Raw genomic sequence first — 108,178 nt, 5'->3', positions numbered from 1 at the left:
GCTTGGGTGAAAGGAGGAGGGGCGAAATCTCCCACGGATCTGTACTGCGTCAACAGTCAGAATCGGGCTTTGTCCCTCCTCCTCCCTTCAAGTCCCAGCATACAAGCGGGCTTATGTGGCGAGGGGGCTTGCCCCCGTTGGGTCGCGGAGCGGCCCCTATAATTTTTCCGGCATACGAGTTGTCTGGATTGCGACTGCTTCGCAGCCGAACGGGGGCAAGCCCCCTCGCCACATAAGCCCGCTCCCACAGGGGATTTGTGTCAGCTCACGATTCATCCGCGATAAATCAGCCGCGAGGCCTTTTCATTGCGCAAGGTCAGGTGCTCCATCCCCTGCCCCGGCGCGTCGGCTTCGTCCCGGGCCTTGAGAATGACGCTGTGGTGCGGCGACTTGCTGCACACCGGATCAGCGTTACTTGCATCGCCGGTGAGCATGAACGCCTGGCAGCGGCAGCCGCCGAGGTCCTTGTGCTTTTCATCGCAGGAACGACACGGCTCTTTCATCCAGTCATCGCCGCGAAAACGGTTGAAGCCGAAGGAGTCGTTCCAGATGTGCGCGATGCTGTGCTCGCGCACGTTGGGAAACTGCACCGGTAACTGGCGGGCGCTATGACAAGGCAAGGCCGTGCCGTCCGGGGTGATGTCGAGAAACAGGTTGGCCCAGCCATTCATGCAGGTCTTGGGGCGTTCTTCGTAGTAATCCGGGGTGACGAAAATCAGTTTGCACGGGTGGCCCTCGGCTTCAAGCCGCTGGCGGTATTCATTGGTGATGCGCTCGGCGCGCCGCAACTGTTCGCGAGTCGGCAACAGGCCGACGCGGTTGAGTTCGGCCCAACCGTAGAACTGGCACGTCGCCAACTCGACGAAATCCGCCTCCAGCTCCAGGCACAGTTCGATGATCTGCGCGATCTGGTCGATGTTGTGCCGATGGGTGACGAAGTTCAGCACCATCGGGTAACCCTGGGCCTTCACCGCCCGGGCCATGGCCAGTTTCTGGGCGAAGGCCTTGCGCGAACCGGCGAGCATATTGTTGACCGCTTCGTCGGCGGCCTGAAAGCTGATCTGGATGTGGTCCAGCCCGGCGACTTTGAAGTCGCGGACCTTCTGTTCGGTCAGGCCGATACCCGAGGTGATCAGGTTGGTGTAGTAACCCATGTCCCGCGCGGCCTTGATCAGCTCGGCCAGATCTTGGCGCACCAACGGCTCGCCACCGGAAAAACCCAGTTGCGCAGCGCCCATCTCCCGCGCCTCGCGGAACACCCGAATCCATTCTTCTGTGCTCAATTCCTCACCCTGTTGGGCAAAGTCCAGCGGGTTGGAGCAATACGGGCATTGCAACGGGCAGCGATAGGTCAGCTCCGCCAGCAACCACAGTGGCGGGCCGGGTTGCTGTTCGATCAGGCTCACAAGATGATCCCCCGGTGCCAGACCCGCTCGGTGGTGACGGTGTGATACGGCGGGCGATCCAGCTCATAGGCCATGCTCATCGCATCGAGCATGCTCCACAGCACATCGAGCTTGAACTGCAGAATCTCCAGCATGCGTTGCTGGCCTTCGACCGTCACGTAGTGCGCCAGGGTGATGCGCAAACCATGCTCGACATCACGCCGCGCCTGGCTCAGACGTGTACGGAAATAGTCGTAGCCGGCCGGGTCGATCCATGGGTAATGGGTGGGCCAGGCGTCGAGCCGGGACTGGTGAATCTGTGGCGCGAACAGTTCGGTCAGCGAGCTGCTGGCCGCTTCTTGCCAGCAAGCGCGACGGGCGAAATTGACGTAGGCGTCCACGGCGAAACGCACGCCCGGCAGCACCCGCTCTTGCGAAAGAATTTGTTCGCGATCCAGCCCCACGGCTTCGCCCAATCGTAGCCACGCTTCGATGCCGCCTTCACTGCCGGGGACGCCGTCATGGTCGAGGATCCGTTGCAGCCACTCCCGGCGCACGTCGCGGTCCGGGCAGTTGGCGAGGATCGCCGCGTCCTTCAGGGGAATGTTCACCTGGTAGTAGAAGCGGTTGGCGACCCAGCCTTGGATCTGCTCGCGGGTGGCGCGCCCGGCGTACATGGCTTGGTGGAATGGGTGGTGGATGTGGTAATAGGCGCCTTTGGCGCGCAGGGCTGCTTCGAATTGGGTGGGGGTCATGGGGGTGTCAGTCATTGCGGTTCTCCGGGGAATAACCGTTCGGTTCTGCGGTGTCTGGTCGGGCCTCATCGCGAGCAGGCTCGCTCCCACAGGAGTCCGGGTCTTAGCCGATTTTCTGCACAAAGCAGGTCCATTGTGGGAGCGAGCCTGCTCGCGATGGGGCCATCCGCTACAGCTCAATACTCATGCCGTCATAAGCCACTTCAATCCCGCGCCGTTCCAGCAACGCGCGCTCGGCCGAGTCTTCATCGAGGATCGGGTTGGTGTTGTTGATGTGGATCAGCACCTTGCGCTGACGGCTAAAGCCCTCCAGCACGTCGAGCATGCCGCCAGGGCCGCTTTGCGGCAGGTGGCCCATTTCGCTGCCCAGGCTCTGGCCGACTTCGCACACGCGCATTTCATCGTCGCGCCACAGCGTGCCGTCCAGCAGCAGGCAGTCGGCGCGCTGCATCCAGCTCAACACCTCGGCATCGACCTGCCCCAGCCCCGGTGCATAGAAAACCGATGCCCCGCTGCGCAGGTCTTCGATGAACAGGCCAATGGTGTCCCCCGGTTGCGGGTTGCCACGGTTGGGTGAATACGGCGGTGCGTTGCTGACCAACGGAATCGCGCGAAATTGCAGGTGTGGGCAGGCCGCGATGCGGAACGGCTCGCGATCCAGCCCGATGGGTTGCCACTGCAAGCCACCGTTCCAGTGTTTGAGCATGGTGAACAGGGGAAAGCCGCTGCTCAGGTCTTCGTGAACCCGCTCGGTGCACCAGACCGAATGCGGGCAGCCTTCGCGCAGGCTCAACAAGCCGGTGCAATGGTCGATCTGACTGTCCAGCAGGACGACACCGGCAATCGCCGTGTCACGCAAGCGTCGGGCCGGTTGCATCGCCGGAAAGCTTTCGAGTTGCGCGCGAATATCCGGTGAAGCATTGCAGAGCACCCACTCCACACCGTCGTCACTCAGGGCAATGGACGACTGCGTGCGACGTTGCGCGCGCAGGTTGCCGTTGCGCATAGCGGCGCATTGACGGCAGTTGCAGTTCCATTGCGGAAAACCACCGCCGGCGGCGGAACCGAGAACACGGATGTGCATGGGATGGCTCCAGAAGGCAGGCCCGGCCAACGCGACGGCTGACCGGGCGATCAATCAACGGTTGGCGAAATACATCGTCACTTCGAAGCCAATACGCAGATCGGTAAACGCGGGTTTATTCCACATGGGTCAATCCTCTTCTTGTGCCGGTCAATTCCGGTAAGACCATTAATGCACGGGGGATGAGATGACCGAATGCTACTTTCGAAGGAGGTGGCGGCGTGCGTTGGTAGGGGGTGGGGCAAAGTCTTCAAGTACACCCATAACCCTGTGGGAGCGGGCTTATGTGGCGAGGGGGCTTGCCCCCGTTGGGTCGCGGAGCGGCCCCAAAACCAGAAGTTCCGGGACTGCTACGCAGTCCAACGGGGGCAAGCCCCCTCGCCACACAAGCCCGCTTCCACATTGGGGTTGTGGTGTTCTTGCGGGTTAGAAGAACCCCATCGGATTGATGTCGTAGCTCACCAGCAGGTTTTTGGTCTGTTGGTAATGGTCGAGCATCATCTTGTGGTTCTCACGGCCGACACCGGATTTCTTGTAGCCACCGAACGCGGCGTGGGCCGGGTACAGGTGGTAGCAGTTGGTCCAGACGCGCCCGGCCTTGATCGCCCGGCCCATGCGGTAGGCGCGGTTGATGTCGCGGGTCCACAGGCCGGCGCCGAGGCCGAACTCACTGTCGTTGGCAATCGCCAGGGCTTCGGCTTCGTCCTTGAAGGTGGTGATACCCACCACCGGGCCGAAGATTTCTTCCTGGAACACACGCATTTTGTTGTGGCCCTTGAGCAGGGTCGGCTGGATGTAATAGCCGCTCGACAAGTCGCCTTCAAGACGCTCGGCCGCACCGCCGGTGAGCAGTTCGGCACCCTCCTCCTGAGCGATCTTCAGGTACGAGAGGATCTTGTCGTATTGCTGCTCGGACGCCTGGGCGCCGACCATGGTTTCGGTGTCCAGCGGGTTGCCGCGCTTGATCTTGACGATCTTCTTCATCACCTCGGCCATGAACGGCTCGTAGATCGATTCCTGCACCAGCGCCCGGGACGGACAGGTGCAGACTTCGCCCTGGTTAAAGAACGCCAGCACCAGGCCTTCGGCGGCTTTCTCGATGAACTGCGGCTCGGCGTTCATGATGTCTTCGAAGAAAATGTTCGGCGACTTGCCGCCCAGTTCAACGGTGCTTGGAATGATGTTCTCGGCGGCGCAATGCATGATGTGCGCGCCCACCGGGGTGGAACCGGTAAAGGCGATCTTGGCGATGCGCTTGCTGGTGGCCAGCGCCTCACCGGCTTCGCGACCGAAACCCTGGACGATGTTCAGCACGCCCGCCGGCAGCAAGTCGGCGATCAGCTCGGCGAACACCATGATCGACAGCGGCGTTTGTTCGGCGGGTTTGAGCACGATGCAGTTGCCGGCAGCCAGGGCCGGGGCGAGTTTCCAGGCGGCCATCAGCAGCGGGAAGTTCCACGGGATGATCTGCCCGACCACGCCCAGCGGTTCGTGGAAATGATAGGCGGTGGTCAGTTCGTTGATCTCGGCGGCGCCGCCTTCCTGAGCGCGGATGCAACCGGCGAAGTAGCGGAAGTGGTCGGCAGCCAAAGGTACGTCGGCGTTGAGGGTTTCGCGCACGGCCTTGCCGTTGTCCCAGGTTTCGGTGACGGCGAGGATTTCCAGGTTCTGCTCGATGCGATCGGCGATTTTCAGCAGCACCAGCGAGCGATCCTGCGCCGAGGTTTTACCCCAGGCATCGGCGGCGGCATGGGCGGCGTCGAGGGCTTTTTCGATGTCGGCGGCGCTGGAGCGCGGGAACTCGGCGATCACTTCACCAGTAACCGGAGAGGTGTTGGTGAAGTACTCGCCGTTGATTGGGGCAACGAATTCGCCGCCGATGAAATTGCCATAGCGCGGTTTGAAGGAAACGACGGCGCCGGGTGTTCCAGGTTGTGCGTAGATCATGGTGGGCCTCTGTCTGGGTCGATGCCTGTCAGGCCAACAGGCGATGAACCGATAGTAGAGAGCCCCGCCTGCCAGACGAATGCGCCGTTGGCAGGGGGATTCTCGTTATTTGGTAGTAGGTGATCGTTCCCACGCTCCGCGTGGGAATGCCTCAACGGACGCTCCGCGTTCGGCTTTTGGGACGCAGAGCGTCCCGGGCTGCATTCCCACGCAGAGCGTGGGAACGATCAGTTGCAGCGATCAGTGTTTGGCTACCAGGTCTTTAGGCAGCTTGAACGTCCAGAGCATGCCGCCCTGGTTGAAGTCCTTGACGCGCTTGGCCACTTCGCCGCCCCACAGTGGTACTGCGCCGCCCCAGCCGGAGAGCACGGATACGTATTGTTCGCCGTCCATTTCCCAGGTGATGGGCGAGCCGAGCACGCCGGAACCGGTCTGGAATTCCCAGACTTTCTCGCCAGTCTTGGCATTGAATGCCTGCAGGAAACCTTCCGGCGTACCGGTGAACACCAGGTTGCCCTTGGTGGTCAGCACTCCGCCCCACAGCGGTGCGAAGTTCTTGTGGCGCCAGACTTCCTTGCCGGTTTTCGGGTCGATGGCGCGCAGCACGCCGATGTAGTCTTCATTCAACGGTTTGATGGTGAAACCGGCACCGAGGAACGCCGCGCCTTTCTTGTAGGCGATGCCTTCGTTCCAGATGTCCATGCCCCATTCGTTGGACGGCACATAGAACAGGCCGGTATCGCGGTTGTAGGCCATCGGCATCCAGTTTTTCGCCCCCAGGAACGCTGGCGCGACGAACACAGAACTGCCTTTGGCCTCGGAGCCCGGCGCACCCGGACGGCTGGCTTCGTTGTAGATTGGCCGACCGTTTTTATCCAGGCCGCTGGCCCAGGTGATCTTGTCCACGAACGGGAAGCCACGGATGAATTTGCCGTTGGTGCGATCGAGCACGTAGAAGAAACCGTTACGGTCCGCCGTGGCCGCGGCTTTGATTTCTTTGCCGCCTTCGTTGTAGTTGAACGACACCAGTTCGTTCACGCCGTCATAGTCCCAACCGTCGTGGGGCGTGCTCTGGAAGTGCCATTTGATCGTGCCATCGTCCGGGTTCAGCGCCAGGCGCGACGACGAGTAGAGGTTGTCGCCAGGACGCAGGTGCGAATTCCACGGCGCCGGGTTGCCGGTGCCGAACAGCAGCAGATTGGTTTCCGGGTCGTAGTAGCCGCCCAGCCAAGGCGCCGCGCCGCCGGTTTTCCATAGATCGCCGGGCCAGGTCTTGCCCGCTTCGCCGCCGGAGATGCCGTTCTCTACAGCCTTGCCGTCCTTGTAGACATAACCCATGTGGCCTTCGACGGTCGGCCGGCTCCACAGCAGGCTGCCGTTTTTCGGATCGTAGGCTTCGATCTTGCCCACTACGCCGAACTCGCCACCGGCCACACCGGTGATCAATTTTCCGTTGATTACCAACGGCGCGGCGCTGATGGAATAGCCTTCCTTGTGATCGGCGACTTTCTTGCTCCAGACGACTTTGCCGGTGTCTTTGTTCAGGGCCACGAGCTTGGCGTCGAGGGTGCCGAAAATCACCAGATCGCCATACAGCGCAACGCCACGGTTGATCACGTCGCAGCACGGACGGATGTCATCGGGCAGGCGCGCGTCGTATTGCCAGAGCTTGCGGCCGGTGCGCGCATCCACCGCGAACACCCGCGAGTAGGAGCCGGTCATGTACATCACGCCGTCCTTGATCATCGGCTGCGCTTGCTGACCGCGCTGTTTTTCCCCGCCGAACGAAAAGGCCCAGACCGGTCGCAGGTCCTTCACGTTGTCGACATTGAGGGTGTCCAGCGGGCTGTAGCGCTGACCCTGGACGCCCAGGCCGTTGGTGACGACCTGCTCCGGGTTCTTCGGGTCCTGGAGAATGTCTTGATCGGAGACTGCGGCCAATGCCTGGCCAGACAACAGCATGGCACTGAGCAGCACGCTCAAGGCGAAGGGTTGGCGACGTGCGGGTTGGGTCATGACGGCTACCTCTGCGGTTTTTGTTATACCCGGGAAATTTTCCCGGTCTGGTGCAGATTCTTGGGCGCCGCCGCCCTTGCAACAATTGCCCGCAGTGCGGAGATTGCTAGTTCCTTAGTACCGGGTCGGAGGAGATGGACACCCGTTTGATCGTTCCCACGCTCTGCGTGGGAATGCCTCAACGGACGCTCCGCGTTCGGCTCCGGAAGGGACGCGGAGCGTCCCGGGCTGCATTCCCACGCGGGAGCGTGGGAACGATCATCACTTGTTTGCGGCGGAATCAACACGCCTCATCTGCCCCCGTTCGTAACGCGGGTACAAATGGCTGACGCTGCGGATCAGTTCATAGCGGCTCAGGCTGATCCCGGCGAAACGTTCGGGGATGGGGCTGCGGATCATCTCGGCCATGTCGCTGCCATTGGCCGCGCCGTCGCGCATCAGTTGGTCCAGCCAAGTGAGATAGTCGCGCATCTGCTCGAACGGCTTTGTATCCGTGGCCACCGGCCCATGGCCGGGGACGATCAGTGTCCACGGCAATCCCTGCAGGGTCGCGATGTCCGCCAGCCACACCGACAGCCCCGGGCTGTTGGGCGTGGTCAGGGCGCGTTGATAAAACACCAGATCCCCGGCAAACAACACGCCGGTTTTCTGGTCGAGAATAGCCAGATCCGCGCCGGTGTGCCCACCCAGACTCAGTAGGCGCAAATCGTGGTTCCCAAAACTGTGCATGCCAGGCGTCAGCACCTGCGTCGGCAACACCACTTCGGTGCCGCGCATCCAGTCACCCACCAGCCGATACATGTTTTCAGCCATGGCATCACCCTGTTGCCGCAACAGTTCAGTGGTACCGGCCAAGGCGCCAATCGGCACGTCGGTGAAAGCCTGATTGCCCAGCACATGATCAGGATGGTGATGGGTCAGCAGCACCTGGATCACCGGTTTATCGGTGGTCGCCGCAATCACTTTGCGCAGGGCCTCGCCATAGCGTTTCGACGGCCCGGTGTCGATGACCACCACACCTTTTTCCGTGACGATGAACGCGGTGTTGACGATGTTGCCGCCGTTGCTCTTGGCGAAGTTGTCGGTGCTGCCTTCCAGCAACCAGGTGCCTTCGGCGATCTGCCGGGGCTGGAGTACGTAATCGGGATCGGCCAGGGCCGGCAGGCTCAGACTGATGAACAACAGCAGCATCCAGCGCATCACTCGCTCCTTGGGTCAGGGTATGGCCGCATCGAATTGATTGCCGCTGTTGTCGCGCAACACCAGGCGCGTCTGCCCTGCTCCTTCGATATCGAAGGCCAGATTGGGGTTTTCGCTGACCGCCGGGAACAACTCCAGACGCGCCAGCAATTGATCGTTTTGATCGCGCAGCTCGGCCTGGTTGACGAAAAATTCCGGGATGCCGCTGACCATGCCGTTGTCCATCGGATGCGCCACCTGCAAACGCACGCGACTGAACTCGCCCCGGGGATAACGGCCACCCAGTACTTCGCCGATGCGTTCCTCCCAACCCGGTTGCGTGCGCACCACGCTTGGCGCCGTGCAACCGCCGCCTGCCGCATCGATCAGGGTCGAGCCGACATGCCATAGCCCGTCGCGGGTCAGTACCGCCGCACGCAACGGCGTGGCCTGTTCAACGCGGATGCGGATCGACAGCCACGGCAGCACACCGGTCAAGGGTTCGAAGTCGACGATTTTCGGCAGCGGATTGAGTTCGGCCCAGGCGAGGATTCGCACCACTTCACCCTTGAACGCCCGGGCGTCAATTTCCAGCGGTACTTGTCGGGCGTCTTCGGCAAATGGCGGCGCGAGCAACTTGACCCGCTCGTCGAACACGAACGGTGCGTCGCCGAGCATCTGCTTGTGATAGAACCCCCACATCACCGACGGCACCGGGTCTTTACCCGGCTCGACGTCAACCGCGTTCGCGGCCAAGGGCAACCAGCAGGCCAACAGACAACTCGCTCGCCAGTTCACTATTGATACATCTCGGGCACGTCATACCGCAGGCCGTAACGGGCATAAATGGCTTTCACCGAGCCCTCGCGAATCAACGCTTCCAGCGCCTCTTCCACGGCGTAGGCCAGTTGCCGATTGCTTTCATGCACCGCCATGCCGATCTCCCAAAGCTGTTTGCCCATGTTCGGGTAGGCGTTTTCCGCCAGCGCCACTTGCGGGTCGGCGGCCTGATGGACTTGCCAGTCGATCTCGCCGCGCATGGCCATTACCGCGTCGACTTCACCGGCCTTCATCGCGGAAAAGGCCTGGGGCACGCCCGGGTAGTGATGGGTCTTGGCGGCGAGCATGCCGTTGAACACCGAGGTCAGGTAAAACGACGGCACGCTGTCGACTTCGACGCCGATCGGGTGCTGCTGGAACACCGCGACGCTGGCCACCGAGTCCAGTCGACGACGGTCATAGGCCACTTGCCATTGTTCGGTCTGGTACGGCCCGAACATCACCACATGGCCGTTTTCCAGTTCACCCAGTTCATTGCGTTTCTGTGCGTAATCGCGATCGTAGGGCACGCGCATCATCAGGTCGGCCAGTTGCTGATTGTGCAACTGACTGGCCCGCCAGATGTAATCGCGCAGGTCGTCGTCGAGTTTTTCCCCGGCGGGTGCCCAAATCAGTTTCAGGCGTACCCCCATGGCCTTGGCCAGGGCCTGTGCAAGTTCGACGTCGACCCCGCGAGCCTGACCAGCGTCTTCAAAGCTGTAGGGCGCGAAGTCCTTGTACACCGCGACTTTCAGCTCGGCGGCGGCGATCATTTCGTCATAGGTACGGACCTGCGCCTGCGCTGTCTGGCAACACAGCCACACAGCACTGATCAACACCGCGAGCAAACGCATGGGTCACTCCTCGACGCGCACGCTGTCCAGGTAGGTGCGTACCGCCCACAAGGCTTCCTGACTCAGGTAGTCGGCCATCTTCGGCATGTACACCCGGCCGTCACGCACGGCGCCATGACGTACGCGTTCGACGAACCATTCATCACCGGCCTCGCCGGCGTCGAGCATGCGCAAGTCAGGGGCGATGCCGCCTGACTTGGCTTCCAGGCCATGACAGGCCGCGCAGTTCTGGTTGTAGGCCGAAGAGCCGATTTGCACGGCTTTTTCGCGTTCCGGGGAGGAACGGTAAGGGTTCGCCGCCGCCCAACCATCGGCATCGACCTGCACACCGGCATCCTTGATCGGGGTCAGTCCCTGGGTTTCGACGGCTTGGGGTACCACGTTGCCGTGGGCCCAGACGGAACCTGCGTTGATGAAACCGGCCAGCAGTCCGGCAACGAGCAAGGCGTTGCGTTTTGTTGTCATTGTTCTGCCCTCAAGATTGCACGCAAAACCTCTTTGAAGAGGCTATGGCACCCATCTTAGGAAGGGCTTTGCGCCAACCCCATGCTGCTTTGGTGGTCGCGGCCTACTCCCTTGGTAGTAGGGCTTGTGGCGCAGGCCCAACCAATACGGGTCGGGCGCCGTGAAGCTTGTCGACGCCGATCAGGGTCAGGATCAGCAAAAACGGCAGGAGCAGTGCTTTGAGAATTCGCATGGTCAATCTCCCCCCTTGAGTGATGGCCGTTGTAATCCATGCTAAAACCGCGCCGCCCGGGGTGAGTTACTACCTTGGTACTGGCCCATCGGTACTTTCTGCATATTTCCCCGCCCGCCCAGGGTTCCTATGCTGACGCTACCTGTGATGGAGTGCCTTTATGCGCCAGCTCGCCCCTTATGCCTTGATCTACTTGCTGGCGATTGCCTGCGCCGCCGGGGTGGCGACCCAGGTTCAGGCGGCGGATGCACCGCTGCAAGTGCAGGTCGGCTACCTCGGTTATCGCCCCGATCCCGGGCCATTGCTATCGAACGTCATTCCCGAGCCGACCGATGCCGGCCTGCGCGGCGCCGAACTGGCGATCACCGACAGCAACAGTACCGGGCGCTTTCTCAACCACAGCTACAGCCTGGTCAGCGCCAGCGTCGACAATCCGGACGCGCTGATCGAAGCGGCCAAAGCCCAATACGAACAAGGCCTGCGCCTGTTTGTGGTGAATGCACCGGCGCAGACCCTGCGCCGACTCAGCGCCGTGCTACCCGACAGCCTGCTGTTCAATGCCGGCAGCCCCGATGACAGCCTGCGTAGCACCGATTGCTTGCCGAACGTGCTGCACAGCCTGCCTAGCCGGGCGATGCTGGCCGATGCGCTGGCGCAATTTCTGGTGCTGCGCAAATGGCAGCGGGCACTGCTGATCGTCGGCCCGACCGCGGACGATCAAGCCTATGCCGCCGCCCTGCGCCGGGCGGCCAAACGCTTCGGCCTGCAACTGGTGGCGGAGAAAGCCTGGAGCTTCGATAACGATCAGCGCCGCAGCGCCCAGGCCGACATGCCACTGTTCACCCAGACCGCCGAGTACGACGTGGTGCTGGTGGCGGATGAACGCGGCGACTTCGGCGAGTACGTGCCCTACCAGACCTGGTATCCACGGCCGGTCGCCGGCACCCAGGGCCTGACCCCGGTGGGCTGGCACAAAACCGTGGAAACCTACGGCGCCGCGCAGTTGCAGAAACGCTTCGAAGCCCTGACCGGACGCTGGATGAATGACCGGGATTTCGCCGCGTGGATTGCCGTACGCAGCATCGCCAGTGCGGTGGGCAAACTGCGTCAGGCCGATGCCATGGCGATTCGTACGCTTGAAGTCAGCGATCAATTGCCACTGGACGGTTTCAAGGGTCGCAAGCTCAGTTATCGGCCGTGGAACGGTCAGTTGCGCCAACCGATCCCCATCGTGCAACCCCGGGCGCTGGTCAGCACTTCGCCGCAGGACGGTTTCCTGCACCCCGTCAACGAAATGGACAGCCTGGGTTACGACAAAGCCGAGGTCAGCTGCCGCTTTCTCTGATCCCTTTTTTTTCGACAACAACAATAAGGAATCTGCCATGCGCCGCACCCTGCTTTCCTGTGTCCTGCTTTCCTGGGCCCTGCTGCTCGCCGCCGGGCACGCCGCTGCCAGCACCGCCTGGGTCTCCAACGAAAAGGACAACAGCCTGAGCCTGATCGATATGCAGACCCTGAAAGTCACCGACACCCTGCCCGTCGGCCAGCGCCCGCGCGGCCTGTTGCTGTCCCACGACAATACGCTGCTGTACATCTGCGCCAGCGATTCGGATCGGGTCCAGGTGATGGACGTCGCCACGCGCAAGATCATCAAGGAACTGCCGTCGGGCAAAGACCCCGAGCAATTCGCCCTGCACCCCAACAATCGCTGGCTGTACGTCTCCAACGAGGACGATGCGCTGGTGACGGTGATCGACACCGAAACCTCCAAAGTACTCGGGCAGATCAACGTCGGCGTCGAGCCCGAAGGCATGGCCGTCAGCCCCGACGGCAAGTGGGCGGTGAACACCAGTGAAACCACTAACATGCTGCACTGGATCGACACCAGCACCCAGACCCTGGCCGACAACACCCTGGTCGATCAGCGGCCGCGTTTCGTCGAATTCAATCCCGATGGCTCGCAGCTGTGGGCCTCGGCGGAAATCGGCGGCACCGTGACGATTCTCGACGTCGCCAGCCGCAAGGTCCTCAAGACCCTGACCTTCCAGATCAAGGGCGTGCACCCGGACAAAGTCCAGCCGGTGGGGATCAAACTCAGCGCCGACGGCAAGTACGGTTTCGTCGCGCTCGGCCCGGCCAATCATGTGGCGGTGATCGACGCCAAGACCTTCGAGATCGTTGATTACCTGCTGGTGGGCCGACGGGTCTGGCAGATGTCGTTTACCCCGGATCAACGGCAATTACTGGCCACCAATGGCGTCAGCGGCGACGTATCGGTGATCGATGTCGACAGCCTCAAGGTCACTAAATCGGTGAAAGTCGGGCGCTATCCGTGGGGCGTGGTGGTGACGCCATGAACGCCCTTGAAGTCAGCGACCTGAGTTTCGCTTATGGCCAGCGGGAGGCCTTGCGTCAGGTGAGTTTCAATCTGGCAGCGGGGCGTTTTGCCGCGCTGCTTGGACCGAACGGCGCCGGCAAGTCGACCCTGATCGCCCTGCTCACTCGCCTTTATGATGTTCAGCGCGGTGATATTCGGGTCGGCGGCTGCTCCTTGCGCACCTCGGCACGTCCAGCGTTGAAGCAATTGGGTGTGGTGTTCCAGCAAAGCACTTTGGATCTGGACCTCAGCGTCGAGCAAAACCTGCGTTATCACGCCGCGCTGCATGGCCTGTCCCGGCGCCAGACCAACCTGCGAGTCGACGCCGAACTGGCGCGCCAGGCCCTGACCGAGCGCCGTCGCGAACGGGTGCGCGAGCTCAATGGCGGCCATCGTCGGCGGGTGGAAATTGCCCGTGCGTTGCTGCATGAGCCAAGCCTGTTGCTGCTCGACGAAGCGAGCGTCGGCCTTGATCCAGCCAGCCGACTGGCACTCAACCAACACATCCGCAGCCTGTGCCGTGAGCACAACATCAGTGTGCTCTGGACCACTCATTTGCTGGATGAAGTACAGCCCAGGGACGACTTGCTGATCCTGCATCAAGGCCGTCTGGTGGCCAGCGGACAGGCTGAGGCGTTGAGCCTGGAACACGGTGGCGACCTGGGTTCGGCCTTCGCTCACCTGACCACCCCACCCCCTTCAGGAGCAATCGTCGGATGAACGCCTACTGGCAATGTTTCAGCGGTATCGTGCTGCGCGAATGGCTGCGTTTTGCGTTGCAGCGCACGCGGTTTCTCAGCGCTTTGGTGCGGCCGTTGCTGTGGCTGCTGGTGTTCGCTGCCGGTTTTCGCGCCGCACTCGGCATCGCCATCATCGAGCCCTACGACACCTACATCCCCTATGAGGTTTACATCATCCCGGGCCTGGCCTGCATGATCCTGTTGTTCAATGGCATGCAAGGTTCGCTGTCGATGGTCTACGACCGGGAGATGGGCAGCATGCGCGTGCTGCTGACCAGCCCCCTGCCCCGGACCTTCCTGCTGTGCAGCAAATTGCTGGCGACGTCGCTGATTTCACTGTTGCAGGTGTATGCCTTTCTGGCGATTGCCTGGCTGTACGGTGTGCAACCGCCGGCCATGGGTTTGTTGCTGGCCTTGCCGGCATTGCTGCTGGTGGCGTTGATGCTCAGTGCGCTGGGCCTGTTGCTGTCCAACGCCATCCGCCAACTGGAAAACTTTGCCGGGGTGATGAACTTCGTGATCTTCCCGCTGTTTTTCCTGTCGTCGGCGCTGTATCCGCTATGGAAAATGCGCGAGTCCAGCGAGTGGTTGTATTGGCTGTGTGCCCTGAACCCGTTCACCCATGCGGTGGAACTGGTGCGGTTCGCGCTGTACGAACGCTTCAACCTGGTGGCGCTGGCGGTATGTACGGGGCTGACACTGATATTCACTCTGCTCGCCGTACTCACCTTCAACCCCCAGCATGCAGCCCTGCGCAAAACCAACTGACAACACAATTCCCCTGTGGGAGCGAGCCTGCTCGCGATTGCAGTGTGTCAGTCAACATCAATGCTGGATGTAATGGCCCCATCGCGAGCAGGCTCGCTCCCACAGTTGATCTGAGGTGTTCACATATTTGTGTTCACACACCATTCAGTGTGGGAGCGAGCCTGCTCGCGATGGCGGTGTGTCAGTCAACAGTAATGCTGATGCGATGGCCCCATCGCGAGCAGGCTCGCTCCCACAGTTGTTCTGAGGTGTTCACATATTTGTGTTCACAAGCAAAGTACCCGGCAATCCGGGCAAAATTACTACTTTAGTACTGGTTTACCTGTCTATCGTCGCATTCACAACGCACCGCTACTGGCATGTAATGGGTTCATAACTATAAGGACTGACCCCCATGCCGCGTGCACGACGTGTTCTTCTGCACCCTTCTCTCGCCGCGTTGTCGCTGAGCCTGTTGCTGGGCGTCGCGCAGGCTGAAACAGCGCTGTTTTCTGCCGACGGTTATCGCATCGGTCTATACCGCAGCCCAACCCCGACTCAGCTTCAGGGCGCGAGTATCATCGACACGCCTGCCCTGCAAAACCTGCTCAAGCAGACGCCCCATCCGCTGCTGATCGATGTCTACCGCCGGCAATGGCTGCAAGGCCGTTTCATCGAAGATGAGCCCCATGAAAACCTGCCCGGCAGCCATTGGCTGGCCAATACCGGTGACGGTGACCTGACACCCCCGTGGCAGCAATATTTCGCGCGCCACCTGCAGCAATTGACGGCGGGCGACCTGACGCGACCGTTGGTCTTTTACTGCCGCTCCGATTGCTGGTTGAGCTGGAACGCGGTAAAACGCGCCGCGTCCATAGGCTATAAAACACTGTATTGGTACCGCGACGGACTGGATGCCTGGCAAGCGGCGAACCTGCCCGTGACGCCGGCCCGGCCCGAGCCCTTTCCCTGACGTGAGCGCTTGCGTGTTGTTGCCACACCCGAATCAAAAATAATGAGGTGAAAGGCCATGTACAAAATTCTGATTGCCGACGATCACCCGCTGTTTCGCGAAGCCATTCATAACGTCATCAGCGACGGTTTCCCCGGCAGCGAGGTCATGGAAACCGCCGACCTCGACAGTGCCCTGGCCCTGACCCAGGAACACGATGACCTCGACCTGATCCTGCTCGACCTGAACATGCCCGGCATGCATGGCCTCAATGGCCTGATCAATCTGCGTAACGAGGCGCCGACCATTCCGGTGGTGATCGTCTCGGCCGAGCAGGACAAACAAATCGTGCTGCAAGCCATCACCTATGGCGCGGTGGGATTCATCACCAAATCGTCGCCACGGGTGCAAATGACCGAGGCCATCCAGCAGATTCTCAATGGCAATGTGTACCTGCCGCCGGACATCATCCGCACGCAAAAAAGCGGCACTCATCGCCGGATGAATGACACCCCGAGCTTCCCGCCCGAATTGCTCCAGGCACTGACCCGCAAACAACTGCTGGTGCTAGAGCGCATGACCAAGGGCGAATCGAACAAACAGATCGCCTACACCCTGGAAATCGCCGAAACCACAGTCAAGGCCCACGTCTCGGCGATTTTGCGCAAACTCAATGTGCACAATCGGGTGCAGGCGATTTTGAGTGCCGGGGATATTGATTTCGGGTCGTATTTGCGGCGCTGATGATCGTTCCCACGCTCTGCGTGGGAATGCCTCAACGGACGCTCCGCGTTCGGCTCTGGAAGGGACGCAGAGCGTCCCGGGCTGCATTCCCACGCGGAGCGTGGGAACGATCAGCTCAAGGCCGACCAAGCAAATGACTCATCGCCGTCTTGAGCTTCATCGGCCGCACCGGTTTGTGCATCAGGGTGTGGCCCAGTTCGCGGATTTGCTGTTTGAGTTCGTTGCTGTAGTTGGCGGTGATCATCATCGCCGGGATCGCTGAAGCGCGGCGGGCGTTGATGCGGGCCACGGCGTCGACACCATTCTTCTCGTCATCCAGGTGATAGTCGGCGATCAGCAGGTCAGCTTCATCGTGATAATTATCCACTTGCCGCGCCAGATCCTCCTCCGACAGCGCCGTGACCACCCGGCAGCCCCAACCTTCGAGCAAGGTGCGCATCCCGGCGCAAATGGCCGCGTCGTTGTCCAGCACCCACACCCGTGCACCGCGCAGGCGCTCGAGCATCGGTTCGCTCATCAACAGGTTCGGCAACGCCTTGGGCGCGGTGGCACTCAACGGCACTTCGACGGAAAACATCGAGCCCTTGCCCGGCCATGAACGCACGTGAATCCGGTGGCCGAGAATACGGGCGATTTTCTCGACAATTGCCAGGCCCAGCCCCAAACCGCGATCCTGATCCGGACGCTGAACATCACCGCGTTTGAACTCCTGAAAAATCTCCTCCAGACGGTTTTCAGCAATGCCCATGCCGCTGTCCCAGACCTCGATGGTCAGCCGCTGATGATGACGTCGGCAACCCAGCACCACGCGCCCGCTGTAGGTGTAACGAATGGCATTGCTCAGCAGATTACGCAGAATCCGCGCGAGCAACTGAATGTCGCTGCGCACCAACGCAGAACACGGAATGAAATGCAGCTCGAGGCCTTCGCTGCGGGCCACTTGGGTGTATTCGGCGGCAAGGTTTTCCAGCAATTCGCTGAGGGCGAATGGCGCAATGTCGGCCTTGATCACCCCGGCATCGAGTTTGGAAATGTCCACCAGCGTGCCCAGCAGGTTTTCCACGTCTTCCAGGGAATTGCTGACGTTGCGCACCAGCGTTTCGTTGGCCACCGGCTCCCGGCGTTCCAGCAGGGCACTGGTAAACAGCCGCGCAGCATTCAGCGGTTGCAGCAGATCGTGGCTGACCGCTGCGAGAAATTTGGTCTTCGACAGGTTGGCCTGCTCGGCCTCGAGCTTGGCCTCGCGCAAGCGTGACTCCACCCGGCGACGCTCGTCGATTTCGCGCAGCAATTGGTCATTGAGGGTGGTCAGTTCGGTGGTGCGTTCGCGCACCCGCAATTCAAGGTTCTGATAGGCCTGATGCAGCGCCTCGGCGGTGCGGCGGCGTTCGGTGATGTCGCGGATCAACACGAAAATCCCCACCACTTCCCCGGTGGCCAGGCGATTGGGCACGTAGGAGCGCAGCATGTAGCGCTCCTGATTGTTGATGTTGGTTTCGGCAAACTCGAACGTCACGCTCTCGCCGGCCAGGGCTCGAGCCACGTAGGCTTCCAGGCGTTGGTAATGCTGTTCGCTGTGAACTTCGCGCAGGCTCTGCCCGAGCATCACGCCCCGGGGCCAGCAGTACCATTCTTCATAGACCTTGTTGGTGAATTCATAGACCAGATCGGCATTCAGGTAGGCGATCAGCGCCGGCACATGGTCGGTGATCAGGCGAATCCAGCGCTCGCTTTCGCTGAGCGCTTCGGCGTGCTGGTAGCGTTCGGTGATGTCGGTGAAGGTGTTGACGAAACCGCCGGTGGGCAATGGATGGGTGCGGATTTCCAGCACCCGGCCATCGTAGAGGCGCTGCTCGCATTCCTGTACGTGCCGCCCGTTCGGGTCGCGACTGGCCGGGGTCAGCAGGTTCAGTTCGCTGTCGGCAATCACTTCGGCGAACGGTCGATGAGCCGCCACCGGGGCCAGGCCGCTGAGTTCCAGGAAGCGCCGGTTCCACAGTTCCAGAATGCCCTCGGCGTTGACCATCGCCACCCCTTGGGACAGGTTGTCGACCGCCCGTTGCAACAAGTGTGACTTCTGTGCCACGGCCTGCTCGCGGCGCAGGGTTTCGCTGAGTTTGACGTCGGTAATGTCGGTGAACAGGATCACCCGTCCGCCTTCCTGAGTCGGTCGTTCGCTGACTTGCAGCCAGCGCCCGTTGTGCAGGCGATAGAGCAGGTTTTCGTCGGCATGCCCGCGGGGTTCTTCGCTGAACAGTCCGGTCGAGGTCATCAACCGCTTGACCTCGCGCAGGCGCATGCCGGCATTGATGCGCACCCGACTGTTTCCCCAGAACGCCTTGAAGCGGCTGTTGAACAGCACAATTCGCTGCTCGGCGTCGAACAGCACAAAGGCGTCGGAAATGCTTTCGATGGCGTCGATCAAGTGTTGATGGGCGGTTTCGGCCCGCAGCCGTGCCTCACTGAGCAAATGATTGCCGGCCTTGAGTTCGGCCATGGCCTGGTTCAGGGCATCGGTGCGCTCACGCACCTGTTCGGCCAGCACCACCGAATGCTGGAACGCCGCGTACGGGTCGTTGCCCCGGGTGATGCCGGACTCGATGCGCTCGATCAGCGCGCCATTGATGCGCTGCAGTTTGTGGTTTTCGTGGCGCAGGCTGGCGATCTGCGCCTGAAGGTCAGCGCTGTCCAGGGGAGCGGCCTCGGGCAATGGCAACCCCGGTGAAGGTCTGGTTGATGTGCATGCCATTGAACTGTTCTCCGTAGGTGTTGAAACCCATCACCCGCTGCTCCCGCAAAAACGCGCCGATCTGCTCGAGATTGCCGCCGCCTTCCAGTTCCAGACGCCTGAGAAAACAGTCGCAGCCGATGGTCAGCAACAGGTCCCCGAGACGCTCCTGCAAACCGTCGAACAGGTTTTGCAGATTCGGCAGTATGGGGCCGGGGGTCATGACGGTGAGGACGATGCCGTTTTCCACCGCACAGTAGAAACTCAGGCTCAGGTCCGGATGAACCTGCTGGATCGCCCGCACGTAATACTGATCGTTGATCCGCACCGCCAACGGGTGCGCGGCAAACATCCGATAATCGAGGTCGGCCACCGCCACGCCGATGTGCCGGGCGTACTCCTCGGCGGCGGGTTCGGCGTTGAGCTCGAACACCCGGCGCGAGGCGCTGTCGGCAGCGGTGACCACCAGTTTCTCGGCCCTGGGCAGAATGTGGTGGGTGGTGAAGACTTCGAAGTCCAGCCAGGTATTGACCAGCACCACCACCGCCGCGCCGCTGTGAAACTCGCCGCCGAAATACACATGGGTGTGGGTCAGGTAGTTGTCGTCGCCGGCCGATCCACCGAAATGAGGAATGTCGCCCAACGCCGCGCTCAAGGCCGCCAGAACCATTTCTTCACGGCTGGACAAACCATCGAGCAGGGTCAGGGCAAAGCTGTTGCCCTTGATTGGCGCCAGGGTGTTGCTGCGACAGCCACTGACCAGTCGCTCGACCATTTGCTGGGCATCGATCAGGCTGAAATGCTCCATCTCGTCAATCAGTTCGGTGGAGATGGAAAAATGCCGATGATCGAAGCCCACCGCCGTCACGCAGCTGCGGCCATAGCCTTGGGGGGTGATTTCTCCGGCACTGGTGCAGCCCACCAGGCGAATGCCGCCGAAGCTCTGTTGCAACGCCTGCCCCAGCGCCTGCAAGTCGTACTCGGCGGAACAGAAGAACAGCACGAAACCCAAGTGGGGGTGCAAGAGTTGTCGCGCCAGATCCTGAGCCGCCTGCTGGGCATCGGTGGCCTGGGACATGCCACTGACCACACCGTCGTTCTGAACCTGCTGCATCATCGCCCCTCGCCGGTGCGCCTGTATGAGGCACGAGTGTACGAAGCCTGCGGGCCGTGGCGAATGCTACTTGGGTAGCGGGTGGGTGGTTCGATGGGATGAGAGGGGGATTTGCACGATTGCGTGGCTGGAGCTTTTGTGGCGAGGGGGCTTGCCCCCGTTGGACTGCGCAGCAGTCCCCAAAATTGGCCGATGCGCGACCAGAATCGGGGGTCGCTTCGCGACCCAACGGGGGCAAGCCCCCTCGCCACAGGCAAGCTTCCTCGCCACAAGTAGTGGTTAGTCAGCCAGTTACCAGGTCAACACCGCCCCCACCGCAAACGTATCGGTGTCTTCATTCTGGGCGCTGGTGTCGTGGCCATTGATTTCGAACTGGTTGTACTCGGCCACCAGCTTCAGGTTGTCGTTGACGTCATGGAACAGCGCAATGCCGCGGGTCTCGTAATCGGCACCGCTGCCGACCACGCCGTTGCCGTCGTCCTCGGTCTTTCCGTAAGACAATGCCAAGCGGTTTTTGCCCAGTTTGTAGGAGCCCTGCAACAGGTACCCGTCGCTGTCGACATTGCGCAGGGTCGGCTCGCCCGCGTTGTTGGTGAAGAACGGGTTGATGCCCTTGGCCTGGAAGCCGGAGCCGGTCAGCGACAGCCCGCCCATCTTCGCCTGCACGCCGTAACCGACGCCTTTGGAGGTGACGGACTCGACGCTGGAATCGGTGTTGTCCGAAGTCTGGTAGCTGCCATTGAGCCAGCTGTAAATCTTCGCCCCGCCGACGTCGAACTGATAGGTGATCTCGCTCTCGGTGCGCGGGTTCTCCTGATACGCCTTGCCTGTCGCGCTGCTGTCGTTGGTGTCGACCGGGTCCATGATCCCCACCGCCACCCGCAAGCCATCCATCACCGGGGTGCGATAGGTAATCTGCGACGTCGGGAACGGGTACGGGTAGCCGCTGCCGATGTTGCCGAACGACACCCCGCCGCCGTCCACCAGGCCCAACGTATCGCTGACCTGACCATAACCGGCGAGCAATTCGTCGAGCAGGATGTTGGAGCGGGCAAACAGGCCGAAGTCCTTGCCGATCAGCACCTCGCCCCACTCTGGATTGGCTACCGTGCCATAGAACTGCCGCACGTCGATGGCGGTGTCGGTGCCGTTGGTTTCGCTGTCGTTGATGGTCACCCAGAACGAGGCGCGGGCGCCGAGCTTGAGGTCATCGACCTGCTTGCCCATGTTGAAGCCCAGGTAGTTGGGCAGGAATCCCATCTTCACCCGCGCCTGGCGGCGGTCGTATTGCTCGCCGGCCCGATCCACATCGCTGTTCACATAGAAGGCATTGATGTAGCCATCCGTGGAGAACGTGGTCTGGTCCTTGTCGTACAGCATGATCTCGGCCTCGGCCATTGAGCTCAGGCCAAGGGACGACAGGCTGGCGATGAAGGCCGGCAAGAAACGATGCTTGAAGTTCTTATTGTTGTGCATGACGCGCTCCGCAACGGGGGACTTGATGTCGGAGGCGATTATCGAAAGTGGACCGGCGGCGTCATACGCTGCCTTGGGTGCGGTTGTGAGCTGCTTTGGATTGGCGGGTAGCGCGCGGCAAATTCGGTGTAAGACCGCCCGCTAGCCAGGCCCGGAACTTAGGGTGTACGCCTGTGGACCGGACTGGCGTCCACAGGAACCGGTGCCCGCTAGGCGAGCGCTCTAAACAGCATGTAAACGGCGATCACCACGCAGACGCTGGCGAAGCCGATCTGCAACCCTCGGGCCGGCACCCGCGCGCAGAGTTTTCGACCGAGGATCATCCCGACGATGCTGGCGACAATGAACGACCCGCCCAAACCATCGATCCGCACCCCGGCATGAAACGCGCCGATCACCCCAATCACCGAGATCAGGCTGATTACCATCAACGACGTGGCGACGATGCCGCGCATCTGCACATCGGTCAGTTGCCTGAACGCCGGCACAATCAGAAAGCCGCCACCGACGCCGAGCAGCCCCGAGACCACACCGGTCACCGCGCCGAGTGCCGCCAGGGTGGCGGTGCATTTGGCGGTCCAGGAAAAACGCCCGGTCTGCTGATCGAGCATGCAGTTCTTCTGGCCCCAGTTGGCATGCCCGTGATCGCTCGGGCCGTCGTCGTGCTTTTCCCGGCGCAGCATCCGCCAGGCCACCATGACCATCAGCAGACTGAACAGGACCATCAAGACCCTTTCCGGCAACTGATGGGCGAAGTAGATGCCCACCGGCGAAAACACCGCGCCCAGCAGTGCAATCAACAACGCGGCGCGATAGCGCACCAGACCATGGCGCAGACCGTCGATCGCACCGATCGCCGCCGCACTGCCCACCGCGAACAAGGCGACGGGCGCCGCTTGGGTCATGGTCAAACCCAACCCCAGCACCAGGGCCGGTACTGCGAGAATGCCGCCACCGGCCCCGGTCAAACCGAGCACCAGACCCATGACAACGCCGAAAAAACTGGCCAGCAACATAGGGTTCTCTCAGTCAACCTTGGACAGATGGGTCAACCATTCACGGCCCTTGAGCAGGCCATTCCAGTAGAACCACGGCAGCAGGGTCGCCTTGAGAAACCAGGCTGAACGGCGCGGCACTGTCGGGTCGAGGGGAAAGGTCGGCAACAACTTACCGGCGTAACCGAACTCGGCGAGAATCACCTTGCCCTTCTCCACCGTCAGCGGGCAGGAACCGTAGCCGTCGTACTTGAGTGGCAACGGCTGTTGCTTGCGCAGGGCCAGCAGGTTTTGCGCCACCACGACGATCTGCTTGCGCGCCGCGGCGGCAGTTTTCGCGTTGCTGGTGGAACAGACATCGCCCAACGCGAACACGTCTGGATAGCGCACGTGTTGCAGGCTGTGCGGGTTCACTTCGCACCAGCCAGCGGCGTCGGCCAACGGGCTTTGGCGGATGAAATCCGGCGAGATCTGAGGCGGCACGACGTGCAGCAGGTCGAAGGTTTTTTCTACTACGGTCACGACACCTGCAGCGTCCTTGACCTCGAACCACGCAGTTTTCGACGGCCCGTGAACTTTGACCAGATTGGAATTGAAAGCCAGCCGGGCGTTGTACTTTTCGATGTACTTCATCAACGGCGGCACGAATGTCGCCACGCCGAACAACGCAGCGCCGGCCAGATTGAACTCGACGTCGAACTTGCTCAAAACACCGGTTTTGCGCCAGTGATCGCAGGACAAGTACAAGGCTTTCTGCGGCGCACCAGCGCATTTGATCGGCACCGCTGGCTGAGTGAAGATCGCTTTACCGCCGCGCAATCCCCGGACCAGTTCCCAAGTGTAGGCCGCGTGCCGATAGCTGTAATTGGAGGTCACGCCGTTCTGGCCGAGGGTGTCCTGCAAGCCTTCGATTTTCTCCCAGGCCAGGCGCAGACCGGGGCAGACAACGAGGTTCCGGTAACTGACGGTGCAGCCATCATCGAGAGTCAGCTGTTTGCTGTCGGGGGCGATGTCAGTCACGCACGCCTGCAACCAGGTGGCCTGACGCGGCATCACCGAGGACATCGGGCGCACGGTGTTTTTCACCGCGTAAGCACCGCCGCCTACCAGCGTCCACGCCGGTTGGTAATAATGCTGGCTGTCGGGTTCGATGACGGTGATGCTCAAACCCGGATCGCGTTTCAGCAGGCTGGCAACCAAACCAATGCCGGCGGTCCCGCCGCCTATTACCACGATGTCGGCACTGATGGATGGGCCCCAGTGTTGATCGTTCATTACTCATTCCTTGTTATTGCACGCATGGCGCCGGGTTCAGTCCTGATGCCAGTCAGTTAAGCGCAATCCATGTGGGAGCGGGCTGTGGCGAGGGGGCTTGCCCCCGTTCGGCTGCGAAGCAGTCGTAAACCCATTAAATGCGGTTTGACTTTGAAATGCCGGGGTCGCTTCGCGACCCAACGGGGGCAAGCCCCCTCGCCACAAAAGCCCGCTCCCACATGGGATTGCGCTTGGCATCAGTTTCAGCCCCAGCTTTTCAGCACCGCTCCGCAGTACAGGCCGGACAGCGTCTTCATCACCTGAATCACTTCGTGACTGGCTAAACCATAGAATATGTACTTGCCTTCACGACGGGTGACTACCAATCCCTCGTCGCGCAGGATGCCCAGCTGTTGGGACAGTGTGGGCTGGCGTACGCCGGTCATTTTCTCCAGTTCGCCGACGTTGCGCTCGCCCTGGGTCAATTGGCAGAGAATCAGCAAGCGGTCCTCGTTGGCCAAAGCCTTGAGCAGCGCGCAAGCTTTGGAGGCCGAGGCCCGGAGTTGGGCGACTTCACATTCGGTCAGACTGGATTGCATTTGCAGGATGCCTTCGACGTCACTTAAGCTGCGGACATTATGTTTAAACATAAAGTGTTGCAACCGGTTATTGTCCTCCCGCCCCTTTCCACAGGTTCGTACCCATGTCTGCGTTGATTGAAGCCTTCCTCGACCCCGCCTCGTCGACCTACAGCTACGTGATCTACGAGCACGATGGCGGGCACTGCGCGATTGTCGACCCGGTGCTGGATTACGACCCCGCCGCCGGGCGCACCGCGACCGTCCAGGCCGACAAGATCATCGCCTTCGTGCGCGAACATCAGTTGCAGGTGCAATGGCTGCTGGAAACCCACGCCCATGCCGATCACCTGTCCGCCGCGCCGTATCTGCGTCGGGAATTGGGGGGCAAGATTGCGATCGGTGAGTCGATCAGCAAGGTTCAGGACGTGTTCAAGACGCTGTTCAACCTTGAACCGGGATTTAGCGTCGATGGTTCACAGTTCGATCACCTGTTCGCGCCGGGCGAGTCATTCCGGATCGGCAATCTCAAGGCCACAGCCCTGCATGTGCCCGGGCATACCCCGGCAGACATGGCCTATCTGATCGACAGCGATATGATTCTGGTGGGCGATACGTTGTTCATGCCGGACGTCGGCACCGCGCGTTGCGACTTCCCGGGCGGCAATGCCAACCAAATGTTTGCCTCGATCCACAAACTGCTGGCCTTCCCCGCCAGCGTTCGCCTCTACGTCTGCCACGATTACCCGCCCACGGGCCGCGCTCCGCAATGCCAGAGCACGGTCGGTGAGCAGCGCCAAAGCAACATCCATATTCACGATGGCATTGATGAGGCTACCTTCGTCGCCATGCGCACCCGGCGCGACGCCGGGTTGGGCATGCCGACGCTGTTGTTGCCGGCGATTCAGGTGAATGTGCGGGCGGGGAATTTGCCGCCGGCGGAAGAGAATGGCGTGACTTACCTGAAGATCCCGATTAATAAGCTGTAAACCCATTCGATCGTTCCCACGCTCCGCGTGGGAATGCCGCCAGGGACGCTCCGCGTTCCGCTTCCGAATGTGACGCAGAGCGTCACGGGATGCATTCCTTTGCTGCGCGTGGGAACGATCAATTAGCCAGGGTCAACCCATTCGCCGGCAACGGCAGCGCCGTCTTATACCGCACCTGCTTGAGCGCAAAGCTCGAACGGATGTTCGCCACCCCCGGTACCTTGGTCAAAAAATCCATCATGAAGCGCTCCAGCGACTGAATGGTCGGCACCAGCACGCGGATCAGGTAGTCCGGGTCGCCGGCCATCAAATAGCACTCCATCACTTCCGGGCGATCCGAGATCGCCTCTTCGAAATGCTGCAACGCCTCCTCCACCTGTTTCTCCAGGCTGACGTGAATGAACACATTCACATGCAGCCCCAGCAGGTCGGCATCCAGCAGGGTCACTTGCTCACGAATCAGCCCTAATTCTTCCATCGCCTTGACCCGATTGAAGCACGGCGTCGGCGACAGGTTCACCGAGCGCGCGAGGTCGGCGTTGGTGATGCGCGCGTTCTCCTGAAGGCTGTTGAGAATGCCGATATCGGTACGGTCCAGTTTGCGCATGAGACAAAACCACCTGCTTTTTATGTTTATGCAGAATTTTTATCCTCAAATGGCCTCAAGCGCAACGAAACAGAGAGAAATATTCTTCTTGGGCCGGCCTATGATTGTTGTAGGACAAGATTTCTTTTATCGAAGAATGACTGCCAGCTCACTACAAGAAATTCACAAGATCGAGCGTAGAAGCCATGAACCAAGCGTACGAACCGCTGCGCCTGCACGTTCCCGAACCTTCGGGCCGCCCCGGCTGCAAAACCGACTTCTCCTACCTGCATCTGACCGACGCAGGCTTGGTGCGCAAACCCCCAATCGACGTTGAACCGGCCGACACGGCTGATCTGGCCAAAGGCCTGATTCGCGTGCTCGACGACCAGGGCAATGCCCTCGGCCCGTGGGCTGAAGGCGTGCCAGTCGAGATCCTGCGTAAAGGCATGCGCGCCATGCTCAAGACGCGGACTTTCGACAACCGCATGGTGGTCGCCCAGCGTCAGAAAAAAATGTCGTTCTACATGCAAAGCCTTGGCGAAGAAGCCATCGGCAGCGCCCAGGCCCTGGCCTTGAACATCGACGACATGTGCTTCCCCACCTACCGTCAACAAAGCATCCTGATGGCCCGCGAAGTGCCATTGGTGGACCTGATCTGCCAACTGCTGTCCAACGAGCGCGATCCGCTCAAGGGCCGTCAGTTGCCGATCATGTACTCGGTCAAGGATGCCGGTTTCTTCACCATTTCCGGCAACCTCGCCACCCAATTCGTCCAGGGTGTGGGCTGGGGCATGGCCTCGGCGATCAAGGGCGATACCAAAATCGCCTCGGCCTGGATCGGCGACGGTGCTACCGCTGAATCGGACTTCCACACCGCCCTCACCTTCGCCCACGTCTACCGTGCGCCGGTGATCCTCAACGTGGTCAACAACCAGTGGGCGATCTCGACGTTCCAGGCGATTGCCGGTGGTGAAGCCACTACGTTCGCCGGACGCGGCGTCGGTTGCGGCATCGCCTCCCTGCGGGTTGATGGCAACGATTTTGTCGCGGTGTACGCCGCCTCTGCCTGGGCCGCCGAACGCGCGCGCCGCAACCTCGGCCCGACCATGATCGAATGGGTCACCTACCGCGCCGGCCCGCACTCGACGTCTGATGACCCTTCCAAATACCGTCCTGCCGACGACTGGAGCCACTTCCCGTTGGGCGATCCGATTGCGCGCCTCAAGCAGCACCTGATCAAAATCGGTCAGTGGTCCGAAGAGGAACACGTCGCCGTCAGCGCCGAACTGGAAGCCGAAGTGATCGCCGCACAGAAAGAAGCCGAGCAATACGGCACCCTCGCCGGCGGCCAGATTCCGAGCGCCGCGACCATGTTCGAAGACGTCTACAAAGAGATGCCGGAGCATTTGAAGCGCCAGCGTCAAGAGTTGGGGATCTGACATGAACGATCACAACAATAAAATCGAGTTGGAAACCGCCATGACCACGACCACCATGACCATGATCCAGGCCCTGCGCTCGGCCATGGATGTGATGCTTGAGCGTGACGATAACGTCGTGGTGTTCGGCCAGGACGTCGGTTATTTCGGCGGCGTGTTCCGTTGCACCGAAGGCCTGCAGAACAAGTACGGCACCTCCCGGGTATTCGACGCACCGATTTCCGAAAGCGGGATCGTCGGCGTCGCCGTGGGCATGGGCGCTTACGGTTTGCGGCCGGTGGCCGAGATCCAGTTCGCCGATTACGTCTACCCGGCGTCGGACCAGATCATTTCCGAAGCGGCACGCTTGCGCTATCGCTCGGCCGGCGAGTTCACTGCGCCGATGACCCTGCGCATGCCCTGCGGCGGCGGCATCTACGGCGGCCAGACCCACAGCCAGAGCATCGAGGCGATGTTCACCCAGGTCTGCGGTTTGCGCACCGTCATGCCGTCCAACCCTTACGACGCCAAAGGCCTGCTGATCGCCTCCATCGAAAACGATGACCCGGTGATCTTCCTCGAGCCAAAACGTCTGTACAACGGCCCGTTCGACGGCCACCACGACCGTCCGGTAACCCCTTGGTCGAAACACCCCGCCGCGCAAGTACCGGACGGTTACTACACCGTGCCGCTGGACGTCGCTGCCATCGCTCGTCCGGGCAAAGACGTGACCATCCTGACCTACGGCACCACGGTTTATGTGTCGCAAGTCGCCGCTGAAGAAACCGGTATCGACGCCGAAGTCATCGACCTGCGCAGCCTGTGGCCACTGGACCTGGACACCATCGTCAAGTCGGTGAAGAAAACCGGCCGTTGCGTGATCGTTCACGAAGCGACCCGCACCTGCGGTTTCGGCGCCGAACTGGTCGCCTTGGTGCAAGAGCACTGCTTCCACTACCTGGAAGCGCCGATCGAGCGCGTCACCGGTTGGGACACTCCCTACCCGCACGCGCAAGAGTGGGCGTATTTCCCTGGTCCGTCCCGCGTGGGCGCGGCTTTGCATCGGGTTATGGAGGTCTGAATGGGTACGCACGTTATTAAAATGCCGGACATTGGCGAAGGCATTGCAGAAGTTGAACTGTCTCAGTGGCACGTCAAGGTCGGCGACATGGTCGTCGAAGATCAGGTGCTGGCCGATGTCATGACCGATAAGGCGATGGTCGACATCCCGTCCCCGGTGCATGGCAAGGTGATTGCGCTGGGCGGCCAGCCTGGCGAAGTCATGGCAGTCGGCAGCATTCTGATCAGCATCGAAGTCGAAGGCGCGGGCAACGTTAAAGAGTCGGCTCAGCCAGTAGCGGTTAAAGAAGCACCCGCTGCAACGCCGAAAGTTGAAGCGGTTGTTGAAAGCAAACCGATTGCGGCACCTCGCCCGGCCGCCGCGTGCCAGGGTCCGATGGTTGCGCGCGAGGCCGATGAGCGTCCACTGGCCTCCCCGGCCGTGCGCAAGCATGCGCTGGACCTTGGCATTCAATTGCGTCTGGTGCGTGGCAGCGGCCCTGCCGGCCGTGTGCTGCACGAAGACCTCGAAGCCTGGCTGGCTCAGGGTCAGTCGAATGCATCGACCGCCACCGCCGCTTACGCCCAGCGCAACGACGAACAGCAAATCCCGGTGATCGGTATGCGCCGCAAGATCGCCCAGCGCATGCAAGACGCCACCCAGCGTGCTGCCCACTTCAGCTACGTCGAAGAAATCGACGTCACTGCCGTTGAAGAACTGCGCGCGCACCTGAACGAAAAACACGGCGCAACCCGCGGCAAGCTGACCTTGCTGCCATTCCTGGTCCGCGCGTTGGTCGTGGCTCTGCGCGACTTCCCGCAAATCAACGCCCGTTACGACGACGAAGCCCAGGTCATCACCCGCCTCGGCGCGGTGCATGTGGGCGTCGCCACCCAAGCCGACATCGGTTTGATGGTGCCTGTTGTGCGCCATGCCGAAACCCGCAGCCTGTGGGACAGCGCCGCGGAAATCTCGCGTCTGGCCACCGCTGCGCGCACTGGCAAGGCCAGCCGCGATGAGCTGTCCGGCTCGACCATCACCCTGACCAGTCTCGGCGCCCTAGGCGGCATCGTCAGCACCCCGGTGTTGAACCTGCCGGAAGTGGCGATCGTCGGCGTGAACAAAATCGTCGAACGGCCAATGGTCGTCAAAGGCCAGATCGTGATCCGCAAGATGATGAACCTCTCCAGCTCCTTCGATCACCGTGTGGTCGATGGCATGGACGCGGCGCAATTCATCCAGGCCATCCGTGGCTTGCTCGAACAACCCGCCACGCTTTTTGTTGAGTAGGCATTTGTGGAGAAGGTCATGCAACAGACTTTGAACACCACGCTGCTGATCATCGGCGGCGGCCCTGGCGGTTATGTGACGGCGATCCGTGCCGGTCAGTTGGGCATTTCGACCATTCTGGTGGAAGGCCAATCGTTGGGCGGCACCTGCCTGAACATCGGCTGCATTCCATCGAAGGCGTTGATTCACGTCGCCGAACAGTTCCAGCAGACGCAGCACCACAGCCAACACTCGGCGCTGGGTATCAGCGTATCGGCGCCGACCCTGGACATCGGCAAGAGCGTCGAGTGGAAGGACAGTATCGTTGATCGCCTGACCACCGGCGTTTCGGCGCTATTAAAGAAGCACAAGGTTCAGGTCATTCAAGGCTGGGCCAAAGTGATCGACGGCAAGACCGTCGAAGTCGGCGACACGCGCATTCAATGCGAGCACCTGGTGCTGGCCACCGGTTCGAAAAGCGTGAACCTGCCGATGCTGCCGATTGGCGGGCCGATCATCTCCTCCACCGAAGCCCTCGCGCCGACGTCCGTGCCGAAACGGCTGGTCGTGGTCGGTGGCGGTTACATCGGTCTGGAGCTGGGGATTGCTTATCGCAAGCTCGGCGCCGAGGTCAGTGTGGTCGAGGCGCAGGATCGTATCCTGCCAGCCTACGACGCCGAACTGACCCATCCGGTACACGAAGCGCTCAAGCAACTCGGCGTAAAGCTTTACTTGAAGCACAGCGTTGAAGGCTTTGATTCACAAGGAAATACGTTGCAAGTTCGTGACCCGAATGGCGACACCTTGAACCTGGAAACCGATCAGGTACTGGTGGCTGTCGGCCGCAAACCCAACACTCAAGGCTGGAACCTCGAAGCCTTGAACCTGGACATGAACGGTTCGGCGATCAAAATCGACAACCGGTGCCAGACCAGCATGCGCAACGTCTACGCCATCGGCGACTTGAGCGGCGAACCGATGCTCGCGCACCGAGCCATGGCTCAGGGTGAAATGGTTGCCGAGCTGATCAGCGGTAAACACCGCGAATTCAACCCGACCGCCATCGCCGCCGTGTGCTTCACCGACCCGGAACTGGTGGTGGTCGGCAAGACCCCGGACGAGGCCAAGGCTGCGGGGCTGGACTGCATCGTGTCCAGCTTCCCGTTCGCCGCCAATGGCCGGGCGATGACGCTGGAGTCGAAAAGCGGCTTCGTGCGGGTGGTCGCTCGTCGGGACAATCATGTGATTGTTGGTTGGCAAGCAGTGGGTGTGGGCGTGTCGGAGTTGTCGACGGCGTTTGGCCAGAGCCTGGAAATGGGCGCTCGTCTGGAAGACATCGCCGGCACCATCCACGCGCATCCGACGCTCGGTGAGGCGGTGCAGGAAGCGGCGTTGCGTGCCCTTGGTCACGCGCTGCACCTCTAACCGCCTCACCTGATCGTTCCCATGCTCCGCGTGGGAATGCCTCAACGGACGCTCCGCGTCCGCTTTAGGGACGCGGAGCGTCCCGGGCTGCATTCCCACGCAGAGCGTGGGAACGATCAAAGGAACGCATTCCGGGCTGCGAAATGGGCCCGGAATGAAGTATTGTTGTCCCCATCCAGAAAAATGTCAGAAGCCTTGAACCGTTTCGGCGGTTGTTAAGTGATAGAGGGTGTCATGGGTAACGAAAGCATCAATTGGGACAAGCTGGGTTTTGACTACATCAAGACAGACAAGCGCTATCTGTCGCACTGGCGTAATGGCGAGTGGGACAAAGGCACCTTAACCTCTGACAACGTGCTGCACATCAGCGAAGGCTCCACTGCCCTTCACTATGGCCAGCAGTGCTTCGAAGGCCTGAAGGCCTACCGCTGCAAGGACGGTTCGATCAACCTGTTCCGCCCGGACCAGAACGCCGCACGCATGCAACGCAGCTGCGCGCGCCTGCTGATGCCGCAGGTGTCCACCGAACAGTTCGTCGAAGCGTGCAAGGAAGTGGTGCGTGCCAACGAGCGTTTCATCCCGCCTTACGGCACTGGCGGCGCGCTGTACCTGCGCCCGTTCGTGATCGGCGTGGGTGACAACATCGGCGTGCGTACCGCGCCCGAGTTCATCTTCTCGATCTTCTGCATCCCGGTCGGCGCTTACTTCAAGGGCGGTTTGACCCCGCACAACTTCCTGATCTCCAGCTACGACCGTGCCGCCCCACAAGGCACCGGTGCGGCCAAGGTCGGTGGCAACTACGCCGCCAGCCTGATGCCGGGCTCCCAGGCCAAGAAGGCGCATTTTGCCGACTGCATCTACCTGGACCCGCTGACCCACACCAAAATCGAAGAAGTCGGCTCGGCCAACTTCTTCGGGATCACCCACGACAACAAGTTCGTCACCCCGAACTCCCCTTCGGTGTTGCCGGGCATCACCCGTCTGTCGTTGATCGAGCTGGCCAAAACCCGTCTGGGCCTGGAAGTGGTCGAAGGTGACGTGTTCATCGACAAGCTGTCCGACTTCAAGGAAGCCGGCGCTTGCGGTACTGCCGCAGTGATCACCCCGATCGGCGGTATCAGCTACAACGACAAACTGCACGTGTTCCACAGCGAAACCGAAGTCGGCCCGATCACCCAGAAGCTCTACAAAGAGCTGACCGGTGTACAGACCGGCGACGTCGAAGCGCCAGCGGGCTGGATCGTCAAGGTTTGATTTGACGCAACCGTCCGTTTGAACAAAAAAGCCCGGCCATCATCTTGAAGGCCGGGCTTTTTTTCGTCCGCGAATCGTGGAAAAGGTCACTAGACTTGCCACGTCCAACAGCCATCAACGGGTGCCATCAAAACCATGGGAAAACTCTGGCGAAAGTATCTGGCCTTGCTGGACACCGACTTCACCACGCAAGTGTTCGACAACATCAAGAACCTGCTGGTGTGTGCGCTGATGTTTGCGGCGGGCACCAACGCATTGCACAGCGATCAGTACTTGTTTATGGGGTTTCTCACCTCAAGCCTCGCCGGCTGGGGATTGATCCTGCTGTCAGCAGTGCTGATGCTGCTTAATGTCAGCGACGGCCTGCGTCGGCTGTCCAGGTTGCCGTATCACACGGCGTTTCAGATCATTCTGTTTCTGGTCTACCTGGTGCTGGCGGTGCGGGTGGTGGAGATTGTCTGGAATTTCAGGGCGTAGTGGTCACAACACCAGGTGTTTGCCAATGCAGCTCATCTTGAGCAATGCGGGCAAACATCCACTCCACAAACACCCGTGTCTGCGCCGTCACGTCCGGTGCAACGCCGTAGTAATAACGCGGCAACGGCAGACGCAACTCGGGTAACGGGCAAATCAGGCGTCCGCTCGAGAGGTGAGTGCCCAGCAAAGAGGTTGGGCACAGGGCGATACCCTGTCCATCCACGGCAGCCTGAAGCGCCAGGTGCATGTGATCAAACTGCCGGGTTACCTGGGTGGCTGACTGGCTTTGACCAAAGTGCATGGCCCAATTGTGCCAGTCTTCGCGACGCGCCTTGACGGTCAGTAACGTGTGCCGGCTCAGCGAAGTGAGGTGTTCAAGTGGCAGGCGCTCAATCAGCGATGGCGCCGCGACCAGTAATAGTTCGTCTTCGAAGAGCGGTCGCGCTTCAATCGCCGGTGCCCAGTCGTCACGGCCACGGCGAATGACGACATCGAACCCGTCGCGTGCCTGATCGGGTGCCTGGGTTTGGGTGATCACCTGCGGCTTGATGCCTGGGTGCTGCGCAACAAAATCCGCCAGCCTGGGCGTCAGCCAAAGCACGGCAAAGGACGGACGGACATTGATCTTCACGGTAGGCAGCGAGGCATGTTGCTTGAGCGCAGCGGCAGCGTTGGCGATCTGCGACAGCCCGGCGCTGACCTGCTCATAAAAGCGCTGGCCGGCCGGGGTTAGCACCGATTGACGGATGCGCCGCTCGAACAGCAGCACGCCCAGGTACTCCTCAAGCAATTTGATGTGCCGGCTGACGGCACTGTGGCTGACATGCAGCTCTTCGGCCGCCAGGCTGAAGCTCTGATGGCGAGCAGCAACGGCGAAGGCGCGAACGGCATTAAGCGGAGGTAGTTGATTGATCATGTGTCTAATTTAGTCACCTATGCGCTTTAATTAAAGCGTTTGTCACGCTCGTTTCGTCACGCCAATCTGCCAACACGCAGCCAGCGCCACCGATGGAGCAAGACATGAACAGCTACGGACTCTTTGTACTTTTCGCCACCCTGACCATTTTGAGCCCGGGGCCAGGCGTGGTCCTGACCCTGTCCAACGCGGTGCGACACGGTTGGACGGGGGCCGTGCCGGGCATTCTGGGGGTCGCGTCGGGGGCATTTGTCGTCGCCGCCATCAGCGCCACCAGTGTTGGCCTGATACTCAGCACCTCCGCGAACGCCTTTACCGCGTTGAAATACGCAGGGGCCGCCTATTTGTTGTACCTGGGCTACAAAAGCTGGCGCTCGGATCGTTTGAGCACCCTGCTTGAAACGCGCCCCTCAAGCCCTGGCTATCGCTTCCTTGAAGCGGCTTCGATGCAGCTGTTGAACCCCAAGGCGGTGTTTTTCTTTCTGGCGGTGTTCCCGCAATTCATCGACACCTCAGCGCACTTCTACACCCAGTTCATCAAACTGGTCGCTTCCTACGGGGTACTGGTGATTCTGGTGCATGGCAGCTATGCCTTGCTCGCCAATGCCGCCAAAGGCTGGTTGTCGAGCCCGAAGGGTTCCTGGCTGGCGGCGAAAGTCTCGGGCGTAACCTTCGCCGGCTTTGGCGTGCTCATGGCCTCCTCCAGTCGCTAAGCCGCAGGACTGGCGATCGCGCGGCTCCGGTTCTCGGTGGACGTGGGTTGCGCTGTCGTCCCCTGAACCGGCAGCTCAACGGCGAACCGACTACTGAGTTCCTTACGCCCCAGCGCCGTCAACGCCAGCGCCCGACTGTCCAGGTCCTGCGTCACCCATTTGCGTTTGATCGCCGTTTGCAGCAACGCCGCACCCAAGGCACCGCCCAGGTGTGGCCGACGCATGCTCCAGTCCAGGCAGGGGCAGGCGAAGCGGCGGCGCAAGGTGCCGAGGTCTTTGACGTCGATGCCCAATCCTTCGAACAACGCTTCACCACTGTCGCTCAGTCGATAAGCCTGCTCATCGGTCTCCAGCAACCACCCCGCTTCGATCATCCGGTCATGCAGCAATACCGCCAGCGTGCCGGCCATGTGGTCGTAGCAGGTCCGGGCGAATTGCAGGCGATCCGGGGTGCGCGGGTTGAACGTCGGCGCAGCGTTCTGGCCGATCACCATCAGCGCTTCGAGTGCCTGGGCCACGCGCTTGTCCGCGAGGCTGTAATAGCGATGGCGCCCTTGAACATGCAAACGCACCAGCGCCAGTTCCTTGAGCTTGGCCAGGTGAGCACTGGCGGTCGAGGCGCTGACTTCGGCAATCGTCGCCAGCTCGGTGCTGGTGCGGGCGTGGCCGTCCATCAGCGAACAGAGGATTTTCGTTCGGGCAGGTTCCGCGATGGCGGCAGCCACTTGAGAGACGCCGATGTCGTGTTGTTCTGCGTTCATATTTCGCTCCCGGACGAATCAAGGCCCTTTCGGACTGGAGATAGTAGCAACACTTTCCAACCACCGATAAGGCTGCGACCCATGGACCCGATCATCGCTGCGACTCACGCCTACCCCTACCCCTACTACGCACAACTGCGCGCCGAGGGTGGGCTGGTTTTTCATCAAGGACTGAAACTGTGGGTGGCCAGCAGCGCCCGAGCCGTCGCCGCCGTGCTGGCGCATCCGGGCTGCCATGTCCGGCCGTCCCATGAGCCGGTGCCCAAGGCCATTGCTCAAGGCATGGCCGGCAAGGTGTTCAGTCAGTTGATGCGGATGAATGAAGGCGAGCGGCAGCGTTGCCCGAGGGCGGCGATTGAGCCGGGGCTGGCGTTGATTGACGTGAATGAGGTCAATGCGTTGGTCGGCGCTCGATTGATTACCCCGGGCCCCGACGGGTTGTACGCGGCGATGTTTCGCGGACCGGTCTGCGTAGTGGCGGCGTTGCTGGGGTTTTCTCCGGCTCAGGGCCGGGCCATCAGCGAGCTGACCGCAGACTTTGTCGCCTGCCTGTCGCCGCTCAGCGATCAGGCACAACTGAACACCGCCCATGTCGCGGCGGAACAGCTGAAGGGTTATTTCATCGAGCTTCTGGACGATCCGAGCAATCGAAGCGCCCTGCTCGCCGGTATCCGGCAGCGTTTCGCGGTGACATCGACCGATTCTGAAAGCTTGATCGCCAACCTGATTGGATTGTTCTCCCAAACCCATGAAGCCACTGCCGGGCTGATCGGTAATGCGCTATTGGCGTTGAGGCGAAACCCACAGTTGGATTCGGCTCATGTTGATGACTTGATCGCTGAAGTCCAGCGCTTCGACCCGTCGGTGCAAAACACCCGCCGCTTCGTCGCCGCGCCGTGTGAAATTGACGGCGTGAATCTGAACCCCGGCGACGTCATCCTGGTGCTGCTGGCCTCGGCCAATCGCGATCCGCAGCTTAATGATGATCCCGATGCGTTTTTGCTCGATCGCCCGAACCGTCGCAGCTTCACGTTCGGCGCGGGACGGCATCAATGTCCGGGGCAGGTGCTGGCCTTAAGCATTGCCCGTGCGACGCTGGCTGAGATCCTGGCGATGCAACCTGCTTTGGACCGGTTGACCTGGCACTACCGCCCTTCCCTTAACGGGCGCATTCCTCTCTTTGCCTGAAAGACACTTCAAGCATTGCGATATTCGACCGTCAGGTGAGACAACTCATGAACCGGCGCCAGACGTTCGCGAATGGCGTCGGCACTGACACCCGCCGCGGCCACGACGCTGACAATCGCCGCCCGCGCCTGAGGGCCGACTTGCCAGACGTGAAGGTCACTGATGCGAACATCGTCCGTCGACTCGAGCAGCTCACGAATTTCGGCGGCGACGTGCTCATCGGTGGTATCCAGCAACACTGCGGCGCTGTCACCCATCAAACCGTAAGCCCATTTCGCAATCACGATGGCGCCGACAATGCCCATCACCGGGTCCAGCCAGACCCAGCCCAGGTAGCGCCCGGCCAACAATGCCACGATGGCCAGCACCGAGGTCAACGCATCGGCCAGTACATGCAAATACGCCGAACGCAGGTTGTTGTCGTGATGGTGGCTGTGATCGTGATGATCATGGCCGTGATGTCCATGATTGCCCGACAACAGAAACGCACTGACGATGTTCACCCCCAGCCCCACCACCGCAATCACCGTCGCTTCGGTGAAGGCTACGGTGGTCGGTTGAAACAGTCGCACGATGGATTCGCCAGCGATGCCGATCGACACCAGGCCCAGCACTATGGCTGAAGCAAAACCCGCCAGGTCCCCGACCTTGCCGGTACCAAAACTGAAGCGCGAATTGTTGGCATGTCGTCGAGCAAAGCCGTAGGCCGCCGCCGCAATGCCCAAGGCCCCGGCGTGGGTCGCCATATGAAAGCCGTCCGCCAGCAACGCCATGGAACCGGTGATGTAACCGGCGGCAATTTCGCCAATCATCATCACAAACGTCAGCGCCACCACCCACAACGTGCGGCGGGCGTTTTCATCGTGGGCGGCCCCTAGAAACAGGTGGTCGTGGGTAAAGTGCGAAGTTTGAGGTTGCAGAGTCATGGGGCTGGCCTCTATTTCGAGTAACGGCGGATGGCTTGCAACAAGTCCTCAACGCCTTCGGCGCGTGCTTCATCGCTGAGCCCGGGACGCGCCACATGCTCACGAGCGTGGGCGTCGATGAACTGATCCATCAGACCATTGACCGCACCGCGGATCGCCGCGACCAAGTGTAGGGTTTTGGCGCACTCGGCGTCGGACTCCAGCGCCCGTTCAACCGCCTGAACCTGGCCGGCAATACGCCGGACGCGGTTGAGCAGGTCGTCTTTGTGTTCGTGGATGTGCGACATACGCATACCCCCTACCCCTATATGGCGGACATGATTGCCGATGCTGCCGGGGTTAGCAAGTCAGGTGGACCGAGTCATCGTTCATCGCGGGCAAGCCACGCTCCCACAGGTTCAGCGCAAACCCTGTGGGAGCGGGCTTGCCCGGGATGACGGCCTGACAAACGACGCATCATTTCCGACCTGCGCAACAGGCTACAGCGCCTTGCGTCATTGCCTACAACTACGCCAGAATCCGCCGGCTTGTGCGCCTTGGGGGCCGTCGGTAACTTGATTCCCGTCACTGAATGGTCAGTGATCGGGTTTAGTCGCTCGGTAGTCTTCACAAGCAGCATGCACTCCATTCAGTCGGGCGTACCTACGCCTGCGCTCAATGGCAGCTGTACGCAGGGCGCCTTCGGGCGCGCCGGTAATTGCTTGTGTCCCCGGTCGACTAACCTGCGTACAGCTGCCACCCTCTCGTTTAGTCGCAAGGTGGTGTCAGCATCACTTAAGGACTAACAAGCAATGTTCAAACACACTCCAAACCCTCCTGAATCAGAAGCCGAATCGGTTTCGCCCAAGCCCCCACGCAAACCCAGCACAATGTTTGTCGTCGCACCCGACATGGATACCGAAAGCTTGCTGGCCAATGCCTGCGAATCACTGGCATCAGCCAGTGTCATGATCAGTGATTTCGCAACCCTTCTGGAAGACCCACATCGCAACACAATGTTGGGGATTCAGCAGGTCATCATGCTCGGCGAACTGGCCGTGAACCGGGCGTTGGATAACATCGATCCGCAGCAATAGCCGATGGTCTGTGGCGAGGGAGCTTGCTCCCGCTCGGGTGCGCAGCAGTCGCAAAACTGGCGAGCGGAGATTACCTGACACACCGCATTCACGGGTTTTAGGGCCGCTGCGCAGCCCAACAGGAGCAAGCTCCCTCGCCACAGAGGGGAGTAAAAATGTGAGCTTTCTCTACCAAGATCCAACAATGAGCCACGAGGAAGCGACAACGCTTCTAGCTAGCGACGTAGAAACCAACGTTATCGCCGCACTGGTTTCTATCGGGTTGAATGAGCAAGACAATACCTGGGCTCAGAACACCTGCCTGAAATACCTCGAGAGTGAGTCCGAATCGGTTGCAGCCGCTGCCATCACCGCGCTCGGTCACATCGCCCGCAGACAGGGTGATCTGGATTTGGGTGCCGTACTCCCGGCCCTTGAAAAAGTGAAGGAAAAATTCCCCTCCCTGGAAGGGACTGTGGCGGACACCCTTGATGATATTGAGGTATTCACCTGACTTGCCATTTAGCAAAGGGACAATAACCGTGAACCAGGCACTGAACTGTGGCGAGGGAGCTTGCTCCCGCTCGGCTGCGCAGCAGTCGTAAAATCGGCGCATGCAGTCATGCCTGAAGAACTGCGATAACCGGACTGGGGTCGCTGCGCAACCCAACGGGGGTAAGCCCCCTCGCCACAGCTCACACGCCCATCAATCATCCCGCGTCAGCACTTCCAGCAATTCAATCTCGAAAATCAGATTCGAATTCGGTGTAATCGCGCCCATCGTCCGCTCGCCATAGGCCAGATGCGCCGGCACCAGCAATTTGCGTTTACCGCCGACCTGCATGCCCATGATTCCCTGGTCCCAGCCCTTGATCACCCGTCCCGTGCCAATCACACACTGAAAAGGTTTGCCTCGGCTGTAGGAAGAATCGAATTCAGTGCCGTCTTCCAGCCATCCTCGATATTGAGTAGTGATCAGCGCGCCTTTGACAGCGGCTTTGCCGTCGCCCACTTCAAGGTCGATTACCTGCAATTCATCATTCATTACATTCACTCTAGTGTGCGCTTGCCCGAACAAGCTTCATGGGCGCCGTTTTCCCAGAAATGCGGACTATTGGCAACCGTTTCGCTCTGTATCGGGCAGTGGCCGTGAACTAATATACCCGCCACCTCCTCCCACGGTTCGGGCTAAACGCAGTGGGAATAATCAGTATCGGTTGGGCGAGCAGACGGTGAGCCGGGTCTGACGCAGGCGCCACGGCGCCCTACCAGAGAGCAATGTCGTAGGTGACATAGATCCGATTGCTGTCACGTCCACGCGCGAAGTCCGAACGGTAGACATAGTTGCGCAGCTTCACGCCAAGCCCCTTGAACGTGCCGCTCTGGACCACATAGGCCAGTTCCGTGTCGCGTTCGGACTCTTTGATGTTGGTGTCGGACTTGCCGTCGTTGCCTTTGAGATAACGGGTCATGAACGTCAGCCCGGGCACGCCCACCGGTGCAAAGTCGTAACCGTAACTGAGCATCCAGGTCTTCTCGTCCTCTTCGATGAACTTGCCGATGCCGACGTTGCTGAATGAGTACACCGTCGCACCGCTGACGTATGGCAACCCGGCGTCACCGCTGAGTTGTTGATAACCGCCGCCAAAGGTGTGCCCCGCCACCGCGTAGGACAGCTGACCGCTGAGCATGTCGTTATCGATTTTCGAGGCGTAGGCACGGCCCGCGTCATTGCTGCTGAAATAACGCAGGTCGCCGGTCAACACCCCGGGGCCCAATGGCAGATCGTGCTGGATGCCGGCAAAGTTCTGGCGATAGAAATTTTCCAGTTCACCATAGAAGTAACTCAGACGGGTGTTCTTGCCGAGTTTGTAATCACCGCCAGCGTAGGTGAAATCGCCACCTTTTTCGCCTGAGTATCCGTCAGGAATAATCGACACGCTGTCGGTGGAATCGCGCAGCTTGAATCGGTCCAGATGACCGCCAGTCAGGGTCAGGTTGTCGATGTCGGTGCTGACGACTTGCCCTCCCTCATAAGTCTGCGGCAGCAAGCGCGCATCGTTATAGATCAGTACCGGAGTTTTGGGCAGCAGGGTGCCGTACTTGAGGGTGGTCTTGGCCAGTTTGACCTTGGCCGCAGCCCCGGCGCTGGCAAACTCATCGGCGGCGCGACCGTCATCGTGTACCGGCAACAGACCGGTGCCACTGCGGCCACGCCCGGAATCAAGTTTGACCCCCAGCAAGCCCAATGCGTCGATCCCGAAACCGATAGTGCCGGGGGTGAAACCCGACTGAAAATCCAGCAGGAACCCTTGGGCCCACTCGGTGCGCTCACTTTTGGCAGTTCTGGCCGAACGCGCACTCAAGCCATGCTCATCGCGAAAATTTTCGTTGAAATAGACGTTACGCAGTTGCAGCTTAAACTTGCTGTCGTCGATGAAATCACTCGCACCGGCAGTGGCCATCGGCAACACGCCCAGAAGAGGAAGAAGAGCCCCGCGAGTCAGAAAATGGATCATGTCGAACTACTCATATTGTTGTTTTAAGGATGCACGTGGCCGCGCCCCCGTCATCGGGAGCGTGGAGTTCTATCAGCGGCGAGTCAGGGGTGAATCAGGAGAACAGCGTCAAGGCACCGGTCAGCAGAGCCAGCGCGGTGAGCACCAGGGAGGTGAGCACCGCCCATTTGACGGTGGCGCGCTGGAAGTCGCCGATGTCGCGATCGACCATCCCCACCAGCAACAGGGTCGAGGCCACCAGCGGGCTCATCAGGTGCACCGGTTGGCCAAGAATCGACGCCCGGGCGATTTCCACCGGATCGATCCCATAGGCCGCCGCCGCGTTGGCGAGGATCGGCACCACACCGAAGTAATAAGCATCGTTGGACAGCACGAATGTCAACGGCATGCTGGTGATCGCCACCACCAGCGGGAACAGGTGCCCCCAAGACGGTGGAATCCAGTCCACCAGGGTTTGCGCCAGGGCGTCGACCATTTTGGTACCGGAGAAAATCCCGGCGAAAATACCAGCCGCGAATACCAGCAGCACCACGGTCATGGCGTTGCCGGAGTGGGCGAGAATGCGCTCCTTCTGAATGTCCAGCTGCGGGTAGTTGATCATCAGCGCCAGCACGAAACCGATCAGAAACAGGATCGCGGAATGCATGATCCCCATCACCAGCGCGACCATCACCGCAGTCACCAGCAACAGGTTGACGTAGGCAAGTTTCGGGCGCTTGTGCGGCGTATCCTCAAGAATCGCTTTGATGTAGCAATCACCGCCACCGCTCTGCAGTTGGGTATTGCCTATGCGTTTACGCTCGGTGCGGCCCAGCAGGAACGCGGTGAACACCACCCACGCGGCGCCACCGACCATGGTCGGCAGCAACGGAATGAAGTACGCCCCGGCATCCAGCCCCAGCGCGGCAATCGCCCGGGTCGCCGGGCCGCCCCAAGGGGTCATGCCGCTCATGATGCTCAGTGACAGCATGGCGATGGTCGCCAGAATCATCGGGTTCATGCCGATGCGCTTGTACAACGGCAGCATCGCCGCGCAGGTGATCATGTAAGTGGTCGTGCCGTCACCGTCCAGGGCGACAGTCAGCGACAGCAGCGCAGTGCCGACCGCGATTTTCATCGGGTCACCGTTGACCCGTTTGAGAATCTTGCGGATCAGCGGATCGAACAACCCCGAGTCGATCATCAAACCGAAAAACAGAATCGCGAACAGCAACAGCGCCGCCGACGGTGCGACCATTTTCAGGCCATCAAGCATCATTTTGCCGGTAGTCCCACCAAAACCGCCGATAACCGCAAAGACGATCGGTACAACGGTCAACGCAACGATCGGTGACAGACGTTTGGTCATGATCAGAAAGGTGAACACAACCACCATGGCCAAGCCGAGTAAGGCAAGCATAAGGCAACTCTCTTGTTGTTATGGATTGTGTGGCCGACGCGCAGGCGAACGACTCCGAGCCCGCCAGGCGACGCGATCGGCGACGCCCGGCAGCAGGTAGTAAAAAGGTTAGTTTTTGCAGCGCTTACGCAGTACTAAATGTGCGTGGTGGTTCCGACGCGATCCCAGGTTTGATCGCCATCCGGGACAGCCGGTTTTTTACCGTCCAGGGTATCGAGCAGGACCTGACGGTCGCAGGCGTTCTCCGAGATAGAGATCACCACAGTCGCCACGGCGTTACTGGCCAGACTGGTCAAGGCCCGTGCTTCAGACATGAAACGGTCGATCCCGATCAACAGCGCCAGACCAGCCAGCGGAATGTCATGGATCACCGTGAGCGTGGAAGCCAGCGCCACGAAACCGCTGCCAGTCACCCCCGCCGCGCCCTTGGACGACAGCAACATGATCGCCAGCATGGTCAAGGTTTGGGTCATGGTCAGATCAATGTTGCAGGCCTGGGCAATGAAAATTGCCGCCAGAGACAGGTAGATCGCCGTGCCATCGAGGTTAAACGAGTACCCCGTCGGCAGCACCAGCCCGACCACGCCTTTGCTGCATCCCAATGCCTGAAGTTTCTCCAGCATGCGTGGCATGACCGGCTCAGTGGAGGAAGTCCCCAGCACCACCAGAAACTCTTCGCGCAGGTAACGCAGCAGCTTCCATAGGCTGAAGCCGTGGGCGCGGCAAATGCTCCCCAGTACCACAAAGACGAAGAAGGCGCAGGCGACGTACAAGGTCATGATCAACTTTGCCAGCGAACCCAGCGAGGTGATGCCGTACTGTCCGACGGTGAACGCCAGTGCCCCGAAGGCACCGATTGGCGCAAAACGCATCAAGTAGGAAAAAATCTTGAAGACCATCTGCGACGCCGCTTCCAGTACATCGAGCACTGGCTTGCCACGGTCACCCAGGGAGGACAGGGCGAAACCGCACAGCACCGCGATAAACAGCACCGGCAGCACTTCACCTTTACTGAACGCACCTATAAAGGTGTCGGGGATGATGTGCATGAAAAACTCGACCACCCCAAGCTTCGCCGCAGACTCGGTGTACTGGGATAGACCTGCCGTACTCAATTGGCTCGGATCGATGTTCATGCCCGCGCCCGGCTTGAACACGTAGACCGCGACCAGGCCTATGAACAGGCTGATCACCGTCAGCCCGAGAAACAGCAGCATGGTCTTGCTTAGCAAGCGGCCAAGGGAGCGTTTGTCGTTCATCCCGGCGATGCCGGTGACGATGGTGCAGAACACCACTGGCGCAATCATCATTTTGATCAGCTTGATGAAGGCATCACCCAACGGTTTGAGGGCAATGGCCTGCTGAGCCCAGAAGTGCCCGACCACGACGCCCAGCAGCACGGCGCAGAGGATCTGGAAGTAGAGCGATTTAACAACTTTCATGGCATCACCCATTTTTAGAATTGTTCTGATGCAAAACGACAGTGACTGCGCGGGAAGACTACCCGGCGAGCCGTTGGGAAACCGGGGCATACACAAAGCCGGAAAACAGTCTTCGTGCGGTACGAACAACAGAGGCGCGGATTGTGTCACCGTTTTTACCGGTGTAGGACAACACGACATCGATGCCGCCGCTCGGGTGCTCGATCCGCACCTGTTGCAGACGCGTCCCACCGGTATTACCGAGCATCTGCGCAACCACACTGCCTTCGCTGACGCATGCCGTGGCCAGACCGATGGAACCGGTAATGGCCAGTGCACGGTGGCAGTTATGCGGCATGAAGTAGCGAACCTGCAACGTGCCACCGGCCTTGGCCGGTGCAACCAGCACAGGCTTGGGAATGACCTTGTCGCTGACGTCGCCCAGCCCCATGGCCACGCCGGCCCGCAACCGCAGAGCTTCGAGACGGTGCATAAAGTCTCTGTCGGCGTCCAGCTCGGCCGGAGATTCGTCGCCGCGTTTGCCCAGGTGACGCGCCTCGATGATCAGCATCGGCATGGCCATGTCGATGCAGGTCACCGGAATGTCGTCGAACCAGTCCTGGGTGCTGCCGGTTGGAAACAGCTTGCCGGTCTTGCTGCCCGCTGCGTCAAGGAATGTCAGTTGAACCGGTGCCGCGCTGCCTGGCACGCCATCGATGGCGGTGTCACCTTCATAGCTGACTTTGCCGTTTGGTGTCTGCACGTCAGAGGTAACGAAGGTGCCGGTGTTGAGATTGCGAATCCGCACGCGGGTCAACTCACCGACCGCCTTGACCAGGCCCTGCTCGATGGCAAACGGCCCGACCGCACAGAGCATGTTGCCGCAATTCGGGGCGGTATCCACCCGACGCTGGGACACCATGACCTGGACGAACAGATAATCAACATCGGCCTCGGGATGCAACGACGGGCTGACGATGGCGACCTTGCTGGTCTGCGGGCTGCCGCCGCCGATGCCGTCGATCTCCAGTTCGTGACCGGAGCCCATCACCGAGAGCAACAACTCATCGCGCTCTTCAACCGAAACCGGCAGATCCCAGGCGAGAAATACCGGTCCTTTTGAGGTACCACCGCGCATCAGCACACAAGGAATTCGTTGCATGGCCACTAACTCTTGTTAATCAATCGGGGTAATTGATGTCTTGCAAACAAGAGTGACAGGGAAGTAATTGTGTTTCCAATGCAAAGATCGGAGCAATTATTGCGTTTCACAAAAGAAAGTTTTAACGTTCATAACGCAGTTCAACGCCCTTTCCCGACGAGATAAAACATGGAATATGAGCTCCAGGACATTCGATCTTTCGTGAAAATCGCCGAACTGGGGAGTTTTCACGAAGCTGCCGATGCACTGCATCTGTCGCAACCAGCCTTGAGTCGACGGATAAAAAAACTTGAGGAGGGTTTAGGGACTACTTTGCTCGATCGCACCACGCGCAAGGTCAGCCTGACTAGCGTCGGCCGCGACTTCCTGCCCAAGGCTCGTCGATTACTGGATGACTTCGACGATTCGATCCTGAACATCCGTGAGCTGGCCGAACGGCAAATCGGCCAGGTGACCCTGGCCTGCATTCCAACCGCTGCGTTTTATTTCCTGCCGTCGGTGATTCGTCTTTATAACGAGCGCTATCCGAAAATCCGCATCCGCTTGCTCGACCTCAGCGCCAATGAAGGGCTCGAAGCAGTGTTGCGGGGGGAAGCCGACTTCGGCATCAACATGATGAGCGGCCAGCACCCGGACATCGAATTCGTTTCACTGGTCAACGAACCCTTCGTCCTGGCCTGCCGTCGTGACCATGAACTGGCCCAGCGAACGTCCGTGACCTGGTCAGAACTGAGCGATTACCGGTTGATCGGCGTCGGGCGCCTGAGCGGCAACCGCATGTTGCTGGACCACGCTCTATCGGGCCTGAGCTGGCGTCCGCAGTGGTTTTATGAAGTGCAGCATTTGTCCACCTCGCTGGGCATGGTCGAAGCCGGGCTTGGGGTTTCCGCCATGCCGAGTCTCGCGATGCCGGCGGCGGATCACCCGACACTGGTGAGCATCCCTCTGACTGACCCCGTCGTGAACCGGACACTTGGCCTGGTGTACCGTCGGGGCGCATCGTTATCGCCGGCGGCGGAGAAGTTCGTTTCGATTCTGCTCGAACAATGGCCCCACTGAGCCGTGGAGCTCGATAACAACCTGGTTGCTGACTGAATGGACGCCAGCCTTTATCCTGACGCCCCCGCTGAAAATCGGGCGAGCGCCGCTCTCGCCTGCCCCACCCAGGAGTTTCGCCATGCCCCACGAAGGCAACCTGTTACAAGCCGCTGTCGTCTTTTTATTCGCGGCGGTGCTCACCGTCCCCTTGGCCAAGCGCCTGCAATTGGGGGCGGTGCTGGGTTATCTGTTTGCCGGGGTGATCATCGGGCCGTCGGTGCTGGGTTTGATCGGTAACCCGCAAAGTGTCAGCCATATTTCCGAACTCGGAGTGGTGTTGTTGCTGTTCATTATCGGCCTTGAGCTGTCGCCGCGACGCTTGTGGGTGATGCGTAAATCGGTGTTCGGCGTGGGCCTGGCGCAGGTGTTGCTGACCGGTTCGGTGATTGGTGTGCTGGCGTTGTTCGTGTTCGGCCAATCGCTGAATAGCGCGATCGTTTTGGGTCTGGGCCTGGCGTTGTCGTCCACCGCATTTGGTTTGCAAAGCCTGGCCGAGCGCAAGGAACTGACCAGCCCTCATGGGCGGTTGGCGTTCGCGATTTTGCTGTTCCAGGACATCGCCGCGATCCCGCTGATCGCGATGGTGCCGCTGCTGGCCGGGGGCGATCACACCACCAGTGCCGCCGAAGATTTGAACCATGGCTTGCGGGTGCTGGGCAGTATCGCTGTGGTGGTGATTGGCGGACGGTACTTGCTGCGCCCGGTATTTCGGGTGGTGGCCAAAACCGGTCTGCCGGAGGTGTCCACCGCCACCGCGTTGCTGGTGGTGATCGGCACGGCATGGCTGATGGACCTGGTCGGCGTGTCCATGGCACTCGGCGCGTTCCTCGCCGGTTTGCTGCTGGCGGATTCCGAATACCGCCACGAGCTGGAAGCGCAGATCGAACCGTTCAAGGGACTGCTGCTGGGGCTGTTTTTTATCAGCGTCGGCATGGGCGCCAATTTGAGTCTGCTGCTGAGCGCGCCGGTCGTGGTGCTGGGGCTGACCCTGTTGCTGATCGCCATCAAGTTGCCGCTGCTATTCGTTGTCGGTCGACTGGCCGGAGGTTTGGGCAAGGTCAGTGCGATTCGCCTCGGCATCGTGCTGGCGGCCGGTGGTGAGTTCGCATTTGTGGTGTTCAAGATCGGTCGTGATCAGGGGCTATTCGAGCCGCGCCTGTACGACCTGCTGGTGCTGACGATTACCTTGTCCATGGCCGTGACGCCGCTGTTGTTGCTGTTGTGCGCCCGACTGGTCAGCCCCAAGGTTCAACCGGTGGTGGTGCCGGAGAAATTCCGCGAAATCGACACCGATACGCCACGCGTGGTGATTGCCGGCATGGGCCGGATGGGGCAGATCGTGGCGCGGATTCTGCGGGCGCAGAACATCAAGTTCGTCGCCCTCGACACATCGGTGGAAACAATCGAATTGTCCCGCAGCTTCGGCGGTGTACCGGTGTTCTATGGCGACCCGATGCGCCCGGAAATCCTCAGCGCGGCCAAGGTCGAGCAAGCGGAGTTTTTCGTGATCGCCACCGATGATCCCGACACCAACATCAAGACGGCCGAAGTGGTGCACAGGCTCTATCCGCACATCAAAATCATCGCCCGCGCCCGTAACCGTCAGCATGTGCACCGGTTGGTGGATGTCGGGGCGCAGGCGGTGCGGGAAACCTATTATTCCAGCCTGGAAATGACCCGGCGGACCTTGGTCGGACTCGGGCTGACGCAGGCCCAGGCGGATGCGCGGATCAAGCGCTTTACCCATCACGATGAACAGGTGCTGGAGGCCCAGCACGCGGTGTATGACGATGCGGCCAAAGTGATGCAAACGGCGCAGGAAGCGCGGGCGGAACTGGCAAAACTGTTTGAGTCGGATCAGTTGGAAGAGGAAGCGGGTAAGGTTTGATCCAGATCATTCCCACGCTCCGCGTGGGAATGCCGCCATGGACGCTCTGCGTCCGCTCTTGAAATGTGACGCAGAGCGTCACGGGATGCATTCCCACGCAGAGCGTGGGAACGATCATAACAACGACCAAGGAATCCACTATGGCTGACCAAACCTCCCCCGCCCTGAAGGAAATCTTCAACGCCGAACGCCTCGCGCACATCGCCACCGAAATGACGGCGGTCTATCCCGGGTTCGATGCCAAGGCCTTCCTGAAACTGGCTAAAACCGATCTCTCAGAGTTGTCAGTCATGCAACGCATGGCCCGCGTCAGTGAATGCCTGCACGCGGTATTGCCGCTGGGTTATGAAGAATCCCTCGACGTCCTGCGCGCCCTCGCGCCGCGCCTGAACAGCGCCTTCGTCAGTATGTTTTTGCCGCACTACGTCGCGACCTACGGCGCTCACACGTTCGATCTGTCGATGGACGCGCTCAAATATTTCACGGCCTTCGGCTCATCGGAATTTGCCATCCGGCACTTTCTGCGCGGCGATATCGAACGCTCACTCAAGCTGATGCAAGACTGGTCGCTGGATGACAACGAACACGTCCGGCGCCTGGCCAGCGAAGGCAGCCGACCGCGCCTGCCATGGTCGTTCCGCCTGGAACAGGTCCAGGCCGACCCGACACTGGCGGCAGCGATCCTCGACAATCTCAAGGCCGACGACAGCCTCTACGTGCGCAAATCCGTGGCCAACCACCTCAACGACATCACCAAGGATCATCCCGAGTGGGTGCTGGCGCTGATCGAGGGCTGGTCGCTGGACAACAAACACACGGCGTGGATCGCCAGACACGCTCTGCGCAGTTTGATCAAACAGGGTAACAAGCGAGCGCTGGCAATCATTGGCGCGGGCGGCAAGCCCGAGGTTGAAATCATTGACGTGAAGGTTGAGCCGGCGGTGATACGTCTGGGTGAGAAAATCACCCTGTCTTTCAGAGTGAAGTCCACGGTCCCGGACAGTCAGCGATTGGTGATCGATTACGCTATCGATTATGTCAAAGCCAACGGCAGCACCTCGGCAAAGGTGTTCAAACTTAAAGCCCTCACGCTGTCCGACAATGCCAGCGAAGCCATTAGCCGCAGTCAGCACATCAAGGAACTGACCACCCGCAGGCACTATGCCGGCCAGCACGCGGTGCACATTCTGGTAAATGGCGAACGCTTGGCCAGCACCCAATTCCGAATTATCGCTGACGCTCATTGACACCCACACCAGAGCCACCCGGCAGCATGCGCGCAAGCGTGTTGTCACGGACCCAGTAGTGATGGAACAACCCCGCCGCTGCGTGCAAACCAATCAACCAGTAGCCAGTGCTGCCGAGCCATTCATGCCAATGCTTGAGTTGCTTGGCCAGATCGGGATCAACCGCAACCGGCGCCGGCAAGAAAAAGCCGAAATACGGCATCGGCTTGCCCCCGGCGGCCAGCATCAACCAGGCCAATAGCGGCGTAGCAATCATCAGCCCATACAGCGCCAAATGCATGAGGTGCGAGACGCCGGTCTGCCAGGTGGGCGGGGCCGGGGTAATCGGTGGCCGGGGCGTGAGGCGCCCGAGCAAGCGAACCCAGACCAGCGCAAAAATGCTCAACCCGATTACGCCGTGCAACCCCAGAAACAGGCCCCTCAAGGCATGCCCACGGGGCAGCAATCCTTTGATCTCGATGCAACCATAAACGCCGACGAACAGCGCCAGCATCAGCCAGTGCAAGGTAATCGAGAGTTTTCCATACCGGTGTACTGCTGAATCTCGGGTCATACAGGGCCTCGTGAAGATCAGTGGCGGCTGCCGACTCATTTCGTACAGCCGGGATCCGGTTTCGTCGAACCGACCGGCGCCACCCTGCCCGTCCAGTCTTAAGACAATCTGAAGGTCCACCTTCAGACTCCGTTAAGAATTGCCTTTGATACTCCTCCCGAACTTACTCAGGGAGGCGTTCTTGCCCATGCCCGATTTCGACTGGAACATCCCTCTGCCCCTGCACTTCGGCCAAGCCGAAACCCCGCAGATGAGTCTGGCCAGAGCCTTGCCGGACGATCCCCAGCGTCCGGTTCTCGAAGCCTTTATCCAGCAGCGTTTTCGAAAGGCCCATGGCGCCGACATCCGCCAATTCATGCCGCAGCTGTTCGGCATGAGCGATGTGTCAGGCACGCTGTGTGCGGTGGCTGGCGTACGACTGGCCGGTGCCGAACCCTTGTTTCTGGAGCGTTATCTGGACGAGGCGATTGATCCGCTGATCAGCGACGCTGCCGGTCAACCCGTGGACCGGGCCGGTATTGTCGAGGTCGGTAACCTCGCCGCCAGCGATACCGGCAGTGCGCGCCTGAGCATCATCGCCATCACCTACCTGTTGGCCATGGGCGGGCTGGAATGGGTGGCGTTCACCGGCAACATCGGGCTGGTGAACAGTTTTCATCGCCTGGGCTTGAAGCCGGTGACGCTCTGCGCCGCCGATCCTGCGCGGCTGGGCGACGACCGCCACCTCTGGGGCAGTTATTACGAGAGTCAGCCATGGGTGCATGTCGGCAACATCCGCGCCGGTTTCATCCATTTGCGCAATATCGGTCTGTTCAATCGCCTGGGGTTGCCGACGTCCCTTGAGGAGTCCAGCCATGTCGCCTGAAATGGAGCGGTTCAAGCAGACCCTGCGCGGTCATGCCGAGCGCAAGACCAACGCCATCGCCTTGTGGGGCGATCAGTTGAAACTGGACTACGCCACGCTGTACGCCGAGATCATGTATCGCCAACAGCGTCTGCGCGATGAGCACGTAAAAGTGGTCGCGCTGGCCCTGGACAATGGCACCGAAGCGATGCTCTGGGACCTGGCCGTCCTGTTCGAAGGCCTGACCTGTCTGACGTTGCCGCCATTCTTCAGCCCGGCACAACGCAGTCATTGTCTGGAACAGAGCCAGGCGACACTGGTGATTGCCGAACCGGAACTGGAAGCCGAACTGCAGGCGGCCGGCTACGAGAAGACCGGCGAATTCTGGCGTCGCCCCTTCAGCGGCCCGAACCTGATACCCGAAGGCACCGCCAAACTGACCTTTACCTCAGGCACCACCGGCACGCCCAAAGGCGTGTGCCTGAGCGCCGAGAGCCTTTTGCGGGTGGCCCGTGAGCTGGATCAGGCAAGCAAACCCACCGATCCACGGCATCACCTGGCGCTGCTGCCCCTGGCGATTCTGCTGGAAAACCTCGGCTGTTACGCCGCGCTGTATGCCGGCGCGACCTTGAGCGTACCGAGCCAGAAAACCCTGGGCATTCAAGGTGCCAGCGGTGTCGATGTGCCGCGGCTGTTGGGTTGTCTGGCCGCCCGAAAACCGGAAAGTCTGATCCTGGTGCCGCAGTTGCTGCTGATGCTGGTCAGCGCCGCCGAGCAAAAAGCGTTCAACCCTCAGTCGTTGCGTTTTGCCGCCGTGGGCGGTGCGCGGGTTTCCGAAGAATTATTGCATCGCGCCCAGCGCATCGGCATTTCGGTCTACGAAGGTTACGGGTTGTCGGAGTGTTCCTCGGTGGTGTGCCTCAACCGCCCGGGCGCGCGCCGCCCTGGTAGCGTTGGCCGGCCCCTGCCCCATGTCGAGATTCGCCTGGCCGATGATGGTGAAGTGCTGGTCAAGGGCTCGACCCTGCTCGGCTACTTGGGGCAAGCGCCCTTCGGCGATGATTGGTGGCCGACCGGCGATCTCGGCGAGTTCGACCCGGAAGGTTTTCTCTACCTCAACGGGCGCAAGAAACATCAGTTCGTCACCAGTTTCGGCCGCAACGTCAATCCGGAATGGGTCGAGGCCGAACTCACTCAGCGTCGCCACATCGCTCAGGCGTTCGTCTACGGCGAAGCGATGCCGAGCAACCACGCCCTGCTCTGGCCCCATCGGTCGGACTGCACCGATGAAGAGCTGGCCGCCGCCGTGGCCCAGGCCAACGAGGCCTTGCCCGATTACGCCCAGGTTCATCACTGGACCCGTCTCGATCAACCGTTCACCGCCGCCAATGGCTTGCTGACGGCCAATGGCCGACCGCGCCGCGACGCCATCGTCGAGCATTACCGGGCGCAGCTCACTGACTTCATTTTTTCCGAGGAATCCGCATCATGAGTTTTTTCGACACCCTGCAAGAAGCCACCCGGCAGGAACGCCACGAGTTGTTCAACCTGCCGATCATCCGCGATGCCCTTGAGGGTAAGGTCAGCCTGGAGAGCTACCGCGCCTTCCTCGCCCAGGCCTACTACCACGTGCGCCATACCGTGCCGTTGATGATGGCATGCGGCGCACGTCTGCCGCAGCGGCTGGAATGGCTACGCAAAGCGGTGTGCGAGTACATCGACGAGGAGTACGGCCACGAACAGTGGGTACTCGACGACATCGCGGCCTGTGGCGGTGACAAAGAGGCGGTGCGTGACGGTCGTCCATCGCTGCCGATCGAGTTGATGGTCAGCTTCCTCTACGACCTGATTGCCCGGGACAACCCGGTGGGCCTGTTCGGCATGGTCAACGTGCTGGAAGGCACCAGCATTGCCCTGGCCACCCACGCGGCCGGCAGCATCCGCGAGCGCCTGGCGCTGCCGGAAACCGCCTTCAGCTACCTGAGTTCCCACGGTTCGCTGGATATCGAACACATGCAGACCTACCGCCGGCTGATGAACACACTCCAAGACCCGGCGGATCAAGCCGCGGTGATTCATGCATCGAAGGTCGTTTACACGCTCTATACCGACATGTTCCGCGGCCTGCCCCGCGATGGGGAGAACCTGCATGCAGCTGCATGAAGCCCGTGTGGTTTTGACCGGAGCCAGCGGCGGTATCGGCCTGGCCATCGCCAGCGCCCTGTGTGCCAGTGGCGCGCGGGTATTGGCCGTGTCCCGGCACCGGGAGGCGCTGGAGCCCTTGCTCGAACGCTACCCGCTGCACCTGTGTTGGGTCGACGCTGACCTGACCGTCCCCGGCGACCGACAAAAAGTGCTGGCTGCGGGCGAAGCCATCGGTGGCATCAACCTGCTGGTCAACGCCGCCGGGGTCAACCACTTCGCCATGCTCGAACAGCTCGATGACAGCGAGATCAATGCGATGCTGGCGGTGAACATCAGTGCGCCGATCTGCCTGACCAAGCTTTTGCTGCCGCTGCTCAAGCAAGCCGAGAGCGCCATGGTGGTGAACGTCGGCTCGACCTACGGCTCCATCGGCTACCCCGGTTACGCCAGCTATTGCGCCACCAAGTTTGCCCTGCGCGGGTTCTCCGAAGCCCTGCGCCGGGAGCTGGCCGACACCCGGATCAGCGTGCTTTACGTTGCCCCTCGGGCGACCCACACCAGCATGAACAGCCCGGCGGCCCAGGCGCTGAACGATGCGCTCAAAGCCAATGTCGACGATCCGCAAACTGTCGCTTCGGCGGTCATCCACGCGATTGCCGGTGACCGGCGCGATGTGTACCTGGGCTGGCCGGAACGCTTTTTCGTCCGCCTGAACAGTCTGTTGCCGCATCTGGTGGACCGTGGCTTGCGCAAGCAGTTGCCGCTGATCCGTCGCCTCAGTCAGAAGCCCGATAACGAGAGTCTCAAACCATGAAAAAAATCGTCACTTGCCTGCTGTTCGGGGTGTTGAGCCAAAGCGTCTGGGCGCTGGACGCCGCCGATCAGCAGCGCCTCAATGGCATTCAGCAAAGCTGGGCGCACATTCAATACGAATTGCCCGCCGACCAACGTACCGCGGCCTTCGAAAAACTCGCGACCCAAGCCTCGGCGTTTACCCAGGAACGCCAATCCCTGGCCGAAGCGTGGATCTGGTCCGGCATTGTCACCAGCAGTTGGGCCGGAGCCCAGGGTGGCCTCGGCGCCTTGAGCAAGGTCAAGGCCGCCAAAGTTGACCTGGAAAAAGCCCTCGCTATTGATCCCAAGGCCTTGCAAGGCTCGGCCTATACCAGTCTCGCGGCGCTGTATGATCGCGTGCCCGGCTGGCCCCTTGGTTTCGGCGATGCCGACAAGGCCGAACAACTGTTAAAGCAGGCCTTGCAGCTGAATCCCGCCGGCATCGACAGTCTGTACTTCTGGGGTGATCACCTTTACCGTCAAAAGCGCTATGGTGAAGCCAGGGAAGCACTGCAAAAAGCCCTGCAAGCGGCCCCCCGCCCAAGCCGGGAAAGCGCCGACGCCGGGCGCCGCAAAGAGATCGAAGCGTTACTGGTGGACGTGAACAAAAAACTCAACTGACAGGAGTCCGCGTGCGTTTATTACTGATCGAGGATGACGTGGCCCTTGGCGAGGGCATTCATCAGGCCCTGAGCCGTGAGGGTTACACCGTCGACTGGCTGCAAGATGGCAGCAGTGCCTTGCATTCGCTGCTCAGCGAGACGTTTGACCTGGCCGTGCTCGACCTCGGCCTGCCGCGCATGGACGGTCTGCAAGTGTTGCACCGTCTGCGCGAAAGCGGCTCCAACCTGCCGGTACTGATCCTCACCGCCCGGGATGCCACCGAAGACCGCATCGCCGGGCTGGATGCCGGGGCCGACGATTACCTGATCAAGCCCTTCGACCTGGCCGAACTCAAGGCTCGCCTGCGGGCCTTGTTGCGACGCAGCGCCGGTCGCGCCCAAGTGCTGATCGAACACGCCGGCATCAGCCTGAACCCCGGTACCCAGCAAGTCAGCTATCAAGGCGAACCGGTGGCGCTGACGCCCAAGGAGTATCAACTGCTCCACGAATTGCTCTCGCCTCCGGGCCGGGTCATGACCCGCGATCACCTGATGCAACTGCTTTACGGCTGGAACGAAGAAGCCGAAAGCAACACCCTGGAAGTGCATATCCATCACCTGCGCAAGAAGTTTTCCACCGACCTGATCCGCACCATTCGCGGTGTCGGGTACCTGGTGGAGGAGCGTCGATGACTTCGATCCGGCGTCGCACCCTGACGCTGATCATCGGCCTGATGCTGACGGGCCTGGCGATCATCAGCGTGCTCAACCTGCACGACAGCAATCACGAAATTGCCGAAGTCTACGACGCCCAACTGGCCCAGAACGCCCGGCTGTTGCAGGGTGTGATGCGCATGCCGCTGGCCAGCAATGAACACGCCGAACTGTATCAAGCGTTCAACAAGGCCTTGAGTGAAGCGGTGCCGAGAGTCGATGGTCATCCCTATGAAAGCAAAATTGCCTTTCAGGTGTGGAATCGCAAGGGCGAAGTACTGGTGCACACCGCCAGTGCGCCCTCCTTCACGGCGCCGCCGACGAAATCCGGTTTCAGCGATGTGGTGGATCTGCACAACCGCCATTGGCGGGTGTTCATGCTCGAAGACAAACAGAATGATCTGCGCATCTGGGTCGGTGAACGGGACGACGTGCGTGCGGACCTGGTAGACCGGATCGTGCGTCATACCCTGTGGCCCAATGTATTGGGTAGCCTGATATTGGCGGCCATGGTCTGGCTGGCCATTGGCTGGGGGCTCAAACCCCTGGCCAATATGGCGCAAACGTTGCGGGCACGGCACAGCGGTTCTCTGGAGCCGTTGCAACTGACCCCGTTGCCCAGCGAACTGGAACCGATGCAGGCAGCGCTCAACCGCATGCTCGCGCAAATTCAAGAGGTGCTTGGCCGCGAACGGCGCTTCATCGCCGACGCCGCTCACGAATTACGCACGCCGCTGGCCGTGCTGCGGGTGCATGCGCAGAACCTGCAGGAAGCCGGCACGGAACAGGAGCGTCGTGAGTCCCTGGCGTTTCTGATTGCCGGGGTCGACCGCACCAGCCGCCTGGTCAATCAGTTGCTGACCATGGCCCGTCTCGAACCCAAAGCCGTGGCACCAGTGGAGCAAAGCATCGACCTGAGCGAAACGGTGCGCGCCAGTCTGGCCCAACTCACGCCCTGGTTATTGAGCAAGAACCTGGAGCTGGCCTTCGATGTCGCTGACCAGCCTTTTGAAGTGCTTGCCGACGCTGCCGCCATCGACATCGCCCTGAACAATCTGGTCACCAACGCCGCGAATTTTTCGCCGGAGCATGGCGTCATCACGGTGCAATTGAGCCGGGACGACGGGTTCTACAACTTGAGCGTCCAGGACCAGGGGCCAGGCATCGACGAAGCGGATCGCGCACGGTTGTTCGAACGTTTTTACAGCAGTGGAAATACCGGAGGCGCGGGGTTGGGACTGACCATCGTCAGCACCATTGCGACGCGGCTGGGTGGGCGGATTACGCTGGTCAATCCACCTGAAGGCGGGGTGCGGGCGACCCTGTCGATTCCTGATGGCCAGAACCACAACCCTGCGCAACGGACGTCCAATGGCTGAATGTCTGTGCGCCGAACGCAGGTTTGATCATGGTGAAACTCCTGATTGTTCATTAGGAGCTACCTGCATCACTTGCAGATGATAGGTGGCAGCTAAGTGCGGGTCTGCAAGGCCGGGAAACCAGGAACCCGGCAGATCCGAAGATCTCCCGCACAAAGCCGCCATTTCGCGGACATAAACGAGCGTCCTGTGGCAGGGCTATGCGACTGGTATTCCGACGGGCTTGCAGACCCGATCACTGATGAGCAGTGACGGAAATCAAGTTACCGAGCGAGCCCAAGGCGCACAAGCCGGCGGATTCTGTCTTACGCGTAGGCGGTGGCGCAAGGCGTTGTAGCCTTTAGATGGTAACGGCAAGCTTCATTTAAACGATCGTGATTTTTCTTGTTTAAATGGGCTGAGAGCGAGCTGTTGGTGGGTTGGGATGGGCCAGAGAATTGCAATCTGCGCCCTTCCCGCCTTACTCGAAAGCCTTCTCACTCACGTTTTAGCGCTCGCCAGATAATGCGCAACCAACGCATTGGCATGACCATGCCCCATACCGTGTTCAGCCTTCAGCCAAGCCACCATTTCCATATGCTTCTTGCCGCTTACTGTTCCAAGCAAATCCAGCCAATGGTCGATTGGCTGGCCGTACTTTTTTTCAATTGAGGGGAAGTACGACGCCGGGCCTTTTGTTTTTGTATCGTCGGTCATGTTGCAAGCTCCCTTTATCGCGACGGAGTGTCGGATAACGCTCCTTGTCGTCATGCCATAGATTGGACGCCAAGCGTTATCCCGGCAAGCACCCAGCTCCCCCTCACGCGACCCGACTTGTTATTGCGAACAGCTTGGTCGGGTTCGCGGGAGCCTTTCATAACACTCCGTCTCGACGATGAAAGACACCTGCCAAGTCTTCTGACCTGCTGGCAATATCGGCTCGTCGAGAAACCGGTAATCGCTCATAGCCTTCAGCACCGCTTGGTCGATAGACCTATCGCCCGAGCTTTCCAGCACTGAAATTTGAGGCACAACCGAACCAGGGTTGCCTACCAGTTGTAGCGTGACCTGTTTGCCGGCAGCGCCTGACTTGAACTGCTTCGCCAGGGCTTGCTGAACGTCCACCGCCGTGCTTTTGAGGCCTCTATCGAGGCTATCGACCCATATTCCGTTGTAGTGCTTTACCTGTTCGACCGACAGAACCTGGCCCTTATCGCGTAGCCGCTGTACGCCTTGCCATGGAGCATCGTCGACGTACTTGGCGGCGTTCAGGTAATGCGCCAGAGCCCCTTTCAGATCCTGCGGACCACCTCTGCCGTCCTCCATGAATTGGGCCAACTTGGCCTCACTGTCCAGATTTCCGGGTCTGGTGACGGCCAACTGATAAAACTGCCTGGCCTCAACAAGGTTGGGCGCCTGGCCGATGCCCTCTTCCGCCATGCGAGCCAGTTGTTCATAGCCTGCTGCTTTCCCGACGGCCACGGACTGATAGAGGGTCTTGGCTTTATGTACATCCTGCGGCACGCCCTGGCCAGTTTCGTACAGAAAGCCGAGCACGAGTTTACACAGGAGGTTGCCGTTCTCGCTGGATTCGCGGATGTCTTCAACCTGCTCCGGGGTGATGGGTTTTTTATCTAGAAGAAGCCTGCAACGGAGGCCGGTTTGAAAGTCCTCCTGAGGGCTGGGCGGGGTGGTTTGACATCCTGCAATGAGGGCCGTGAGCACTAGTAAAACAACAGCCTTGTTCATGTATTGCATCCGTTGAAGTCGAACTCTTTTCTGACCGGGCGCCTTCGAGCAAGTCTAATCGTCGCACCGCCGCTCCCACAGGGGGATTGGGGTGGGGCGGGTCAGTCCTTTTTGCTCGGGAGCGTGTCGTACTCGTCCGGGGTGACGATGGCGATTGCCTTATAGGTCTTCTGGCCCGGAGGCATTATTGGATCGGCGGGGAATCGGTAGTCGCTAAAGGCCTGCATCACCTTTTGGTCGATGGCGCCATTACCCGAACTTTCCAGCAGCGAGCTCACAGGCACCAACGAACCGGGGGTGTATTCCAGCTGTACCCGAACAGTTTTGCTGGCAGGAACCGACATGTTCTCCTTCGCCAGAGTCTTCTTGATGGCCTTGATCTTTCTTCTGACGCCGTACTCCACGCTGTTGGTAAAGATATTGTTGTAGCTCTGTTGCTGTTCGATCGTCAGGGGCAGGCCTTTGGCTCGCATCCGCTCCATGCCTTTCCATGAAGCGCCGCCGACGATCCCGGCGGCATTCAGGTAATGCGCCAGCGCACCTTGGAAGTCCTGCGGCCCACCTATGCCCTCCTCCATGAACTCAGCCAGCTTGGCCTCAACGTCGGTATTCCCGGGTTTGGTGACGGCACGCTGATAAAACTGTCTGGCCTCAACCAGGTTGGGTGGACCACCAATGCCTTTTTCCGCCATACGGCCGAGTTGAGCATAGGCCGCCGGATCCACGTCGGCCACGGATTGATAGAGAGCCTTGGCCTGCGGTATGTCTTGTGCGACACCTTGGCCACGCAAGTACATGTGGCCGAGGATCATCGTGCACGCCTTATCGCCGCGCTTGCTGAGATCGTGTATGTAATCAACCTCCAGCGAGCCGATGGGTTTCTGACCCCAGTAAGCAAAGCAGCGCAGGCCCGGGGGATATTGATCGGCCGGATTGTTGAAAGGGATGATGGGTTGGCATCCTGCAATCAGGGCAGTGAGCAACAGTAAAGCAACAGCTTTGTTCATGGATTGCATCCGTTGAAATCGTCCGTGTTGTCATCGGCAGTCGTGACGAAAAAATGAGTCGCTGATTCTGTGGTGAGGGATTCGGTTAACAAGCTATCCCAACAACACCCCGGCGCCGCCTGACACAATCCCCTGTAGGAGCGAGGCCTGGCGCCTTCGCGGACAAGCCTCGCGCCTACAGGGGAGTGGAGCCTTGCAGCAGATCCTGCTCGCGCTCACACAACTCCACCACGTAATCCCACAGCACCCGCAACCGCACCGACTTGTGCAGCTCGCGCCGCGTGCTGATCCAATAACTGCGCTGGATGCTTTCGTCCGGCAACAACGGCACCAGTTGGGGATCGGCGCTGGCCATGTAGCACGGCAGCACAGCAATCCCCAACCCCGAGCGGGCGGCCTGTTGCTGGGCGATGACGCTGGTGCTGTGAAACACCACCTGGGGGTTGCGGCAGAAGCTGTTGAGGAACATCAGTTCCTGGCTGAACAGCAAGTCGTCGACGTAGCCGATCCACGCATGGCGGCTGAGGTCTTCGCGGCTGTGCAGTGGTGGCGAGCGGTCCAGATAGGCCTGGCTGGCATAGAGCGCCAGTCGGTAATCGGTGAGTTTGCGGGTGACCAGCATGTCGGCAGCCGGGCGTTCCAGGTGGATGCTGATCTCCGCTTCGCGGTTGAGGATGCTGACGAAGCGCGGCACCGCCACCAGCTCCACTTCCAGCCCCGGATAGCGTTCGAACAGCCCGTTCATGCGGCTGGCGAGGAACATGATGCCCAGCCCTTCCGTCACTCCGACACGGATCTTGCCCAGCGGCGCGGATGACTGGGTGATTTCTTCCTGAGCCAGCAGCGCGACGTTTTCCATGGCTTCGGCGTGTTTGAGCAGTGCTTCGCCGGCCGGGGTCAATTCGTAGCCTTGGGCATGCTGGACGAACAGCGCGGTACCAAGGCTTTTTTCGATGGCTTCGATGTGCCGGGCCACGGTGGCGTGAGTGGTGTTCAAGCGGCGAGCAGCGGTCAGCAAGCGGCCGCTACGCTGCAATTCGAGAAAAAACCGCAGGTCATTCCAGTCGAACATGAACCATCCTTGACGTTATGCCGTTAACGACGCTGTTTAAAAACGCACAGCGGCTGCGCAAAAACTAACATTCTTTTAACGAAAGCTAACAACTAGGATGACCGACAACAAGAACAACAATACGAGGTCAGGGATGCAGACTTCCCTTGATGAATACGACTACATCGTGGTCGGCGCCGGGCCGGCCGGTTGTTTGCTGGCCAATCGACTGTCAGCCAACCCGCAGCATCGCGTGTTGCTGCTCGAAGCCGGCGGCCGCGATAACTACCCGTGGATTCACATCCCGGTGGGTTACCTGTTCTGCATCGGCAACCCGCGCACCGATTGGTGCTTCAAGACCGAAACGCAACCGGGCCTGCAAGGTCGCGCCCTGAGCTACCCGCGCGGCAAGGTGCTCGGTGGCTGTTCCTCGATCAACGGCATGATCTACATGCGCGGCCAGGCCGGCGATTACGACGGCTGGGCGGCCGAGGGCAATGCCGGCTGGGGCTGGCAAGACGTGCTGCCACTGTTCAAGCAAAGCGAAAACCATTTTGCCGGCGACTCGGAATTTCACGGCGCTGCCGGGCAATGGCGAGTCGAGCGGCAGCGGCTGTCGTGGCCGATCCTCGATGCATTTCGCACGGCAGCCGAGCAAAGCGGCATCGCCAGCATCGATGACTTCAATCAGGGCGACAACGAAGGCTGCGGCTACTTCCAGGTCAATCAAAAAGCCGGGATCCGCTGGAACGCGGCCAAGGCGTTTCTCAAACCAATCCGCCAGCGTTCCAATCTGACGGTGCTGACCGACGTCGAAGTGGACCGTGTACTGCTGGAAAACGGCCGCGCTTCAGCGGTCAGCGCACGTTGGCAAGACCAGGCGAAAACCTTCAAAGCGCGTAAGGAAATCGTCCTGTGTGCCGGTGCCGTCGGTTCACCGGGCATTCTTCAGCGTTCCGGTATCGGCCCTCGCCCATTGCTACAAAAACTGGGCATCGGCGTTGTCCATGAACTGCCCGGCGTGGGCGGCAACCTGCAGGATCACCTGCAACTGCGGCTGATCTACAAACTGGAAAACGCCCGCACCCTGAACCAGATCGCTGGCACGCTGTGGGGCAAGATGGGCATGGGCCTGCGTTACCTGTATGACCGCAGCGGTCCGCTGTCCATGGCCCCGAGCCAACTTGGTGCCTTCGCCCGTTCGGGACCGGAGCAGACCTCGGCAAACCTCGAATACCACGTGCAACCGTTGTCGCTGGAGCGTTTCGGCGAGCCGCTGCACGCCTTCCCCGCGTTCACTGCATCGGTCTGCGATCTGCGTCCGCAAAGCCGCGGCCGAATCGACATTCGCTCCGCCGACCCACGGGAAGCGCCGCTGATTCAGCCCAACTACCTGAGCCATCCCGAAGACTTGCGAGTGGCAGCCGATGCCATCCGCCTGACCCGCCGCATCGTCTCCGCGCCCGCCTTGCAAGCGTTCAAACCGATCGAGTACCTGCCCGGCGACAGCTTGCAGAGTGAAGAACAATTGCATGAAGCCGCCGCCCGGATCGGCACGACGATTTTCCACCCGGTGGGTACCTGCCGGATGGGCAACGACGCACACGCAGTGGTCGACGCCGAGTTGCGCGTCCACGGCATTCCCGGCCTGCGCATCGCCGACGCCTCGATCATGCCGCGCATCACCTCGGGCAACACCTGCTCGCCGACGTTGATGATCGCTGAGAAGGCTGCGCAGTTGATCCTCGAAACTACCGCCACCACCCCCACTGTGGGAGCGAGCCTGCTCGCGATAACGGTCTGACATCCAACATCTATGGTGACTGATACACCGCCATCGCGAGCAGGCTCGCTCCCACAGGGGATTGCACTCCAACAGGGATTGCAGCTGATTCGCGAGCATTGAGCATTACCCCAGCAAGGAACACGCAACACCAGTGGAACAACAAAAACAATCACTGTGAGGGATACCGATATGTCAGAACATGTTCAGCCCCTGGAAGCCGTCCGCAGCGCGGGCACCAGTCAGGAAACCCAGAAAGTCATCTTCGCCTCGTCCCTCGGGACGGTGTTCGAGTGGTACGACTTTTTCCTCTATGGCGCCCTCGCGGCGGTCATCAGCAAACAGTTCTTCGCCGGGGTCAACGACACCACGGCGTTCATCTTCGCGCTCATGGCCTTCGCCGCCGGCTTCATCGTGCGGCCATTCGGTGCGCTGGTGTTCGGACGCTTGGGGGACATGATCGGGCGTAAATACACGTTCCTGGCAACCATCGTCCTCATGGGGGTGGCGACGTTCTGCGTCGGCTTGCTGCCGACCTACGCGAGCATCGGCATCGCCGCGCCGATCATCCTCGTGGTGCTGCGCATGCTTCAGGGGCTGGCATTGGGCGGTGAGTATGGCGGCGCTGCCACTTACGTCGCCGAACACGCACCGATGGGCAAACGCGGTTTCCACACCAGCTGGATTCAGTCCACCGCCACCCTCGGCTTACTGCTGTCGCTGCTGGTGGTGCTCGGCTGCCGCTACTTCACCGGCGACCAGTTCGAAGTCTGGGGCTGGCGCATTCCGTTTCTGTTTTCGATCGTGCTGCTGGGCATCTCGACCTGGATTCGCCTGAGCCTGCATGAGTCGCCTGCGTTCGTGAAAATGAAAGAAGAAGGCAAACTCTGCAAGTCGCCGCTGCGCGATTCCTTCGGCAAATGGGACAACCTCAAAGTCGTGTTGATTGCGCTGTTCAGCATCAACGCCGGGCAAGCGGTGACCTTCTACGCGGCACAGTTCTACGTGCTGTTCTTCCTCACCCAGTTCCTGAAAATGGACCCGGCCCTGGCCAACAGCCTGCTGATCGTCAGCGTGATCATCGGCGCACCGTTCTTCATCTTTTTTGGCTGGCTGTCGGACAAGGTCGGGCGCAAACCAGTGCTGATGATCGGCCTGTTGCTGGCCACTGCGCTGTACTTCCCGATCTTCAAGACCCTGGCCCACTACGCCAACCCGGCCATCGACCTGGCCAGCCGCCAGGCACCGATCACCGTGCTGGCTGACCCGGCCACCTGTACGTTCCAGTTCGACCCGGTGGGCAAGGCTAAATTTGATAGCCCGTGCGACAAGGTCAAAACCTTCCTGGTCAAACAGGGCCTGCCCTACAACAGCGAAGCGGCCCCGGCCGGCAGCGCCGTGCAGGTGAGCATCGGCGAGGTGAAAATCGATGGCTACGATGAAGCGGCCTTGCGCGGCGCAGTAACCCTGGCCGGGTATCCGTCACAAGCCGACACCCAACAGATCAACAAGCCAATGATCGTGGCGCTGATCGTCGCACTGATCATCATCTCCGCCATGTGCTACGGCCCGCTGGCGGCGCTGATGGTCGAACTGTTCCCGACCCGCATCCGCTACACGTCCATGTCCCTGCCCTACCACATCGGCAACGGCTGGTTCGGTGGTTTCCTGCCGACGGTGTCGTTTGCCTTGGTGGTGTACACCGGGGATATTTTCTACGGGCTGTGGTACCCGGTGGTGATTACCGGGGTGAGCCTGGTGGTGGGGATGATCTGTTTGCGTGAGACCAGGAATGTGGATCTGGACAAAAACTGACGGCATGCAGCTCTAGCGGAGGTTTCCTGTAAGAGCGGGCTTCCTGTGGCGAGGGAGCTTGCTCCCGCTCGGCTGCGAAGCAGTCGCAAGACGGACACCATGCTCTATCTGAATTTCTGCGCGTTGACAGGTTTCGGGGCCGCTACGCGCCCCAGCGGGAGCAAGCTCCCTCGCCACAATGCTTTCTGCACCTCAGGTATCAAGCACCTCAAACGTCACTTCTTCAGGATAAAACGCCACATACCCGCCAATCTGCGCGACTGATACCTTCGGATGCTCATAACTCCATACCGCATTGGCCCCTTCATGCCCGGGGATTTGCAGGCTGAAATAGCTGGCATCGCCCTTGTATGGGCAATAGCTGGTGTGGTCGGTGCGGGCGAAATACTGTTCGGCAATGTCCTCGCGGGGGATGTAGTACACCGGAGGATAATTGGCCTCATGCATGACCAGCGCCCGAGTGGATGACGCCACTTGAATGCCATGGAACTTCACCACCACGCAGCCGGGTTGAGGGCTGATGGCGATGGGATTACCGGGTCCGGGGGCTTTCATAGAGTAGGATCCTCTGTCGCTGCTGCGCTGTATCCGCGCTCCGACAGGTATACCTCATGTTTCGGTATCGCAACTGCTTCACAGCCGAACGGAGCTTGCTTGCGCTACAGTGAAGCCCCCAAAACAGCATGCCTCACCAGGAGAGCAGCATGGACATTGCCAATATCCCCTTCGGCACCACCGACTGGTCGCAAATCGAACCCACCGAACACCCGGGCGAGACTGGCAGCGCCCTGTGGCGCACCCGGCAGTTCGGCGCGATTCGCGCGCGTATCGTCGAATACACGCCCGGGTATCTGGCCGATCACTGGTGCTCAAAGGGGCATGTGCTGTTTTGCCTGGAAGGGGAACTGCACACCGAACTGGAGGATGGTCGAGTCTTCGTCCTCACGCCGGGCATGAGCTATCAGGTCGCGGACAATGCCGAAGCGCATCGTTCATCCACCGCCATTGGCGCCCGGTTGTTTGTGGTGGACTGACTGCTGTCATCAACCGCAACAGCTTAAGCTGTACATCCATACAGATAAAGATTGCTCCATCGCTCATCAGCCGCCATTCTGTGCACCTCTCGAACACTGATTGATGATGGTGGTTATGCAGCTGTACCTCTGTGAAAAACCCTCCCAGGCCAAAGACATCGCCGCCGTACTCGGCGCCAAGCGTCGGGGCGATGGCTGCTGGCTGGGAACGGGTGTCACGGTGACCTGGTGCATCGGCCATCTGCTGGAAACCGCACCGCCGGATGCCTATGACGCACGTTACAAGCGTTGGGTGCTGGCAGATCTGCCGATCATTCCCGAAAAATGGAAGATGACCGTCAAACCGCGCACGGCCAGCCAGTACAAGGCGGTCAAACGCTTGCTCGGCGAGGCCAGTGAACTGGTGATTGCCACCGACGCCGATCGTGAGGGCGAGATGATCGCCCGGGAACTGGTGGAGCATTGCCGTTATCGCGGGCCGATCCGGCGGCTGTGGCTGTCGGCTCTGGACGATGCATCGATCCGCAAGGCACTGGCGGCGCTCAAGCCAGGGGCCGAGACGTTCAGCCTTTATCATTCGGCATTGGGGCGCTCCCGGGCCGACTGGTTGATCGGGATGAACATGAGTCGGCTGTTCACCCTGCTGGGGCGTCAGTCCGGCTATCAGGGTGTATTGCCGGTCGGTCGGGTGCAGACGCCGACCTTGCGCCTGGTGGTGGATCGCGATCGCAGCATTGCCGATTTCGTCCCGGTCGCTTATTGGGCGATCGATGTGCAACTGCTGCACGACGGCACCGCGTTCACCGCCCAATGGCGTGCGGCCTCCGACGCTTGCGATGATCAGGATCGCTGCCTGAATCAGGCCTTGGCGCAACAGGCAGCCTACGCAATGGGCAACGCAGCAAGCGCTCGGGTGATCAAACTGCGCACCGAACGCATGCGCGAAGTCGCGCCTTTGCCGTTCGACCTAGGCACGTTGCAGGAAGTCTGCTCGAAGAAACTCGGGCTCGGCGCCCAGGAAACACTCGATATCGCCCAGGCGCTGTACGAAACCCACAAAGTCATTACCTACCCGCGCAGCGACTGCGGCTACCTGCCGCTGAGTCAGCACAGTGAAGCCCCAAGTATTCTTGCTGCGCTGAGGCAGGCCGACCCGGCCCTGAACGCCTTGCACGATCACCTGGAGCCCCAGCGCCGCTCACGGGCCTGGAATGATGCCAAGGTCAGCGCTCACCACGGCATCATCCCCACGGCGGCGGCGAAAAACCTCGACCGCCTGGTGGGCAAGCAACGGGCGGTCTACACCCTGATTCGTGCACGCTACCTGGCGCAGTTCCTGCCCAACCATGAATACGACCGGACCCAGGCCGACTTCGACTGCGCCGGTGAAGCCTTGCGCGCGGTGGGCAAGCAGATTGTCGAGCCCGGCTGGAAACGCGCCCTGCCCGAGGCCCTCGCACCCGCCAAGGGCCGCGAAGCACCGGCACCGCAAACACTGCCGGCACTGGCCGAAGGGCGTGACTGCGCAGTGGCCGATGTGAAGCTCAAGGACCTCTGGACCCAGCCGCCCAAGCCATTCACCGAAGGCGATCTGATCAAGGCGATGAAGAACGTCGCCAAACTGGTGGAAGATCCACTGCTCAAGCAAAAGCTCAAGGACACCACCGGCATCGGCACCGAAGCCACACGCGCCTCGATCATCCAGGGCCTGTTGGACCGCGGCTACCTGATCAAGAACGGCAAGGCCCTGGCGGCGACACCGGCAGCGTTCAGCCTGATCGATGCCGTGCCTCGCGCGATTGCCGATCCCGGCACCACGGCGATTTGGGAGCAGGCCCTGGACATGGTGCAGAGCGGCGAAATGAGCCTGGAAGAATTCGTCACCAAACAGGCGGCGTGGATGAGCAAGCAGGTGGCCCGTTGCGCCGGCCTGAACCTGACCATCAGCGGACCGGCAAGCCCGGCCGGTCGTGGCGCCACACCGTGGAAAAACAAACGCAAACCGGCCAAACGCAAGCCCTCGACCGGTGCCAAACGCGCGGCGAAACCGGCAAGCAAGGCTTGAGGGCAGTTCGAGCGAACCTGAATGGTCTAGTGTTCTTCATGTCCGGCAATAGCCCCCATGCCAGTCAGTCAAGCCCAATCCATGTGGGAGCGAGCCTGCTCGCGAAGGCGGCGGCACAGTCAATATTGATGTCGACTGACACACCGCTATCGCGAGCAGGCTCGCTCCCACAGATTCCGCCCCCTAACTGACAGGCATCAGGCGTCAGCCCTGCTTTCTGAAAGGTACAACCATGACGACAGTCAGAAGCCAGCCCTCGATAGAACTGCACGCCGCTCAGCGCGACGAACTGGAAACCATCGAGAACCTGATGCAGTTCTACGTGTATGACTTCAGCGAATGGTTGCCGCTGAAACTCGGTGAACATGGCTTCTTCAACATCCAGCCCAAACAGGACTACTGGCGAAACCCGGCAACCAGGCCGTTTCTGATCAAGGTTGACGGCGAGCTTGCCGGTTTCGTGACCGTGGATAACGAAATTCATATCGTCGGTGCGGAGCACAACATTGGCTACTTTTTTGTCAGCCGACGCTTTCGTGGCCAAGGCGTCGCGAAGTTTGTCGTCTCCGTCCTCTTGAACCGGTTCCCCGGTCAATGGCAGATTTTCCACATCGATGCCAACCAGCCTGCGCGGCTGTTCTGGGCCAAGGTGATACCCGATCTCACGGGCTCAGCATTCACCGTGCATCAACTGGCAGTGGACGGCTACCCCTGCACCGTTTACCGCTTTAAAAGATCGCAGCCTTCGACAGCTCCTACCCCGACCCCGTAGGAGCTGCCGAAGGCTGCGATCTTGACGATTCCAGCACCGCCAAAGCTGTGCTGGTGCCAGCCACGCCGACTTTCTAATTCCAAAACCACTTTGTCCGACAATATGTAGTGAACAAAAATAATCACTACAAAACCGTTGACGCCTCCGATTTGCCCTTGCATGATGCAGACATCTCCCCGATCGGGAGTACAGGCAACACGTTTGAGCAAGCTCGTCTGACCGCCGAGCTGTTTTTCCCGGATACACGCTGCCCACAAGGCAGATTGAAGAAGCTGACCTGGCCTGAACGTCCAGTACAAAGGACGAGAAGCGCTGGCGATCAATCCTCATGAAGCTTGTGGCCGACCCTGAAAATGTCGGCAGTGGCCTCCAGGTTTTCGCTGCTTCTCTTCGTTGTGACGCTATTGCGTAGCAGTTATTCAACACGACTACATGCAACAGACGCGAGACCCCGTCGTATTGACGGCCGACCGCTGACGTCCTGGTTTCGGTGCCAGGGATCAACTAACCGATGGGCTACTTGTATTAGCGAATCAACTTTGAAAGATCACCAAATGGTCAAGGGGCTTACAATGAATCTGAACAATCAACCTACTATCGATGAACTGGCTCGCTTGTTCGCTGCGCAAAAAGACAGCCAGGACAGCCATATTCTGTGGATCAGCAAATCGGGCCAGGTCCATATCGACTGCCTGTCGCCCCATGCCCACGAAGAAGAGTTCGACCGGAACAACCAGAACCTGCTCGCCCGACTGAAGATGTACCGTCGCGGCCAGGGTTATGTCGGCAAGAAAGCCGCGGCCGACAAGGACTTCATCGGTAATGTGCTGCAAACGCTGAAACAGGCGTGGGCATCGATGCAGAACCAGAACGAAGTTCGGGTGATTGATCGGTTGTATTGATATCCCCCTCAGTAAAGAAAGAAGGCCCCGCTCGGAATATCGAGCGGGGCCTTTTCGTTTGTCTCGTGCGCACCAAACAAAGCTATGGTTAACCGTATGCCCTGCTGGATCTCTGGAGGCTTGCGATGAACAAAATCCTGATATTCATAGTGTTCGCGATGGCGAATTCTGTCCATGCGAACACCCTCCCTGGCATTCCCTCATTCGATGTGGACTGCCCCGGTAAAGTCGTCGTCCATGCGGATCAGGACGGCCCGGTATTGATCAACAGTAAAGAGGCGGTAACCAAAGCCATCAACGATCGCCACTTCGAAGCCAGGGGTTCGGGCATCACGATCTCGATCATCCTCGCCGATGACGATTCGGTGACCGTGTCCTCCACCGGCAAGGCTCCCAATGGGCTGTGCCAATCAGTGGATGACTGACTTCGCCGACTCGACCGCAGCCGCGCCCAATACCAGATCCATGAAGGCCACTGACGCCGCACTGTGATAGTTGTTTTTGCGCCGAAGCAGCGCGGCCCCTCGGTTGGGCGCAGCCCCCTGCAGCGGAATTTTGCGCAATGCCCGTTCCGCGGTGGCGATGGGTTCCGGCAGGATGGTGGCCATCGGCGCGTGACGAATGACCTCCAACAGCGTACTCACCGAGTTCACCTCGATCGCCACTTTGGGCGTGATGTTCTGTTGCCGAAAATACCCGTCGATGGAGGATCGGGTGATGAAGTCCTGCGTTAGCAACGCGAAATCCAGTTGCGCCACTTCCTTTGGTGATAGCGGGTTCTGGCGCTCGTACAACGGATGACTGCGCCCGACCATCACGCCCAACGTCTCGACAAACGCCGGCAGGCACTCGATGTCGGGGCTTCTCACCGGGGTAAAGGCAATGGCGATATCCAACGAGTCATCGAGCAACCCGGCCTCGATGTCATCCATCGATAACTCGAAAATCTGCAGATGGATGTTCGCAAACTTCGCCACGTAGTCGCGCACCAACGGCCCCACCAGATACGCCATGAACGTTGGCGTCATGGCCAGTCGCAAACTGCCGCGGGACAAATCCTTCACGTCATGCAGCGCGCGTTTCCCTGCTTCAAGTTCCACCAGTACCCGACGGGCACTTTCGATATAGGCCAGCCCCGCATCGGTCGGCTTGACCGTGCGCGAGGTGCGGTCGAACAGGCTGACGCCGAGGGTTTCCTCCAGCTGCCGGATCTGCTGGGACAGCGTCGGTTGGGAGACATGCAACGCCTCGGCGGCGCGGGTGAAGCCGCCGTGGTCGGCGACTGCCAGCAAGTAGCGCAAATGTCGGAGCAGCATGGGGCACACCATCTATAGGCAGGACTTATGCGAAGCATTGTATATCGGTCTTGGACGCTATGAATCAATCGACCGAAGATGGCTCCACTTTCCAGCCACAACCAACAGGAGTCACACCATGCAACAGTCCCACGCTTACCAGGACCCGAGTCTGGCCCTAACCACTTCGATCCTCGATGCCAAGGCGCGCAGGAATCTGTCCTGGCAGGATCTGACCGACGGCACCGGCCTGGGCCTGGCCTACGTCACCGCCGCCCTGCTCGGCCAGCATCCGCTGCCGGAAGCTGCCGCCAAGGTGATTGGCGAGAAACTCGAACTGGACGCCGACGCCGTGGCTCGCCTGCAGATCATTCCGCTGCGCGGCAGCCTCTCGGGTATCCCGACCGACCCGACCATCTACCGTTTCTACGAAATGATCCAGATCTACGGCACCACGCTCAAAGCCCTGGTTCACGAGCAATTCGGCGACGGCATCATCAGCGCGATCAACTTCAAGCTGGACATGAAGAAAGTTGAAGACCCGGAAGGTGGTTCTCGCGCAGTGATTACCCTGGACGGCAAGTTCCTGCCATTGCGTCCGTTCTAAGACAGCCAGCACCGACAAATGCCAGTCAATTAAGAATTTGAACACCGCCCCCCTGTGGGAGCGAGCCTGCTCGCGATTGCGGCGGGTCAGCCGGCATTGATGCTGAATGTACCGCCTTCATCGCGAGCAGGCTCGCTCCCACAGGGATTGTGCCTAACTGACTGGCATTAGCCCCTTTCTCATTCATTGCAAGGAAGTCCGCCATGAAAGCGCTCATCGAAGGTTTATTGAAGTTTCAGAACGAAGCCTTCCCGCAACGTACCGACCTGTTCAAACACCTGGCCACCACCCAGCATCCCGGCACTTTGTTCATCACCTGTTCCGACAGCCGCGTAGTGCCGGAATTGCTGACCCAGCAAGAGCCCGGCGAACTGTTCGTGGTGCGCAATGCCGGCAATATCGTGCCCTCTTACAGTCCGCATCCCGGCGGTGTGTCGGCCACGGTCGAATATGCAGTCGCGGTATTGGGCGTGACGGACATCGTGATCTGTGGGCATTCGGACTGTGGCGCCATGACCGCCATCGCCCAGTGCACATGCATGGATCACCTGCCCGCCGTCAGCGGCTGGTTGCAACACGCCGAGTCGGCCAAGGTGATCAACGATTCCCGCCCTCACGCCAGCGACGCAGCCAAGGTAAGTTCGATGGTCCGGGAAAATGTCATCGCCCAACTGGCGAATATCCAGACTCACCCGAGCGTGCGTCTGGCCCAGGAAAAAGGCCTGCTGAATCTGCATGGTTGGGTTTATGACATCGAGACCGGTTCGGTCGATGCGCTGGATGCCAGCCGGCGCAACTTCGTGTCTCTGGCCGAACATCCGGACACCTGTGCGGTGTATGGTCAAGCGGTCGAAGCCGCCTGAAGGTTTGGCGCAGCGTTACAAAATGGGCTGGCACGCGACTGCGCCCGTCCACGGCTGCGAACAGGCATGACACTCACTGGATCACCATAGTCATTTGTCGTCTGACGAGGGTGGCCGACGCTCAGTGGTCTCTTCGGCATTCGGTGCTTCTGGAGAATGTCCTGGGGTGAACACGTGAGTGAGCAATTCGCTGGCATCGATATTGACGACACCAGGAACCGAACGGGCCAGAGCAACAGCCTGCTCACACTGCCTGTGAGTGTTGACGCGACCGCTCAATGCCACCGTGCCCGCATGGGTTTTGACATGGACATTCAGGCCGAGGGTGGTTTCGGCCAATGCCAGGGCCGACTTCACCCGGGCGGTAATCCACGTGTCGTGAACGACCGTTTCCAGACCATGAGAATAATGTTGAAAGGAATGAAGTTTCATGGCGCAACCCTCTCTGACGTAATCAGATGCGCTGTCCGTCCCCGCAGACACGGACACACATTAAGTATAGTGCGTGCCGTTGCCTGCGGTCGGGGGGCTGTCCCTGATGCCGGTAAGATATGAAGAGCGACGAATATCCTGTGGGAGCGGGCTTGCTCGCGAAGACGGCGGCACAGTCAACAATGATGTCGCCTGACACGCCGCTTTCGCGGGCAAGCCACGCTCCCACAGGTTTGCGCGGCTGTTCTGGAGTGCCGTCTCAGCGCTTGACCGACAGACTCGTCTGCGTCATGCGGCTACGGATGGTAAATACGCCATCCCCCGAGAGAATCGCGCTGCGCGCAAACAGGCGCCCACTCTCCCAGTTCGAAAGCCCCAGCTCCGGCTTGTTCAACGCGTACTGTCCATCGACCCAGCGGGTAATCCCGTTGCCGACAAAAGGTGCGTTGACCGCGTTGTAGAAACGCTCCTGCGCCGGGGCATCTTCACTGATCAGCGACACGGTGAATTGCGGGCTGTAGCGGTTGAACAAGACGATGGCCTGGTCCAGGTCGTCGACGATCTTCAGGCTGACTTCCGGGGTTTCTTCCCATTCCCACTCGCGACCCAATTGATCCTCGGGCAGCGGTTCGGCCAACGCTTCGGTCTGATAGCCTTCGGCGCGGTACACCTCGACGCTAGCGGTCTGCCAATCGGCCGGCAAACAGGCCTCGCTCCCCTCGACGATATGCAACTTGCAGCCCTGGCCCCGAGCGGTGCCGGCCTGTTGCAGTGCATCGAGAAACAACGGCACCAGTTCGGCGGCGCGGTCGCGGTGGATCAAGCAAACGTTCAGGGTGTTGCAGACTTTGCGGTCCAGCGAGTTGCGCACCACGGCGGCAAAGCGCTGGGCATCAGCATCCTTGTCGGCGATCAGCCAGGCGCCACCGGTGCCGTGCAGACTGACGGCCGTGCCGGCCTGTTGCGCGATGCTGCCCAACTGGCTGACCGCCCGTCCCGACCCACGGGCCACGGCCAATGACAGGCGCCGGTCGGCGAACATCGCCCAACCGGCGGCGTGATTGACGCTTTCCACCAGCGAAACTGCTCCGGTCGGCAATCCGGCGTCAGCCAGTGCCGGATTCAATGCATGGGTGACGATGGCCTGGGCGGTGCCCAACGCGTCGCTGCCAATGCGCAGCACTGCGGTGTTACCGGTGCGCAATACACCGGCGGCATCGGCAAAGACATTCGGCCGGCCTTCAAACACGAAGGCGACGATGCCCAGCGGCGACACCACTTGCTCGACTTTCCAGCCGTCGTGCTCGACGCAGCTCACGACCTTGCCGCGGGTGGCCGGTGCATCGCGCCAGGCCCGCAGGCCGGCGATCATGTCGCCGCGCATGCGTTCATCGGCGAGCAACCGCGTGGTGGAACGCCCGCGAGCCTTGGCCCGCGCGATGTCGGCCAGGTTGGCGGCCGCAATCAAGGCCCAGCATTCCGGGGTTTCCAGGCGTTGCGCAAAGCGATCGAAGAACTCGCTGATGGCCTGATCCGGGACGCTGGACATCGCGGTGAAGGCCGCTTCGGCGCGCTCAATGGCGACCGCCGCCGCTTGCTGGTCCGCTACCGGGATCAGCAACAACTCGCCGCTGACCTGCTCTACCAGCAGATGGTCGCCGGGCTGGAAGCGCGCCGCCAGTTCGGGGCTGACGACAGTGACACGGTTACCGGCAAAAGGGATTGGCGTGCCAGCGACTAGACGTTCGAGTGCAAGAGACATGAAACGGTTTCACCATGCAGGAGAGCGGCCAGAAAATGTATAGGAAAATCCGTGGAGCGTCATTCACCGGGGCACACTGGCGGTTACTTTTTTGCCAGTCGAAATACATCTTGCTCCAGGCGATTGCTCCCCTGCTTGCGCCATCCGGCGTTTGCGTCATAGACCACCAGCAGCAAGGGCTCTTCTACGCCGGCGGTGCTGACAAAGGTCATTCCTTCGGCATGATCGCGGCCTTTATCCTCTCCTTGCCCATAAGGAACCTCCAGGGCCGGCGTCAGTTGTTCGCTGAAGACAAAACTTTCGTCTGTTGGTCTGGCGCCGTTGTGCCATCGAAACAAGCTGACAGGCCCGTCGAGGTTCATTGTCGGCCCGGCCAGGATCAACATGTCGTCACCATCGATGCATAAGTCCCTGACGCCGAGTCCATCCAGCTGGAGAAAATGCTTTCGGTATTTGCGCCCCTTGGGCCCTATTTTTTTCAGCGTCAGCGTGTGGACGGCCTTGGGATGGTCTTCGGGTTCGACCTCCAGAACAATGGTCCAGCCCCGCAGCACAGGCCCTCGCAACCCGATAAAAACCCGCTTGCCATTGACCTCGAGGCCTTCGGTATCGAACCCGTTGTCCTTACCGGGAATGTGCAGAAATGGCCCTATATGCTCGTCGTCCTTGAGTTCATCGAGCAATTCGTTACCCAGTTGATCGCCGGACAATTGGGCGGCAATTCGAGCATCGTTGATGGTGCTCTTTACCAAAATGAACGTCCCGTTTTCTTCGACCACCGGAATCCGGGCCAGGAGAAAACGATTGCCATCGCGGCTGACAGTTGCCAGACGCTCGGCGTTTTTCTTCAGGGACTTGGTGCTATCGGGTTTTTTCCGTTTCAGGCTGTGAGACCCCACAACCCAGAGATACCCCGTGTCGCGGTCGTAGCTCATGCCTTCCAGGTCTGCCTCAACGAATTCTTCGCCAATCGTCGGGATGACCGGCAGCGCCAACAGGGACGCCAACGGGAATTGTTGGTGCTGATCAAACAGAAACTCGCCCGCACCGACGCGCTCACGCAAGGTGAAGCGCTCCAGGCTCAAGGATTCATCATTGGCGACCCACAGGGTGTCGCCAATCTGGACCACAGCAGACAAGCCTTTGCGCAAATGAGTGTCCGGGTCATTGAAGACTAGAAGCGCGGAACCGAAATTCACCATGAAGTCACCCGCCCCTTGAGTCAAAGAATGCCTGCTTCACGGTAGCGTTCATCGGACGCTAGTCAAGACAGGTCATCAGAACACCGACCAGCCAATCCGCTGACTCAACAACTCCAGCGCGGCCATGCCAGCCAGGGAGTTGCCGGCAGCGTTCAATTCCGGAGACCAGACGCACACCGTGAATTGCCCCGGCACCACCGCGACGATGCCACCGCCCACGCCGCTCTTGCCCGGCAGACCGACGCGATAGGCGAAATTGCCCGCTTCGTCGTACAGCCCGCTGGTGGCCATGATCGAGTTGACTTGCTGGGTCTGGCGGGCGCTGAGGATCTGTGCGCCGCTGTGTTTGCAGAAACCGTCGTTGGCCAGAAAACAGAACGTGCGGGCCAGATCCACGCAACTCATGCGCAGCGCGCAATGGCTGAAGTAGCTGCGCAGCACGGCTTCGACGTCGTTATGAAAGTTGCCGAACGATTGCATCAGATAAGCCATCGCTGCGTTGCGCGCGCGGTGCTGGTATTCCGACTCGGCGACCTTGCCGTCCACCATGACATTCGGGTTGCCAGACAAACGCCGGACAAAATCGCGCATCGACAACGCCGGCGCGGCAAAACGTGACTGGTTGATGTCGCAGATCACCAGCGCGCCGGCGTTGATGAAGGGATTGCGCGGGCGACCGCGTTCGAATTCCAGCTGCACCAGCGAGTTGAACGGCTGCCCGGACGGTTCGTGGCCCAGACGCTCCCAAATCGCTTCGCCGGAATGGTCGATGGCCTGCACCAGGCTGAACACCTTGGAAATACTCTGCACCGAGAACGGCGTGTCGGCGTCTCCGGCACAAAACAACTCGCCGTCATTGCCATACACGGCAATGCCCAACTGATTGGACGGCACGGTGCCGAGGGCGGGAATGTAGTCAGCCACTTTGCCCTGACCGATCAACGGTCGGACTGCGTCAAGGATCTCGTTCAACAGCGCTTGCATGCCGGGTTCCGAAGTCTCGCCCCATGGGATTGCGGGGACACTGTCCCTAGACGCCGCTGGTCGGGGCTGAATCACTTTTGTATGGGAATGTATCTGGCGCGCCCCGGGATACATGAACTTGCGCCGGGCGATCTTTCGGACATACCGCCTATACACCCGGTTGAAAAACTCCTGCTGTCCGCTGACCACCGGCAAAAACCGGGTCGGCCCATTGCTCAGGAGTGTTGTCATGATGACCCAAATTCCCCGTTACCACGGCTGGTCGTTGTTTGGCCTGCTGTCCTTGCTGGTGCTGGTGATGACCGGCCTGATTCTGTTGCTGAACCCGGATCTGGTGGAAGCCACCCGCAGCGCCATTCGCGCCACCGCGCGCACTTCGTTTGCACTGTTTCTTACCGCGTTCACTGCGTCCGCTTTGGCCGTGCTGGTGCCCTCGCCTTTCACTCGATCGCTGGTGCGCGAACGACGCTTCATCGGCCTGGCCTTTGCGTTTTCCCACCTGGTGCATGCCCTCCTGATCTACAGCTACGGCCAATTGAACCCCGAGTTCTGGCCCAGCCGTACCACGGTCGGCAACATCCCGGGCTCAGTCGGTTACCTGTTCATCCTGCTGATGGCGTTGACCTCATTCAAAACCACGGCGCGGCTGATCGGCCCCAAACCCTGGAAAGCCCTGCACGTCAGCGGCATGTGGGTGCTCGCGGCGGTGTTCACCTACTCCAACTTCAAACGCATCCCCATGAGCGCCTGGTACGTACTGCCGTTCGGTTTGATGTTTTCGGCGATCGTCGTTCGGCTGCTGGGCAAGATTGCGCTGAAGTACAAACGGGCGGTCAGAAACACGCTATTGACCGAATGAAACCCCATCAACACCAACATTCCCCTGTGGGAGCGGGCTTTTGTGGCGAGGGGGCTTGCCCCCGTTCGGCTGCGAAGCAGTCGTAAACCCGTTACATGCGGTTTGACTTTGAAATGCCGGGGCCGCTTCGCGACCCAACGGGGGCAAGCCCCCTCGCCACAAAAGCCCGCTCCCACAATGAATGCACCTGTCGATCAAACCCCGGAGCTAAAGCCCATGAACACCTCTCTCTCATCGGCCCTCAAAGGCCTGCACCTGAACCTCGACCGTGCCGGCAGCTGGATCGCCCCCCTGACCTTGCGGGTGTTTCTGGCCTGGGAATTTTTCGAGTCCGGCCTGGAAAAATGGAACGGTCAGAACTGGTTCGCCGACATCCAGAACCGCTTCCCGTTTCCCTTCAATCACTTGCCGGCCACGCTGAACTGGGAACTGGCGATGTGGGCCGAATTGATCTGTGCCCTCGCCCTGCTGGTGGGCCTGGGGACGCGGGTTTCGGTGGTTATTCTGACCGTGGTCACGATCGTCGCGACCGCTGCCGTTCACTGGCCGGCTGATTGGTCTACATTGAGTGAACTTGCCCAGGGTTATGCCATCAGCAATAAAGGCCACGGCAACTTCAAACTGCCGCTGATCTACCTCGCAGCCCTCATGCCGTTGCTGCTCTCGGGGGCCGGAAAGCTCAGCGTCGACGCGCTGCTGGCTCGATACTTCTGGCGGCGCAGTCACCGCTGATCCATCGGCGTCTCGATAACCCCTCCAACTTATATAAAGGAGCCATCATGAGCGTAACCACCCAATGGATCGAGATCACCAGCACCGAGGGCACCTTCGGCGCTTACCTGGCCATTCCCCACATCCGTAAAGGTCCGGGGATTGTGCTGATTCAGGAAATCTTCGGCGTCAACGAGCACATTCGCTCGGTCGCCGAGCAATACGCCGCCGACGGCTACCTGGTGATTGCGCCGGATCTGTTCTGGCGCCACGGCCACCGGACCGAACTGGGCTACGACGAAGCCGGCTGGAAACGCGCCGTCGAGTTGATGAACGCCACCGACACCCAAAAAGCGCAGGCCGACATCAAACTGGCCATTGACGCCCTGAAGGCTCATCCGGGGCTGGACGGCAGGATCGCGTCTATCGGTTTCTGCTTCGGTGGCATGCTGTCGTACAACACCGCGGCCAATGGTTTCGTCGACGTGGCGATCGCCTATTACGGCGGCGGCATTCAAAACCAACTGGATCGAGCCGGTGAAATCAAGGTGCCGATGCTGATGCACTTCGGCGAACAGGACAGCCACATCCCCATCGACGCCGTGAAGCAAATCGCCGAGCGTTTCGAGTTCAACGATGACGTCGATATCGAGGTGTATCCGGGAGCCGAACATGGCTTCAACTGCTCACACCGTGACAGCTACAACCAACGGGCGGCGGTCGAGGCACATGGCAATACGTTGCTCTTTTTGAGTCAGAACCTCTGACCCCAAAAAGCCTGACGCTCGCACCCGCCGGGTTGGTTGAATGTCGCTTCGCCACGGCAAGCGCCAGGATGGTTGCGCCTATGCAATGAACTGTGACGTCGGCAACCCACAGCGTTCGCTGAAGTCCCTGCGCGCGGACTCCACGACAATGGGGGCACCACACGCGTAGATATGGCAGTGGCGCATATCTGGAAAGTCAGCCATGACCGCCTGATGTACGTTACCGCCGCGCCCGCTCCATTGATCCTCTGGTTGCGGATCGCTCAGCACAGGAGTGAACGACAGGCAGGGCATCATCTCCATGACGCGCGCCACCCATGACTTCAGGTAAAGATCGGCACCACAGCGACCGCCCCAGTAAAGGTGGACCGGATGTTGCGAACCGGTTTCAAGCAACGCTTCGATGATCGCCTTGATTGAACTGAACCCGGTCCCGGATGCCATCAAGATGATCGCCGAACCCGGGGCCTGCGGTTCGCCACGGTAATAGAGCTCCCCAAAGGGCCCCGCAATGGCCAGGCTGCCTGTCTTGCCACGGGTTTCCAGAACATTAGCAATGAACTGACTGCCCGTGACCTCCCGGACATGCACATCGATCGTGCTCGACGTGCATGTGCCGCTGGCAATGGAGAAGCTACGTCGTGAGCCGTCGGCCAATACCAGATCGATGTACTGGCCTGCTCGATAGGAAAAACTCTCGGCATCCAGTGCCAGCGTAATGCCGAGTATGTCCGTGGCGAGTCGGTTGACGTCCTGAATCTGGCACGCGATGAGTCCTTTCAAGTGTTGCTCCACTCTATGGTTTCAAGTTGGTTATCGGTCGAGGGCTACTCGTCCAGCGCCGGGTAGATGACGATCCCGTGGCCCGAGGCAGCCGAACCCTGCAGCGCAGGCAGAATCCTCTGAACCTGCCCCGTGGAAATGCTATGGGTGGTGATGATGATGTCGGTCAGGCCACCATCACCTTCATCCTGGAAAATGGCACTGACCGACACGTCGGCATGGGCAAAAATCGAACTGACTTCAGCCAGTACACCTACTTTGTCTTCAACCTTCATCCTGAAATAGAACCGGCTTTGCCTGGCGTCGACGGCAAGGTACTGCCGGGCCTTGATCGCGTTCCGTTTGAAGCCCATGTTCGGCAGACCTACGTAGTGGTCACCGCGCGAACCTTGCGCCAGATCAATCAGGTCTGCGAGTACCGCACTCGCGGTCTGCACACCACCGGCACCGGACCCGTAGAGGAAAGCGGAACCGAACAGGTCGCCGATCAACGCGATACCGTTCATGGAGCCATTGACATGCGCCAGCATGGAGGCATTAGGTACCAGCGTAGGGGCTACCGAAACCCACACTTGATCATCGTGCAACTGCGTCTGGGCAATGAGTCTGAGCTGATAGCCAAGCCGGGCAGCCGCGGCAATGTCGACGGCCTCAACCTCGGTGATGCCTTTGAAATTGACCGCGGTGAAATTGACTGGCACACCAAACGCCAGCGAAGAGAGCAAGGTGATTTTATGCGCCGCGTCTTCGCCATTCACGTCCAGGGTCGGATCCGCTTCGGCGTAGCCTTTTTGTTGGGCCTGGGCCAGCGCTTCGTTGAAAGAAGCACCGTGCTGACTCATTTGCGTCAGGATGTAGTTCGAGGTTCCGTTAAGAATGCCGATGATCGAGGTGACCCGATTGGCGGCTACCGACTCCTTCAGCGTTTTGATGATCGGGATGGAAACCGCCACGGCGCCTTCGAACAGGACGCTCACGCCCATTCGGTCGGCGAGTTCGAAGATGGCTTCACCATGATGAGCCAGCAAGGCCTTGTTGGCTGTAATGACGTGCTTCTTGTTGCTAATCGCACGCATCACCAGATCCTTGGCCAGCCCCGTGCCGCCAATGAGCTCGATGACGACATCGATAGCAGGATCGTCGACCACCGACCAACAGTCCGTGACGATCTCGCACCCCTCGGGCACATACCCTTCAGCTCGTGCCGCAGTGCGGGTGGCAACCTTGACGATCTCCAGCCGAACGTCGGTCTTGGACGCGATCAAGTCCCGATTCGACATGAACTTCTGTACCGTCGCCGAGGCCACGTTGCCGAATCCCAATACACCTATTTTCATGATTGCCTCACTCTGTTCGAAATCGTTCTTCAGGTACTCAACTACGGCGTCCTGCCGCTGTCATTGAGCAGTGGATTCAATAACGGTGCTGTCCCGATCACGTAGCCACTCGAGCATGTCGTCGGTCAAGGGGATATCCAGGTCGAACCCCTTGCCGGGAAGCTGACCGGTAAACCAGGTGGCATAGGTGGTTTCAAATGCAGGCTCAGCCATAAGCCGCTCCAGCTCGAAGTCGACTTCGGCCTGGAACATCGCATCGTCAAGGTGAATCATGAAACCGTAAGGCTCGGCACCGAGGCGATGTGGCAGCAGTTGCACGCTGGTAATAGCGGCGTCGAGCATCAGGGCTTTCAGGATGACCTCATCCGCCACCATGGCGTCGATCTGTTCATCCCGGCGAAAGCGCTCGAAGGCTGAAGAAATGTTGGCATAGCCGCAGAATCGATAGTCGACATTCGCGTCAGCCCATTCCATGAGCGCGGCATGGCTGGTCGAGCCCTGTATGCCGACGACCGTCATCGGTTTTCTCGGTTCATCAGCGCGCGTCAGGGCTGCATTCTTGACCAGAATCCGATGCGCCGTGAAAAAAATCGGTCTGCTGAAGCGGTTACTGTTTCTGCGCTCCGGCGTAATCGTAGTGGAGCCGCATTCGACATCGATGTGTCCGTCTTCAAGCAGCGCCAGACGTGTAGCAGACGTCACTTCAACAGCGCGAATTTCGCACGTGGCGATTCCATGCCTGCGGGCAATACCGGTCAGGACCTGACGGAACAGATCCACCGAATAGCCGAGCGGTACGAATGGGGCATCGGTGCAATATGAGAAGGGTGGCGTGTGCCGCTGAAAACCGACTCGTATCACTCCTTCTTTGCGGATCTTCTCAAGGACAGATTGTGTCGGCATGGGTTTTCCCGGTGGCGATGATTCGTTTCATGTAGTCGATGATTTGTCGCTGAGCGCTCAATGGGTACAGATGACCTCCCGCAATCTCGGTCAATGCAAACGAGCCGGTAGTCAACCTCGCCCAGTTTTTCATGGCTTGCCGGTCCACAAGGCCGTCGTCGCGGCCATACAGGCAATGGACGTCCAGCGGATAAGGCCCTGGAGGCGTCCCCGCAAGTTCCCGATCCATCCAGCTCAGGTCATGCTCGAAGGTCAGACAGAACAGCGCCCGGACCTCTGGATGATCAAGCGCAACGGGATAAGGCTCGCCCATCCGCGCAAACCAGTCCCTCAGATCAGCGGTGGGCTTCAGCGCGCCAACGCGCCGAGGGTCGGGGGATTGCGCCGAAAGGATCAGTGTGGGGCGCACACCATAACGCTCCCACAAGATGCCTGCGACCGCCCAGACTATTGAGGCTCCCATACTGTGCCCGAATAGCACGAGTGCGCGCGGAGCGAGCCCCATCAGAGCCTCGGCGATTAGCGACGCGATGTACGTCAAGGGTTGTGTCAGCGACTCCTGGAGCCGATCCTCCCGCCCGGGCAACTGGACGCAAGCGAGTTTCACGCTATCGCCCAAAAGGCGATGCCAGTCCTTGAATACCGAGACACCCGCGCCTGCATGAGGAATGCAGACGAGTACGTCACGGGAGGCGGCATCTCTAACCCGCACCAGCCGGGAAGGATCCAGCGACATTGAGGGCTCAGGGCTGCAATCGTTCAAGGTTATCCCGGTATTCATTGGCCAGTGCCTGATACTCCAGAGCCGTATCCCTGAGGTTTTGAATATCACTCTTGCTCAACTCCACCAGTCGCTTGGCCGGAGAGCCGGCAATCATGCTTCCGGGCTCAAACCGAGGCCCTGCACTCAAGATCGAACCGGCAGTAACCAGCGAGTCCGCCGGTACACTGGAGCCATTAAGCAAGATAGCGCCGATGCCGATCACCGAGTTTTCGCCGACAGTGCAGCCATGCAGGACTGCTGCGTGCCCAACGGTGACGTTTTTATCGATGGTCAGTGGATACCCGGGGTCGGCATGCAGGATCGCGTGTTCCTGAATATTGCTGCCTTCCTTGATCACGATAGGCGCCTTGTCTCCCCGGATGGTCACCCCAGGCCAGATGCTGACGTTCTTCTCGATGCGCACGTCGCCAATAATGACGGCATCGTCGAACACATAGGCGTCGGGGTGAATTTCGGGCGTCACGCCCTTGAAGCGGTAAGTGGTCATTGCTGCTCACGTATCAGAGAGGAAAGAAGGCGCAGGCTGTTCAAGGTGTCGTCGCGGTTCACGCCAAAGTCGAGCAGACAGGCTACTTCATCGACCCCCATCAATTTGAAGGATTTGAGCACCGTTGCCGCGCGCTCGGGGCTGCCGATCAGGGAGCTGGTATTGATGTAGCGACTGAACACCATGTCGACGAAATCATCGTTGTCCGTGCCGACCGCGCTGATGGCATTGACCTTCGCATCCTTCTCGGTATTGGCCGTCTGGTGTTGCCCCACGAACGACTTCAGGTACTCGCTCAGCGGCGCCCGGACGGTTTCGATGGCGGCATCGTCGGTGTGATCCAGGTAAGTGTGGAGCATCAGCGACACCACGCCTTTGGCCGGATCCAGCCCCGCAGCGGACCTCGCTTCACGGTAGATCCGAATGCGCTTCTCCAGATCCCTGGGACCAAAGTTGATCAACGCCGTCAGCACGTTCAACCCGTTTTCGCCGGCAAAGCGCCAGGCGTCTTCCTTCTGCGAGGTGGTGAGCCAGAGTGGCAACTGCCGTTGCACGGGACGTGGGTAGGTGACGATGCTCTGCATGGCGCCATTGGCATCCATCCTTGAGCTCTCGCCGCCTTCCCAGAGAGAAGCAAGTTCACGGCGGTACGCATTCAGAACGTCAGACCTTGCGACAAAATTCTCCGGTTTCAGGACGAAATCACGCACATGCCAACCTGGGGCCAGCGCCAGATCCACACGGCCGCCGGACAGGTTGTCAACCACCGCCCACTCCTCTGCCACTCGCATCGGATCATGCAGCGGCAGGTTGATACTGCCGGCCCGTAGACGGACATTGCGCGTGATGGTGGCCAACGCGGCTGCCAGCACGGACGGGTTCGGGTAGGCTCCGCCCACTTCGGTGAAGTGTCGTTCCGGAGTCCAGATAGCATTGAACCCGTTTTCATCGACGAACTTCGCCACCTCCAGCAGCAATTCGTAAGGGTTCTTGCCGGCACTTAATCCGGAAAAAAAGATGACGCCCAGTTCCGGGATCGTCTTGACCGAGACCGGCGTCTTCGCGCAAGGGTCCTCGGCGGGACGTAGCGCCTTGAGCCTGGCATGCAACGCCGCCAATTGACTGGACGAAAAAGTGACTGCTTCAGACATGTTCAACCTCGTCCTCTAGCAGTTGTTCGGCGATCTGCAATGACATCGCGAACACCGAGCTGTTGTCATAGAAACCACGCAATGGAATGTCCAGATTGAAGGTCTCGCGCAGCTTGTTGATCATCTGAATGGCGATCAAAGAGTTACCGCCCAGATCGAAGAACGATAGCGACGGGTCGATCCCCTCCCCCAGATAGGAGGCGTAGATGCCCGAGACAATGGCTTCCACCGGGTTGGTTTCACCCATGGCCTGCTGTGCTGCCGGGGACGGCTCGGCACGGACGACGCTCACCGGAGCAACAGGCCGTGCCGTCTCGGCACAGGCGGCTTCCCTGCGCGGTCGGAAGCCGATGACCGGGTCGATCCAGTGCCGGGTCTTTTCGAACGGGTAGACAGGAAGCACGGCATTGCGCTTACCCTCGACGAACGGTGCGAGCTCAAGTTTCCCGGACAACGTCCAGTAGGCTGCGAGGACCGAAAGGAACGATTGATACTCCTCCTCCACTGCGCCGAGCGCTGGCACGATGCGCACCGGATCGGCTGATTTCCCACCCCAGTTCGATTGAATCAAGTGCTTCATGGCAAAGCCGTGACCGACCTCCACGAAGGTGCGTACTCCCAACTCGCGCAGGGTCTGGATCGACTTGGAAAACTGCACGGTTTTGAGCAGGTGATCTGCCCAATAGATCGGGTTTTTGTACTCGTACTCGGTGAGCAGATGGCCCGTGATATTGGAGATCAGCGGGATGCGCGCCTGGCCAAACTCGACATCTTTCATGAACGCCAGAAATTGCGAGGCGCCCTCTTGCATCAGTGGCGAATGGAAAGCGTGCGACGTGCGCAAGCGTTGATGCGCCACGCCCGCTACGGTTGCCTGGGCGATGATTTCGTCGATGCGGTCGAACGAGCCCGCCAGCACGCTTTGCGTCGGCGAGTTGTGGGCGGCGATGGCGACCCCGCCGAGCAGCGGCCCAAGCCCATCCAGCCGTTCGATAGCTAGCATCGCGCCGGGCTCGCATTGATCCATGCATTGCGCACGCCTGATGATCAGGGCGGCTGCTGTCTGCAGATCGAATACCCCTGAAAACGTCGCGGCGATCACTTCGCCCAGGCTGTGCCCGAAAACGAAGTCCGGGACGGCGCCGAACTCGCTGAGAGTCTGCGCTGTTGCAAGTTCCACAGCGAACAACAGCGGCTGGGTAATGAGCGTTGACGTAATGTCCTGGGCTTTGTCGAGGTGCCAGAGATAGGCCCCCAGATCGAGGTCGTGTTCTTCCTTGAAGATCGCGAGTATACGTTCAAGGTTGAGTTTGAAGGCCGGGCATTGCGCGGCGAGGGCAGCCCCCATCTCGATATTCTGGGTACCCTGTCCGGAGAATACGAACGCCGACAGGTTGGATTCGCCGCCAATGTACTGATGAAAGTTGCCGGCGGCCAGCAGCGACGCAGCCTGGCGGTTGGACTGCGCAACCAGCGCGACCCGGCAAGGCAGGATCGGTCTGCCATGGTAGGCGGTATGCACCGTATCGGCGAAGACCGTATCTGTCTCATCCTCGAAGTAATGCTGGTAGCGGGAAACCAGACGCTCGATGGCCGGTCGGGATTTGGCCGAAAAGGTAAAAATTCCCGGTTTGTCGGTCTGCTCCACGGCCGGCATCTCAATGGCGACATCCGGATAACCTTCGAGGATCACATGGCTGTTGGTCCCGCCCATGCCAAAGGCACTGACAGCGACCACCTGCGCTCGTTGCGGATCCAGCGATCGCGCCTGAGCGGTCACGTAAAAACGCGAGTCGTCCAGGGACAGGAGCGGGTTTGGTGTCGAGACATGCAAGGTCGCCGGAATGGTTTTGTGTTTGAGAATCAAGGCGGCCTTGATCAGACCAATGACCCCTGCCGCTATGTTGAAATGACCGAAGTTCGCTTTCAGTGAGCCAATGCCACATGCATGGCCGGCCTCACCGTAAGCCTGCTTGATCGCTTCGACTTCAATCGGGTCACCCAGCGCCGTTCCAGTACCATGGGCCTCGATGTACTGGATGTCCTCGGGGTCGATACCGGACACTGCAATGGCTTCGGTCAAGGCTTGAACCTGCCCCGTCACGCTCGGCGCAGTGAAGCCAACCTTGCTGGCGCCATCATTGCTGATGGCTGCACCCTTGATGATCGCGAAGATCTCATCGCCATCGTGAATCGCCTGTTCCAGAGGCTTGAGCAGTACAAGACCCAGGCCGTTGGTGAACAGGGTTCCATTGGATTGCGAATCGAACGGGCGGCAATTGCCGTCGGGCGAGAGCACACCATCCTGTTGGTAGAGGTAGCCCGCATGCTGCGGCACCTTGATGTTTACTGCGCCAGCAATGGCGGTGTCGCATTCGCCGAGCATCAAGCTTTGACAGGCGGCATGGACCGCGACCAGTCCGGTTGAACAAGCGGTCTGAACATTGACGCTCGGACCACGCAAATTCAGCTTGTAGGAGATGCGGGTCGCCAGGAAATCCTTGTCGTTGCCATGGCGAACCATCATCTCGCCCAGCGAGTCGACCACGTCACTTTTTTCCAGAACGCCGAACAGGTAAGAACTGAACGACGAACCGGCGAACACACCAATCCGTCCCGGGTAACGTCCCGGATCAATGTTGCCGCGGTTGAGCAGCGTCATCGATGATTCCAGCATTGTGCGCTGCTGCACATCGAGAACATCGGCCTCGATGGCGCTCATGTCGAAATACTGCGAGTCGAAACAATCGATATCCGGCAATACACCCGCGCGTTTGACATAGTTGGGATGGCTCAGGCGCGATTGCGCGACACCACAGCGCAGAATATCGTCGTCATCAAGGTCGGACAGGGTGCATGTTTCGTCACTGAGCACGTCCCAGAATTGTTCGATGTTGGCAGCGCCCGGAAGCCTGCAGTCCATGGCAATAATTGCGATTGCGCCCTGGTCATGGTTCTGTTCGATGGTCATTGCACACTCGCATGGTTGGTTCGACGAACTCGCGAAGCGATCAGGCTCCGTCGATTCACAAGTCTGGGATCAGACGCGTTCTTGTCGGCGCGCAGAGCCGTTGTTTCGCCAGAATGCGCACGGACCAGTTCGACTTGGGTTTCAATGGTGGAGTACTGAAACAGCCGAACGAGGGGGATCTTCAGGTTGAATTCCCGCTGCAGGCGTTCATGCAAAACCACGATGGAAAGCGAGTTCCCTCCGAGGTCGAAGAAGTTCTGCGTTCTGCTCAACTGTTGGCGCTCAAGAACTTCCCGCCAGACGTTTTCAAGCCGGTGTATCGCACTGCGACTGTCGTTCAGGTGGGCATTGGGCGAGAACTCGATCGGCTTATTGGCCTGTTCAGACAAGCGCTTGCGATCAAGCTTGCCATTAGGCAATCGCGCCAATGTGCCGTGGACATGCATATCGGAGGGCACCATCACCGAAGGCAGTCTGTCGCGCAGATAACCGAGCAACTCCTCGACTACGCAACACTCGGACTCAACGAAAGCGACGATCGCCTTGGTAAAGCGCGTACTCCTGGCACAGACAAAAACATTGGTGATGCCCGGATACCCCAGGATCACCGATTTCACTTCCCCCAGATCGATTCTTACGCCATTGATCTTGATCTGGTCATCCTGGCGTCCAAGGATCTCGAGCTCGTTATTATGACTGCGGCGACCGATGTCACCGGTGCGATACACCGCAAGGCTCGGGTCAGGGGCAAAAATCCCTTCGACAAAGGGCGATACCAATGCCCCCTCGACGAAATATCCGTGGGAGCGGAAAGGCGTTGCGATGCAAATTTCGCCGGTTTCGCCGGCACCGCAGAGCCTTCCATCCTCGGCAAGCACAAAGCTCATCGCACCTTCCATGGGACTGCCCACCGACTGAATGCCATCCGCCAGAGGTGCACACACACGCTTGAAATGCTTGGCCAGCGTAGTTTCGGTTGGCCCATACAGATTAACCACTTGTGAACCCGGGAACAGGATCGTCCACCGGGCCACCAACGCAGCATCCAGCGGCTCGCCGGCAAAAAACGACACCCTGAGCGATTCGACAGGAAGCTGATCAGCCTGCTGATTGAGCCATAGGCCCGCAATGGAAGGCACCACATGCACGGCGGTGATTGCGTTATCACGGATGAACGAAATGGCCGCCTGCGCACCGAGTAATCTTTGCGCAGGAATACACACCGTCGCCCCGCTGATCAACGGAGTGAAAACATCCCGAAACCAGACATCGAACGACAGATTGGTGAACTGGGCGAAGCGATCCTCGGGCGTGATCGAGAACTCGATGCTTTGCCAGAGAAGAAACTGCGATAACCCATTGTGGCTGCCAACAATCGCTTTGGGTTTTCCCGTGGATCCGGACGTAAAGGCGATATATGCGTAGTCACTGCCAGCCTTCTGGAACACGCCGGCCCCCTCTTCGGCCGCTGGCTCGAGGATCTCGATCATCGAGTCAGGGTCAGCCACATCCCTCGCTTGGCAACGTATTACCGCGCGCGTCGGAACAGCGTTCAACATGGCGTGCTGACGCTCGCCGGGCAAGCCGGCATCAATCAGCATGAGCGTACAGTTCGCGGCCCAAACGGCCAGTGCAGTGGCTATCGCCTGCGCAGAACTCTGCGCGATGACTGCCACGATACTGCCCTCATCCAGTTTGTAGCCTGCGATGCAGGCCTTGAGCACTTGTACGGTACTTTGCAGCTGCGCATAGGTTATCTGCTCATCGCCCTCGCAAATGGCGATACGACTGGCATGCGCCTCGCAAGCGCGCTGGAACAGCGTATGGACGGAATCGAACGTACTGACTGACGATGTTTGGTCTTCCATGATGTGCCACCTGAAAGATGAATTAGATGCCAACCTGGTGGAAAGTCGTCAGAACGGCCGCCGCTACCATGAACAGGAAACCGAACACCTTGTTCAGCATTTTCATGTGGGCTTCGGTTTTCAGGTAAGACAGGGCTTTGGAGGCCAACCCGGTGTAACCCGCCATGACCACCAGATCGGTGAAGGCGAAGGTGAGTGCGATGAACAGATACTGAGCGGGCAAGGAGGCTTTGTAGTCGATGAACTGTGGAATCACTGCCAACATGAAGATGTAGCCTTTGGGGTTGACCACATTCAATGCCCAGCCTTTGGACACGAGGCGCCCCAGGGAGGTATTGCTAACCTGATCGCGGTTGATGCTCACCGGCGAACCTTTTGACACCCACTGGCACACGCCAAGGTAAAACAAGTAAGCCACACCAGCCCACTTCAATAGGTTGAAAGCGAGTGGGGATTCCTGAATCAACGCACCCAGTCCGATGACCACTGCAATGAAGACGGTCCACAAACCGAGCACTAGCCCGACGACACCGAAGTACCCGCGGCGAAAGCCGTAATTCAAGCCGTTGGTCATTGAAAATACGGAGCCCGCTCCCGGCGACAATGAAAAAATCCACGATGCCAAAAAGCATGTAACCCATATACTGACGGTCATATTTAATTACCCCTGATAAGTAACTGCCAAACTAAAGGCAAAGTAACGCCGCGACCGTTATATTCGGCCATGTTCGCTTATTGCCAGGAAAGATATTATCGCCAGAAACGATAATCAAAATTCGGACATGCGAAATACGTCAAGTCTTCATAGAGGAATGACCTTATTGTGATGTCTATGGCAGTGCATGCTCCAAGCAACCCTACTTTGACGGAACGTCACGTTAAACGCGATTCCCGACTGAGCATCGACGCATACGCCTTGATTCACTCGCGCCCAAGGCTACACAGGCCGACAAAGGGATCATCCACACGCTGACAACAAGCGAAGGCTTGCAGATATATATATTCAGGAATGCAGACTTGCACTAAAAGTGAGCACAGCTACAGTGCGCTGCACTATTTTGGGATTAATTGCTTCATTACTATCCTTAGTAGTTGGATCCATGTTTGGAAATTATCAGCTGCGCGACCCGTCGTCAAACCAATACCCAAAATTAAATAAAGAAACCAAGCAAATTTATAATTAAGCAATTTTGTCTTCCCGAGCAAGCGAAGGCAGGCGTGGTACTGGATGCTAGATAGGTACATTGAACATTAAACCCGAATACATTGACGCCGGATATTTGGCGCAACTTGCATGTTGTACGTTGTCATGACAAGGCTATATATCTGCACTTCAGATTCGCGGGAACGTCTTAAGCTAGTGTGGAGAGAGTGATGTCCATAAGCGGTGAACGGTTCACCCCGCCAACAACCGCTATGATCCATAGATGTCAACGCAGTCATGCGAGAGCCTGATGTTCATCGAGGACGCAACATGAACAAACACCTCTCAAAGCCCAAACCGGCCTCATTACGTATCCCCTCCACGGTCTGGGCCCTGGGTTTTGTCAGCCTGTTCATGGACCTGTCTTCAGAGCTGGTGCACAGCCTGCTGCCGGTGTTTCTGGTCACGACCTTGGGCGCGAGCGCTTTGACCGTCGGGGTGATCGAGGGCATCGCCGAGGCGACCGCGATGCTGACCAAGATCTTCTCCGGCGCTATCAGCGATTTTATCGGCCGGCGCAAAGGCTTGCTGTTGATGGGCTACGGTCTGGCCGCCTTGTCGAAACCGCTCTTTCCCCTCGCGCAGTCGGTGGAGGTGGTGTTCACCGCGCGTTTTCTGGATCGCATCGGCAAAGGCATCCGTGGCGCGCCGCGAGATGCGCTGGTCGCCGACATCGCCCCCGCCGAAATCCGTGGCGCCTGCTTTGGCTTGCGCCAGTCGATGGACACCGTGGGCGCCATTCTGGGTCCGATTCTGGCCATCGTGCTGATGCTTTGGCTCGGGCAGATCCATCTGGTGTTGTGGTTTGCGGTGATCCCGGCGGTGATATCGGTGGCGCTGATTGTCGGTGGGGTCAAAGAGCCGAGCACTGTCGCTGGCGAACGCGCCTTTCGCTCGCCTATCCACTGGAAAGTCCTGCGCGACTTCTCCCGCGATTATTGGTGGGTGGTGATCGTCGGTGGGCTCTTCACACTGGCCCGTTTCAGCGAAGCCTTTTTGGTATTGAAAGCACAGCAAACAGGTCTGACGGCCACTTGGGTGCCGATGGTGATGGTGGTCATGTCGCTGCTTTATGCCGTATCCGCCTACCCCGCCGGCTGGTTGTCCGACCGGATCAGCCGCACCAAAGTGCTGTGTGTCGGCATCGTCCTGCTGATCCTGGCGGACCTGTTATTGGCGCAAGCGGATTCGATCATGACCATGCTGGCGGGCGTGGCCCTGTGGGGTCTGCACATGGGTTTCAGCCAGGGCATTCTCGCGACGCTGATCGCCGACACCGCGCCCGAACATCTCAGGGGCACGGCGTTCGGCCTGTTCAATCTGATCAGCGGCGTGTGCCTGTTGATCGCCAGCGTGCTCGCCGGCGCGCTGTGGGAGACCACGGGCTCGGCCAGCACCTTCATCGTCGGGGCGGTACTGGCGGCTGCGGCGCTGTTGTTGCTTGTGCTACGCAGGCCCTAGTCCACAGCCGCTGCGAACCCGCGTTGCAAATCCTCGATCAACGCGTCGACATCTTCCAGGCCAATGTGCAGCCGCAGCACCGGGTTCAATGCACGATCTACCGCGCTGTTGCGATCCTTGGTATCCGCGACGGTGACCAGGCTTTCATAGCCGCCCCAGGACGCGCCCAGACCAAACACCTGCAGCGCATCGATAAACCGTTCGACGTACGTGGCGTCGGCCTCGCGCAGTTCGAAGGAGAGCAAACCGTTGCTGCCATTGAAGTCCCGCCGCCACAGTGCGTGATGGGGATGATCGGGCAGCGCTGGATGGAACACCCGTTTCACCTGCGGTTGCGCCTGTAGCCATTGAGCGATTTCCAAGGCTTGGCGTTCGTGTACGTCGAGGCGCGGCGCCAGGGTTCGTGCACCTCGCAGCACCAGATAGGCATCGTCGGGGCTGACGGTGATGCCAAAGGTGTCACTCATGGATGCCAGTGGCTGCCAGACTTCTTGCCGGGTACAGACGCTACCCATGACCACATCGCTGTGACCACACAGGTACTTGGTCAACGCCATGATCGAGATGTCCGCGCCCAGGGTCAGCGGCCGGTACAGGTAGCCCGAGCCCCAGGTGTTGTCCACGGCCAGTAGAATGCCGCGCGGTTTGCACAATGCGGCAATGGCCGGCAGGTCGCAGAGTTCATACAACAGCGAGCCGGGCACCTCGGTGTAGACCATTTTGGTATTGGCTTGCAGTTGCGCTAGCAGACCGCTGCCGTCAGGCGCGAAGTAGCTGACCTGGATGCCGAACGGCTCAAGCAGCTCCCGGGCCAGACGCCGCACGGGCGCGTACACCACGTCGGTGATCAGCACATGATCGCCGGGCCGCAGATAGGCCAGGAACGTCTGCGCCACCGCCGCCAGCCCGGTGCCGTACAAGCGGGTGCGGTAACCGCCCTCCAGTTCCGTCACCAGATCTTCCAGGGCGAACGCTGTCGGATTGCCTCGGGCGCCATAGCTCAGAACCCGTTCACTATCACGGCGAGCACGGGCGTCGCGCATTTGCGCCAGGTTGTCGAACAGCACCGTGCTCAAACGAGTGACTGGCACGTTGACGCCCCGGCTGCCACTGCCCTTTTCAGTTCGCGCCGAATGCACCAGACGGGTACGAACCCGTGCATCACGGCTGGCTTGAGACTGCGCGCACAGCGGTTTGAGGCTGGCGATTTCGTCTGCGCTCATTTGCGCCAACAAGCCTATTTCCCAGGCCAGGTACTGACGCGCCGCGTCTTTGTTGCCGGAATGGCGATCATGGGTGAAGAACAGAAAATCGATGCACTGGTGATCGGGCGGTGTGTTGGCATCCTCCTGCAGCGCAAACCCCGCCGCACGCCAGGCGTCGAGACCGCCGTCCAACAGGCGGGTTTGTGCACGCTGAGCGTCGGGCAACTCCAGCGTCGCGAACGCAGCCAGCAGCGGGTCATCGGCCAGCAGCACCAGAGGCCGCTGTTCACCGGCCACGTCACTCGCCAGCAACGAGCGGATCGACCAGCGCGAGCCTGCGATATGGGCTTTGCGATGGTTCATGCTCGGGCGCAGGTCAATCAGTGCCACGGCGTTATCCTTCAGCGCATCGTTCAGGGCTTGTGCCGTGATCACTGGCAACGCTTCGTGAGCGAGGGGCTCAACCGCAGGCAACGCCAGATCGCTATTCACCCCGTCCGCTAGAACATAAGCCTCATGTCCCAACTGCCGAAGCCAACTGGCAACAATCGGTGCCCGCACGCCATCGCTGTCAATCAGCACCACCCGCGCCTGGCGCACGCCGATGTACAGATCGGTGGATTGAATCAGCTGGCCACCCGGCGTGTGCTGCGCGCCCGACAAACTGCCAGCGGCAAACTCCTCGGCGGTGCGCACGTCGCACAGAAACAGGCTACGTGCGGCCTCCCCGGCCCACTGCTCGACCTGCGCGGTCGCAACGGTTTTTACCCCGGCTCGTTCGGCCAGTTGTGCCGCCGCGAGGCGCTGTTGCGGCAAGGTCTTCGATGACACCTCATCGGCATAGCGACGGGTGCTGCCATGCTCCAGCTGAAGGTCTTCCAGGTACCAGCCCTGGGTCCCATTTTCCAGGGCGTAGACCGGGTTCTTCAGACCCAGATTGATCAGGGTCTGGGCGCCAATAATGCTGCGGGTCCGACCGGCGCAATTGACCACGATCGGCGTGCTGTCGTCCGGCACCAGATCGTGTACGCGATAGCCGAGTTCACCATTCGGGCAACAGACGGAACCGGGGATGGTCATCTTGCGGTATTCGTCGAACGGCCGACCGTCCAGCACCACCAGCGATTCGCCCCGGGCTTGCCATTCGGCCAGCTGTTTGGCGGTGACATGCGGCGTATGAGTGGCCTCTTCCACCAACTCGCCAAAGGCCTTGGACGGCACGTGCACGCCGGCAAACAGTTGCAGGCCGGCCGCCTGCCAGCCATCGGCACCACCGTCGAGAATATGCACGCGGCCATACCCCAACGCCTGCAGACGCTGAGCGGCGCGGGCCGCGACGTCCCCACCGTTCTGGTCATAAATCACCAACCGCACCTGTGGATTCGGCGCCAGGCGTCGGACCTCCAGCTCCAGGCGGCTGTAGGGCAGGTTCGCCCCGTGAAACAAATGGGCTTCGCCATATTGGCCGTGCTCACGCACGTCAAACAGGGCAATTTCCTGCCCGTCGAACAGCCATTGCTGCAGTTGCCCTGGAGTTACGGTCTGGCTCATGAAAGTCCCGCTTTGAAAGATAAAAAAACCAAATTATTGAAGGGCTAACGACCAAACCTGTGGCGAGGGGGCTTGCCCCCGTTGGGTCGCGAAGCGGCCCTTATTCCTGTAATCGCGGTGTGTCAGATACGACGCATGCACTGGTTTTACGACTGCTGCGCAGCCGAACGGGGGCTAGCCCCCTCGCCACAGGTTTTGTGTTCGCCTCAGCTCCTTGCGCAAGATGCCGATCTTCAAGCCATTGCCAGTGGGCCAGATCGATCATGCATAGGCCTTGATCGACGGTGCCATCTGCGAGGCGTTGTAATTGAGAATGCGCCCGTCGGCCTCGACCCCATAACGGCCATTGAGCGATTCCAGCGGCAAGCCGTACAGGTGGAAATGCAGGGTCGGTTGTTCGCCTTCGACACGAATGCCGTGCAGGTCTTCACCGAGGAACGAGATCGAGGTGCCAGGCTGCACGATCACTTCTTTTTCCAGGTGCAGGGTGGTGAACCCAGGCTCGCGGCCCTCGTCATCACGGGCGTAGACGTAGTTGATTTCCTGGCCTTCGACGGCGCTGATGATCGCCCAGGTTTCGTGGTTGTGAGCAATGGTGCTTTTGCCCGGCAACAGCGAGTTGAGGTACAGCGTCGGCGTGTCGCCATCGTCGTTGAGACGGTAGCGGAACGCGGTGCTGCCCTGCCCCGGCACTGGCGCCGGGAATGCGTCGAAATTGAACAGATCGCGGCGCTCGGCCAGGGTTTCGAGCAAGGCGACGATTTGCGTCAATGCAGCACGGTCGACGCCGCGTTGATTGATGACGCGGATTTTCTTGAGGAAATCTTCGATGACGGCGGCACGGTTATCGGTACTCATGAACAGGCTCCTCGGTATTAGACGGACAGGCTGTAGCGGCTCAGGTTGGTCAACAGATACGGATCGTTGGCGACGCGGGGACGGCGTCCCGGATCGCCCAGGGCATGACGCAGAAACTCTTGAGTGCGTTCGCTGGTGGGGTGCTGGAAAATCTGCGCGGCGCTGCCGTGCTCGACGATCACACCGTTCTCAGTGAAGTAGACGATGTCGCTGATCTCTTCGGCGAAACGCATTTCGTGGGTCACCAGCACACAGGTCATGCCCTCTTCGGTCAACTCGCGAATCACCGTCAGCACCTCACCGACGGTTTCCGGGTCGAGGGCCGAGGTCACCTCATCGAACAGAATCAATTCCGGGCGCATGGCCAACGCCCGGGCAATCGCCACTCGCTGCTGCTGACCGCCGGAGAGTTGCCCCGGATAAGCATCGGCCTTGTGCTCCATGCGCACTTTGGCCAGCAAGGCGCGGGCGTCTTTCTCCGCCTCGGCGCGGTTGCGCCCCAGCACTTTGCGCGGTGCGATCACCAGGTTCTCCAGCACCGACAAATGCGGGAACAGGTTGTACTGCTGGAACACAAACCCAACGCGCTTGCGCAACTCGATGCGCTGGGATTCCTGGGCCAGGGTGTGAACCTCGGTGGTGCCGACGCGGATACTGCCGCGCTGAGGCTGTAACAGGCCGGTGATGCAACGCAGGATCGTCGACTTGCCGGAACCGGACGGGCCGATGATCGACACGGCCTGCCCACGGTGCACGTCGAGGTCGATGCCCTTGAGCACCGGGTTGCTGCCAAACGACAAGTGCAGGTCGCGCAGGCTTACCAGGGGCTCGGCGACGGTTTCAGTAGAAGGCATAACGTCGCTCCAGGTGTTGGGTGAGTCGGGAAATCGGGTAGCAGTAAGCAAAGAACAGCACCAGCAGGCTCAGGTAAATCACCACGGTAAAACCGGTCAGGTTCACCGTGTTGCTGGCGATTTGCGCGGTGTCGATCACGTCATGCACGCCCACCAATGACGCCAGTGCGGTGCCCATGGTGATCACCGCGTAGAGGTTCATCCACGGCGGCAACATGCGCTTGAAGCACTGCGGCAGGATGATCGAGCGGAAAATCTGCCCACGGGTGAACGCCAGGGAACGTGCGGCTTCCCATTGGGTACTGGGGATCGAGGCGACCGCGCCACGGAAGATTTCCGCAACGTTGGCGCTCGCCGGCAACGCCAGGCCAAGGGTGACCTTGACCCAATCCGGAAACGAGACATAGGCGCTGCCGATGTGGATCTCGAACGGGAACACATAGGTGGTGAAATAGATCAGCACCAGCCACGGCGCATTGCGAAAAACCTGCACCCAGATCCGCGCCGGCAAGCGCAGCAGCCACAACGGCGACAATGCCAGGGCCCCCACCAACAATCCGAGCAACGACCCCAACCCGATCGCCACCAGGCTGATCAGAATGTTCTGGCCAAAGCCCACGACCAGCGCTGGCGACCATTGCAGCAAGGCCTTGAGCACCGGGCTGTGCGGGGCGAAGTAGACCAGCCAGAGCACAACGCAAATCAACAGCAGCAACTTGCCGACATGCCGACGCGGCCAGGCCACTGGCGCGGTGACGGACGATTCAATGGCCATAGCCGGGCATCCTCAGGCGCCCTTCGAGCAGGCGCCCCACATAATTGACGGTAAAACTCAGCAGACCGAAAAACGTCAGGATCAGAATCATCAACTCCAGCACGTTATCGCTCTGGGTCCAGATCATGATCGCCGCATAGGTGATGTCGCCGACGGCGATCGCCGAGGCGACGGCGGTCATCTTCACCAGGTCGATCAGGTTGTTGATCAGCGACGGCAAGGCGAAGCGCAAGGCCAGCGGTAGTTGCACATTCCACAACAACTGGCGGCTGCTGAACGCCAGCGAACTGGCCGCCTCCATCGTCACCGCAGGCACGGCTTCGATGCCGGCGCGCAAGGCTTCGGCATGGAACGCGCCCTTGTGCAGCGAGATCACGATCACCACCCAGGCGAACGGCGTCAGCGGGTTGGCCGCGCCGACGGCCTGGGTCAGCAGCATGTTCAGCACCAGGAACGCGCAATACAGCTGCACCAGCGTCGGCGTGTTGCGGGTGACTTCGATAAACACCCGCGCAGGTTTCGCCAGCCAGGGGTTACCCGAGGTCAACATTGCCGCCAACCCGACACCCGCCAGCAGGCTGCCGACGATAGTGAACAGGCACAGCAACACCGTAGTCAGCGCACCCTGCTCCAGGGTGCCGCGCTGATAGGCGTCCAGCAGAAAGCCGTAGTTCAGGCCGAACCCGGCGGCCCAGTGGATGAACAATTCCAGCCAGTGATTCATGGTTCGCCCCGCAATTGCCCGCAGGCTTGAGCGATGCGTCGTCCGGCCTCGGCGACGGTTTCAGTTGCAGTGGCAATGGACAGGCGAAACCACGGCGACAAGCCATAAGCGCTGCCCGCTACGCCGGCCACGCCCTCCTCCAGCAAATACGCAACGACGTCGGCATCGGTTTGCAAGCGCTGACCGTCCGGGCGATAGCGGCCCAATAATCCGGCGCAGCGGATAAATACGAAGAAACCACCTTGAGGTTCGAGCACTTCGAGGCCGTCTACTTTGCGTAAAGCACTCACCAGTAAATCCCGGCGTTGCTGATAGGCCGCGACCTGCGACCGCAAGAAATCCAGACCACCGTCGAAGGCTGCCAACGCGGCGGCTTGCCCTACCGAAGAAGCGCCCGAGGTGGATTGCGATTGCACGACGGTCATCGCATTGGCCAGCACTAGCGGCCCGGCACCGAAACCTATTCGCCAACCGGTCATGGCGTAGGTCTTGGACACGCCGCCCACCAGCAGGCAGCGCGACTGCAAATCCGGCGCGACGTTGAGCAGGCTCTGGGCCGGCCGACCGTCGAAGCGGATATGTTCGTAGAGCTCATCCAGCAGAATCAGCACCTGGGGATGGCGCCGCAGCACCTCGGCCAAGGCTTGCAACTCGGCCGCGCTGTATACCGCGCCGCTGGGGTTGCCCGGGCCATTGAGGATCAGCCAGCGAGTTCGCTCACCGATGTATTGCTCCAACTGCTCGGCCGTCAGCTTGCAGCCTTGCGCCAACCCGCATTCGATGAACACCGGCTCGCCACCGTTGAAGCGCACGCTGTCCGGGAAGGACGGCCAGTATGGCGTTGGCACCAGCACTTGATCGCCGTCGTCGAGGGTGGCGGCGAAGGCATTGAAGATGATCTGTTTGGCACCGTTGGCAATCACGATGGACTCCAGCGGGTAGTCCAGATGGTTTTCCTGCTGGAGCTTGCGTTGCACCGCAATTCGCAAGGCCTTCACGCCCGGTGTCGGCGTGTACTTGGTGGCACCGCCAGCGATGGCGGCATAAGCGGCTTGTTTGATGTGGTCCGGAGTGTCGAAATCCGGCTCGCCGATGGTCAGGTCGAGGATGTCGTGACCGGCCTCGCGCAGGGCCGTGGCTTGGGATTTGGCGGCGGCATTGGCCGACAGCGAGACGCGCTGCACACGTTTGGACAGGCGAACATTCATGACTCGATCACCTCCAGTACCTTGCCCGGATTGAGCAGGTTTTTCGGGTCCAGCGCCTGCTTGATCCGGCGCATCAGGTTGAGTTCTACCGGACTTTTATAGCACCCGAGCATGTCCCGTTTGTGCTGGCCGATACCGTGTTCAGCACTGATTGAACCGCCGTGGGCATGGGCGCTGTCGTGCACCAGTTGGCTGAGTGCCGCGTAATGGACCATGTGCGCCTCGACCGTCGAATCCTGCGGATGGGCGACGTTGTAGTGCAGGTTACCGTCGCCCAGATGGCCGAAGGTGTAATGCCGCACACCGGGAAAATGACGCTGCAACAAAGCATCGGTATGGGCGACAAACGCCACCACCTGGGAAATCGGCACCGAGATGTCGTGCTTCATGTTGCGACCGGCACGCTTCTGCGCCTCGCTCATGTTTTCGCGCAATAGCCACAACGCCTGGCTCTGGGCGAGGCTTTCGGCGATCAGCGCATCGGCCAGCAAGCGCTGTTCGAAGGCTTCGCCCAGTACCTGTTCAAACGCTTCGCGGGCATGGCTTTCGCTGTGGTTATCGGACAGTTCCAACAGCGCGAACCAGGGCTGACGAGCGCCAAGAAAGGGTTGCGGGCCTTCGGGAAATTGCTCACGCAGCAGCGCGAGGCACTCGGCGCTGAGCAGTTCGAACGCCGTGAGGCTGGCACCGAAACCGGCGCGGGCATGGGACAGAAACGTCACCGCCTGGGCCAACGAATCGAAGGCTAGCAGCGCCGTGGCTTGGGCCTTGGGCAGCGGAAACAGTTTCAGGGTCGCGGCGGTGATAATGCCGAGGGTGCCTTCGCTGCCGATAAACAGGTCGCGCAAGTCGTAGCCCGTGTTGTCCTTGCGCAAACCGCGCAAGCCATTCCAGATTTCGCCTTGGGCGGTGACCACTTCCAGGCCGAGGGTCAATTCGCGGGTATTGCCGTAACGCAGCACCGCGGTGCCGCCGGCATTGGTGCCCAGATTACCGCCGATGGTGCAGCTGCCTTCGGCGCCCAGGCTCAGCGGGAACAGACGCCCGGCGTCATGGGCGACATCCTGAATGGTCTGTAGAATGCAGCCCGCCTCGACGGTCAAGGTGTCGTTGTCGGTGTCCACCGCCCTTACGCGATTCATCCGGTCGAGCAGCAGCAACACCGCACGCCCACCGGCGTCCGGGGTCGCACCACCCATCAGCCCGGTGTTGCCGCCCTGCACCACCACCGGCGTATCACAAGCCACACAGGCACGAACCACCGCCGCGACTTCTTCGGTGCTGGCCGGATGGACAGCGGCAATCACCTGCCCCACATAACGGCCCTGTTTGTCGGTCAGGTACGCGGCGGCCTCTTCGTTGCCCTGCACATGACGGGCGCCGAGCAGTTGCTGCAAGGCGACGAACAACGGCCGACTCATGGCCGCACAGCCAGCGGTGCCGCATTGCGGTATTGCTCGTGCAGGTCACGCAAGGCCTGCGACGGCGCCATGCCGGTGCGCTCGCCCAATTCGATCAACCAGCCGCTACGGTGCCAGTCGCGCACGATGGCATCCAGTTTCGCCTGGGTATCGTGTTCGCCCTTGCGGACCCAGATCACCGAGTTCGACGGGATCAAATCACCCGGCAGCGGGATTTCATACCCGGCCCACTCGGCATCGCTCAACAAGGTATGCATGGTCGGGCTGACATGCACCGCCGCCACGCAGCCATTGCCGCGCAACGACAACAACGATTCGGACTGGCTGCGGAACGCCTTGATCTGCGCGCCGTAGGTTTCCTGCAAGGGCTTGATGAAGTTGCTGCCCTGGGACACGCACACCGGTTTTCCCTTGAGGTCGCTCCACTGGGTGATGCCCGCACCTTTACGAATCAACGCGGCACCGCCGACTTCTTCATAAGGCGTGGGCACGTAATCGAGAATCTCGGCGCGCTCTTCGGTGAACTGCATATTGGCGATCAGGATGTCGACCTTGCCCTGTTGCAGGAACTGCACCCGGTTGGGCGCCAGCACAGAAACCGTTTGCGCCTCGACGCCCAGCGCCTTGGCGATGCCCTTGGCCAGTTCGACGTTGTACCCCAGGTGCTCGCCGGTCTTGGGGTCGAGAGTGCCGAATGGCGGGCCACTGAGAATCACCCCGACGCTGATGGCGTGGCGTTGCTCGATCTTGTCCAGTGTGGCGTCGGCCTGAGCGAGGCTGGCGCCCAGCACGGCGCATCCTGCCAGGCACAACGTGGCCAGGCCTCTGGCGGAAAAATATCGGTTCATGCACGACTTCCTTGAACGACCGCCGAGCCAGTCGGCGGCTTATTGAAACGATGAGGTGGACCGGTCAGGCACCGTTGGCCTGGAACTGTTTCTGTAAATCCACCAAGGCCGGTGACGCGGGGGTGATGCGATTGCGGGTCTGGGCTTCGATCAGCCAACCACTGCGATGCAGTTCCTTGACGATCGGGTCGAGTCGAGCCTGGGTATCGCGCTCGCCAGGTCGGGTCCAGATCACTGAAGGGGCCGGGTTGAGTTCCGGGCTGAGCGCGCGATAGCCCTGCCATTCGGCGTTGTCGGCGATCAACGGGTTGATCAGCGTGGCGTCATGCACCGCCGCGACGCAGTTGTTGCCACGCAGCGCGAGCAAGGATTCCGACGAGCTCTTGAAGGCCTTGATCTCAACGCCCAACTCGGTGAGCGGCTTGATGTAGCTGCTGCCTTGGGAGGTGCAGACGGGTTGGCCTTTGAGGTCTTCCCAACGGGTGATTTTGCTGTCCTTGAGCAGCGCCGCGGAACCGCCGACGCGGTAGAACGGCGTCGGCACAAAACCGAGAATCTCGCCGCGTTCGGCCGTCCATTCCATGTTGGCGATCAGCAGATCAACTTTGCCCTGCTGCAAAAACTGCACGCGGTTGGCGGGCAATACCGGTACCAGTTGCACCTCGGCGCCCAATTGCCGGCCCAGCTCCTGAGCGAGGTCGACGTTCAAACCCCGTGGCTTCTGGGTGCCCGGATCGATACTGCCGAAAGGACCGCCGGACAGTACAACCCCCACTGTCAGCACATGGCGTTGCTGGATCTTGTCCAGCGTTGCATCAGCCTGAGCACCGGCACTGGCGGCCAATGAGATCAAGGCGCCCAGCATGGCAGGCAACAATCGTTTTACAGGTGAGCGCTCAAGCAACATGGATTTCCCCTCATGGAATGATCGGCGTCCCCCGACCTGATGTGAGGGCATCCTAGGTACAGCGTTGGTGTAACGGAAATTCAAATATCTAATATCGTTATAACTTGCCGTGTTGTCGCTAAGCGACAATCATCACAACCCCAGTAATTACTGAGCCTTATGACATGAGCACTAAAATATCGCCAAAAACACATAAATAAATGTAATGTTTATGTTTGCAGCCTTGATATAAGGAATGGCCATGTCGACCTCATCTACCCTCGATCTCGAATTACTGCGCACCTTCATTGCCGTGGTCGATCACCACAGTTTTGCCGAGGCCGGCGCGCAACTGGCTCGCACGCAATCGTCGGTCACCCAACACATGCAACGCCTGGAACAACAAGTCGGGGTGAGCCTGTTCGAGAAGCGCGGGCGACAGAAGCAACTCACCGAACCCGGTTTGCAGTTGCTGCGCCATGCACGGCAGATGCTTTCGCTCAACGACGATGCATTGAACTCCCTGCGCGAAAGCAACTTGAGCGGTGTATTGCGCATCGGCTCGCCCCATGACATTGCCGACACCATCCTGCCGCCGATCCTCAGCCATATCGCTCGCTCGGCCCCTCGTTTGCGCCTGGAGATCGATGTCGGCCGCAGCCCGTTTTTGATGGATGATCTGCATCGGGGCAAGGTCGACATGGTGATTTCCACTCGCGAAGACCCGACGCTCGAAGGATTTGCCTTGCGCACTTCGCCGGTATGGTGGATCTGCTCGGCGCAGTACATCCATACGCCCGGCGAACCTTTGCCGCTGATCCTGGTGGATGAGCCAAGCATCTATCGCCGCTATGCGCTGGAAGCCCTGGAACGCGCGAACATTCCCTGGCGCCAGGCGTACCTGGCGTCGAACCTGATCGGCATCAAAGCCGCGACGCGTGCCGGGCTGGGCGTCACGCCCAGAAGCATGGAAATGCTCGGCCCGGACATGCGCGTACTCGGCGAGACTGATGGCCTGCCACGGCTGCCGGACGTGACCTACCACTTGTGGATTCGGCCCAACACGGTGAATCCGCTGGTGCGTCGGGCCTATGAGTTGATCAGAAGCAGCCGGGGGCTCTGACCCACTCAGCTTCCCTCGCTGCTGTGTGCTTCCTCAAAGAAGTAATCCTTCCAGCTGGCAGCCTTGTTTTTCAGCACACCGAGTTCCTGGAGTTTCTCGGCGTAGATGAAGGTGCGCTGGGGCACGACGGTGAAGTCGATTTCAGGGTCGGCGACGATTTTCTCAACCAGTGGCAGCGCCAGCTTCGATTGTTCCACCCGGATATAGGTCTGGGCGGCTGCGGGCTTATCGGCCTTGATTATTTTCTCGGCCTCGGCGAGTGCCGCGTAAAACGCCTTGTAGGTTTTCGGATTTTCGTCGTGGAATTTCTCGGTGGTGTACAGCACGTTAAACGTGGCCTGGCCACCCAATACGTCGTAGGAACTCAGCACCTTATGTACGTTGGGACTCTGCAGCTCCTGGTACTGGAACGGCGGACTGGAGAAATGTGAGTTGATCTCCGAACCGCCGGCAATCAGCGCCGACGTCGCATCCGGATGGGCGAGGCTGATCGAGATGTCGTCAAACTTCTTGAAGTTCTGCGCGCCAAACTGCTTCGCCGTTTCGATTTGTAAAGTGCGCGACTGAAAACCTACCCCTGCTGCCGGCACCGCGATGCGGTCCTTTTCGGTGAAGTCCTTGAGGCTTTTTACGTTCGGATTATTGGTCAGCAGGTAATTGGGCATCGACCCCAGCGAGGCGATGGCCTTGACGTTTTGCTTGCCCTTGGTCCGGTCCCAGATCGTCAGCATCGGCGGCACGCCTGCCGACACCACATCCAGCGCACCGGCCAACAACGCCTCGTTCATCGCCGTGGCACCCGAGATGCTGTTCCAGTCGACCTTGATGTCGAGGCCCTGCTCCTTGCCATGTTTCTCGATGAGCTGCTGATCGCGCACCACATCCAGGATCAGGTAACCGATACCAAATTGCTGGGCAATGCTGATTTTGCCTTCAGCCTGAGCGCCGGGGCTGAGTAACGCACTCACCGCAGCCACGGAGGCTGCCAGCAGTGTCAATGCGGAGCGCTTGAAAGGAGTCGCCATGAAAACCTCAACGTTATGGAAGTCAAGACGTAGCCCCCTGTGGGAGCGTGGCTTGCCCGCGAAGAATGCACCGCAGTTTTTCAGGTATTACGCGTCATCGTTTTTCGCGGGCAAGCCTCGCTCCCACAGGATTTTCGTCGCTCAAATTTCAATTTCAGAGCTTGGCGATCGACACCTCGGTGGATTTGACGAAGGCAATCACCTCGCTCCCCACTTTCAATTCAAGGTCGCGCACCGAACGGGTGGTAATCACCGAGGTGACGATCCCGGAAGCGGTTTGCACGTCGATTTCGGATACCACTTCGCCCTCTAGTATTTCCTTGATGACACCCTTGAACTGGTTACGGACGTTGATCGCTTTGATGGTCATGATGAGGCTTCCTGTCTGGTGTCGGGCGCATCCGCATGGATGTGCAGGCCCTCAAAGTGCACCACCTGAACCGACAACAAAAGGAATAGATAATTATCTGCTTATTCCTTAATGGAATATAAATTTAAATAACCAAAATGAATTAACAAATACAAAATCAGTATTTATCGTTATAAAAATATCCACGTACTCTCAGCTCATCCCGTCATTCATCACCACAGTGAAGTGCCCCATGAATCCGACTGACAACCTCATCGACTTCGCCAGTTACCGCAAACGCAAACAGGCTCAGCAACGGGCGCGGGCCATGTGGGAGATGTATGCACGTAACGCCGGTCTGCAGGCCTATCAATGGATCCAGGCCACCCATTCGACCGAGACCCGTCACGCATGAACGCGCAGCAACCCTCGCGATTTCTGGCGAGCGCAGACGAACCCGTGACGGACTTGAATAATCTGGAGCCGCTGGAAGAAGACCCGATCTGCGAGCGAGTCGCACAGAACCTGCAACGGCTGCGGGGCAAGCGTCACTTGTCCCTCGACGCACTGGCCCGACAATGCGGTGTGAGTCGGGCAATGCTGGCGCAGATCGAGTCCGGACGCAGCGTGCCTTCCATCAAAGTGCTGTGCAAAATTGCCAAAGGCCTGAAGGTCTCGGTGGCCGCCTTTCTGGAGCATCGGGCCTTCGAAGGTGTGGCCGTGCTGTCGGCGCGTGAGAGCAAACGCTTGGTCAGCGCCAACGGAGCCTTCATCAGCCGCGCCCTGTTCCCGTTCGACGTGGCACGCCAATCGGAGTTTTACGAACTGCGCCTGAGCCCTTTGGGCGAAGACCACAGCGAGGGGCATGGGCCCGGTGTCCAGGAGAACCTGGTGGTGTCGCAGGGCGTGCTGGAAATCAGCGTCAACGATGAACGTTACCTGCTGTCTACCGGCGACTCGATCCTGTTCTACGCCGACCAGCCCCACCGCTACCGCAACCCCGCTGACAGTGAGGCAGTGGCTTATCTGGTGGTGACTTACCCGGAACGGCTGGATTAAACACCCTCAATCTAATTCCTGTCCAAGACACAAGCGGGCTTGCTCGCGAAGACAGTGTGGCAGGCGACATCAATATTGACTGACAATCCCCATCGCGAGCAGGCTCGCTCCCACAGTTTGATTACCGTCACCCACAAATACCGCGTCGAACCCAAATCTCCTGTGGGAGCGAGCCTGCTCGCGATGAGGCCAGTACATCCAACATTGATATTGGCTGACACGCCGCCTTCGCGGGCAAGCCTCGCTCCTACGGGGGGATGTGGTGCCTGCCGGAATGAAAAAGCCCCCGTAACCGTAAGGTCGCGGGGGCTTTTTTGTGCTGTTTGCCGGGATCAGCAGGTGCAGCACATCAGCGGCATGCCATTGCAGCTCATCATCATCGGCATGCTGCAATCGTTCATCATTTTCATCATCAAGTCGCAGCAGCTTTTCATCATGTCCATGTTCATGCCGGCCATCGGCATGATTTTGCACATCATGCAGTCGGCCATCATCGTGCATTCCATCACGCACTTCATCGACGGCATCGGCATGCCCATCACCGGCATTGGCATCATCATGTTCATCATCGGCATGGCCATGCTCGCCTGGGACATGCACATCATGCTCATATTGCCGCAGTGCATCATCATCGGCATGCCGCAGTTCATCATCATCTGCATCATTTCAGCGCTGTTCTTGAACATGGTCATGTCCATGCCAGCGGCCGGCATCATTTTGCACATCATGCCGTCGTCCATCATTTCGCAGCTCATGGTCGCCATCATCATCGGCATGCCCATCATTGGCATCATCGGCATGTTGGCGTTCATCATCGGCATTGGCATCTGCATGGCGTTCATCATGGTGTAACTCCCTAAGCGATTCGATAGTTGGACGAAGCTGATGGAGGCGGATTCTAAGGACTGGCGAAGGGACGACAAGATGATGGCCGAGCAGCAGGATTTGATGTTGAAACCGATTTAGTGGCGTGGTCGGCACGGCGCCGTCTGTTATAGCGGCGATAGCGTCTTCATCGCATACAGAATCAAAACGAAGACGTGGTTTTATCAGTTACGGATATTCGCCCCAGAGCTATATAAAGAACCGAAAGAAATAATCGATCTAAACAGTGCCGATTTTTTATTCGAGAGCCCTGGAATCGATCAGTTAGCCGCCTAGAACAATTTACGTCGACGTATTGAGCGCCACCGCCGCACGAATCAGCATCTTCAACGCGTCTTCATCCATCCTGTCGCCCTCATGGATATCGATGGCACGTCGGGTGTTGCCCTCGAGGCTGGCGTTGAACAGACCTGAAGGGTCCTCCAACGAGGCCCCCTTGGCGAAGGTCATCTTTACGACATTCTTGTATGTCTCACCGGTGCAGATGATGCCGGCGTGCGACCACACCGGAACCCCTCTCCACTTCAATTCCTCAACCACTTCAGGGTCGGCCTGCTTGATCAGCGTTCGAACCCGAGCGAGGGTCTCACCCCGCCAGTCAGTCAGCGCCTTGATTTTTGCTTCTATCAGTGCAGAGACAGAGCCTCCCTCCTCGCCGTCTTTTGGGTCGATCTTCTTCATGATGGTTGTCACTCCTCAGGATGGGCGCCGGTAGAACCAGGCCAGCATAAATTCATGCTTATGCGTTATAGCACTGGTTCACAATGGGTATATCCGCGCTCCGGCATTCGGCTACCGTCAACGTATATATGACTTGATTGCACAGGCTCTGCTCCTGTGCGTTGAGGCCCCCAGACACGAGGAAACCATGATGATTGCCCACAAAGCGGCCGCTGTTTTGTTGGCCTTGCTCAGCCCTGCCTTTCTGACATTGACCGCCCTGGCCGAGGAAGCGGGTTTTATTGCCGCCACCCCATCCGGACTCAACTGGAAACCTGCGCCGGCGGTGGGCCCCGGCGCAATGATTGCTGTGATTGAAGGTGACCTGAAAGCCGCCGAGCCCTTCACCCTGCGCTTGAAGCTGCCGGCCAATACAAAAATCGGCGTGCATACCCATCCCGTGACCGAACGCGTAACCGTTATCTCGGGCACCTTCTACTTCGCCACCGGAGACACATTCGATCCGGCACGGGCCAAGGCCTATCATCCGGGTGACACCCTGATCATTCCTGTCGGCATGTCGATGTTCGGCGCCAGTCGAGAACAGGAAACCGTGCTTCAACTCCACGGCACAGGGCCTTGGGGAATCACTTACCTCAACCCGGCGGACGATCCCAGGAACAAAAAAATGCAGTGAGCGATAGCCAGACACAATGAATCAATCATGCCTGGCCACCGCACTATCACCCCTGCGAGACACTTTTGAAGTCCGGCAACAGGCTTTTGGCTGGCATCGCTGAAGACACAGCAACAATGTCCGCTTGGACCGTTTCGGGCTTCTGCTCCGCGGCCTCCCCGTTAAGCGCTTTGTGCATCTTGACGGTATCCAGCGCCCCCACCCATTTGGCAATGGCCATGGTCCCGACACCGTTGCCGATGGTGTTGGTGATCGCCCGCGCTTCCGACATGAACCGGTCGACGCCCAAGAGCAGCACCATGCCCGCCACCGGAATGGTGCCGAGGGACGATAACGTCGCTGCCAGAATGATGAACCCCGAACCAGTCACCCCCGCCGAGCCTTTGGAGGTGAACATCAGCACCGCCAGAACGATCAACTGATCCGTCAGGGTCAGCGGCGTGTTCGTGGCCTGGGCGATGAAGATGGCGGCGATGGTGTAGTAGATCGCCTGGCCATCCGGGTTAAAGGTCAAGCCCGAGGGAATGATCATCCCGGCAACGGGTTTGGAAACACCGGCCTTTTCCATCTTGGAAATCATTTGCGGCAGCACCGATTCCGAAGAGCTGGTGCCCAGTACGGTGAACAGTTCTTCCTTGATGAATTTCAGAAACTTCCACAGGCTGAAACCGCTGTAGCGGCAGATCGGACCGAGTACGAAGATCACAAACACTGCGCAGGTCAGGTAGACGCAAGCCATCAGTTTGCCCAAGGAGAACAGCGAACCGAAGCCATACTTGCCGATGGTGAAGGCAATCGCCCCGAAGGCGCCAATGGGGGCCAGGCGCATCACCATGTTGACGATGCGAAACATCCCTTGCATCAGACTATCCAGCGTGTCGACGAACACCTTGGCGCGTGGTCCGACATGCGCCAGGGCAACGCCCAGCAGAATGGAGAACAGCAAGATTTGCAGAACGTTGCCCTTGGCAAAGGCATCCACGATGGTGTCGGGGATGATGTTCATCACAAAGTCCATGAACGACGCATGCTTCACCGCCGTGGTGTAGGTGGCCAGGCTGGATGTATCCAGCGAGGCGACATCAATGTTCATGCCTGCACCGGGTTTGAACACATCGACCACGACCAGGCCGACCACCAGCGCCAGCGTGGAAACCACTTCGAAATAGATCAGCG

105 protein-coding genes (1 of these 105 running past the window's edge) are annotated in these 108,178 nt (G+C 59.9%); 44 read left to right on the top strand and 61 right to left on the bottom strand.

What is annotated here, in order from left to right; translation table 11 throughout:
* Nucleotides 1–272 precede the first annotated feature (272 nt).
* The 11 genes from pqqE to ACQKPC_RS06160 form a co-directional block, all read right to left on the bottom strand.
* Complete coding sequence (gene pqqE / locus ACQKPC_RS06210) at nucleotides 273–1,406, bottom strand: pyrroloquinoline quinone biosynthesis protein PqqE (protein WP_427623616.1); 1,134 nt, start codon at nucleotides 1,404–1,406, stop codon at nucleotides 273–275.
* Nucleotides 1,403–2,155 (bottom strand): pyrroloquinoline-quinone synthase PqqC, encoded by a 753-nt coding sequence (pqqC, locus tag ACQKPC_RS06205; RefSeq protein ID WP_427623614.1) that lies wholly within the window; start codon nucleotides 2,153–2,155, stop codon nucleotides 1,403–1,405. The genes pqqE and pqqC overlap by 4 nt, the downstream gene beginning before the upstream one ends.
* Before the next feature lie 154 nt (nucleotides 2,156–2,309).
* The gene (gene pqqB, locus ACQKPC_RS06200) at nucleotides 2,310–3,224 is read right to left on the bottom strand and encodes a pyrroloquinoline quinone biosynthesis protein PqqB (RefSeq protein ID WP_427623612.1); all 915 of its coding nucleotides are present in this window, start codon (nucleotides 3,222–3,224) and stop codon (nucleotides 2,310–2,312) included.
* A gap of 54 nt (nucleotides 3,225–3,278) precedes the next feature.
* Nucleotides 3,279–3,350, bottom strand: a complete 72-nt coding sequence (gene pqqA, locus ACQKPC_RS06195; protein ID WP_010455123.1) for a pyrroloquinoline quinone precursor peptide PqqA — start codon at nucleotides 3,348–3,350, stop codon at nucleotides 3,279–3,281.
* A gap of 300 nt (nucleotides 3,351–3,650) precedes the next feature.
* Entirely contained in the window at nucleotides 3,651–5,171 is a 1,521-nt protein-coding gene (exaC, locus tag ACQKPC_RS06190; protein WP_427623611.1) for an acetaldehyde dehydrogenase ExaC, read from the bottom strand.
* A gap of 240 nt (nucleotides 5,172–5,411) precedes the next feature.
* The gene (locus tag ACQKPC_RS06185) at nucleotides 5,412–7,187 is read right to left on the bottom strand and encodes a PQQ-dependent methanol/ethanol family dehydrogenase (RefSeq protein WP_427623609.1); all 1,776 of its coding nucleotides are present in this window, start codon (nucleotides 7,185–7,187) and stop codon (nucleotides 5,412–5,414) included.
* Nucleotides 7,188–7,448: 261 nt separating this feature from the next.
* Complete coding sequence (locus ACQKPC_RS06180; RefSeq protein ID WP_427623608.1) at nucleotides 7,449–8,387, bottom strand: quinoprotein relay system zinc metallohydrolase 1; 939 nt, start codon at nucleotides 8,385–8,387, stop codon at nucleotides 7,449–7,451.
* 15 nt (nucleotides 8,388–8,402) lie between these two features.
* Nucleotides 8,403–9,164 carry a quinoprotein dehydrogenase-associated SoxYZ-like carrier gene (locus ACQKPC_RS06175; RefSeq protein WP_427623606.1) on the bottom strand — a complete coding sequence of 254 codons (762 nt, stop codon included), beginning with the start codon at nucleotides 9,162–9,164 and terminating at the stop codon, nucleotides 8,403–8,405.
* On the bottom strand, nucleotides 9,164–10,039 hold the full coding sequence (locus ACQKPC_RS06170) for a substrate-binding periplasmic protein (RefSeq protein WP_427623604.1): 876 nt from the start codon (nucleotides 10,037–10,039) through the stop codon (nucleotides 9,164–9,166). Before ACQKPC_RS06170 ends, ACQKPC_RS06175 begins: the two co-directional genes overlap by 1 nt.
* Nucleotides 10,040–10,042: 3 nt before the next feature.
* Nucleotides 10,043–10,504: a cytochrome c-550 PedF gene (gene pedF, locus ACQKPC_RS06165; RefSeq protein ID WP_063343417.1), complete on the bottom strand. Its 462-nt coding sequence runs from the start codon at nucleotides 10,502–10,504 to the stop codon at nucleotides 10,043–10,045.
* Nucleotides 10,505–10,607: 103 nt separating this feature from the next.
* Nucleotides 10,608–10,736, bottom strand: a complete 129-nt coding sequence (locus ACQKPC_RS06160) for a hypothetical protein (RefSeq protein ID WP_007907038.1) — start codon at nucleotides 10,734–10,736, stop codon at nucleotides 10,608–10,610.
* Nucleotides 10,737–10,896: 160 nt separating this feature from the next.
* Here ACQKPC_RS06160 and ACQKPC_RS06155 point away from each other — a divergent pair, with 160 nt between their 5' ends.
* The 6 genes from ACQKPC_RS06155 (at nucleotide 10,897) to ACQKPC_RS06130 (ending at nucleotide 16,296) form a co-directional block, all read left to right on the top strand.
* The gene (locus tag ACQKPC_RS06155) at nucleotides 10,897–12,081 is read left to right on the top strand and encodes an ABC transporter substrate-binding protein (RefSeq protein WP_427623602.1); all 1,185 of its coding nucleotides are present in this window, start codon (nucleotides 10,897–10,899) and stop codon (nucleotides 12,079–12,081) included.
* Nucleotides 12,082–12,118: 37 nt separating this feature from the next.
* Complete coding sequence (locus ACQKPC_RS06150) at nucleotides 12,119–13,093, top strand: YVTN family beta-propeller repeat protein (RefSeq protein ID WP_427623601.1); 975 nt, start codon at nucleotides 12,119–12,121, stop codon at nucleotides 13,091–13,093.
* Nucleotides 13,090–13,833, top strand: coding sequence for an ATP-binding cassette domain-containing protein (locus tag ACQKPC_RS06145; protein WP_427623600.1), 744 nt, complete (start codon nucleotides 13,090–13,092; stop codon nucleotides 13,831–13,833). The genes ACQKPC_RS06150 and ACQKPC_RS06145 overlap by 4 nt, the downstream gene beginning before the upstream one ends.
* Entirely contained in the window at nucleotides 13,830–14,621 is a 792-nt protein-coding gene (locus ACQKPC_RS06140) for an ABC transporter permease (RefSeq protein WP_427623599.1), read from the top strand. Before ACQKPC_RS06145 ends, ACQKPC_RS06140 begins: the two co-directional genes overlap by 4 nt.
* A gap of 394 nt (nucleotides 14,622–15,015) precedes the next feature.
* The gene (locus ACQKPC_RS06135) at nucleotides 15,016–15,573 is read left to right on the top strand and encodes a PQQ-dependent catabolism-associated CXXCW motif protein (protein ID WP_427623598.1); all 558 of its coding nucleotides are present in this window, start codon (nucleotides 15,016–15,018) and stop codon (nucleotides 15,571–15,573) included.
* Between the two features lie 57 nt (nucleotides 15,574–15,630).
* Entirely contained in the window at nucleotides 15,631–16,296 is a 666-nt protein-coding gene (locus ACQKPC_RS06130) for a response regulator transcription factor (protein WP_008005351.1), read from the top strand.
* Nucleotides 16,297–16,411: 115 nt separating this feature from the next.
* Here ACQKPC_RS06130 and nahK read toward each other — a convergent pair whose 3' ends face one another.
* The 6 genes from nahK to ACQKPC_RS06100 form a co-directional block, all read right to left on the bottom strand.
* Nucleotides 16,412–19,045, bottom strand: a complete 2,634-nt coding sequence (gene nahK / locus ACQKPC_RS06125) for a hybrid sensor histidine kinase/response regulator NahK/ErcS' (RefSeq protein ID WP_427623597.1) — start codon at nucleotides 19,043–19,045, stop codon at nucleotides 16,412–16,414.
* Nucleotides 18,975–20,138: a nitric oxide-sensing protein NosP gene (gene nosP, locus ACQKPC_RS06120; RefSeq protein ID WP_427623626.1), complete on the bottom strand. Its 1,164-nt coding sequence runs from the start codon at nucleotides 20,136–20,138 to the stop codon at nucleotides 18,975–18,977. Before nosP ends, nahK begins: the two co-directional genes overlap by 71 nt.
* A 291-nt stretch (nucleotides 20,139–20,429) precedes the next feature.
* Nucleotides 20,430–21,614 (bottom strand): porin, encoded by a 1,185-nt coding sequence (locus tag ACQKPC_RS06115; protein WP_008005357.1) that lies wholly within the window; start codon nucleotides 21,612–21,614, stop codon nucleotides 20,430–20,432.
* 209 nt (nucleotides 21,615–21,823) lie between these two features.
* A complete protein-coding gene (locus ACQKPC_RS06110) occupies nucleotides 21,824–22,630 on the bottom strand; it encodes a sulfite exporter TauE/SafE family protein (protein WP_427623596.1) in 807 nt (268 codons plus the stop codon).
* 9 nt (nucleotides 22,631–22,639) lie between these two features.
* Nucleotides 22,640–23,884: an FAD-dependent oxidoreductase gene (locus ACQKPC_RS06105; RefSeq protein ID WP_427623595.1), complete on the bottom strand. Its 1,245-nt coding sequence runs from the start codon at nucleotides 23,882–23,884 to the stop codon at nucleotides 22,640–22,642.
* A 242-nt stretch (nucleotides 23,885–24,126) separates the two neighbouring features.
* Complete coding sequence (locus ACQKPC_RS06100; RefSeq protein WP_032830345.1) at nucleotides 24,127–24,462, bottom strand: ArsR/SmtB family transcription factor; 336 nt, start codon at nucleotides 24,460–24,462, stop codon at nucleotides 24,127–24,129.
* Nucleotides 24,463–24,566: 104 nt separating this feature from the next.
* Between ACQKPC_RS06100 and ACQKPC_RS06095 the strand changes: the two genes are divergently transcribed.
* Nucleotides 24,567–25,430 (top strand): MBL fold metallo-hydrolase, encoded by an 864-nt coding sequence (locus ACQKPC_RS06095; protein WP_427623593.1) that lies wholly within the window; start codon nucleotides 24,567–24,569, stop codon nucleotides 25,428–25,430.
* A 118-nt stretch (nucleotides 25,431–25,548) separates the two neighbouring features.
* Here ACQKPC_RS06095 and bkdR read toward each other — a convergent pair whose 3' ends face one another.
* Entirely contained in the window at nucleotides 25,549–26,037 is a 489-nt protein-coding gene (bkdR, locus tag ACQKPC_RS06090) for a Bkd operon transcriptional regulator BkdR (RefSeq protein ID WP_017339472.1), read from the bottom strand.
* A gap of 185 nt (nucleotides 26,038–26,222) precedes the next feature.
* On the opposite strand from bkdR, the gene ACQKPC_RS06085 reads away from it, so the two are divergent.
* The 6 genes from ACQKPC_RS06085 to ACQKPC_RS06060 all read left to right on the top strand — a co-directional run bounded on the left by ACQKPC_RS06085 (nucleotide 26,223) and on the right by ACQKPC_RS06060 (nucleotide 32,922).
* Nucleotides 26,223–27,458, top strand: coding sequence for a 3-methyl-2-oxobutanoate dehydrogenase (2-methylpropanoyl-transferring) subunit alpha (locus tag ACQKPC_RS06085; protein WP_427623591.1), 1,236 nt, complete (start codon nucleotides 26,223–26,225; stop codon nucleotides 27,456–27,458).
* A 1-nt stretch (nucleotide 27,459) separates the two neighbouring features.
* A complete protein-coding gene (locus tag ACQKPC_RS06080; protein ID WP_007895121.1) occupies nucleotides 27,460–28,518 on the top strand; it encodes an alpha-ketoacid dehydrogenase subunit beta in 1,059 nt (352 codons plus the stop codon).
* Nucleotides 28,519–29,787 carry a dihydrolipoamide acetyltransferase family protein gene (locus tag ACQKPC_RS06075; protein ID WP_427623589.1) on the top strand — a complete coding sequence of 423 codons (1,269 nt, stop codon included), beginning with the start codon at nucleotides 28,519–28,521 and terminating at the stop codon, nucleotides 29,785–29,787. It abuts the gene before it with no gap.
* Nucleotides 29,788–29,805: 18 nt separating this feature from the next.
* Nucleotides 29,806–31,191, top strand: coding sequence for a dihydrolipoyl dehydrogenase (lpdA, locus tag ACQKPC_RS06070; RefSeq protein WP_427623587.1), 1,386 nt, complete (start codon nucleotides 29,806–29,808; stop codon nucleotides 31,189–31,191).
* Between the two features lie 234 nt (nucleotides 31,192–31,425).
* Nucleotides 31,426–32,445: a branched-chain amino acid aminotransferase gene (locus ACQKPC_RS06065; protein ID WP_427623586.1), complete on the top strand. Its 1,020-nt coding sequence runs from the start codon at nucleotides 31,426–31,428 to the stop codon at nucleotides 32,443–32,445.
* A gap of 135 nt (nucleotides 32,446–32,580) precedes the next feature.
* The gene (locus ACQKPC_RS06060) at nucleotides 32,581–32,922 is read left to right on the top strand and encodes a hypothetical protein (protein ID WP_008071311.1); all 342 of its coding nucleotides are present in this window, start codon (nucleotides 32,581–32,583) and stop codon (nucleotides 32,920–32,922) included.
* Here ACQKPC_RS06060 and ACQKPC_RS06055 read toward each other — a convergent pair.
* Nucleotides 32,912–33,838 (bottom strand): LysR substrate-binding domain-containing protein, encoded by a 927-nt coding sequence (locus ACQKPC_RS06055; protein ID WP_427623585.1) that lies wholly within the window; start codon nucleotides 33,836–33,838, stop codon nucleotides 32,912–32,914. The genes ACQKPC_RS06060 and ACQKPC_RS06055 overlap by 11 nt on opposite strands.
* A gap of 104 nt (nucleotides 33,839–33,942) precedes the next feature.
* Here ACQKPC_RS06055 and ACQKPC_RS06050 point away from each other — a divergent pair, with 104 nt between their 5' ends.
* Entirely contained in the window at nucleotides 33,943–34,551 is a 609-nt protein-coding gene (locus ACQKPC_RS06050; protein ID WP_427623584.1) for a LysE family translocator, read from the top strand.
* On the opposite strand, the gene ACQKPC_RS06045 is transcribed toward ACQKPC_RS06050, so the two are convergent.
* Nucleotides 34,548–35,312: an ArsR/SmtB family transcription factor gene (locus ACQKPC_RS06045; protein WP_427623583.1), complete on the bottom strand. Its 765-nt coding sequence runs from the start codon at nucleotides 35,310–35,312 to the stop codon at nucleotides 34,548–34,550. The two genes, ACQKPC_RS06050 and ACQKPC_RS06045, sit on opposite strands and share 4 nt — an antisense overlap.
* An 81-nt stretch (nucleotides 35,313–35,393) precedes the next feature.
* On the opposite strand from ACQKPC_RS06045, the gene ACQKPC_RS06040 reads away from it, so the two are divergent.
* Complete coding sequence (locus tag ACQKPC_RS06040; RefSeq protein ID WP_427623581.1) at nucleotides 35,394–36,500, top strand: cytochrome P450; 1,107 nt, start codon at nucleotides 35,394–35,396, stop codon at nucleotides 36,498–36,500.
* Nucleotides 36,501–36,508: 8 nt separating this feature from the next.
* Here ACQKPC_RS06040 and dmeF read toward each other — a convergent pair whose 3' ends face one another.
* Both dmeF and ACQKPC_RS06030 read right to left on the bottom strand, forming a co-directional pair.
* The gene (gene dmeF / locus ACQKPC_RS06035) at nucleotides 36,509–37,426 is read right to left on the bottom strand and encodes a CDF family Co(II)/Ni(II) efflux transporter DmeF (protein WP_427623580.1); all 918 of its coding nucleotides are present in this window, start codon (nucleotides 37,424–37,426) and stop codon (nucleotides 36,509–36,511) included.
* An 11-nt stretch (nucleotides 37,427–37,437) separates the two neighbouring features.
* Entirely contained in the window at nucleotides 37,438–37,713 is a 276-nt protein-coding gene (locus ACQKPC_RS06030) for a metal/formaldehyde-sensitive transcriptional repressor (protein WP_019648873.1), read from the bottom strand.
* Between the two features lie 504 nt (nucleotides 37,714–38,217).
* On the opposite strand from ACQKPC_RS06030, the gene ACQKPC_RS06025 reads away from it, so the two are divergent.
* Both ACQKPC_RS06025 and ACQKPC_RS06020 read left to right on the top strand, forming a co-directional pair.
* Nucleotides 38,218–38,502 (top strand): DUF6124 family protein, encoded by a 285-nt coding sequence (locus ACQKPC_RS06025; RefSeq protein WP_192343596.1) that lies wholly within the window; start codon nucleotides 38,218–38,220, stop codon nucleotides 38,500–38,502.
* Nucleotides 38,503–38,659: 157 nt separating this feature from the next.
* Nucleotides 38,660–38,995, top strand: coding sequence for a hypothetical protein (locus tag ACQKPC_RS06020; RefSeq protein WP_427623579.1), 336 nt, complete (start codon nucleotides 38,660–38,662; stop codon nucleotides 38,993–38,995).
* Nucleotides 38,996–39,187: 192 nt separating this feature from the next.
* On the opposite strand, the gene ACQKPC_RS06015 is transcribed toward ACQKPC_RS06020, so the two are convergent.
* The 5 genes from ACQKPC_RS06015 to ACQKPC_RS05995 form a co-directional block, all read right to left on the bottom strand.
* Nucleotides 39,188–39,526, bottom strand: coding sequence for an FKBP-type peptidyl-prolyl cis-trans isomerase (locus tag ACQKPC_RS06015; protein WP_007895103.1), 339 nt, complete (start codon nucleotides 39,524–39,526; stop codon nucleotides 39,188–39,190).
* A 220-nt stretch (nucleotides 39,527–39,746) separates the two neighbouring features.
* Nucleotides 39,747–41,000, bottom strand: a complete 1,254-nt coding sequence (locus ACQKPC_RS06010) for an OprD family porin (RefSeq protein ID WP_427623577.1) — start codon at nucleotides 40,998–41,000, stop codon at nucleotides 39,747–39,749.
* A 94-nt stretch (nucleotides 41,001–41,094) separates the two neighbouring features.
* Nucleotides 41,095–42,399 carry a CitMHS family transporter gene (locus ACQKPC_RS06005; RefSeq protein ID WP_008071325.1) on the bottom strand — a complete coding sequence of 435 codons (1,305 nt, stop codon included), beginning with the start codon at nucleotides 42,397–42,399 and terminating at the stop codon, nucleotides 41,095–41,097.
* Between the two features lie 134 nt (nucleotides 42,400–42,533).
* Entirely contained in the window at nucleotides 42,534–43,853 is a 1,320-nt protein-coding gene (locus tag ACQKPC_RS06000) for a dicarboxylate/amino acid:cation symporter (RefSeq protein ID WP_427623576.1), read from the bottom strand.
* 46 nt (nucleotides 43,854–43,899) lie between these two features.
* The gene (locus tag ACQKPC_RS05995) at nucleotides 43,900–44,982 is read right to left on the bottom strand and encodes a 4-oxalomesaconate tautomerase (protein WP_427623574.1); all 1,083 of its coding nucleotides are present in this window, start codon (nucleotides 44,980–44,982) and stop codon (nucleotides 43,900–43,902) included.
* A 168-nt stretch (nucleotides 44,983–45,150) separates the two neighbouring features.
* On the opposite strand from ACQKPC_RS05995, the gene ACQKPC_RS05990 reads away from it, so the two are divergent.
* From ACQKPC_RS05990 to ACQKPC_RS05980, 3 genes are all read left to right on the top strand, one after another.
* The gene (locus tag ACQKPC_RS05990; protein ID WP_007895093.1) at nucleotides 45,151–46,041 is read left to right on the top strand and encodes a LysR family transcriptional regulator; all 891 of its coding nucleotides are present in this window, start codon (nucleotides 45,151–45,153) and stop codon (nucleotides 46,039–46,041) included.
* Between the two features lie 118 nt (nucleotides 46,042–46,159).
* A complete protein-coding gene (locus tag ACQKPC_RS05985) occupies nucleotides 46,160–47,968 on the top strand; it encodes a monovalent cation:proton antiporter-2 (CPA2) family protein (protein WP_427623573.1) in 1,809 nt (602 codons plus the stop codon).
* 140 nt (nucleotides 47,969–48,108) lie between these two features.
* Complete coding sequence (locus ACQKPC_RS05980; RefSeq protein WP_427623572.1) at nucleotides 48,109–49,215, top strand: DNA alkylation repair protein; 1,107 nt, start codon at nucleotides 48,109–48,111, stop codon at nucleotides 49,213–49,215.
* Here ACQKPC_RS05980 and ACQKPC_RS05975 read toward each other — a convergent pair.
* On the bottom strand, nucleotides 49,196–49,768 hold the full coding sequence (locus ACQKPC_RS05975) for a cytochrome b (protein WP_427623570.1): 573 nt from the start codon (nucleotides 49,766–49,768) through the stop codon (nucleotides 49,196–49,198). The genes ACQKPC_RS05980 and ACQKPC_RS05975 overlap by 20 nt on opposite strands.
* Nucleotides 49,769–49,955: 187 nt before the next feature.
* Here ACQKPC_RS05975 and ACQKPC_RS05970 point away from each other — a divergent pair, with 187 nt between their 5' ends.
* From ACQKPC_RS05970 to ACQKPC_RS05940, 7 genes are read left to right on the top strand one after another with little or no spacing between them, the layout of a single operon-like run.
* The gene (locus ACQKPC_RS05970) at nucleotides 49,956–50,633 is read left to right on the top strand and encodes a thermostable hemolysin (protein ID WP_427623569.1); all 678 of its coding nucleotides are present in this window, start codon (nucleotides 49,956–49,958) and stop codon (nucleotides 50,631–50,633) included.
* Nucleotides 50,623–52,104: an AMP-binding protein gene (locus tag ACQKPC_RS05965; RefSeq protein WP_427623567.1), complete on the top strand. Its 1,482-nt coding sequence runs from the start codon at nucleotides 50,623–50,625 to the stop codon at nucleotides 52,102–52,104. The genes ACQKPC_RS05970 and ACQKPC_RS05965 overlap by 11 nt, the downstream gene beginning before the upstream one ends.
* Nucleotides 52,101–52,775, top strand: a complete 675-nt coding sequence (locus ACQKPC_RS05960; protein WP_427623566.1) for a TenA family transcriptional regulator — start codon at nucleotides 52,101–52,103, stop codon at nucleotides 52,773–52,775. The genes ACQKPC_RS05965 and ACQKPC_RS05960 overlap by 4 nt, the downstream gene beginning before the upstream one ends.
* Complete coding sequence (locus ACQKPC_RS05955; protein ID WP_427623565.1) at nucleotides 52,762–53,571, top strand: SDR family oxidoreductase; 810 nt, start codon at nucleotides 52,762–52,764, stop codon at nucleotides 53,569–53,571. Before ACQKPC_RS05960 ends, ACQKPC_RS05955 begins: the two co-directional genes overlap by 14 nt.
* Complete coding sequence (locus tag ACQKPC_RS05950; RefSeq protein ID WP_427623564.1) at nucleotides 53,568–54,212, top strand: tetratricopeptide repeat protein; 645 nt, start codon at nucleotides 53,568–53,570, stop codon at nucleotides 54,210–54,212. The genes ACQKPC_RS05955 and ACQKPC_RS05950 overlap by 4 nt, the downstream gene beginning before the upstream one ends.
* A gap of 11 nt (nucleotides 54,213–54,223) precedes the next feature.
* The gene (locus ACQKPC_RS05945) at nucleotides 54,224–54,886 is read left to right on the top strand and encodes a response regulator (RefSeq protein WP_427623563.1); all 663 of its coding nucleotides are present in this window, start codon (nucleotides 54,224–54,226) and stop codon (nucleotides 54,884–54,886) included.
* On the top strand, nucleotides 54,883–56,286 hold the full coding sequence (locus ACQKPC_RS05940) for an ATP-binding protein (RefSeq protein ID WP_427623561.1): 1,404 nt from the start codon (nucleotides 54,883–54,885) through the stop codon (nucleotides 56,284–56,286). Before ACQKPC_RS05945 ends, ACQKPC_RS05940 begins: the two co-directional genes overlap by 4 nt.
* 480 nt (nucleotides 56,287–56,766) lie before the next feature.
* Here ACQKPC_RS05940 and ACQKPC_RS05935 read toward each other — a convergent pair whose 3' ends face one another.
* From ACQKPC_RS05935 to ACQKPC_RS05920, 4 genes are all read right to left on the bottom strand, one after another.
* Nucleotides 56,767–56,982, bottom strand: a complete 216-nt coding sequence (locus ACQKPC_RS05935; protein WP_427623559.1) for a DUF4287 domain-containing protein — start codon at nucleotides 56,980–56,982, stop codon at nucleotides 56,767–56,769.
* A 120-nt stretch (nucleotides 56,983–57,102) separates the two neighbouring features.
* On the bottom strand, nucleotides 57,103–58,014 hold the full coding sequence (locus tag ACQKPC_RS05930) for a tetratricopeptide repeat protein (protein ID WP_427623558.1): 912 nt from the start codon (nucleotides 58,012–58,014) through the stop codon (nucleotides 57,103–57,105).
* A gap of 101 nt (nucleotides 58,015–58,115) precedes the next feature.
* On the bottom strand, nucleotides 58,116–59,021 hold the full coding sequence (locus ACQKPC_RS05925) for a tetratricopeptide repeat protein (RefSeq protein ID WP_427623557.1): 906 nt from the start codon (nucleotides 59,019–59,021) through the stop codon (nucleotides 58,116–58,118).
* 175 nt (nucleotides 59,022–59,196) lie between these two features.
* Complete coding sequence (locus tag ACQKPC_RS05920) at nucleotides 59,197–60,093, bottom strand: LysR family transcriptional regulator (RefSeq protein ID WP_427623556.1); 897 nt, start codon at nucleotides 60,091–60,093, stop codon at nucleotides 59,197–59,199.
* A gap of 133 nt (nucleotides 60,094–60,226) precedes the next feature.
* Here ACQKPC_RS05920 and ACQKPC_RS05915 point away from each other — a divergent pair, with 133 nt between their 5' ends.
* Together ACQKPC_RS05915 and ACQKPC_RS05910 are read left to right on the top strand one after the other, a co-directional pair.
* Nucleotides 60,227–61,876 (top strand): GMC family oxidoreductase, encoded by a 1,650-nt coding sequence (locus ACQKPC_RS05915; RefSeq protein ID WP_427623555.1) that lies wholly within the window; start codon nucleotides 60,227–60,229, stop codon nucleotides 61,874–61,876.
* Nucleotides 61,877–62,047: 171 nt separating this feature from the next.
* A complete protein-coding gene (locus ACQKPC_RS05910; RefSeq protein ID WP_427623554.1) occupies nucleotides 62,048–63,670 on the top strand; it encodes an MFS transporter in 1,623 nt (540 codons plus the stop codon).
* 192 nt (nucleotides 63,671–63,862) lie between these two features.
* Here the strand turns inward: ACQKPC_RS05910 and ACQKPC_RS05905 are convergent, their stop codons facing one another.
* A complete protein-coding gene (locus ACQKPC_RS05905; RefSeq protein WP_007907061.1) occupies nucleotides 63,863–64,225 on the bottom strand; it encodes a DUF427 domain-containing protein in 363 nt (120 codons plus the stop codon).
* A 149-nt stretch (nucleotides 64,226–64,374) separates the two neighbouring features.
* Here ACQKPC_RS05905 and ACQKPC_RS05900 point away from each other — a divergent pair, with 149 nt between their 5' ends.
* From ACQKPC_RS05900 to ACQKPC_RS05880, 5 genes are all read left to right on the top strand, one after another.
* Nucleotides 64,375–64,704: a DHCW motif cupin fold protein gene (locus ACQKPC_RS05900; protein ID WP_007907062.1), complete on the top strand. Its 330-nt coding sequence runs from the start codon at nucleotides 64,375–64,377 to the stop codon at nucleotides 64,702–64,704.
* Nucleotides 64,705–64,819: 115 nt separating this feature from the next.
* The gene (locus ACQKPC_RS05895; RefSeq protein ID WP_427623553.1) at nucleotides 64,820–66,769 is read left to right on the top strand and encodes a DNA topoisomerase III; all 1,950 of its coding nucleotides are present in this window, start codon (nucleotides 64,820–64,822) and stop codon (nucleotides 66,767–66,769) included.
* Nucleotides 66,770–67,001: 232 nt separating this feature from the next.
* Nucleotides 67,002–67,541, top strand: coding sequence for a GNAT family N-acetyltransferase (locus tag ACQKPC_RS05890; RefSeq protein ID WP_427623552.1), 540 nt, complete (start codon nucleotides 67,002–67,004; stop codon nucleotides 67,539–67,541).
* 572 nt (nucleotides 67,542–68,113) lie between these two features.
* Nucleotides 68,114–68,443: a hypothetical protein gene (locus ACQKPC_RS05885; protein ID WP_008072022.1), complete on the top strand. Its 330-nt coding sequence runs from the start codon at nucleotides 68,114–68,116 to the stop codon at nucleotides 68,441–68,443.
* A gap of 125 nt (nucleotides 68,444–68,568) precedes the next feature.
* Nucleotides 68,569–68,868: a hypothetical protein gene (locus ACQKPC_RS05880; RefSeq protein WP_427623551.1), complete on the top strand. Its 300-nt coding sequence runs from the start codon at nucleotides 68,569–68,571 to the stop codon at nucleotides 68,866–68,868.
* Here the strand turns inward: ACQKPC_RS05880 and cynR are convergent.
* The gene (cynR, locus tag ACQKPC_RS05875; protein WP_427623549.1) at nucleotides 68,854–69,759 is read right to left on the bottom strand and encodes a transcriptional regulator CynR; all 906 of its coding nucleotides are present in this window, start codon (nucleotides 69,757–69,759) and stop codon (nucleotides 68,854–68,856) included. The genes ACQKPC_RS05880 and cynR overlap by 15 nt on opposite strands.
* Nucleotides 69,760–69,877: 118 nt before the next feature.
* Between cynR and cynS the strand changes: the two genes are divergently transcribed.
* Nucleotides 69,878–70,345, top strand: a complete 468-nt coding sequence (cynS, locus tag ACQKPC_RS05870; RefSeq protein WP_008072016.1) for a cyanase — start codon at nucleotides 69,878–69,880, stop codon at nucleotides 70,343–70,345.
* A gap of 203 nt (nucleotides 70,346–70,548) precedes the next feature.
* Nucleotides 70,549–71,208 carry a carbonic anhydrase gene (locus ACQKPC_RS05865; protein ID WP_008006778.1) on the top strand — a complete coding sequence of 220 codons (660 nt, stop codon included), beginning with the start codon at nucleotides 70,549–70,551 and terminating at the stop codon, nucleotides 71,206–71,208.
* Between the two features lie 90 nt (nucleotides 71,209–71,298).
* Here the strand turns inward: ACQKPC_RS05865 and ACQKPC_RS05860 are convergent, their stop codons facing one another.
* From ACQKPC_RS05860 to glsB, 4 genes are all read right to left on the bottom strand, one after another.
* On the bottom strand, nucleotides 71,299–71,640 hold the full coding sequence (locus tag ACQKPC_RS05860; RefSeq protein ID WP_427623547.1) for a BON domain-containing protein: 342 nt from the start codon (nucleotides 71,638–71,640) through the stop codon (nucleotides 71,299–71,301).
* Between the two features lie 259 nt (nucleotides 71,641–71,899).
* On the bottom strand, nucleotides 71,900–73,402 hold the full coding sequence (locus tag ACQKPC_RS05855) for an aldehyde dehydrogenase family protein (protein ID WP_427623545.1): 1,503 nt from the start codon (nucleotides 73,400–73,402) through the stop codon (nucleotides 71,900–71,902).
* Between the two features lie 83 nt (nucleotides 73,403–73,485).
* Nucleotides 73,486–74,604: a DUF3616 domain-containing protein gene (locus ACQKPC_RS05850; RefSeq protein ID WP_427623543.1), complete on the bottom strand. Its 1,119-nt coding sequence runs from the start codon at nucleotides 74,602–74,604 to the stop codon at nucleotides 73,486–73,488.
* Between the two features lie 75 nt (nucleotides 74,605–74,679).
* On the bottom strand, nucleotides 74,680–75,588 hold the full coding sequence (glsB, locus tag ACQKPC_RS05845; protein ID WP_052962965.1) for a glutaminase B: 909 nt from the start codon (nucleotides 75,586–75,588) through the stop codon (nucleotides 74,680–74,682).
* A gap of 229 nt (nucleotides 75,589–75,817) precedes the next feature.
* Here glsB and ACQKPC_RS05840 point away from each other — a divergent pair, with 229 nt between their 5' ends.
* The 3 genes from ACQKPC_RS05840 to ACQKPC_RS05830 all read left to right on the top strand — a co-directional run bounded on the left by ACQKPC_RS05840 (nucleotide 75,818) and on the right by ACQKPC_RS05830 (nucleotide 77,925).
* A complete protein-coding gene (locus tag ACQKPC_RS05840; protein ID WP_427623542.1) occupies nucleotides 75,818–76,447 on the top strand; it encodes a ferric reductase-like transmembrane domain-containing protein in 630 nt (209 codons plus the stop codon).
* A gap of 216 nt (nucleotides 76,448–76,663) precedes the next feature.
* Nucleotides 76,664–77,179, top strand: a complete 516-nt coding sequence (locus tag ACQKPC_RS05835) for a DoxX family protein (protein WP_427623540.1) — start codon at nucleotides 76,664–76,666, stop codon at nucleotides 77,177–77,179.
* Between the two features lie 47 nt (nucleotides 77,180–77,226).
* Nucleotides 77,227–77,925: a dienelactone hydrolase family protein gene (locus ACQKPC_RS05830; protein WP_427623539.1), complete on the top strand. Its 699-nt coding sequence runs from the start codon at nucleotides 77,227–77,229 to the stop codon at nucleotides 77,923–77,925.
* Between the two features lie 78 nt (nucleotides 77,926–78,003).
* Here the strand turns inward: ACQKPC_RS05830 and ACQKPC_RS05825 are convergent, their stop codons facing one another.
* From ACQKPC_RS05825 to ACQKPC_RS05785, 9 genes are read right to left on the bottom strand one after another with little or no spacing between them, the layout of a single operon-like run.
* Nucleotides 78,004–78,708: an FAD-binding oxidoreductase gene (locus ACQKPC_RS05825; protein ID WP_427623538.1), complete on the bottom strand. Its 705-nt coding sequence runs from the start codon at nucleotides 78,706–78,708 to the stop codon at nucleotides 78,004–78,006.
* A gap of 44 nt (nucleotides 78,709–78,752) precedes the next feature.
* Entirely contained in the window at nucleotides 78,753–80,045 is a 1,293-nt protein-coding gene (locus tag ACQKPC_RS05820; RefSeq protein WP_427623536.1) for a homoserine dehydrogenase, read from the bottom strand.
* Between the two features lie 60 nt (nucleotides 80,046–80,105).
* Nucleotides 80,106–80,948, bottom strand: coding sequence for a transporter substrate-binding domain-containing protein (locus ACQKPC_RS05815; protein WP_427623535.1), 843 nt, complete (start codon nucleotides 80,946–80,948; stop codon nucleotides 80,106–80,108).
* A complete protein-coding gene (locus ACQKPC_RS05810; RefSeq protein WP_427623534.1) occupies nucleotides 80,926–81,684 on the bottom strand; it encodes a thioesterase II family protein in 759 nt (252 codons plus the stop codon). The genes ACQKPC_RS05815 and ACQKPC_RS05810 overlap by 23 nt, the downstream gene beginning before the upstream one ends.
* A 7-nt stretch (nucleotides 81,685–81,691) precedes the next feature.
* Entirely contained in the window at nucleotides 81,692–82,219 is a 528-nt protein-coding gene (locus ACQKPC_RS05805; RefSeq protein WP_427623533.1) for a gamma carbonic anhydrase family protein, read from the bottom strand.
* The gene (locus tag ACQKPC_RS05800) at nucleotides 82,216–83,370 is read right to left on the bottom strand and encodes a MupA/Atu3671 family FMN-dependent luciferase-like monooxygenase (RefSeq protein WP_427623532.1); all 1,155 of its coding nucleotides are present in this window, start codon (nucleotides 83,368–83,370) and stop codon (nucleotides 82,216–82,218) included. The genes ACQKPC_RS05805 and ACQKPC_RS05800 overlap by 4 nt, the downstream gene beginning before the upstream one ends.
* A complete protein-coding gene (locus tag ACQKPC_RS05795) occupies nucleotides 83,363–86,341 on the bottom strand; it encodes a beta-ketoacyl synthase N-terminal-like domain-containing protein (protein WP_427623531.1) in 2,979 nt (992 codons plus the stop codon). Before ACQKPC_RS05795 ends, ACQKPC_RS05800 begins: the two co-directional genes overlap by 8 nt.
* On the bottom strand, nucleotides 86,338–88,209 hold the full coding sequence (locus ACQKPC_RS05790; RefSeq protein ID WP_427623529.1) for a non-ribosomal peptide synthetase: 1,872 nt from the start codon (nucleotides 88,207–88,209) through the stop codon (nucleotides 86,338–86,340). The genes ACQKPC_RS05795 and ACQKPC_RS05790 overlap by 4 nt, the downstream gene beginning before the upstream one ends.
* Nucleotides 88,210–88,231: 22 nt before the next feature.
* Nucleotides 88,232–88,864 (bottom strand): LysE family transporter, encoded by a 633-nt coding sequence (locus tag ACQKPC_RS05785; RefSeq protein WP_427623528.1) that lies wholly within the window; start codon nucleotides 88,862–88,864, stop codon nucleotides 88,232–88,234.
* Between the two features lie 819 nt (nucleotides 88,865–89,683).
* On the opposite strand from ACQKPC_RS05785, the gene ACQKPC_RS05780 reads away from it, so the two are divergent.
* Complete coding sequence (locus ACQKPC_RS05780) at nucleotides 89,684–90,874, top strand: MFS transporter (protein ID WP_427623527.1); 1,191 nt, start codon at nucleotides 89,684–89,686, stop codon at nucleotides 90,872–90,874.
* Here ACQKPC_RS05780 and metC read toward each other — a convergent pair.
* The 9 genes from metC to ACQKPC_RS05735 form a co-directional block, all read right to left on the bottom strand.
* Entirely contained in the window at nucleotides 90,871–93,630 is a 2,760-nt protein-coding gene (metC, locus tag ACQKPC_RS05775) for a cystathionine beta-lyase (RefSeq protein ID WP_427623525.1), read from the bottom strand. The genes ACQKPC_RS05780 and metC overlap by 4 nt on opposite strands.
* Nucleotides 93,631–93,891: 261 nt before the next feature.
* Nucleotides 93,892–94,488 carry a cysteine dioxygenase gene (locus ACQKPC_RS05770; RefSeq protein WP_427623524.1) on the bottom strand — a complete coding sequence of 199 codons (597 nt, stop codon included), beginning with the start codon at nucleotides 94,486–94,488 and terminating at the stop codon, nucleotides 93,892–93,894.
* Nucleotides 94,489–94,505: 17 nt separating this feature from the next.
* Nucleotides 94,506–95,342 carry an amino acid ABC transporter ATP-binding protein gene (locus tag ACQKPC_RS05765; RefSeq protein ID WP_008011128.1) on the bottom strand — a complete coding sequence of 279 codons (837 nt, stop codon included), beginning with the start codon at nucleotides 95,340–95,342 and terminating at the stop codon, nucleotides 94,506–94,508.
* Nucleotides 95,329–96,117 carry an amino acid ABC transporter permease gene (locus ACQKPC_RS05760; RefSeq protein WP_427623522.1) on the bottom strand — a complete coding sequence of 263 codons (789 nt, stop codon included), beginning with the start codon at nucleotides 96,115–96,117 and terminating at the stop codon, nucleotides 95,329–95,331. The genes ACQKPC_RS05765 and ACQKPC_RS05760 overlap by 14 nt, the downstream gene beginning before the upstream one ends.
* Nucleotides 96,107–96,841: an amino acid ABC transporter permease gene (locus ACQKPC_RS05755; protein WP_427623521.1), complete on the bottom strand. Its 735-nt coding sequence runs from the start codon at nucleotides 96,839–96,841 to the stop codon at nucleotides 96,107–96,109. The genes ACQKPC_RS05760 and ACQKPC_RS05755 overlap by 11 nt, the downstream gene beginning before the upstream one ends.
* A complete protein-coding gene (locus ACQKPC_RS05750) occupies nucleotides 96,838–98,049 on the bottom strand; it encodes an aminotransferase class I/II-fold pyridoxal phosphate-dependent enzyme (protein WP_427623520.1) in 1,212 nt (403 codons plus the stop codon). Before ACQKPC_RS05750 ends, ACQKPC_RS05755 begins: the two co-directional genes overlap by 4 nt.
* Entirely contained in the window at nucleotides 98,046–99,470 is a 1,425-nt protein-coding gene (locus ACQKPC_RS05745) for an FAD-binding oxidoreductase (RefSeq protein ID WP_427623519.1), read from the bottom strand. The genes ACQKPC_RS05750 and ACQKPC_RS05745 overlap by 4 nt, the downstream gene beginning before the upstream one ends.
* Nucleotides 99,467–100,318, bottom strand: coding sequence for a transporter substrate-binding domain-containing protein (locus tag ACQKPC_RS05740; RefSeq protein WP_427623518.1), 852 nt, complete (start codon nucleotides 100,316–100,318; stop codon nucleotides 99,467–99,469). The genes ACQKPC_RS05745 and ACQKPC_RS05740 overlap by 4 nt, the downstream gene beginning before the upstream one ends.
* Nucleotides 100,319–100,382: 64 nt before the next feature.
* Nucleotides 100,383–101,225, bottom strand: coding sequence for a transporter substrate-binding domain-containing protein (locus ACQKPC_RS05735; protein WP_427623517.1), 843 nt, complete (start codon nucleotides 101,223–101,225; stop codon nucleotides 100,383–100,385).
* 241 nt (nucleotides 101,226–101,466) lie between these two features.
* Here ACQKPC_RS05735 and ACQKPC_RS05730 point away from each other — a divergent pair, with 241 nt between their 5' ends.
* On the top strand, nucleotides 101,467–102,327 hold the full coding sequence (locus tag ACQKPC_RS05730; protein WP_007904461.1) for a LysR substrate-binding domain-containing protein: 861 nt from the start codon (nucleotides 101,467–101,469) through the stop codon (nucleotides 102,325–102,327).
* 5 nt (nucleotides 102,328–102,332) lie between these two features.
* Here the strand turns inward: ACQKPC_RS05730 and ACQKPC_RS05725 are convergent, their stop codons facing one another.
* Together ACQKPC_RS05725 and ACQKPC_RS05720 are read right to left on the bottom strand one after the other, a co-directional pair.
* A complete protein-coding gene (locus ACQKPC_RS05725) occupies nucleotides 102,333–103,352 on the bottom strand; it encodes an ABC transporter substrate-binding protein (RefSeq protein WP_401172359.1) in 1,020 nt (339 codons plus the stop codon).
* A gap of 154 nt (nucleotides 103,353–103,506) precedes the next feature.
* Nucleotides 103,507–103,722: a TOBE domain-containing protein gene (locus ACQKPC_RS05720; RefSeq protein WP_007904463.1), complete on the bottom strand. Its 216-nt coding sequence runs from the start codon at nucleotides 103,720–103,722 to the stop codon at nucleotides 103,507–103,509.
* A gap of 232 nt (nucleotides 103,723–103,954) precedes the next feature.
* Between ACQKPC_RS05720 and ACQKPC_RS05715 the strand changes: the two genes are divergently transcribed.
* A complete protein-coding gene (locus tag ACQKPC_RS05715; protein WP_427623516.1) occupies nucleotides 103,955–104,116 on the top strand; it encodes a hypothetical protein in 162 nt (53 codons plus the stop codon).
* Nucleotides 104,113–104,760: a helix-turn-helix domain-containing protein gene (locus ACQKPC_RS05710; RefSeq protein ID WP_427623515.1), complete on the top strand. Its 648-nt coding sequence runs from the start codon at nucleotides 104,113–104,115 to the stop codon at nucleotides 104,758–104,760. The genes ACQKPC_RS05715 and ACQKPC_RS05710 overlap by 4 nt, the downstream gene beginning before the upstream one ends.
* A gap of 332 nt (nucleotides 104,761–105,092) precedes the next feature.
* On the opposite strand, the gene ACQKPC_RS05705 is transcribed toward ACQKPC_RS05710, so the two are convergent.
* Both ACQKPC_RS05705 and ACQKPC_RS05700 read right to left on the bottom strand, forming a co-directional pair.
* Nucleotides 105,093–105,605, bottom strand: a complete 513-nt coding sequence (locus ACQKPC_RS05705) for a hypothetical protein (RefSeq protein ID WP_427623514.1) — start codon at nucleotides 105,603–105,605, stop codon at nucleotides 105,093–105,095.
* A 322-nt stretch (nucleotides 105,606–105,927) separates the two neighbouring features.
* A complete protein-coding gene (locus ACQKPC_RS05700; protein ID WP_427623513.1) occupies nucleotides 105,928–106,326 on the bottom strand; it encodes a DUF1801 domain-containing protein in 399 nt (132 codons plus the stop codon).
* A gap of 190 nt (nucleotides 106,327–106,516) precedes the next feature.
* Here ACQKPC_RS05700 and ACQKPC_RS05695 point away from each other — a divergent pair, with 190 nt between their 5' ends.
* Entirely contained in the window at nucleotides 106,517–107,002 is a 486-nt protein-coding gene (locus ACQKPC_RS05695) for a cupin domain-containing protein (RefSeq protein ID WP_427623624.1), read from the top strand.
* Nucleotides 107,003–107,048: 46 nt separating this feature from the next.
* Here the strand turns inward: ACQKPC_RS05695 and ACQKPC_RS05690 are convergent, their stop codons facing one another.
* A protein-coding gene (locus ACQKPC_RS05690) for a dicarboxylate/amino acid:cation symporter (RefSeq protein ID WP_427623512.1) crosses the window boundary here: on the bottom strand, nucleotides 107,049–108,178 show its 3' portion. It continues 226 nt past the right edge of the window; the window shows 1,130 of its 1,356 coding nt (coding positions 227–1,356); the start codon falls outside the window, past its right edge; it ends in the stop codon at nucleotides 107,049–107,051.

The organism is Pseudomonas sp. NPDC089918 (assembly GCF_050280605.1).
GTDB lineage: Bacteria > Pseudomonadota > Gammaproteobacteria > Pseudomonadales > Pseudomonadaceae > Aquipseudomonas.
The sequence above is the reverse complement of the archived record's forward strand: the minus strand, read 5'-3'. Positions and strand labels throughout refer to the sequence as shown.

Bases quoted from the DNA above. Each gene is read 5' to 3' on its own strand.
- ACQKPC_RS05890 (WP_427623552.1), top strand. From the start codon at position 67,002: ATGACGACAGTCAGAAGCCAGCCCTCGATAGAACTGCACGCCGCTCAG.
- ACQKPC_RS05815 (WP_427623535.1), bottom strand. From the start codon at position 80,948: ATGCCGACACAATCTGTCCTTGAGAAGATCCGCAAAGAAGGAGTGATA.
- ACQKPC_RS05990 (WP_007895093.1), top strand. From the start codon at position 45,151: ATGGAATATGAGCTCCAGGACATTCGATCTTTCGTGAAAATCGCCGAA.
- ACQKPC_RS05785 (WP_427623528.1), bottom strand. From the start codon at position 88,864: ATGACCGTCAGTATATGGGTTACATGCTTTTTGGCATCGTGGATTTTT.
- ACQKPC_RS05695 (WP_427623624.1), top strand. From the start codon at position 106,517: ATGATTGCCCACAAAGCGGCCGCTGTTTTGTTGGCCTTGCTCAGCCCT.
- ACQKPC_RS05830 (WP_427623539.1), top strand. From the start codon at position 77,227: ATGAGCGTAACCACCCAATGGATCGAGATCACCAGCACCGAGGGCACC.
- ACQKPC_RS05790 (WP_427623529.1), bottom strand. From the start codon at position 88,209: ATGGAAGACCAAACATCGTCAGTCAGTACGTTCGATTCCGTCCATACG.
- ACQKPC_RS05730 (WP_007904461.1), top strand. From the start codon at position 101,467: ATGTCGACCTCATCTACCCTCGATCTCGAATTACTGCGCACCTTCATT.
- ACQKPC_RS05965 (WP_427623567.1), top strand. From the start codon at position 50,623: ATGTCGCCTGAAATGGAGCGGTTCAAGCAGACCCTGCGCGGTCATGCC.
- ACQKPC_RS06075 (WP_427623589.1), top strand. From the start codon at position 28,519: ATGGGTACGCACGTTATTAAAATGCCGGACATTGGCGAAGGCATTGCA.
- ACQKPC_RS05970 (WP_427623569.1), top strand. From the start codon at position 49,956: ATGCCCGATTTCGACTGGAACATCCCTCTGCCCCTGCACTTCGGCCAA.
- ACQKPC_RS05765 (WP_008011128.1), bottom strand. From the start codon at position 95,342: ATGCCTTCTACTGAAACCGTCGCCGAGCCCCTGGTAAGCCTGCGCGAC.
- dmeF (WP_427623580.1), bottom strand. From the start codon at position 37,426: ATGACTCTGCAACCTCAAACTTCGCACTTTACCCACGACCACCTGTTT.
- ACQKPC_RS06000 (WP_427623576.1), bottom strand. From the start codon at position 43,853: ATGGGTGATGCCATGAAAGTTGTTAAATCGCTCTACTTCCAGATCCTC.
- ACQKPC_RS05805 (WP_427623533.1), bottom strand. From the start codon at position 82,219: ATGACCACTTACCGCTTCAAGGGCGTGACGCCCGAAATTCACCCCGAC.
- ACQKPC_RS05745 (WP_427623519.1), bottom strand. From the start codon at position 99,470: ATGAGTCGGCCGTTGTTCGTCGCCTTGCAGCAACTGCTCGGCGCCCGT.
- ACQKPC_RS05865 (WP_008006778.1), top strand. From the start codon at position 70,549: ATGAAAGCGCTCATCGAAGGTTTATTGAAGTTTCAGAACGAAGCCTTC.
- ACQKPC_RS05860 (WP_427623547.1), bottom strand. From the start codon at position 71,640: ATGAAACTTCATTCCTTTCAACATTATTCTCATGGTCTGGAAACGGTC.
- ACQKPC_RS05930 (WP_427623558.1), bottom strand. From the start codon at position 58,014: ATGAACAAGGCTGTTGTTTTACTAGTGCTCACGGCCCTCATTGCAGGA.
- ACQKPC_RS05750 (WP_427623520.1), bottom strand. From the start codon at position 98,049: ATGAATGTTCGCCTGTCCAAACGTGTGCAGCGCGTCTCGCTGTCGGCC.
- ACQKPC_RS05915 (WP_427623555.1), top strand. From the start codon at position 60,227: ATGCAGACTTCCCTTGATGAATACGACTACATCGTGGTCGGCGCCGGG.
- ACQKPC_RS05780 (WP_427623527.1), top strand. From the start codon at position 89,684: ATGAACAAACACCTCTCAAAGCCCAAACCGGCCTCATTACGTATCCCC.
- ACQKPC_RS06060 (WP_008071311.1), top strand. From the start codon at position 32,581: ATGGGAAAACTCTGGCGAAAGTATCTGGCCTTGCTGGACACCGACTTC.
- nahK (WP_427623597.1), bottom strand. From the start codon at position 19,045: ATGGCATGCACATCAACCAGACCTTCACCGGGGTTGCCATTGCCCGAG.
- ACQKPC_RS05705 (WP_427623514.1), bottom strand. From the start codon at position 105,605: ATGATGAACGCCATGCAGATGCCAATGCCGATGATGAACGCCAACATG.
- ACQKPC_RS05795 (WP_427623531.1), bottom strand. From the start codon at position 86,341: ATGACCATCGAACAGAACCATGACCAGGGCGCAATCGCAATTATTGCC.
- ACQKPC_RS06180 (WP_427623608.1), bottom strand. From the start codon at position 8,387: ATGCGCTGGATGCTGCTGTTGTTCATCAGTCTGAGCCTGCCGGCCCTG.
- nosP (WP_427623626.1), bottom strand. From the start codon at position 20,138: ATGCAGCAGGTTCAGAACGACGGTGTGGTCAGTGGCATGTCCCAGGCC.
- ACQKPC_RS06025 (WP_192343596.1), top strand. From the start codon at position 38,218: ATGTTCAAACACACTCCAAACCCTCCTGAATCAGAAGCCGAATCGGTT.
- ACQKPC_RS05950 (WP_427623564.1), top strand. From the start codon at position 53,568: ATGAAAAAAATCGTCACTTGCCTGCTGTTCGGGGTGTTGAGCCAAAGC.
- ACQKPC_RS05895 (WP_427623553.1), top strand. From the start codon at position 64,820: ATGCAGCTGTACCTCTGTGAAAAACCCTCCCAGGCCAAAGACATCGCC.
- ACQKPC_RS06005 (WP_008071325.1), bottom strand. From the start codon at position 42,399: ATGCTTGCCTTACTCGGCTTGGCCATGGTGGTTGTGTTCACCTTTCTG.
- ACQKPC_RS06105 (WP_427623595.1), bottom strand. From the start codon at position 23,884: ATGAACGATCAACACTGGGGCCCATCCATCAGTGCCGACATCGTGGTA.
- ACQKPC_RS06080 (WP_007895121.1), top strand. From the start codon at position 27,460: ATGAACGATCACAACAATAAAATCGAGTTGGAAACCGCCATGACCACG.
- ACQKPC_RS05760 (WP_427623522.1), bottom strand. From the start codon at position 96,117: ATGGCCATTGAATCGTCCGTCACCGCGCCAGTGGCCTGGCCGCGTCGG.
- ACQKPC_RS05735 (WP_427623517.1), bottom strand. From the start codon at position 101,225: ATGTTGCTTGAGCGCTCACCTGTAAAACGATTGTTGCCTGCCATGCTG.
- ACQKPC_RS05855 (WP_427623545.1), bottom strand. From the start codon at position 73,402: ATGTCTCTTGCACTCGAACGTCTAGTCGCTGGCACGCCAATCCCTTTT.
- ACQKPC_RS05715 (WP_427623516.1), top strand. From the start codon at position 103,955: ATGAATCCGACTGACAACCTCATCGACTTCGCCAGTTACCGCAAACGC.
- ACQKPC_RS06015 (WP_007895103.1), bottom strand. From the start codon at position 39,526: ATGAATGATGAATTGCAGGTAATCGACCTTGAAGTGGGCGACGGCAAA.
- ACQKPC_RS06150 (WP_427623601.1), top strand. From the start codon at position 12,119: ATGCGCCGCACCCTGCTTTCCTGTGTCCTGCTTTCCTGGGCCCTGCTG.
- ACQKPC_RS05935 (WP_427623559.1), bottom strand. From the start codon at position 56,982: ATGACCGACGATACAAAAACAAAAGGCCCGGCGTCGTACTTCCCCTCA.
- ACQKPC_RS06115 (WP_008005357.1), bottom strand. From the start codon at position 21,614: ATGCACAACAATAAGAACTTCAAGCATCGTTTCTTGCCGGCCTTCATC.
- ACQKPC_RS05940 (WP_427623561.1), top strand. From the start codon at position 54,883: ATGACTTCGATCCGGCGTCGCACCCTGACGCTGATCATCGGCCTGATG.
- ACQKPC_RS05700 (WP_427623513.1), bottom strand. From the start codon at position 106,326: ATGAAGAAGATCGACCCAAAAGACGGCGAGGAGGGAGGCTCTGTCTCT.
- ACQKPC_RS05810 (WP_427623534.1), bottom strand. From the start codon at position 81,684: ATGTCGCTGGATCCTTCCCGGCTGGTGCGGGTTAGAGATGCCGCCTCC.
- cynS (WP_008072016.1), top strand. From the start codon at position 69,878: ATGCAACAGTCCCACGCTTACCAGGACCCGAGTCTGGCCCTAACCACT.
- lpdA (WP_427623587.1), top strand. From the start codon at position 29,806: ATGCAACAGACTTTGAACACCACGCTGCTGATCATCGGCGGCGGCCCT.
- ACQKPC_RS05755 (WP_427623521.1), bottom strand. From the start codon at position 96,841: ATGAATCACTGGCTGGAATTGTTCATCCACTGGGCCGCCGGGTTCGGC.
- metC (WP_427623525.1), bottom strand. From the start codon at position 93,630: ATGAGCCAGACCGTAACTCCAGGGCAACTGCAGCAATGGCTGTTCGAC.
- ACQKPC_RS05740 (WP_427623518.1), bottom strand. From the start codon at position 100,318: ATGAACCGATATTTTTCCGCCAGAGGCCTGGCCACGTTGTGCCTGGCA.
- pqqC (WP_427623614.1), bottom strand. From the start codon at position 2,155: ATGACTGACACCCCCATGACCCCCACCCAATTCGAAGCAGCCCTGCGC.
- ACQKPC_RS05920 (WP_427623556.1), bottom strand. From the start codon at position 60,093: ATGTTCGACTGGAATGACCTGCGGTTTTTTCTCGAATTGCAGCGTAGC.
- ACQKPC_RS05910 (WP_427623554.1), top strand. From the start codon at position 62,048: ATGTCAGAACATGTTCAGCCCCTGGAAGCCGTCCGCAGCGCGGGCACC.
- ACQKPC_RS05985 (WP_427623573.1), top strand. From the start codon at position 46,160: ATGCCCCACGAAGGCAACCTGTTACAAGCCGCTGTCGTCTTTTTATTC.
- pqqB (WP_427623612.1), bottom strand. From the start codon at position 3,224: ATGCACATCCGTGTTCTCGGTTCCGCCGCCGGCGGTGGTTTTCCGCAA.
- ACQKPC_RS05975 (WP_427623570.1), bottom strand. From the start codon at position 49,768: ATGACCCGAGATTCAGCAGTACACCGGTATGGAAAACTCTCGATTACC.
- pedF (WP_063343417.1), bottom strand. From the start codon at position 10,504: ATGACAACAAAACGCAACGCCTTGCTCGTTGCCGGACTGCTGGCCGGT.
- glsB (WP_052962965.1), bottom strand. From the start codon at position 75,588: ATGCAAGCGCTGTTGAACGAGATCCTTGACGCAGTCCGACCGTTGATC.
- ACQKPC_RS06155 (WP_427623602.1), top strand. From the start codon at position 10,897: ATGCGCCAGCTCGCCCCTTATGCCTTGATCTACTTGCTGGCGATTGCC.
- ACQKPC_RS05880 (WP_427623551.1), top strand. From the start codon at position 68,569: ATGAACAAAATCCTGATATTCATAGTGTTCGCGATGGCGAATTCTGTC.
- ACQKPC_RS06040 (WP_427623581.1), top strand. From the start codon at position 35,394: ATGGACCCGATCATCGCTGCGACTCACGCCTACCCCTACCCCTACTAC.
- ACQKPC_RS05835 (WP_427623540.1), top strand. From the start codon at position 76,664: ATGAACACCTCTCTCTCATCGGCCCTCAAAGGCCTGCACCTGAACCTC.
- ACQKPC_RS05710 (WP_427623515.1), top strand. From the start codon at position 104,113: ATGAACGCGCAGCAACCCTCGCGATTTCTGGCGAGCGCAGACGAACCC.
- ACQKPC_RS05820 (WP_427623536.1), bottom strand. From the start codon at position 80,045: ATGAAAATAGGTGTATTGGGATTCGGCAACGTGGCCTCGGCGACGGTA.
- ACQKPC_RS05800 (WP_427623532.1), bottom strand. From the start codon at position 83,370: ATGTCTGAAGCAGTCACTTTTTCGTCCAGTCAATTGGCGGCGTTGCAT.
- ACQKPC_RS06065 (WP_427623586.1), top strand. From the start codon at position 31,426: ATGGGTAACGAAAGCATCAATTGGGACAAGCTGGGTTTTGACTACATC.
- ACQKPC_RS05900 (WP_007907062.1), top strand. From the start codon at position 64,375: ATGGACATTGCCAATATCCCCTTCGGCACCACCGACTGGTCGCAAATC.
- ACQKPC_RS05720 (WP_007904463.1), bottom strand. From the start codon at position 103,722: ATGACCATCAAAGCGATCAACGTCCGTAACCAGTTCAAGGGTGTCATC.
- cynR (WP_427623549.1), bottom strand. From the start codon at position 69,759: ATGCTGCTCCGACATTTGCGCTACTTGCTGGCAGTCGCCGACCACGGC.
- ACQKPC_RS06100 (WP_032830345.1), bottom strand. From the start codon at position 24,462: ATGCAATCCAGTCTGACCGAATGTGAAGTCGCCCAACTCCGGGCCTCG.
- exaC (WP_427623611.1), bottom strand. From the start codon at position 5,171: ATGATCTACGCACAACCTGGAACACCCGGCGCCGTCGTTTCCTTCAAA.
- ACQKPC_RS06095 (WP_427623593.1), top strand. From the start codon at position 24,567: ATGTCTGCGTTGATTGAAGCCTTCCTCGACCCCGCCTCGTCGACCTAC.
- ACQKPC_RS05770 (WP_427623524.1), bottom strand. From the start codon at position 94,488: ATGAGTACCGATAACCGTGCCGCCGTCATCGAAGATTTCCTCAAGAAA.
- ACQKPC_RS05960 (WP_427623566.1), top strand. From the start codon at position 52,101: ATGAGTTTTTTCGACACCCTGCAAGAAGCCACCCGGCAGGAACGCCAC.
- ACQKPC_RS06170 (WP_427623604.1), bottom strand. From the start codon at position 10,039: ATGCGTTTGCTCGCGGTGTTGATCAGTGCTGTGTGGCTGTGTTGCCAG.
- ACQKPC_RS06085 (WP_427623591.1), top strand. From the start codon at position 26,223: ATGAACCAAGCGTACGAACCGCTGCGCCTGCACGTTCCCGAACCTTCG.
- ACQKPC_RS05905 (WP_007907061.1), bottom strand. From the start codon at position 64,225: ATGAAAGCCCCCGGACCCGGTAATCCCATCGCCATCAGCCCTCAACCC.
- ACQKPC_RS05885 (WP_008072022.1), top strand. From the start codon at position 68,114: ATGAATCTGAACAATCAACCTACTATCGATGAACTGGCTCGCTTGTTC.
- ACQKPC_RS06185 (WP_427623609.1), bottom strand. From the start codon at position 7,187: ATGACCCAACCCGCACGTCGCCAACCCTTCGCCTTGAGCGTGCTGCTC.
- ACQKPC_RS06145 (WP_427623600.1), top strand. From the start codon at position 13,090: ATGAACGCCCTTGAAGTCAGCGACCTGAGTTTCGCTTATGGCCAGCGG.
- ACQKPC_RS05925 (WP_427623557.1), bottom strand. From the start codon at position 59,021: ATGAACAAAGCTGTTGCTTTACTGTTGCTCACTGCCCTGATTGCAGGA.
- ACQKPC_RS05840 (WP_427623542.1), top strand. From the start codon at position 75,818: ATGATGACCCAAATTCCCCGTTACCACGGCTGGTCGTTGTTTGGCCTG.
- ACQKPC_RS05995 (WP_427623574.1), bottom strand. From the start codon at position 44,982: ATGCAACGAATTCCTTGTGTGCTGATGCGCGGTGGTACCTCAAAAGGA.
- ACQKPC_RS06140 (WP_427623599.1), top strand. From the start codon at position 13,830: ATGAACGCCTACTGGCAATGTTTCAGCGGTATCGTGCTGCGCGAATGG.
- ACQKPC_RS06135 (WP_427623598.1), top strand. From the start codon at position 15,016: ATGCCGCGTGCACGACGTGTTCTTCTGCACCCTTCTCTCGCCGCGTTG.
- bkdR (WP_017339472.1), bottom strand. From the start codon at position 26,037: ATGCGCAAACTGGACCGTACCGATATCGGCATTCTCAACAGCCTTCAG.
- ACQKPC_RS05980 (WP_427623572.1), top strand. From the start codon at position 48,109: ATGGCTGACCAAACCTCCCCCGCCCTGAAGGAAATCTTCAACGCCGAA.
- ACQKPC_RS05725 (WP_401172359.1), bottom strand. From the start codon at position 103,352: ATGGCGACTCCTTTCAAGCGCTCCGCATTGACACTGCTGGCAGCCTCC.
- ACQKPC_RS06010 (WP_427623577.1), bottom strand. From the start codon at position 41,000: ATGATCCATTTTCTGACTCGCGGGGCTCTTCTTCCTCTTCTGGGCGTG.
- ACQKPC_RS06130 (WP_008005351.1), top strand. From the start codon at position 15,631: ATGTACAAAATTCTGATTGCCGACGATCACCCGCTGTTTCGCGAAGCC.
- ACQKPC_RS05955 (WP_427623565.1), top strand. From the start codon at position 52,762: ATGCAGCTGCATGAAGCCCGTGTGGTTTTGACCGGAGCCAGCGGCGGT.
- ACQKPC_RS06110 (WP_427623596.1), bottom strand. From the start codon at position 22,630: ATGTTGCTGGCCAGTTTTTTCGGCGTTGTCATGGGTCTGGTGCTCGGT.
- ACQKPC_RS06055 (WP_427623585.1), bottom strand. From the start codon at position 33,838: ATGATCAATCAACTACCTCCGCTTAATGCCGTTCGCGCCTTCGCCGTT.
- ACQKPC_RS06050 (WP_427623584.1), top strand. From the start codon at position 33,943: ATGAACAGCTACGGACTCTTTGTACTTTTCGCCACCCTGACCATTTTG.
- ACQKPC_RS05850 (WP_427623543.1), bottom strand. From the start codon at position 74,604: ATGGTGAATTTCGGTTCCGCGCTTCTAGTCTTCAATGACCCGGACACT.
- ACQKPC_RS06030 (WP_019648873.1), bottom strand. From the start codon at position 37,713: ATGTCGCACATCCACGAACACAAAGACGACCTGCTCAACCGCGTCCGG.
- ACQKPC_RS06045 (WP_427623583.1), bottom strand. From the start codon at position 35,312: ATGAACGCAGAACAACACGACATCGGCGTCTCTCAAGTGGCTGCCGCC.
- ACQKPC_RS06160 (WP_007907038.1), bottom strand. From the start codon at position 10,736: ATGCGAATTCTCAAAGCACTGCTCCTGCCGTTTTTGCTGATCCTGACC.